Source organism: Paenibacillus sp. FSL H7-0350, from assembly GCF_038593195.1.
GTDB lineage: Bacteria > Bacillota > Bacilli > Paenibacillales > Paenibacillaceae > Paenibacillus_AQ.
The window spans coordinates 2249189-2364531 of sequence record NZ_CP151972.1 but is presented as its reverse complement, the minus strand read 5'-3'; the positions used below and the strand labels follow the sequence as shown (position 1 = coordinate 2364531).

Annotated in this window: 96 protein-coding genes (1 of these 96 cut by a window edge); 78 read left to right on the top strand and 18 right to left on the bottom strand. The window is 51.8% G+C overall.

The annotated features are described in order from the left end of the window. The first annotated feature begins 37 nt into the window (after positions 1–37). The 33 genes from NYE24_RS10840 to NYE24_RS10680 all read left to right on the top strand — a co-directional run bounded on the left by NYE24_RS10840 (position 38) and on the right by NYE24_RS10680 (position 46043). The gene (locus NYE24_RS10840; protein WP_342478655.1) at positions 38–649 is read left to right on the top strand and encodes a GNAT family N-acetyltransferase; all 612 of its coding nucleotides are present in this window, start codon (positions 38–40) and stop codon (positions 647–649) included. Positions 650–831: 182 nt separating this feature from the next. Continuing rightward, positions 832–2010, top strand: coding sequence for an ROK family transcriptional regulator (locus NYE24_RS10835; RefSeq protein ID WP_342478654.1), 1179 nt, complete (start codon positions 832–834; stop codon positions 2008–2010). 43 nt (positions 2011–2053) lie between these two features. Then, positions 2054–3037 (top strand): ROK family protein, encoded by a 984-nt coding sequence (locus NYE24_RS10830; RefSeq protein WP_051493943.1) that lies wholly within the window; start codon positions 2054–2056, stop codon positions 3035–3037. A gap of 4 nt (positions 3038–3041) precedes the next feature. Continuing rightward, positions 3042–4250, top strand: a complete 1209-nt coding sequence (locus tag NYE24_RS10825; RefSeq protein WP_342478653.1) for an MFS transporter — start codon at positions 3042–3044, stop codon at positions 4248–4250. A gap of 18 nt (positions 4251–4268) precedes the next feature. Further along, entirely contained in the window at positions 4269–6518 is a 2250-nt protein-coding gene (locus NYE24_RS10820) for a helix-turn-helix domain-containing protein (RefSeq protein ID WP_342478652.1), read from the top strand. Positions 6519–6866: 348 nt separating this feature from the next. Then, positions 6867–8459, top strand: coding sequence for an extracellular solute-binding protein (locus NYE24_RS10815; RefSeq protein WP_036699389.1), 1593 nt, complete (start codon positions 6867–6869; stop codon positions 8457–8459). A gap of 133 nt (positions 8460–8592) precedes the next feature. Beyond that, complete coding sequence (locus tag NYE24_RS10810) at positions 8593–9459, top strand: ABC transporter permease subunit (RefSeq protein WP_051493947.1); 867 nt, start codon at positions 8593–8595, stop codon at positions 9457–9459. A 27-nt stretch (positions 9460–9486) separates the two neighbouring features. Next, the gene (locus tag NYE24_RS10805) at positions 9487–10359 is read left to right on the top strand and encodes a carbohydrate ABC transporter permease (RefSeq protein ID WP_036699393.1); all 873 of its coding nucleotides are present in this window, start codon (positions 9487–9489) and stop codon (positions 10357–10359) included. Positions 10360–10444: 85 nt separating this feature from the next. Beyond that, positions 10445–12178: a hypothetical protein gene (locus NYE24_RS10800; protein WP_342478651.1), complete on the top strand. Its 1734-nt coding sequence runs from the start codon at positions 10445–10447 to the stop codon at positions 12176–12178. Positions 12179–12272: 94 nt separating this feature from the next. Beyond that, positions 12273–14645 (top strand): glycoside hydrolase family 95 protein, encoded by a 2373-nt coding sequence (locus NYE24_RS10795; protein ID WP_076154297.1) that lies wholly within the window; start codon positions 12273–12275, stop codon positions 14643–14645. A gap of 384 nt (positions 14646–15029) precedes the next feature. Then, positions 15030–19361, top strand: coding sequence for an endo-1,4-beta-xylanase (locus NYE24_RS10790; RefSeq protein WP_342478650.1), 4332 nt, complete (start codon positions 15030–15032; stop codon positions 19359–19361). A 258-nt stretch (positions 19362–19619) separates the two neighbouring features. Then, positions 19620–19802: a hypothetical protein gene (locus NYE24_RS10785; RefSeq protein WP_342478649.1), complete on the top strand. Its 183-nt coding sequence runs from the start codon at positions 19620–19622 to the stop codon at positions 19800–19802. Positions 19803–20409: 607 nt separating this feature from the next. Continuing rightward, positions 20410–21270 (top strand): ABC transporter permease subunit, encoded by an 861-nt coding sequence (locus NYE24_RS10780; RefSeq protein ID WP_256705920.1) that lies wholly within the window; start codon positions 20410–20412, stop codon positions 21268–21270. Positions 21271–21288: 18 nt separating this feature from the next. Beyond that, the gene (locus NYE24_RS10775; RefSeq protein WP_036699399.1) at positions 21289–22167 is read left to right on the top strand and encodes a carbohydrate ABC transporter permease; all 879 of its coding nucleotides are present in this window, start codon (positions 21289–21291) and stop codon (positions 22165–22167) included. A 103-nt stretch (positions 22168–22270) separates the two neighbouring features. Continuing rightward, positions 22271–23977 (top strand): extracellular solute-binding protein, encoded by a 1707-nt coding sequence (locus tag NYE24_RS10770; RefSeq protein ID WP_036699400.1) that lies wholly within the window; start codon positions 22271–22273, stop codon positions 23975–23977. A gap of 56 nt (positions 23978–24033) precedes the next feature. Next, positions 24034–25746: a histidine kinase gene (locus NYE24_RS10765; protein ID WP_342478648.1), complete on the top strand. Its 1713-nt coding sequence runs from the start codon at positions 24034–24036 to the stop codon at positions 25744–25746. Beyond that, positions 25700–27328, top strand: coding sequence for a response regulator (locus tag NYE24_RS10760; protein WP_051493945.1), 1629 nt, complete (start codon positions 25700–25702; stop codon positions 27326–27328). The genes NYE24_RS10765 and NYE24_RS10760 overlap by 47 nt, the downstream gene beginning before the upstream one ends. A gap of 292 nt (positions 27329–27620) precedes the next feature. Beyond that, positions 27621–28982 carry an ABC transporter substrate-binding protein gene (locus NYE24_RS10755; protein WP_235218531.1) on the top strand — a complete coding sequence of 454 codons (1362 nt, stop codon included), beginning with the start codon at positions 27621–27623 and terminating at the stop codon, positions 28980–28982. An 84-nt stretch (positions 28983–29066) separates the two neighbouring features. Continuing rightward, positions 29067–29948, top strand: a complete 882-nt coding sequence (locus tag NYE24_RS10750; RefSeq protein WP_036699404.1) for a sugar ABC transporter permease — start codon at positions 29067–29069, stop codon at positions 29946–29948. Beyond that, entirely contained in the window at positions 29948–30775 is an 828-nt protein-coding gene (locus NYE24_RS10745) for a carbohydrate ABC transporter permease (RefSeq protein ID WP_036699406.1), read from the top strand. Before NYE24_RS10750 ends, NYE24_RS10745 begins: the two co-directional genes overlap by 1 nt. Positions 30776–30849: 74 nt before the next feature. Further along, positions 30850–31839: a LacI family DNA-binding transcriptional regulator gene (locus tag NYE24_RS10740; RefSeq protein ID WP_036699409.1), complete on the top strand. Its 990-nt coding sequence runs from the start codon at positions 30850–30852 to the stop codon at positions 31837–31839. Positions 31840–32265: 426 nt separating this feature from the next. Next, complete coding sequence (locus NYE24_RS10735; protein WP_076154301.1) at positions 32266–33240, top strand: LacI family DNA-binding transcriptional regulator; 975 nt, start codon at positions 32266–32268, stop codon at positions 33238–33240. Positions 33241–33286: 46 nt separating this feature from the next. Continuing rightward, a complete protein-coding gene (locus NYE24_RS10730) occupies positions 33287–34219 on the top strand; it encodes an alpha/beta hydrolase (RefSeq protein ID WP_342478647.1) in 933 nt (310 codons plus the stop codon). A gap of 97 nt (positions 34220–34316) precedes the next feature. Further along, on the top strand, positions 34317–35273 hold the full coding sequence (locus NYE24_RS10725; protein ID WP_342478646.1) for a sugar kinase: 957 nt from the start codon (positions 34317–34319) through the stop codon (positions 35271–35273). A gap of 11 nt (positions 35274–35284) precedes the next feature. Continuing rightward, positions 35285–36751: a sucrose phosphorylase gene (gene gtfA / locus NYE24_RS10720; RefSeq protein ID WP_342478645.1), complete on the top strand. Its 1467-nt coding sequence runs from the start codon at positions 35285–35287 to the stop codon at positions 36749–36751. 26 nt (positions 36752–36777) lie between these two features. Next, positions 36778–37569 (top strand): alpha/beta hydrolase-fold protein, encoded by a 792-nt coding sequence (locus tag NYE24_RS10715; protein WP_036699435.1) that lies wholly within the window; start codon positions 36778–36780, stop codon positions 37567–37569. Positions 37570–37912: 343 nt separating this feature from the next. After that, complete coding sequence (locus tag NYE24_RS10710; protein WP_342478644.1) at positions 37913–39631, top strand: histidine kinase; 1719 nt, start codon at positions 37913–37915, stop codon at positions 39629–39631. A 1-nt stretch (position 39632) separates the two neighbouring features. Next, positions 39633–41228: a helix-turn-helix domain-containing protein gene (locus NYE24_RS10705; protein WP_342478643.1), complete on the top strand. Its 1596-nt coding sequence runs from the start codon at positions 39633–39635 to the stop codon at positions 41226–41228. A gap of 224 nt (positions 41229–41452) precedes the next feature. Further along, entirely contained in the window at positions 41453–41743 is a 291-nt protein-coding gene (locus NYE24_RS10700) for a hypothetical protein (RefSeq protein WP_143804197.1), read from the top strand. Positions 41744–41768: 25 nt separating this feature from the next. Then, positions 41769–43310, top strand: coding sequence for an ABC transporter substrate-binding protein (locus NYE24_RS10695; RefSeq protein WP_342478642.1), 1542 nt, complete (start codon positions 41769–41771; stop codon positions 43308–43310). Between the two features lie 70 nt (positions 43311–43380). Further along, positions 43381–44310: an ABC transporter permease subunit gene (locus tag NYE24_RS10690; protein WP_036699440.1), complete on the top strand. Its 930-nt coding sequence runs from the start codon at positions 43381–43383 to the stop codon at positions 44308–44310. Positions 44311–44322: 12 nt separating this feature from the next. Continuing rightward, entirely contained in the window at positions 44323–45216 is an 894-nt protein-coding gene (locus tag NYE24_RS10685) for a carbohydrate ABC transporter permease (RefSeq protein WP_036699441.1), read from the top strand. 20 nt (positions 45217–45236) lie between these two features. Further along, on the top strand, positions 45237–46043 hold the full coding sequence (locus NYE24_RS10680) for a Nif3-like dinuclear metal center hexameric protein (protein WP_036699442.1): 807 nt from the start codon (positions 45237–45239) through the stop codon (positions 46041–46043). A 42-nt stretch (positions 46044–46085) separates the two neighbouring features. On the opposite strand, the gene NYE24_RS10675 is transcribed toward NYE24_RS10680, so the two are convergent. Beyond that, complete coding sequence (locus NYE24_RS10675) at positions 46086–46655, bottom strand: hypothetical protein (protein ID WP_076154308.1); 570 nt, start codon at positions 46653–46655, stop codon at positions 46086–46088. After that, positions 46652–48280 carry an FGGY-family carbohydrate kinase gene (locus NYE24_RS10670; protein WP_342478641.1) on the bottom strand — a complete coding sequence of 543 codons (1629 nt, stop codon included), beginning with the start codon at positions 48278–48280 and terminating at the stop codon, positions 46652–46654. The genes NYE24_RS10675 and NYE24_RS10670 overlap by 4 nt, the downstream gene beginning before the upstream one ends. 946 nt (positions 48281–49226) lie before the next feature. Here NYE24_RS10670 and NYE24_RS10665 point away from each other — a divergent pair. The 5 genes from NYE24_RS10665 (at position 49227) to NYE24_RS10645 (ending at position 56793) form a co-directional block, all read left to right on the top strand. Further along, positions 49227–50810: an acyl CoA:acetate/3-ketoacid CoA transferase gene (locus NYE24_RS10665; RefSeq protein ID WP_342478640.1), complete on the top strand. Its 1584-nt coding sequence runs from the start codon at positions 49227–49229 to the stop codon at positions 50808–50810. Between the two features lie 55 nt (positions 50811–50865). Then, positions 50866–52101: an OFA family MFS transporter gene (locus NYE24_RS10660; RefSeq protein WP_342478639.1), complete on the top strand. Its 1236-nt coding sequence runs from the start codon at positions 50866–50868 to the stop codon at positions 52099–52101. 56 nt (positions 52102–52157) lie between these two features. Further along, the gene (locus NYE24_RS10655) at positions 52158–53111 is read left to right on the top strand and encodes a DUF561 domain-containing protein (protein ID WP_036724044.1); all 954 of its coding nucleotides are present in this window, start codon (positions 52158–52160) and stop codon (positions 53109–53111) included. Between the two features lie 104 nt (positions 53112–53215). Beyond that, the gene (locus NYE24_RS10650) at positions 53216–54604 is read left to right on the top strand and encodes a sigma 54-interacting transcriptional regulator (RefSeq protein ID WP_342478638.1); all 1389 of its coding nucleotides are present in this window, start codon (positions 53216–53218) and stop codon (positions 54602–54604) included. Between the two features lie 68 nt (positions 54605–54672). Then, on the top strand, positions 54673–56793 hold the full coding sequence (locus NYE24_RS10645) for a serine hydrolase (RefSeq protein WP_342478637.1): 2121 nt from the start codon (positions 54673–54675) through the stop codon (positions 56791–56793). A 793-nt stretch (positions 56794–57586) separates the two neighbouring features. Here NYE24_RS10645 and NYE24_RS10640 read toward each other — a convergent pair. Then, entirely contained in the window at positions 57587–58546 is a 960-nt protein-coding gene (locus NYE24_RS10640; RefSeq protein ID WP_342478636.1) for an ankyrin repeat domain-containing protein, read from the bottom strand. A gap of 184 nt (positions 58547–58730) precedes the next feature. On the opposite strand from NYE24_RS10640, the gene NYE24_RS10635 reads away from it, so the two are divergent. Then, positions 58731–59771: a leucine-rich repeat domain-containing protein gene (locus NYE24_RS10635; protein WP_342478635.1), complete on the top strand. Its 1041-nt coding sequence runs from the start codon at positions 58731–58733 to the stop codon at positions 59769–59771. A 72-nt stretch (positions 59772–59843) separates the two neighbouring features. On the opposite strand, the gene NYE24_RS10630 is transcribed toward NYE24_RS10635, so the two are convergent. Next, positions 59844–60695, bottom strand: a complete 852-nt coding sequence (locus tag NYE24_RS10630) for an aldo/keto reductase (RefSeq protein ID WP_076154313.1) — start codon at positions 60693–60695, stop codon at positions 59844–59846. 185 nt (positions 60696–60880) lie between these two features. Between NYE24_RS10630 and NYE24_RS10625 the strand changes: the two genes are divergently transcribed. The 7 genes from NYE24_RS10625 to NYE24_RS10595 all read left to right on the top strand — a co-directional run bounded on the left by NYE24_RS10625 (position 60881) and on the right by NYE24_RS10595 (position 66816). Beyond that, positions 60881–61336, top strand: coding sequence for a MerR family transcriptional regulator (locus tag NYE24_RS10625; RefSeq protein ID WP_342478634.1), 456 nt, complete (start codon positions 60881–60883; stop codon positions 61334–61336). Positions 61337–61437: 101 nt separating this feature from the next. Then, entirely contained in the window at positions 61438–61854 is a 417-nt protein-coding gene (locus tag NYE24_RS10620) for an HIT family protein (RefSeq protein WP_051493969.1), read from the top strand. Between the two features lie 181 nt (positions 61855–62035). After that, positions 62036–62884, top strand: a complete 849-nt coding sequence (locus NYE24_RS10615; protein ID WP_341026150.1) for a transporter substrate-binding domain-containing protein — start codon at positions 62036–62038, stop codon at positions 62882–62884. Between the two features lie 18 nt (positions 62885–62902). Then, on the top strand, positions 62903–64234 hold the full coding sequence (locus tag NYE24_RS10610; protein ID WP_342478633.1) for a CapA family protein: 1332 nt from the start codon (positions 62903–62905) through the stop codon (positions 64232–64234). Positions 64235–64276: 42 nt separating this feature from the next. Further along, on the top strand, positions 64277–65032 hold the full coding sequence (locus tag NYE24_RS10605; protein WP_036699639.1) for an amino acid ABC transporter permease: 756 nt from the start codon (positions 64277–64279) through the stop codon (positions 65030–65032). Further along, positions 65032–65781: an amino acid ABC transporter ATP-binding protein gene (locus tag NYE24_RS10600; protein ID WP_036699637.1), complete on the top strand. Its 750-nt coding sequence runs from the start codon at positions 65032–65034 to the stop codon at positions 65779–65781. The genes NYE24_RS10605 and NYE24_RS10600 overlap by 1 nt, the downstream gene beginning before the upstream one ends. A 186-nt stretch (positions 65782–65967) precedes the next feature. Then, positions 65968–66816, top strand: coding sequence for a hypothetical protein (locus NYE24_RS10595; protein ID WP_342478632.1), 849 nt, complete (start codon positions 65968–65970; stop codon positions 66814–66816). A 194-nt stretch (positions 66817–67010) separates the two neighbouring features. Here NYE24_RS10595 and NYE24_RS10590 read toward each other — a convergent pair whose 3' ends face one another. Both NYE24_RS10590 and NYE24_RS10585 read right to left on the bottom strand, forming a co-directional pair. Next, positions 67011–68045: a transcriptional regulator gene (locus NYE24_RS10590; RefSeq protein ID WP_342478631.1), complete on the bottom strand. Its 1035-nt coding sequence runs from the start codon at positions 68043–68045 to the stop codon at positions 67011–67013. A gap of 65 nt (positions 68046–68110) precedes the next feature. Then, the gene (locus NYE24_RS10585) at positions 68111–68365 is read right to left on the bottom strand and encodes a helix-turn-helix transcriptional regulator (RefSeq protein WP_342478630.1); all 255 of its coding nucleotides are present in this window, start codon (positions 68363–68365) and stop codon (positions 68111–68113) included. A gap of 245 nt (positions 68366–68610) precedes the next feature. On the opposite strand from NYE24_RS10585, the gene hflK reads away from it, so the two are divergent. Together hflK and NYE24_RS10575 are read left to right on the top strand one after the other, a co-directional pair. Continuing rightward, entirely contained in the window at positions 68611–69654 is a 1044-nt protein-coding gene (gene hflK, locus NYE24_RS10580) for an FtsH protease activity modulator HflK (RefSeq protein WP_342479227.1), read from the top strand. Beyond that, positions 69651–70520 (top strand): protease modulator HflC, encoded by an 870-nt coding sequence (locus NYE24_RS10575; RefSeq protein ID WP_342478629.1) that lies wholly within the window; start codon positions 69651–69653, stop codon positions 70518–70520. The genes hflK and NYE24_RS10575 overlap by 4 nt, the downstream gene beginning before the upstream one ends. Before the next feature lie 72 nt (positions 70521–70592). Here the strand turns inward: NYE24_RS10575 and NYE24_RS10570 are convergent, their stop codons facing one another. The 6 genes from NYE24_RS10570 to NYE24_RS10545 all read right to left on the bottom strand — a co-directional run bounded on the left by NYE24_RS10570 (position 70593) and on the right by NYE24_RS10545 (position 77470). Further along, positions 70593–71405: an undecaprenyl-diphosphate phosphatase gene (locus NYE24_RS10570; protein ID WP_036699629.1), complete on the bottom strand. Its 813-nt coding sequence runs from the start codon at positions 71403–71405 to the stop codon at positions 70593–70595. 36 nt (positions 71406–71441) lie between these two features. Then, a complete protein-coding gene (locus NYE24_RS10565) occupies positions 71442–72035 on the bottom strand; it encodes a DedA family protein (protein WP_342478628.1) in 594 nt (197 codons plus the stop codon). 275 nt (positions 72036–72310) lie between these two features. Continuing rightward, entirely contained in the window at positions 72311–74350 is a 2040-nt protein-coding gene (locus tag NYE24_RS10560; RefSeq protein WP_342479226.1) for a serine hydrolase domain-containing protein, read from the bottom strand. 321 nt (positions 74351–74671) lie between these two features. Then, positions 74672–75973 (bottom strand): ATP-binding protein, encoded by a 1302-nt coding sequence (locus tag NYE24_RS10555; protein WP_036699621.1) that lies wholly within the window; start codon positions 75971–75973, stop codon positions 74672–74674. Continuing rightward, positions 75960–76715, bottom strand: coding sequence for a LytTR family DNA-binding domain-containing protein (locus NYE24_RS10550; RefSeq protein WP_342478627.1), 756 nt, complete (start codon positions 76713–76715; stop codon positions 75960–75962). Before NYE24_RS10550 ends, NYE24_RS10555 begins: the two co-directional genes overlap by 14 nt. A gap of 227 nt (positions 76716–76942) precedes the next feature. Continuing rightward, positions 76943–77470: a cupin domain-containing protein gene (locus NYE24_RS10545; RefSeq protein WP_342478626.1), complete on the bottom strand. Its 528-nt coding sequence runs from the start codon at positions 77468–77470 to the stop codon at positions 76943–76945. A 471-nt stretch (positions 77471–77941) separates the two neighbouring features. Here NYE24_RS10545 and NYE24_RS10540 point away from each other — a divergent pair, with 471 nt between their 5' ends. Beyond that, positions 77942–79123, top strand: coding sequence for a hypothetical protein (locus NYE24_RS10540; RefSeq protein WP_342478625.1), 1182 nt, complete (start codon positions 77942–77944; stop codon positions 79121–79123). Positions 79124–79409: 286 nt separating this feature from the next. On the opposite strand, the gene NYE24_RS10535 is transcribed toward NYE24_RS10540, so the two are convergent. Continuing rightward, the gene (locus NYE24_RS10535) at positions 79410–79631 is read right to left on the bottom strand and encodes a BTAD domain-containing putative transcriptional regulator (RefSeq protein ID WP_342479225.1); all 222 of its coding nucleotides are present in this window, start codon (positions 79629–79631) and stop codon (positions 79410–79412) included. Between the two features lie 75 nt (positions 79632–79706). On the opposite strand from NYE24_RS10535, the gene NYE24_RS10530 reads away from it, so the two are divergent. Then, entirely contained in the window at positions 79707–79862 is a 156-nt protein-coding gene (locus NYE24_RS10530) for a hypothetical protein (RefSeq protein ID WP_342478624.1), read from the top strand. A gap of 277 nt (positions 79863–80139) precedes the next feature. Continuing rightward, positions 80140–80538, top strand: coding sequence for a MerR family transcriptional regulator (locus tag NYE24_RS10525; RefSeq protein WP_342478623.1), 399 nt, complete (start codon positions 80140–80142; stop codon positions 80536–80538). 296 nt (positions 80539–80834) lie between these two features. On the opposite strand, the gene NYE24_RS10520 is transcribed toward NYE24_RS10525, so the two are convergent. Both NYE24_RS10520 and NYE24_RS10515 read right to left on the bottom strand, forming a co-directional pair. Next, positions 80835–81044, bottom strand: a complete 210-nt coding sequence (locus tag NYE24_RS10520) for a hypothetical protein (RefSeq protein WP_342478622.1) — start codon at positions 81042–81044, stop codon at positions 80835–80837. A gap of 148 nt (positions 81045–81192) precedes the next feature. Further along, positions 81193–81489 (bottom strand): hypothetical protein, encoded by a 297-nt coding sequence (locus tag NYE24_RS10515; RefSeq protein WP_143804200.1) that lies wholly within the window; start codon positions 81487–81489, stop codon positions 81193–81195. Between the two features lie 90 nt (positions 81490–81579). Here NYE24_RS10515 and NYE24_RS10510 point away from each other — a divergent pair, with 90 nt between their 5' ends. The 3 genes from NYE24_RS10510 (at position 81580) to NYE24_RS10500 (ending at position 83771) form a co-directional block, all read left to right on the top strand. Then, entirely contained in the window at positions 81580–81993 is a 414-nt protein-coding gene (locus tag NYE24_RS10510; protein WP_342478621.1) for a hypothetical protein, read from the top strand. Positions 81994–82101: 108 nt separating this feature from the next. Continuing rightward, entirely contained in the window at positions 82102–82251 is a 150-nt protein-coding gene (locus NYE24_RS10505) for a hypothetical protein (RefSeq protein ID WP_342478620.1), read from the top strand. Positions 82252–82328: 77 nt separating this feature from the next. Then, positions 82329–83771, top strand: a complete 1443-nt coding sequence (locus tag NYE24_RS10500; protein WP_076154330.1) for an amino acid permease — start codon at positions 82329–82331, stop codon at positions 83769–83771. Here the strand turns inward: NYE24_RS10500 and NYE24_RS10495 are convergent. Together NYE24_RS10495 and NYE24_RS10490 are read right to left on the bottom strand one after the other, a co-directional pair. Further along, the gene (locus NYE24_RS10495) at positions 83768–84379 is read right to left on the bottom strand and encodes a LysE family transporter (protein WP_179090382.1); all 612 of its coding nucleotides are present in this window, start codon (positions 84377–84379) and stop codon (positions 83768–83770) included. The two genes, NYE24_RS10500 and NYE24_RS10495, sit on opposite strands and share 4 nt — an antisense overlap. 150 nt (positions 84380–84529) lie before the next feature. Continuing rightward, positions 84530–85051 (bottom strand): DUF3231 family protein, encoded by a 522-nt coding sequence (locus NYE24_RS10490; RefSeq protein WP_342478619.1) that lies wholly within the window; start codon positions 85049–85051, stop codon positions 84530–84532. 235 nt (positions 85052–85286) lie between these two features. On the opposite strand from NYE24_RS10490, the gene NYE24_RS10485 reads away from it, so the two are divergent. From NYE24_RS10485 to NYE24_RS10450, 8 genes are all read left to right on the top strand, one after another. Continuing rightward, entirely contained in the window at positions 85287–86588 is a 1302-nt protein-coding gene (locus NYE24_RS10485) for an MFS transporter (protein WP_342478618.1), read from the top strand. A gap of 435 nt (positions 86589–87023) precedes the next feature. After that, positions 87024–88172, top strand: a complete 1149-nt coding sequence (locus tag NYE24_RS10480) for a GntR family transcriptional regulator (RefSeq protein WP_342478617.1) — start codon at positions 87024–87026, stop codon at positions 88170–88172. Positions 88173–88412: 240 nt separating this feature from the next. Further along, positions 88413–89705: a glycoside hydrolase family 125 protein gene (locus NYE24_RS10475; protein WP_342478616.1), complete on the top strand. Its 1293-nt coding sequence runs from the start codon at positions 88413–88415 to the stop codon at positions 89703–89705. A gap of 192 nt (positions 89706–89897) precedes the next feature. After that, positions 89898–91280: an extracellular solute-binding protein gene (locus NYE24_RS10470; RefSeq protein WP_036699602.1), complete on the top strand. Its 1383-nt coding sequence runs from the start codon at positions 89898–89900 to the stop codon at positions 91278–91280. Between the two features lie 68 nt (positions 91281–91348). Then, complete coding sequence (locus tag NYE24_RS10465; RefSeq protein ID WP_036699600.1) at positions 91349–92215, top strand: sugar ABC transporter permease; 867 nt, start codon at positions 91349–91351, stop codon at positions 92213–92215. A gap of 21 nt (positions 92216–92236) precedes the next feature. Continuing rightward, positions 92237–93058 (top strand): carbohydrate ABC transporter permease, encoded by an 822-nt coding sequence (locus NYE24_RS10460; RefSeq protein WP_036699598.1) that lies wholly within the window; start codon positions 92237–92239, stop codon positions 93056–93058. A 15-nt stretch (positions 93059–93073) separates the two neighbouring features. Then, a complete protein-coding gene (locus NYE24_RS10455) occupies positions 93074–95857 on the top strand; it encodes an alpha-mannosidase (RefSeq protein WP_076154335.1) in 2784 nt (927 codons plus the stop codon). Between the two features lie 274 nt (positions 95858–96131). Then, positions 96132–96341, top strand: a complete 210-nt coding sequence (locus NYE24_RS10450; RefSeq protein WP_342479224.1) for a class I SAM-dependent methyltransferase — start codon at positions 96132–96134, stop codon at positions 96339–96341. 144 nt (positions 96342–96485) lie between these two features. Here the strand turns inward: NYE24_RS10450 and NYE24_RS10445 are convergent, their stop codons facing one another. Next, a complete protein-coding gene (locus NYE24_RS10445) occupies positions 96486–97508 on the bottom strand; it encodes an alpha/beta hydrolase (RefSeq protein WP_143804201.1) in 1023 nt (340 codons plus the stop codon). A gap of 201 nt (positions 97509–97709) precedes the next feature. Here NYE24_RS10445 and NYE24_RS10440 point away from each other — a divergent pair, with 201 nt between their 5' ends. The 16 genes from NYE24_RS10440 to NYE24_RS10365 all read left to right on the top strand — a co-directional run. After that, positions 97710–97856, top strand: coding sequence for a lmo0937 family membrane protein (locus NYE24_RS10440; protein ID WP_143804202.1), 147 nt, complete (start codon positions 97710–97712; stop codon positions 97854–97856). Between the two features lie 155 nt (positions 97857–98011). After that, positions 98012–98569, top strand: coding sequence for a 5'-nucleotidase (locus tag NYE24_RS10435; protein ID WP_036699594.1), 558 nt, complete (start codon positions 98012–98014; stop codon positions 98567–98569). Between the two features lie 178 nt (positions 98570–98747). After that, positions 98748–100340, top strand: a complete 1593-nt coding sequence (locus NYE24_RS10430; protein WP_235218544.1) for a diguanylate cyclase — start codon at positions 98748–98750, stop codon at positions 100338–100340. Between the two features lie 82 nt (positions 100341–100422). Then, entirely contained in the window at positions 100423–102033 is a 1611-nt protein-coding gene (gene dcuS / locus NYE24_RS10425; protein WP_342478615.1) for a DcuS/MalK family sensor histidine kinase, read from the top strand. A gap of 77 nt (positions 102034–102110) precedes the next feature. Further along, positions 102111–102821 (top strand): response regulator, encoded by a 711-nt coding sequence (locus tag NYE24_RS10420; protein ID WP_342478614.1) that lies wholly within the window; start codon positions 102111–102113, stop codon positions 102819–102821. Positions 102822–103021: 200 nt separating this feature from the next. Beyond that, positions 103022–103156: a subtilosin A family bacteriocin gene (locus tag NYE24_RS10415; protein WP_342478613.1), complete on the top strand. Its 135-nt coding sequence runs from the start codon at positions 103022–103024 to the stop codon at positions 103154–103156. A gap of 88 nt (positions 103157–103244) precedes the next feature. After that, positions 103245–104624 (top strand): radical SAM protein, encoded by a 1380-nt coding sequence (locus NYE24_RS10410; protein WP_342478612.1) that lies wholly within the window; start codon positions 103245–103247, stop codon positions 104622–104624. Positions 104625–104669: 45 nt separating this feature from the next. Next, entirely contained in the window at positions 104670–106418 is a 1749-nt protein-coding gene (locus tag NYE24_RS10405; protein WP_342478611.1) for an ABC transporter ATP-binding protein, read from the top strand. A gap of 9 nt (positions 106419–106427) precedes the next feature. Next, a complete protein-coding gene (locus tag NYE24_RS10400; protein WP_342478610.1) occupies positions 106428–106595 on the top strand; it encodes a hypothetical protein in 168 nt (55 codons plus the stop codon). After that, complete coding sequence (locus NYE24_RS10395) at positions 106588–107316, top strand: ABC transporter ATP-binding protein (RefSeq protein ID WP_342478609.1); 729 nt, start codon at positions 106588–106590, stop codon at positions 107314–107316. The genes NYE24_RS10400 and NYE24_RS10395 overlap by 8 nt, the downstream gene beginning before the upstream one ends. Beyond that, positions 107313–108794 (top strand): hypothetical protein, encoded by a 1482-nt coding sequence (locus NYE24_RS10390; protein ID WP_342478608.1) that lies wholly within the window; start codon positions 107313–107315, stop codon positions 108792–108794. The genes NYE24_RS10395 and NYE24_RS10390 overlap by 4 nt, the downstream gene beginning before the upstream one ends. 224 nt (positions 108795–109018) lie before the next feature. Beyond that, positions 109019–110377: a 2-hydroxycarboxylate transporter family protein gene (locus NYE24_RS10385; RefSeq protein ID WP_083677710.1), complete on the top strand. Its 1359-nt coding sequence runs from the start codon at positions 109019–109021 to the stop codon at positions 110375–110377. Positions 110378–110647: 270 nt separating this feature from the next. Beyond that, a complete protein-coding gene (locus NYE24_RS10380; RefSeq protein WP_342478607.1) occupies positions 110648–111832 on the top strand; it encodes a malic enzyme-like NAD(P)-binding protein in 1185 nt (394 codons plus the stop codon). Positions 111833–112118: 286 nt separating this feature from the next. After that, the gene (locus NYE24_RS10375) at positions 112119–113183 is read left to right on the top strand and encodes a suppressor of fused domain protein (protein WP_342478606.1); all 1065 of its coding nucleotides are present in this window, start codon (positions 112119–112121) and stop codon (positions 113181–113183) included. A 204-nt stretch (positions 113184–113387) separates the two neighbouring features. Beyond that, positions 113388–114536 carry an AI-2E family transporter gene (locus NYE24_RS10370; RefSeq protein WP_084649060.1) on the top strand — a complete coding sequence of 383 codons (1149 nt, stop codon included), beginning with the start codon at positions 113388–113390 and terminating at the stop codon, positions 114534–114536. A gap of 307 nt (positions 114537–114843) precedes the next feature. Continuing rightward, positions 114844–115343, top strand: partial view of a class I SAM-dependent methyltransferase gene (locus NYE24_RS10365; protein WP_076154339.1) — the 5' portion only. Its footprint extends 307 nt past the window's final position; only the first 500 of its 807 coding nucleotides appear in the window; the start codon lies at positions 114844–114846; its stop codon lies off the right edge, out of view.

The window sequence follows — 115343 nt, the reverse complement described above, 5'->3', positions numbered from 1 at the left end:
AATAGAATCTGTAGTGGAACAATAAGGAGGGATCTGTATGACAACACTGCAAGTAGAGATCGTAGACCGCTTGGATGAAGAACAGAAACGCGAGGTCGCCAGGCTATTCTATCAGGCTTTTACCTTGAAATTCAGCGGAATATGGATCTTCTCCCGTAAAGAGCAGGATATTGTGGACGTGCTGAGCCGCTGCCTGCATTATGACAAAGCCTTGTATGCGGTGTATGAGGGAAGGGTTGTAGGCTTTGCCGGTCTGGAGACAGGAGATGGCTTCTTCATGACGCTGAGTTACCGTTCGCTCAGACAGACCTTCGGGCAGCTCGGCGGCGCTTGGCGCTATGCAGCCTATGGCATCTTCCGCCTGCTCCATGGCAATACCCCCTCTAATGCAGTACATATCGATCCGCTTGTAGTGTCTGAGCAGGCCAGAGGACTGGGCGTCGGAACCCGGCTGCTGGAGGCTGTCTTCGCGTGGTCCCGGGAGGCAGACCGCAGTAAGGTGCTGCTGGAGGTTGTCGATACCAATCCGCTGGCGAAGAAGCTGTATGAGCGGGTGGGCTTCCGGATCTTCAAGGTGCAGAATACCCGGTTGTTCTCCTCGCAGGCCGGCTTCCACAAAGTGCTGCATATGGAGAAAATGCTGAATTAGCCTGGCACTCATTCCCGGTCCGCAGGAGGATCGGGGATTTTTGTGTTTTGGGAGATGGGAAGATGATGACAAGAACAAGTTATTCAAATCCAGGTCTGGATAAATCGCCCGAAAGACTGTATATTAGACTTTATATTAAGTTAGTAAACTTAATTAACTATGTATAGAACGGAGTATGAATCTTGAAAATTCAAACGGCCGGGACCCCCAAGGTCATGCGCAATCTGAATGAATTTCTGATTCTGGACCGGATCATCAGCGGCGGACCGCAATCCAGAGCGGATCTTAGCCGGTATACGGGCTTAAGCAAGCCTACCGTATCCTCGGCCATTGCTCATCTTATAGAACGCGGACTGGTCAGAGAGACCGGCAGAGCGGAGAACACCCAGGGCCGCAAAGCGACTCTAGTGGAATTCAACCCGAAATGCTTCTTTACCTTAGGGGCAGAGGTGGGGGGAAGCAGCCTGCGGATAGCACTTGCGGATATGAGCGGAGAGATCTGCTATTACAAGCAGCTGTCTATGCCGGAGAGCGGACTGACAGAGGCGGTGTGCCAAGACTTTCTGGTGCAGAGCATAGAGGGAATGCTTGCGGATTCCGGGATTTCCCGGGAGAAGCTGCGGGCCGCGGCCTTCGGGATTCCAGGCGTAGTGGACCCGGCAGATGGCAGCGTATCTGACCTGGTTGCCCCGCTGCGCGGGTGTGAAGGGGTGCTCGCAAGGACTAATCTGGCCCAGCTGTTCCCCGTGCCTGTCGTGACGGAGAATGATGTCAACCTCGCGGCTCTGGCGGAGTATACCTCTTCGGGGATGGAGGTAAGCGGCTCTCTGCTGTACTTCTCCATCGGCGAAGGAACCGGGGGCGGTCTCATTATCCACGGGGAGATCTACCGGGGGCTTGGCGGCGGTGCAGGCGAACTTGCCAATCTGATGCTGAGCGCAGGCAGGCTGGAGGATGTACTGTCTACAGACGGATTAAGGCAACTGGCTAACCGGATGGCAAAAGAACACACAGGTGCAAGTGATACGGCGTATCTGCTGTCCATACCTGGAGAATTAGCGGAGCAGATATGGGATGATGTGCGCAGAGGTGAGCCTCTTGCACTGGCTATTATCGAAACTTACTGCAATCTGCTTGCAGAGGCAGTGGGCAGTATTTGTACAGTGATGGCTCCAACGACTGTGGTCCTTGGAGGCGAACTGGGCAGCCATGGTGAGATCCTGCTGGAGAGGCTGGAATCCCGGCTGGGCGGACTTCACCGGAAGCCCCGGCTGGCTGCTTCCAGCCACGGGGACAAGGATGTAGTTCATGGAGCGGTCCAGACCGCGGTCCAATTGGCTTTTCGTGAGATGCGGGCATAAGGAGCATAAGCTTATATTAAATAGAATGACGGGGGAATCCTAGATGAATATGTTAACTGCAGGAATTGATGTGGGCGGAACCAAAACACTGCTATGCCTCACAGATGAAGAAGGAACGGTGCTTGAACAGTACAAAGTAGAGACGCAGCTGAGCCGGGAGCCGGAGGTGTTCTTCCGCTGGTTATTCGCCGAACTGGAGCAGCTCTGCAAGCGTAACGGCACTACGCTCACTTCTCTGAAGGGAGTAGGCATCGGGTTCCCGGGAGTCATGAATGAGCGCACCGGCACACTGACCAGCGCACCGGCGCTCAATTGGCCTGGAGCCCTGGATATCCGTCAGGTAATTGCCGCTTATTATCCCGGACTGGTGGTGCTGGACAATGATGTGAATATGGCAGCTATGGGCGAGTATGCAGCGGGATCTGCTGCGGGGTCTGAGCATTTCATTATGATCACGGTCGGCACGGGGGTGGGCAGCGCCTTGTTCCTGAACGGGCAGCTCTACCGGGGAGCCAGCTTCGCTGCGGGTGAGATTGGCTATCTCATCGTTGAGCCGGGGGCGGTTCATGCTGCTGCTGATCCGGAGTACAGTGAGTTCGGTCCTTTTGAGATGGAGGTATCCGGCACGGGAATCGGGGCGAAGGCGGCTGCTAGGCTGCACGGGAATAACAGCAGTTCATTGATCCGGGAGCTGGCACAGGGCGATACAGTCCGGGCGGAGCATGTATTTGCAGCGGCGCAGCAGCAGGATGAGACAGCGCTGGCGCTGCTGGATCATGCGTATGAACAGATGGCGGCGGCGGTCAAGAATATTGCGATTACGCTGGATCTGGAGCTGGTGATTCTGGGCGGCGGTGTCGTGGAGAAGAACCCGGGCTATGTGCAGGAGGTTGCAGCACGGGTCAGCCGGTATACACCTGAGCAATCTTTATTGATCCGGCAGGCGGTGCTTGGTAATCAGGCGGGAGCGATAGGTGCTGCGGCCGCGGCCCGAAGCAGGCTGAACGCAGGAACCGGGCAGAATTGAGGGTATGAAAATGAGACGCGGAACAAGTATAATGAGATTCTCTGTAGGCAGCAAGGAGAGCGAGGTCCTGCTGAAGATGCGCGGGCTGTATCTGTTCACAGGTCTGGCCGGGGGCAGCTTCAACCCGTATGTCACCTCCCTTCTGGTTCATCAGGGCATGACGAGCCAGAGAATTGGAGTGATGATGGCCTTCGGCACCTTGCTGGCGATTCTGTTTCAGCCGTTATGGGGAATTTTGGTGGACCGCTATCAACGAACAAGACTGGTACTGATGCTTACCCTGATTGTTCCCGGCACCATAGTCTATCTCTACAATGTAAAATGGCTTGTCGTTATTGTGCTTGTATACAGCTTGTATACGATTTTTCAGAGCACCCAGACGCCGATTGCCGACTCTTATGCAGTGAATGCAGCTTCAGCCGCAGGTACCTCGTTCGGCACCATCCGGCTGTTCGGCAGTATCGGAACGGCGCTGGGAGGGTACTTCGGCGGACTGTATCTGAACTGGATGGGAGTTACAGAGCTGTGGATTCCCTTCCTGATCTTCAACCTGCTTGCCCTTCTGCTCGTGATTACCATCCCGGTGAATGTGGAGCGGCGGACGCAGCATGTAACCTTCACCAGCGGAATCAGGCAGCTGCTGGGCAACCGGGTCTTTCTGCTGTTTCTCGCCGGCTGTTTTCTGGTGAACCAGACGCTTACGGCCTTCAACTCCTTCTTTGTCCTGACCTTCCAGATGGCGGGCGGGAGCTTCGCATGGTCAGGCATCGCCCTGATGATTGCTTCCATTACCAGCGTTCCGGCAATGCTCGTGGCCGCAAGAGTCCTGAAGAAGTACGGTTATGAGAAAACATTGATGCTGGCATCCGTTGTCTACATGCTCCGCTGGGCGATCCAATGGCTCATTCCTGTTCCCGGTGTTATGATAGGTGTCCAGACGCTGCACGGCATGTCGTTTGGTTTCTTTTACATTGCAGCTGTGGAATATGTGGCCTCTATTACGGGCAAAGAGCTGCAAGCCACAGGGCAAAGCCTGTTCAATATGGTGTTTGTCGGTCTTGGCGGCATTGCCGGTAACCTGCTGAACGGGTATCTGCTGGAGACCGGCGGCCCGGGGCTGATGTATTTCTCCTGTACGGTCAGCGCCGCGTTAGGTGCATTGCTGCTGTACAAGGTAAGCTCTATTTCACGTAAGAAGCAGCAGTCTGAATAAGAAGAAGGGGGAAGCTCTATGAAGCGCAGTTGGTATAGTCGGATGCTATTCTCATACTTCCCTGTCTTCCTGCTTGTAGTCACTGTTCTAATCTTCCTGGCCTTCATGGTCATTACGGAGCTGTCCCGCAGCGAGACGGAGAAGGCCAACTACATATCCACCAGCTATGTGGCGGATACGGTGGAGCGGACCTTGAATGATATAGAGCTGGGGGTGCTGCAGGAGATCGGAAACAACTATTCCTATAATGACTTTCTGGATGCGCCCTCCGGCACGGATTCGCCCGCTGGCAGCTCGTATGAAATTGTGCAGAGTATGAACCGTCTATCTGAACGCTTCAGCCTGATTGATTCGATCTATGTCTACCGTAACAAGGACAAGCTGATGCTGGGCCAGAGCGGATACGTGAATCCTGGGCAGGGCCAGGGGCTGGAGGCGGAATATTTGCAGCAGCTCTCCGTGAATAAGGAGCAGCAGGGGTGGAGCGCTGTACGGATGGTTCAGCCCAGGAACTCTAAGGACTTGCGGCCGGTAATCAGCCTGGCCAGCAGGCTGCCGATTCCATGGGGCTCCGACGGCTATATTGTTATTAATGTCAGTGTGTATCGCTTACAGCGTCTGGTGGACAGCTTGACGAGTGGAGAACTGTCCTTCCTGCGGATCAAGGATGTCTCGGGGACGCCAATCTATGATTCTGCTCCCGCCGCAGACGGCGAGAATAACAGAACGCTCTCGAAGGTCGAGGCGAAGGATCTGGGCTGGACCTTCGAGAGCGGGCTCCGGGCCGGGCGCTTATTCGACTGGATCTCGGTGATCTCCTACGTCTGGTTCATTCTCGGGCTGCTGACGATTGCGCTGGGCGTAGTGTATATCATCTACATCACCCGGCGGAATTACCGGCCCATCCATCAGCTGATGGTGCGGATTCAAGGACTTCAGCCTGCGGCCAAGGATGCCGCTCCTGACGTAGCTTCCGATGAAATGGCCCTGATGCATAATGCGCTGGACCGGCTGGTGCAGATCACCACCGACTATGAGCGGGAACGCTATGAGAATCTGGTCATTCAGCGCCGGGAGCTGTTCCAGGATTTCCTTAGCGGGCAGCGGCTGGAGGATGCGGCAGAACGGCTGGAGTCGCTGGACCCTTTTGAGGGCACCAGGGAGTTCGCAGCCTTCGTTGTATTCGCAGCCGAGCTGAACCGGGAGAGGGACTGGCATGCGCTGCCTGCACAGGATCAGAACCTGCTGAAATTTGCCTTAACCAATGTACTGGGGGACCTGATAGCAGATAAGCCGCTTCAGGCCTGGGCCGAATGGATCAGCGGGGAGCGGCTGGGGATTATTATTGGCCTCCGGTTCCAGCCGGTGAAGGATGACAGCGATACGATGCTGGAGCTGGCAAGAGACTGCCACCGCTGGATTATGGATAATCTGCGGGTATCCCTGACCTTCGGATTGGGTACGGTCGTCCAGGACTGGCGGGAGATCCGGAATTCTTACGCGGCAGCGGCTGAGGTGCTGAGTCACCGGTTGGCACTGGGAACAGATATTGCAGCAGTCCAAATGAATCAGCAGGACGATTCCGGACTCCAGAGCTATAAATACTTCGGGAGCTTCACCCAGCTTGTCCGTGAATTCCGCCTGTCGGGCGAGAACTGGCGTATCCGGCTGGACGAAATCTTCGATTCCTTCCGCAAGGACCGTCTGAAGGACGAAGAGATCTATATGCTGCTGGAAGTGCTGCTCCAGGCACTGGAGCAGGAGCTTAAGGGCATAGCGGGGACGCTGGACCGTCAGCTTGCGGCAGCATGGAGCGGCGGTCTGCGGGAACGCATCCGGGGAAGCACCGATCTTGAAGAGATCCGGGAGCTGCTGACCGGCTGGCTGAATGAAACCTACCATGTCTATGTGTCGGTCAATGAGCTGAAGAGCCACCGGGTGATGATTACCGAGGTTAAGCATTATATTGAAGAGCATTATGCCAATCCGGATCTCTCCTTGAATCATCTGAGCGAACGGTTCCAGATCTCTGCGAAATACGCCAGCTACCTGTTCAAGGAAGAATTCAATATGAAGTTCGTGGACTTTCTCGCAGAGCTGCGGCTGATGAAGGCCAAGGAACTGCTGGATACGACTTCAGAGAGCATACAGGATATAGCACTGCAGATTGGATATGCTAATTCCATTACCTTCGGACGGGTCTTCAAACGTATTACGGGCATGACCCCGGGGGATTACCGCAAATTGAAGCTCCATAAAGATGAATAAGCACTGCGTAAATCCGGCTTCAGCTGATTCCGGGTTTGCGCTTTTTTTGATTAATGGGTGAGATATGGGGCAATGGGTGATATGTACATGACGTATTATGTTATATATAAGTTAGGTATTTAAGTTTAAAAATACAATTTTCGTGAAGGATTTCTACGATAATTGTATATTCGAAATGAAAAATGCTGCAATTTCATTGGGTTTTTCATGAAAATACAATAAGAAACATGTATATTGTCGAATTACGCAAACGATGTAATAATTCATCACATGGTCAAGCCGTAAGCATCATACAGAGACAACAGGCTGATTGAAATCAGAAATCGAAAGGGATAGGTGGTAGGAAATATGACAAATGTTAACGGTAAAAGAAAGTTGGCTCTCGGTCTCTCGGCGGTTCTTATGTCATCTATGGTATTGTCTGCATGCTCGTCTAAAGATTCCAGTGAAGCAAGCGGCAACGGTGCAGCAGCAGCCGGCAGCTTGAAGATCGAAATTTTTGACCGTGGCAATGCGCCCGCCGGTGTTACGGCATCCGATAACTTCCTCACTAATTATGTTAAAGAGAATTTCGGTAAGGCTAACAATATCGATGTGGAATTTGTCCCTATCCCCCGCTCAGAGGAAGTGACCAAGCTTAATGTCCTGATGGCCAGCGGAACCGATGTCCCTGATATCGTCTTCACCTATGACTCCGGGACCTTCAACAAATATGCCGAGCAAGGCGGGCTGACGGATCTGACTCCGCTGCTGAAGGAACACGGACAGAATCTGACCAAGTTCCTTGGCGAGGATACTCTGCGCTACGGTCAATACGATGGCGTCCAGTATAGCATTCCCGCCAAACGTTCAACGGTAGGTAAATATGCTTCCTTCATTCGTCAGGACTGGCTGGATAAGCTGGGGCTTCCCGTTCCGGCTACCTCAGAGGAGCTGTACAATACACTAACTGCCTTCAAGACCAAAGATCCGGGTGAAACCGGCGGCAAGGTGATTCCGCTGGGCATGACGATTGCTGCGGCGCAGTATGATTCGCTGGTCTGGTCCTTCATCAAGCCGGTCACTGAGCAGGAGCGCTACGAGCTTACACAGAACCTGAGCTCCCGGGACTACCCGATTCTGCTGCCTGGATTCAAGGATGCCATTCAATATATGAACAAGCTGTATAACGAAGGGCTGATCAGCAAGGATTTCGCCCTGGACGAGAATAAAGAAACCCTTACACAGAATATCGGGAACGGGCTTGTGGGCGCATTCAGCGATGATAACGATGCGATCTTCTACCCTGACGGTGCTTATGATGTGATGACGAAGAATAACCCGAAGGCTGTACTGAGCGCCATTGATCCGTTCACGAACAGCGAGGGGAAGACAGCCAAGCCGGTATCTGCTCCGAACGGGATGTATATTATGATTCCGAAGTCCAGCAAGCATGCGGTGGAAGCTATTAAGTATCTGGACTGGATGTCTGCAGATGGTCATCTGCAATATATCCAGAACGGGATTGAAGGCGAGCATTACACGCTGGAAGGCGGTGTGCCGGTCTCCATTCCGGATATGTCTGTCGAATCCTCCAACAAGCTGTCAGGCGGCGGGGATATCGGGATTATCGCGAACGGACGGATTTTTGAGAGCCAGGACAAGAATAATGAAGCCTTCGTGAAGAGCTTCCGCACCAAGTATCAGGACATCATCGCAAAATCACTCACAATTTCTACCACTAATCCGATTGAGCCGGTGTTCACCAGCCGTCCAATTGAGGCAGAGAGCAAATACGGCACGACACTTAGCGATAAAATCAAGCAGTTGATGGTGAAATCTACAATGGTCTCCCCTGGCGAATTCGAAGTCACCTATGAGAGTATGCTGAAGGACTACATGTCAAGCGGCGGACAGGCCATTCTGGATGAACGCAAGGCTGCCTACAGCGAGCAGAAATAATTGAATTAGCGGTCCGTGAGGGAGGGGGAGCGGCAGGGCTGCCGGTCTTGGCTGCTTCCCCTTACAGCTTCAGGGACACAGTGGAGGAGGAATCGTTGTGGGATACACCCGTTATTTCCGCAGAAATTGGCAGATGTACGCATTGCTGGTCTTACCTATCCTGTTCTTTATTATTTTCAAGTACGGTCCAATGTATGGTGTGCAGATTGCGTTCAAGGACTTCAACTTTTTCAAAGGCATCGGTGGCAGTGAATGGATTGGTCTTGACGGATTCCGCGAGGTATTTGCGAATCAGGACTTTTATATAACCTTACGCAACACGTTGATGCTGAACTTTCTGGATTTGATCGTTTCTTTTCCCGCCCCCCTAATTATTGCGATCATGCTGTTTGAGCTGAAGGTGGTCTGGTTCAAGAAGCTGTCTCAGACGATTCTGTATATTCCGCATTTTATTTCCTGGGTAATCATCGGCGGGATTGTATACCAGCTATTTGGCCAGCAGTCCGGGATGATTAACAACCTGTTAACAAGCCTGGGGCTGGATGCCATTCCTTTTCTCTCTGACAAAAATTATTGGCTGATCACTTACCTGCTGACCGGTGTCTGGCAGAGCGCAGGCTGGGGGACGATTCTCTATCTGGCGGCACTCGCGGGCATCAATAAAGAGCTGTTCGAAGCGGCGGAGGTCGATGGGGCCGGAAGAATCAAGCGCATTCTGCATATTACGATTCCAGGGATCAAGCCGACGATTGTTACGCTGCTGATCATTAATCTGGGCAACATGATCTCGATTGGCTTCGAGCGGCCGTTCGTAATCGGTAACCTTGCGGTTATGGAATACTCGGATGTGCTGAGTACCTTTGTCTACCGGATCGGTCTGGAATCGGGGCAGTATACGCTGGCTACGGTGGTTGGATTGTTCCAGGCGGTGGTCGGACTTCTATTCCTGCTGGTGGCGAACTATATTTCCAAGAAGCTTACAGACGAGAGCATCCTATAATCAACCTTTGGATCGGGAGTGTACATTATGAATGAAAGAGCAGCTAACAAGGCGTTTGATACATGGATTGTGATCTGCTTGACCTTATCGGTGCTGGCATGTCTGATTCCGTTCGTGCATATTCTCGCTGTATCCTTCAGCGGAACGGTCCCGATTGCTTCGGGCAAAGTTACTTTGTTCCCTATGGACTTCAATATTGAGGCGTATAAAAAAGTGTTCGGTGATGCCGCGATGATCCGCTCGCTGGCCTTCACGATATTCCTGACGGTGCTGTTCACAGCACTGTGCATGGTGATGACGGTTGCGGCGGGCTATGCCCTGTCGAAGAAGGATCTGAAGGGCCGTAAAATCTTCATGTTCATCATTGTTGTCACCATGTTCTTCAGCGGCGGTATTATTCCAGAGTATATTCTGACACGGGAGCTGCATTTGCTGAATACGATCTGGGCGCTGGTGCTGCCCGGACTTATTAGCCCCTTCTATATGATTATCCTGATTTCTTTTCTGGCCGGGATTCCGGACGCGCTCAAGGAGTCCGCTGAGATCGACGGCAGCAGCCAGTTCGGGACGCTAATCCGTATCATTCTGCCGTTATCCATGCCGGTGCTTGCTACTCTAAGCCTGTTCTATGCCGTCGGCAGATGGAACGGATTCCAGGATACGCTGATGTATATCACGAAGCCGGAGCTGTATCCGCTCCAGCTTAAGCTCTATCATATGATCCAGAACAGCCAGGTAACCGATATGATGAGAATGGAGGGGAATGCGATCAGCACGGTTGTGCCGGAGAGTCTGAAGGCGGCTACTGTAGTGTTCGCCACAGTGCCTATTCTACTCGTCTATCCATGGCTGCAAAGATACTTCGTCTCCGGTGTGATGACTGGAGCCGTGAAGGGCTGAGGCTATTGACTATTATAGTATTGTCTGTTGCAGGTTCAGTATAATTCACGCCCTAACAGGGCTGGCAGATAGGGGAGTCAATCAGATGTTCAAGAAGATAACGGACATTAATGATAAATGGACACAGGAATCCATGGAGCTGCAGATTAATGACCGGGAGAGCCGGTACTTCGGGGGTGTGCGTGATCCGCTGAGCGGCGTAGCCTGGCCGAATCACACCGGCACGGCCCAGTATCTGGCGGCATGGGCGGCTGCTCTGGTGAATGAGCAGTCCCGGTATTACCGGGATCTGGTGCTGCTGGAGCAGCTGTATGAGGGGATGGCGTTCATGCTGCGGTTCCAGCATGAGGACGGTACGATCTCGCCGGGCTGGACGAATTATCATTCACCGCCGGATACAGCGTTCGTGGTGGTCGGATTAGCCAATATCCTCACGCTGCTGGAGCGGCAGAGCTGGCCGCCGCTGAAGCCGGTAACGGATCAGATTAGAGTCTTCTTGGAGCGGACGATTCCGGCGATGCTGACCGGGGGTGTGCATACCCCGAATCACCGCTGGGTGCTGACTGCTGCGCTGGGGTCTTTGTACCGGATTTTTGCCCTGGAGGAGCTGCAGGCAAGAGCCGGAGAATGGCTGCAGGAGGGGATGGACATTACGCCGGACGGCGAGTGGACGGAGCGGAGTAACGGAATCTACAACACGGTCAGTGACATTATGCTCTATTACGCCGCGCAGGATCTGAACCGCCCAGAGCTGCTGGAGCCGGTCCGCCAGAATCTGCGGATGATGAAATATCTGGTTCACCCGGACGGTGAGGTGGTCACCGATTATTCGGGGCGGCAGGATTTCGGCAGCGTCTACTCGCTGGCTGACTATTATCTGTGCTATCAGCTGATGGCAGAGCAGGACCGCGACCCGGAGTTCGCAGCTCTTGCGGAGCTGGCAAGCCGCTCGGTGATGCATCCGGGCTCGCTGCCCAATCAGATTATGCTGGGATTCCTGCTCTATCCGCAGATGCAGGCGGCTTCAGTCGCGCCGGGAGAACTGCCGGACAGCTACCGCGAGGTAATAGATGGCGCGTTCAACCGTCAGGAGCTGATCGGACGGATCGGGCAGGACGGCTACGGCGGACCTGTCCGCCACAGCAAGCAGCATACGGAATTCGGCGCTCCGGTTGCCCGGGTGCGCAGCGGAGAGACCAGTGTAAGCGTGATGACCGAGGCTTCCTCGCTGTTCTCGCTGCGGCATGGCCGGGCAAGGCTGCTGGGGGTCCAGCTGGCTTCAAGCTTCGAGCCGGGACTGATTACGATGGATTCACTTACGGAGACAGCGGACGGATTCCAGCTGGAGTCAGCTGCCGATAAAGGCTACTATGGCACTATTCCCGCAGAAAAGCTGCCTCCGCGCACCGGCTTGCCTACCAGCCCGTGGTATCTGCTGCCGCATAGCGAGCGGCCGCTTACCCATAACCAGACCAGCAGTGTCTGCGTGAAGGTAAGCGAGTGGGAAGCAGGCTGGGATCTGCACTTCTCAGCACCGTCCCCGGCAGATGTGCTGACTCAGATTGTCCTGCTCTTCGGCAGCGAGGGCAGACTCGAAGGCTCCGCGCTGACGCCGGTACCGGGTATGAGCGAGACTTCCTTCTGGGCTGCCGGGACGCTGCGCTACAGCTCCGGGGAGGATTGGATGGAGCTTGAGCAGGGCTGTCATGAGCATCATCTGGCCGATATCCGCGGGATGAGCTATCCCGAAGGCTGCCAGAAAGTCCTCGTAACACTCATCACTCCGCTTGAGTATACTCTGCGGATTCGTCTTTCCTGACAGATGCCTATATAATGAGAGTGTTATCAGGATTTATCAGGATGGAAGGGTTCAGCCAGATTAGAAATTACGGTGTATGGAGGTAAGCTGCGCAATGAATATTTCATTTAATAGCCCTGCCACTTTTTGGGTGGAGGCGCTTCCAGTCGGGAATGGACGGCTGGGAGCCATGATTTTTGGCGGCATTGAGAAGGAGCGTCTGGCGCTGAATGAGGACACGCTGTGGTCCGGGTACAAGACAGACTGGAATAATCCGGGGGCTCTCGAGGTTCTTCCTAAGGTTAGGGCGCTGATTGCAGAAGGCAGGAATGAAGAAGCGGATGAACTATGCAAAAAAATGATGGGTCCCTACGCCCAGTCCTATCTGCCGTTCGGGGATCTGCTGCTTACGATGGAGCACGGGCAGACCACAGACGGAGAGTATAGCCGGAAGCTGGACTTGTCCACGGGTGTTGGTACCGTCTCCTATGTAATCGGCGGTGTCCGGTATACCCGGGAGGTCTTCGCTTCTCACCCGGACCAGGCGATCATTGTCCGCTTAACGGCCAGCGAGGAGCACCGGCTCAGCTTCCGGGCGAAGCTGGACAGTCCGCTCCGTCACCGTTCGGAAGCAGACGGAGAACACTACACAATTAGCGGACATGCTCCTGAATATGTGGCACCGAATTATTTCGAAGTCGATCAGCCGGTCCGTTACGGTGGAGAGTCCCCGCGGAGTCTGAAGTTCCACGGCCGTCTGGCTGCGGTCCAGACTGGAGGCCGTCTGGAAGCTAGTGCTGATGGCATCCAGGTTACCGGCGCAACGGAAGCGGTTCTATACTTCAGTGCGGCAACCTCCTTCGATGCGGAATCCGGCACAGTGAAGGCGGATTATGATGTAAGTCAGCAGACAGCTGGGGCTGTACAGCAGATCATCAATGAGCCTTATGCTGGGCTACTAAGCCGTCATGTTGACGACCACCGGGAGCTGTTTGACCGGGTAGAGCTGCATCTGGGAGAGAGCCTGGCTCCAGAGGGCATGCCAACGGATCAGAGAATTGCGGCCTACGGCAGCAATGATCCGGGGCTGGTAGAGCTTCTGTTCCATTACGGCCGTTATCTGCTGATTGCCAGCTCCCGCCCCGGCACTCAGCCGGCGAATCTCCAGGGCATCTGGAATCAGGATACCCGGGCACCTTGGAGCAGCAATTACACGCTGAATATCAATGCGGAGATGAATTACTGGCCGGCAGAGATCTGTAATCTGTCCGAGCTGCATCAGCCGCTGATTGACTATACCCGGAGGCTGGCGGTCAACGGCAGCGAGACGGCCCGGATTAACTATGGCGCACGCGGCTGGGTAGCCCATCATAACGCCGATCTCTGGGCGCAGTCGGCTCCCGTTGGCGGCTACGGCGACGGAGATCCGGTCTGGGCATCCTGGGCGATGGGCGGGGTATGGCTTACCCAGCATCTGTGGGAGCATTATGCCTTCAGCGGCGATCTGTCCTATCTGCGGGAGACCGCATATCCGGTAATGAAGGAAGCGGCCTTGTTCTGCCTGGATTGGCTGATCGAGAACCCGGACGGGTACCTGATTACCTCACCATCCACTTCTCCTGAGCATAAAATCGTAGACGGCGACAAGAAGTATGCCGTCAGCGAAGCGGCAACCATGGATCTGTCGCTGATCGCGGAGCTGTTCACGAACTGCAGCCTTGCTGCCGGATTGCTTGGGCTGGACGGCGAATTCGCGGCTGAGCTGGAAGCGGCACGCGCACGGCTGCTGCCACTCAAGATTGGTGCCGGAGGGCGGCTTCAGGAGTGGTCGGCGGATATGGAGGACGAGGATGTACATCATCGCCATGTCTCCCATCTGGTCGGGGTCTACCCCGGCAGATCGGTAACGGAGAAGTTAGCTCCCGAGCTGTATGAAGCTGCCAGAACCTCGCTTGAGATTCGCGGAGACGGCGGAACCGGCTGGAGCCTGGGCTGGAAAATCGGACTATGGGCCAGATTCAGACAGGGCGACCGCGCCAAGCAGCTGATCACTAACCTGCTGACGCTGGTTCAGCCGGAGGCCGTTAACAATGAACGCGGCGGCGTCTATCCGAACCTGTTCGACGCTCATCCGCCGTTCCAGATTGACGGGAACTTCGCGGCTACAGCCGGAATTGCCGAGATGCTGCTGCAATCCCACCAGGGAGTTCTGGAGCTTCTGCCCGCCCTGCCTTCAAGCTGGAGCGAAGGACGGGTGAAGGGACTGCGCGCCCGCGGCGGCTATGAAGTGAACCTGACCTGGAGTGCTGGCATTCTCGGGCAAGCGGAGGTTACCGCTCATCTTGGGGGAGAGTGCCGGGTTCTGGCAGAACGGCCTCTAGAGATTACGCGCGGAGAAGACCGGCTGTTGGTGGAGCCGGATTCGGACGGCCTGGTGAGTATTGAGATGCAGGCAGGGGAACGTATCATGGTGAGGTATGCGGAGTGAAGTGGGTAGAGTAAATAAAGAAGAGTAGATCAGAGACTGTATAGTTTGCAGCGCACTCGGAGGGATGGAGTGTGCTGCTTTTTTGCGTAGAAATAGGAAATCGGCCGGGTTCCGCCGGGGCACAGGCCAGGCGAGGTCGCATGTAACCGAAAAACCGAACCATTGGGCGTGGCGGCGTGCGGACCGAATGTAATCGAAAAACCTACTACAGCACAACATGTGCTGCGCAAGGGGGGGGCGGGAGCCGGGTGTAGCGGCTAATTTTTCCCGCTCCGCTTATCATTTTGTTATCAATACTATCAAATTGTTATTTGTAAACGATTTCCATAGAGCTATAATTCAATCTGTAAGCGCTTTATAAAGAAGATTCTTAGGAGGGTACAGATGCTCAATCGTAAACGAATGATGAGCTTAGGGCTGGCGCTGGCCGTCTTGGCAGCCTCGGTGCTGCCGATGCGGACACCGGTCTATGCTGCGGCTGAGGGAGATCCGGCAGTTGTTCTTGCTTCGGACTTTGAGGACGGCACCGCACAGGGCTGGACCAAGAAGGGAGACGAACAGCTTACAGTAACGAAGGAGGTCTATCATGGAGGCACATACAGTCTGTACGTGGATGGGCGCACCAAGGATTGGGAAGGGCCCAATCAGGTTCTGACGGATCATATGACTCCGAACACAGCCTACACTGTGGGAGCATGGGTGAAATCTCCGGCGCCGGTCAAATTCACAGTACATACCCAAATCGGCGAAAAAGAGGACTGGACGCTTGTAGCGGAACTTAGCGGAGCGAAGGGGCCGGGGGAATGGACGTATCTGGAAGGTACTTTTATTACAGGCGATAAGGTAGGCTTCACGGAGATTTATGCAGAAGCCGCAGCAGGAACATCCTTCTACGTGGATGATATCAAGATTACCACCGCAGCTGCTGAAGTCCCGGAAGGGGAGGAAGGGCTGCGCACGGATTTTGAAGACGGAACGCTTCAGGGCTGGAAGAACCGGATTGGACCGGAGTCGCTGTCCGTGAGCCAGGATACTGCCAATACCGGGACCAACAGTATGCTGGTCGAAGGAAGAGAGCGCAGCTTCCATGGGCCAAGCCTGAGTGTGAAGGAGCATCTGCGGCCGGGCAAGAGCTACCAGTTCTCGCTGTATGTCCGTCTGAAGGAGAAGCCGGAGGCCGACAAAAGCCTGCAGATGACGGTGTATAAGAAGGCCGGCTCCGAGAGCTGGAATGCAATTGATAAGGTTGACATTAAGGCTGATCAGTGGGATCAATGGCATCTGCTGAAGGGGACTTTCCAGTACAGCGACCAGCCGTCAGAGGTGAACCTGTTCGTGGAGACTCCTTATGTTACAGAGGAGACTGTGGATACGTTATCTTTTTATGTAGATGATGTGGTTGTTGAACCCGCACCTGAGATGAGCATTGAACAGGATATCCCTGCGCTAAAAGACATCTATGCGAACGACTTCGCCATTGGTGCCGCTGCGTACTCCTGGCAGATGGAAGGGGTCTATGGGGAACTGCTGAAGAAGCATTTCAACAGCATCACAGCCACCTATGAAATGAAGCCCAAATTCCTTGCTCCTTCCGAGGGCACTTATGTGTTCGACGGGGCGGATAAATATGTGAATTTCGCCCAGGCGAACGGAATGGGACTTCGCGGACACGCGCTGTTGTGGCATGTGGATGCTGCCGAGTGGATGTTCACGGGTCCTGACGGCCAGCCGGCAAGCAGAGAGCTGCTGCTTACGCGTCTACAGAGTTATATTGAGACCGTTATGCACCGCTATAAGGGAAAAATCTATGCCTGGGATGTAGTGAACGAAGCAATTGCCGACAATGGCGGCGGCCCGGACGGGATGAGACTGTCCCCTTGGTATAAGCTGATTGGTCCGGACTATATCGAGAAGGCTTTTGAATTCGCCCGTGCGGCGGACCCGGAAGCGAAGCTCTATTACAATGATTATTACACAGAGGTACCGGAAAAGCGTGAGCATATCTACAAGCTGCTGAAGACGCTCAAGGCGAAGAATCTGATTGACGGCGTGGGCCTCCAGTCTCATCACGGACTATTCTCCCCATCCATTTCGGAGATTGAAAAGACGATTCAGCAATTCTCGCAGCTTGGGTTGGACATTCAAATCACTGAGCTGGACGTAGATTCGGGCATCAGCCCTTCTGCTCCGCTGCCTGCGGATATTGCTGCGCAGCAGGGCAAACGCTATAATGATCTGTTCGAGCTCTACAAGAAGTACAAGGACACGATCTCCTCAGTCTCCATTTGGGGCGTGCAGGATGAGAAAAGCTACAACAACCATGCTATGTTGTTCGATGAGCAGCTGAAGGCGAAGCCTGCTTTCTGGGGGGCGGTGGACCCGTCCAAGCTGCCGGCCATTCACAATGTAGCCGTGGCGCTTGAGGGTACGCCTCAGGCAGGCGCAGCCGGGAAAGCCCTATGGAGCAAAACAGCAGGGATTCCACTTGAACAGGGCAGCACAGTATCTGCCAAGGTTCATACGCTGTGGGATACCGATAACCTGTATGTGAAGGTAGACGTAACCGATGCAAGTCAGAACGGGGAAGACAAGGTTGAGCTTTTCCTGGATGAGAACAATGGGAAGACTACGGCGTATCAGCCGGATGACCGCAAGATCAGCTTGCCGCGTTCGGGCTCCGGGACCGAAGGAGTCAGCTTCACCAGCACAGAACGCGAGGGCGGTTATATCATTGAAGCAAGAATTCCGCTCGTAACCGTCAAGGGTGCCGCAGGCGCGGAGCTGGGTCTTGATATCCGTGTCAGTGACGCCGGTGTTCCGGCTTCTGTTCCTGCCTACTGGAATGACAGAAGCCGGTCCCAGGACACAGATACCAGTCATTACGGTGTTCTCCGGCTCTCTGCCATGCCTAATTCGGCGGAATCGCTGATGGGTCAGGTGAAGATCGACGGACAGATGGATACGCAGTGGGAGAAGGCAAAGCCTTTTCAGGTGAAAATGACTGCCGCGCCTTACAGTACCACCGCAGAAGCCAGATCGATGTGGATGGAGGACAGCCTCTATCTGATCATTGATGTGAAGGACGCCTTGCTGAAGGCGGATGCTGCGAATCCATGGGACCAGGACTCCGTGGAGATCTTCATCGATGAGAATTTCAGCAGAACCCCGTATTATGAGGGGGATGACGGCCAATACCGGATTAACATTAATAATGTGGCATCCTTTGGCGGAGGAGCCTCGGATAGCAGATTGACCAGCGCGGTAGTCCATACGGACACCGGGTACCGCGTGGAAGCCAAGATACATTTCGGCACGATCAAGGGGGCGGCGGGAAGCTCCATCGGGCTTGATCTCCAGATCAATGATGACCGGGGCGACGGCACCCGCAGTACGAGTAAATGGAATGACAGGGGAGAGGATACGTGGCGGGATACCTCAAACTTCGGGATTTTGACCTTTGTGGCACCTGAGGCGGCACCGCCAACCCCTACAGATGGGACTTCTTCGTATCCATCGCCAGGCTCGTCACCACCTGTGAAATCACCGGCTCCGGCAGCGGTCTTCGCAGATGGCAAGCTGACCGTTCAGACTTCCCCGGATAAGGCTGGAGTGCTGAATGTTGATCTCACGCCGGATGTAGTAAGTCAGGCCGTGCTTCAGTCGCTGGACAGCGGCATTCTGAAGATTGCTGTCAAGCCTGCCTCCGGGACCGAAGTGCTGCAGCTGGGGCTTCCGCTTCAGGGTCTGGCCGCACAGCCGAAAATTAAGGAGATTCGTATTGAGAGCGGCTTCGGGGCAGTGCTGAGCCTGAACACACAGCTGCTGAAATTGCAGGATACGCAGGCTGGGGATGTTCTTCAGCTTCAAGTTAAGCGTGTGGGCCAGGACGGATGGCCGGCAGCAGTGAAGACCCGCTTGGATGGAGCGGCTGTACTGGACTTCTCGCTTGCGATCCGTGGAGCCAAGAACACAGCAGTGGACGCTGCTGCGCTTACCCTGCTGCTGCCTTATGAACTTAAGTCAGGCGAGCGGGCGCACCAGCTTGCAGTCTATCAAGTGCTGGAGAATGGTAAGCTTGCAGTTGTGAAGGATCGTCAATATGATCCGGCTACAGGCTATGTCTCCTTCCAGACCAAGGAGCTTGGACAGTATGCGGTTGCCACAGTGAAGCTGCCGGATCATAAGAGCAGCAAATGGGCTGCCGAGAGCGTTGAGGCTCTGGCTGCAAGCGGAATACTTCCTCTGGGAGCAGAGGCTTCCTATGAGACAGGGGTATTGATGAACCGGGCGGAATTTGCCCAGCTGCTGGTCGATGCTTTTGACCTTCAAGCTGGAGCAGCCGCTCCAGGCTTCAAGGATGTCAGTAAGGATTCCCCGTATGCCGAGGCTATCAACATTGCTGGAGCCTTAGGTATTGTAAAAGGTAGAGCAGACGGGCTCTACAGTCCGAGCGATACACTCAGCCGTCAGGAAATGGCGGTAATGCTGTATAGACTTGCCCAGCTAGAGCAGATCAAGTTGAAGGCCGATCCAGCAGCGGTTCCAGAATTCAAAGATCTGAACCTGTTGACACAGGAGGCAACCATCGCTATTGAGAAGCTACAGGCTGACGGAGTCATCCAAGGCGCACAAAACGGCTACTTCATGCCTAAGGCCCAGATGACCAAGGAGCAGGCTGCGGTGGTAGTGTACCGGATAATCAGTCTCAATCAGTAGATTAGCGAATTAGTAGATTAGTCTCAGCAAGTCTATAGCATTCATTCGAGCAGCGGTTCTCCCGATAAGGGGGCCGCTGCTTTTTGTGGTGGGATGGAGGGAGCGTATCATGCGGGAGGCCAATCGATGGATATAGAGTGTCGCTAGGGGCGAGTGGATGTCAATAGCGAGAGTGAGCCGCTTGGTGCGGTTGGACATTGATGAGTGGAGAGTAGTTTGGAGCGGGTGGATATTAGTGATGGGAGTAATAGGGCTGCGATGCTCATGTTGGACGACTGTTTTGTCTACCTTGCCTGCGTTGCTCCGATACTGCGTCAGGAAATAGTTGGATTTTGGGCACTTGTTCGCGCTTGGAATGCCCCTCGCCAGACAGTAGTTGGAAAAAAGGCACTTGTTACGCCGAGATTAGAACAAAAAGAAGATTTCCTCGAAAATAAATAGCATAAATCCACCTAATTTCCTCAAAAGCTCCAAACCGGCTAAATTAAGGTATGTTTATCCAATTAATTCTCTAGTAGGTTGTGCAACCATCGCTGGGGCGGCGGCTTAACTGGAAGTTACTCGATGGTGCCGGGCCATGTCATGACTAGGGGATAGTTTCTGTAATGGTTTGTCCTTTTTCAATGACCTTGCCCCCCGCTTAAACAGCGGAGAGAACGGAACGACCCGCGGAAAAGCGGCAGCGGTCGCCTTTGTGTCCGGATTTTCACCGCTAAGGTAAAAATACAATAAAATCTGGACACAACAGCGATTGTAACAACGGTCCGTTCGCGGAGCGTCCACCCAAGCGCCACCGTAATGCTATCTCCAAAACTGTTGTGGTTATCATTTTGTTATCAATGCTTTGTATTTATCATGTAACTGTCATGTCCGGCTAGGTATTATTAATTTATAAACAAAGTAAACGGATACACGTTGACCAGCAAAGGGGAGCAGGAGCATGAAAAACTTGGTTACGCCAGCCAGCGTAAAAGGCGAGAAACTGGATGTAAATGCGGGGAGTCCCCGGAAAAAATCGAAATGGAAATCGACGATTAGTCTCGATCTGATGGTTCTGCCGGCTTTGATCCTTACCTTGATCTTCGCCTATATTCCGATGACAGGACTTGCGATTGCCTTCAAGAATTACAAGCCGGGCTTAGGCTTTAGCGCCTCCAAATGGGTGGGGCTGGAGCATTTTGAATATCTGTTCAGTATTCCCGAGAACGTTCAGATCATCTGGAACACACTGATTATTGCCGGTCTGAAAATGATCGCCAACCTGATCGTTCCCTTCTTATTCGCACTGCTGCTGAATGAGATCCGCAAGATGGCATTCAAAAAAATGGTACAAACCATTGTCTATATGCCCCACTTCCTGTCATGGGTTATCCTGGGCGGTATCCTCTCCGACCTGCTGGCCAGAGATGGAGGCCTGATCAACCAGGTACTGGTCAGTGTATTCGGCATCCAGCCGATTTTCTTCCTGGGTGACGGGAACTGGTTCCGGTTTGTCGTAGTAGTGAGTGATGTCTGGAAAGAGTTCGGCTTCAACACCATCGTCTTCCTGGCCTCCCTGGCGGGAATTAACCCGGCACTCTATGAAGCTGCTGAGGTTGACGGAGCTGGACGCTGGCAGCAGACATGGTCTATTACAATGCCGGCCATGCTGCCGATTACCATCGTGGTAGGAACACTGGCGCTGGGTAACGTGCTTAACGGCGGCTTCGACCAGATCTTCAACCTGTATAACGCGCTTGTCTTCGATAAAGGGGACATCATCGATACATTTGTCTACAGACTAGGAATTGTTGACGGTAAGTTCAGCTTCTCCACAGCGGTCGGATTGTTCAAATCCGTTGTCAGCTTTGTCTTGATCGTAACAGCTTACCGCCTTTCGTATAAATTTGCTAACTACCGTATTTTCTAGAATGGAGGCCAATGTGGCATGTATCATAAAACAAAACCTTACCGCATCTTCACCGTGTTCAACTATATCCTGATGATCGCAGTCTCAGTCATGTGTGTTGTCCCACTGATTCACGTCCTTGCTGTATCGTTCAGCGGGAAATCGGCAGCCAATGCCAATCTGGTGGGTCTGTGGCCGGTAGATTTCACAGTGGACGCCTATACCAAGACCGTAGCCAATGAGAATTTCATCCGGTCCATCTGGGTGACCCTGCAGCGCACGGTGCTGGGAACGCTGTTCAGCATGGGGATAGTCATTCTGGCCGCCTATGCGCTGTCCAAAGAGAACGCCCGGTTCAGACGCCGGAACATGTATATCTGGCTGCTGGTCTTCACCATGCTGTTCAGCGGCGGTCTGGTGCCGATGTACATTCTGATTCAGAAGCTGCACCTCATGAACTCCATATGGGTACTGATTCTGCCGGGGGCCGTCTCGGTATGGAATGTCATTCTGCTGCTTAACTTCTTCCGGGCCGTGCCCAAAGAAATGGAAGAAGCCGCCTTCATCGACGGCGCAGGTCATTTCAGAACACTGTTCAGCGTGTATCTCCCGGTATCCATGCCGGCCATTGCTACGCTGTCGCTGTTCACGATTGTCGGTCACTGGAACTCCTGGTTCGACGGCCTGCTGTATATGACGGATCACCGCAACTATCCGCTGGCGACCTTCCTGCAGTCGGTCATTGTCCAGCAGGACTTCAGTAAGGTGACCGTACGGCCGGAGGATCTGGAGAATATCTCGCAAAGAACGGTCAAAGCCGCTCAAATCTTCATCGGAATGGCACCGATCCTCATCGTGTATCCATTCCTGCAGCGTTTCTTCGTGAAGGGAATTGTCCTCGGGGCGGTTAAGGAATAGCCGTCCTTCCTATTAAAGGGGGTGATGCACGCGCTGGAAGTGAAAAAAGATTGACTCATATAATTAATATGATTAAATTTTAATTAAAGGGGTGCAAGATTAAATGATAAAGAAAATGAAATTCTCTGCTGCGGCAGTGTTATCCACGGTCATGCTGGGCAGCTTGCTGGCTGGATGCGGCGGCAATGCTGACAACAAGAAGGCAGAAGGGGACAACAAGCCGGCGGCAAGCGAAGATGCTATGTATTCGGCTCCCTTTGAGAATGGTAAATATACAGAGCCGGTAACCATCTCAACCGTATTTCCCATCGCCAGCAGCCTGAAATTCAAGAACGGCGAGAACATCGAGAATAACGTGCACACCAAATGGGCCAAGGATACACTGGGCATTGACATCAAGTATCTCTGGACCGTAAGTGACCAGAACAACGCCTATGAAACCAAGCTGCGCCTGATGCTTACTTCTGGTGAGAAAATGCCGGATATCATCTCTTTCCGCGGCAGCCCTTCCCTGATCTCCGATCTGATTGACAGCGGCCAGTTCACCGATGCGGGCGAATTGTTCGACAAATATGCTTCCGATATCTACAAAAAAGCGATGGCCGAAGAGCCAACCGTATGGAATCCCTACATGAGAGACGGCAAACGTATGGGTATCCCGATTCTGGAAAACGCTTATAATAATGATCCGGTCATGTATATTCGTGAGGATTGGCTGAAGAAGCTGAACCTTAAGGCTCCGACGAATCTGGCTGAGCTGGAAACCGTGCTGGATGCGTTCACGAATCAGGACCCTGACGGCAACGGCAAGAAGGATACAACGGGACTGGCTGTAGGCTTCAAAAACAACCTGAACACATGGATGTCGGAAGCCGGATGGGTCTTCGGAATGTTCGGCGCTATGCCGAACCAGTGGAACAAGACAGCGGACAACCAGCTCGCTTACGGTTCTGTTCAGCCGGAGATGAAGGAAGGCCTGGCAACGATGCAGAAATGGATGAAGGCAGGCTACATCTCCTCCGAATCCGGTCTGTATGATGAGAACAAAGCAACAGAAGCTTTTACAGCAGGCAAATCCGGTATCATTGTCGGCCCTTACTGGATGACAGGCTGGCCGCTGCCGGATCTGCAGAAGAACGTTCCAGGTGCAGTGCATAAGGCTTATCCGCTTCCGGCAGGCCCGGACGGCAAGGTAGGCAGACACGGCACGAAGATCGCCTCCGGTGCTGTATTGATCAACAAGGATATGGAGCATAAAGACGCATTCTTCGTCTACCAGAACTATCTGTTTGATAACTGGGCCAACCCGGACAGCACAACCTTCGTGAACGGCTTCGCCAAAGGCTATGACTATGATATCGCTGAAGACGGAACCGTCCTGAAAGAGCAGGATACGGATAAGATTCCAGGCGGCTGGGTGGATGCGATCCGCTATACCCTAACTTACGATGGCGCTATTATTCCTAACCTGATGATGAACACGCTTGCTAAGCTCGCTGGCGGCGCAGAGCCTGCTAACCAGTATGAGAAGAATCTGTCCGAGCGTATTCCTGAGCAGATCTTAGCAGCCAAGATCATCATCGACCAGAAGGACAGTGTAATGCCTGAGATGTTCACAGGTACACCTACTGAAACTCAGCTCGCCCGCGGAGATATGCTGGAGAAGCTGGAGAAGGAAATTCTGAACAAAATTATTTATGACAAAGCATCGGTAGACGAATTCGATACCTTTGTAGAGAAATGGAAAACTACAGGCGGCGACAAAGTGACCACAGAGGTCAATGAATGGTATCAATCTCTGCAGAAATAAAGATATAAAGAATAAGGGCGGCCCCTAGGCCGTCCTTTCATTTGGAGGAGGGCAATGTGAAATATCGTCTGTCGATCTTTCAGTGGCTGTCGTTTGTCCTGATGCTGATGCTGCTGATCATTGTAGGTGCGTTTTGGCTCATCTACCGGCTGAACGTGAAGGACATTCAGAATGAGCTGAGAAAAAATAAAATGTACGAGGTTGAATTCATGACCTCCCAGCTATCCACGCAATTTGAACAGGTGCTGACAAATACCATTACTTTGTCACAGGACCAGTCTGTGCGTGGATATCCTTATATTCTGAAGTTCGGGGATCAATATTCCAAATATGAGATGAAGCTGACCATCATCGATAAGCTGGCTCTGAACACGGCCTCTACCTCCTGGAAGAATACAGTTATTCTGTACTATGAGGATGAGAAAGAGACGGTATCCTCGGATTCCTCCTTCTCCTTTAGCACTTTCAGTCCCCCGGAGCAGGTGCGGAACCGCTGGGTGCTGCACATGGATAAGGAAGGCAAGGGATATTACTCCAACATCATGCGCAGTCATATTAGCTCGCTGTTAATTGAGGTCAGGATTTCTCTGGATAATCTGGTGAAAATGATGGATCAGTATGTCTCCGGTATGCCGCTGCTGTACGATGCCTCTGAGCGGGCCTTTATTCAGCCGCGGGCAGCATTTCCGCAGGAGCTGTTACAGTCGATCAGTCCTGGGATTAACGGGGACAGGGGAACCATCTCCGCTACAGAGAACCGTACAGAATACCAGATTAACTATAAGAAGTCGGACATGCTGGATTTGTATTTCATAGACGCCTATCCCAAGCGACAGTATATCGAACCGATTAACCGCAATAACCGGCTGTTCCTCTATGCGGTACTGGTGGTGCTGGTTGGTATTATGTTCTACACACTGCTGCTCCGCAAGCAGGTCCAGAAACCTGTGATCATGCTGCGCAAGGCGATTGACCGGTTTGACCGGGGCGACTTTTCCAGCCGTGCCGTTGATCTGCAGGTCAATGAGTTCAAGGTGCTCGGCAATTCCTTTAACCGGATGGCGGAGAATACACAGACGTTGATTGAGCAAGTCCTGCTGGGCGAGATTGAAGTCAAGGAAGCGAAGCTGAAGCAGTATCAGGCGCAGATTAATCCGCATTTTCTCTATAACTGCCTGAATTTCATTCAGAGCAAAGCAAGCATCGAGGATTATCATGCGGTCACCGCGATGACGCTGCATCTGGCCTCCTACTGCCGGTACATTCACAAGATTGAACAGCTGGATTCGACGCTTCAGGATGAATTGGATTTCGTCGAGCATTATTTGCATATGATCCATTTGCGCAAAAAAGAAATCACTTTCGAGTTCGGTGTCACGGCAGAGGCGGGCAGATACCGGTTGCCAAGGATGATTCTGCAGCCGCTCGTGGAGAACTGCATTAAGCATGGCATTGAACCGAGCCTGAGGCCCGGCATCATCTCGGTTGCCGCCGAAGAAGATGCTTCGTATCTGCTGATTACCGTGAAGGATAACGGAATCGGCATGACGGAGGAACGGCTCGGCGCGGTCTGCCGCCATATCGAGGACAATATCATCAGTAATGAACAGCTCGGAACCGGACTAAGGAATGTGAATCAGCGGCTGCGCTTGTATTTTGGCAAGGACTCGGGGTTATCCGTAGACTCCGTGCTGTCCGAAGGCACCTGTTACCGGATTCGTATTGAAAAGGAGGGAGAAGCTCATTCTGCAAATTCTGCTGGTAGATGATGAACAATATGTCGTAGATGATCTGGAGCTTGCTTTTCCATGGCAGGACTTCGGGATTGAAAAAGTATACAAAGCCTACTCCGGCGCCCAGGCCATGCAGATGATCGGACAATACCCGGTGGATATAGTCATTACGGATATTGCCATGCCCGGGATGAGCGGGCTGGAGCTGGTGAAGCAGGTGCGGAAGACCCACCGGAGAATCAAGTGTATTCTGCTAACCGGCTATGCTGAGTTCGAATATGCCCGGGAAGCCCTTCAGTATGGGGTGGTAGAGTATCTTGTTAAGCCGCTGGATCACCAGAAGCTGCGTGCTGCTCTGGAGGGCACGATTAAGACCATCAAGAAGGAGCTCGACCGGACGGCATCCTATGAGCAGGCGATGCTGGCCTTCCGGGAGCATCTTCCGGCGCTGAAGGATAAGCTGCTGGCCGAGCTGGTTCAGGGCAAATCCTATCCGCAGGAACGGCTGAAGGACAAGCTTCGCGGATATCAGATTGATTTTCAGCTAAATGACCGGGTCTTCCTGATTCTGATCCGCCTGGAGGAGCATTTCACGAACTTCGGGCTGGATAGCCAATTGCTCTTTGAATACGCGGTGACGAACATTGCCTGCGAGCTGCTGGGCTCCGGCTTCGAGATGTGGCATGGCCGGGATGCGCATGAGAACCTGGTGTTTATTGTGAAGAGCAATGAAGCGGGGGCGGTTGACCCGGGCAAGATTCTGAAGCAGCTAACCCATAATACCCATCAGCTGCACAGCAGTGTGAATGAATATCTGAATGGCGGAATCTCGGTCATTCTGTCCTACCCGGGCGAATTCCCGCTGGATATCCGCGCCATGTATGAGGATTCCCAGTCGGCGTTAAGACAGCAAGTAGGCAATGACAAGGGCTATTTCATCTCCTTGACGGACAAGCAGAAGAGCTCACCGGTCCAGCCGCTCAAGGACTTATATGCTTCCCCGACACTGATGCATCTGCTGGAGACCGGCCAGTGGCAGGGGTATAAGGAACGGCTGCAGCAGATGAAGGAGTTCAGCAACAGCCTCCCGGCCTATAACGAAGAATATATTGAGGAGATCCGCACCATGATTCTCGGCTCCTTTCACTATATTGCCCATAAGAATCATAGTCTGCTGTCCGATCTGGTCGGGCGGGAGTTGCTGGATAAGACTCTATTCCGTTCCTTGTCCCAGCTGATCAGCTGGGGAGAAGCGCTGGTGGATACCTTGCACGGCAAGCTCGAACGGGATACACAGAATAACCGGATGGGCATCGTCAATGAGATGCAGAGCTGTATCGCGGCTAATCTGGCAGAGGCCAGCCAGCAATTCGTTGCGGATGCAGTCTCGCTTCATCCGGCATATGTCTCCAGACTGTTCAAGCAAGTCAGCGGGATCAGCATCAGCGAGTACATCCTGAATCTGAAAATGGAGCAGGCCGTAGCAAGCCTCCGTAACTCCGATCTGAAGATCTATGAGATCTCCGAGCAGCTCGGCTACGCCAACAGCCAATATTTTATCAAAGTGTTCAAGGAGCAATTCGGCATGACGCCCCAGGATTACCGGGGGAAATTGTAGGGGGATGCGTGGTCTCGTCCCGTAATATCAGAGGTCTCGGCTCATTTGGGCTGAGCCCTTTTTTTGTCGGATGTATGCGGAAAACCGAATACATTCAGCGGCAGCGGCGCGTGAGCCGAATGTAATCGAAAAACCGATTACAATTGGACTGGACGTGGCGCGTGTGGCGGATTTTATTAGCTAAAATTTAAATATGATAACCGATTGACATAAATATGTTAACCGGTTATCATAAAGTTGCATCCGAAATGTATGCGCATTCAAAACAATCATAAGTACGGGGGGAATTCATTTGAAATTGAGAAAAGCTGCAAGCTTCGCTATCGCTCTGACGGTGGTCACCGGATTACTCGCAGGCTGCTCCAAGGGGAATTCGGCAAACGGTGCTGTTAAGGAAGAAAAGGGAGAGACGCCAGCAGCAGAGCAAGCCGCCAAGGATGTTAAGCTCACCTTCTTCAATACCTCTGCAGAAGTCAATACCGTATTCGAGGAGCTGTTCAAGAAGTACCATGAGCAGAATCCGCAGGTGACGATTGAACTGATTCCTACACCGATCGGCGGCGCGCAGCTTGAGAAGTTCCAATCCCTGCTGGCCTCCGGCAATCCGGCGACAATCGTGAATCTGGATGCAGGCACCATACTTCAATATAAGGATGATTTTCTGGATTTAGAGCCGGAGAAGGCGAAGTATGAAGCCCTCACTAATCCGGGAGCCATCGATGGCGCATTGCTGGACGGACAATTCCTGGGTATTCCCTGGACTGCCCAAGGCTATGGCCTGCTGTACAACAAGCGTGCGGTAGAAGAGGGTATCGGCGGTGCCTTTGATCCCGCATCGGTGAAGACCCGTGATGATCTGGAAGCGGTCTTCAAGAAGATTGAAGCCTCCGGCAAAGCACCGGTCATGCTTCACGGGGCAGACTGGTCGCTTGGCGCCCACTATCTGGGATTGACCTATTCCCTGCAGTCGCAGAAGGTGGAGGACAACCGGAAGTTCGTGGAGGAGCTGAAGAACGGGCAGGTTAAGCTGACGGAGAATCCGGAGTTCACCGGACTGATGGATACCTTCGATCTGCTGAAAAAATACAACGCACGTAAGAGCGACCCGCTCGTTGCCGATTATAACCGCGACAGCGCAGATTTCGCCAAGGGAGCTGCCGCCTTCTACTTCATGGGGGACTGGAGCTGGGCGGTCATCGGAACGCTGGAAGGCCGCGATGCCGACTTCGGTATCCTGCCGCTGCCGGTGAGCAATAATCCGGAGGATTTCGGTAACACGCAAGTCGCTTACAGCGAGCCTAAGCTGTTCGCCATCGATGATTCGAAGTCTACGCCGGAGCAGCAGGAAGCCGCCAAAGCGTTCATCGAATGGATGGTCAGCAGCGAGGACGGGCAGAAGGCCATTATTACCGACATGGGGCTGTCCATGCCATACAAGGATCTTAAGGCGAAGAGCACGAACGTCATGTCCAACGCCGTTAGCGAATACGTGAAGCAAGGGAAGATTATCAACATCGGGGTCATCAATTACCTGCCGCAGGATTACTGGGCCAAGACCGGAGCTGCGATGCAGAAGTATCTGGTAGGCAATATCGACCGCCAGGGGCTTGCGCAGGAGGTTCAGGATTACTGGAAATCGTACGCAGGGAAATAGAGAATTTCTTCGTTTGTGCTAAAAGAACAGGCTGAACTGGGATATTCTCCAGTTCAGCCTGTTAAGAGGAAAGGGGGCAGCACTATGAACAAAAAGCTATCACTGAAGAATGCGGGGACGTTTCTGGTCTTCGGAGGTCCCTCAATCTTCGCTTTTGCCGCCGTAGTGATCATACCGTTCATCGTCGGCTTATATTTGACCTTCACGAATTGGGATGTCCGTACAGGCGACAGCAGCCTGATCGGCTTCACGAATTATCTGGAGGTGTTCAGGGATAAGGTGTTCCTTCAGCAGCTGTGGTTCACCCTGAAGTATGTCTTCTTCACCGTGGTGATTGCCAATGTCTTCGCTTTCTTCATCGCACTCGCCCTGACGAGAGGCGGGAGAGGCGAGCAATGGCTGCGCACAGGTTTCTTCACACCCAATCTGGTCGGCGGGATCGTACTCGGCTACCTGTGGCAGACGCTTTTCTCACAAGTGCTGCCTTACCTTGGCGCTAAATACGGCTGGGAGCTGTTTCAGACCTCATGGCTGACGAATACGGGGACGGCATTCTGGGCGCTGATCATTGCAACCGCCTGGCAGCTGGTCGGGTATCTGATGATCATCTATATCGCGGGCTTCACTGGCGTTCCGAATGATGTGCTGGAGGCAGCAAGCATCGACGGGGCAGGGCGGACTTCGGTGATCCGCAGAATTATTCTGCCGCTGACGGTTCCTGCAATCGTCATCTGTATTTTCATCTCCCTGTCCCGGTCCTTCTTAACGTATGACATTAACCTGGCCTTAACCAAGGGAGGACCGTTCAATTCAACGGAGCTGGCCACCTACCATATCGTGCAAAAAGCCTTCCTCTCCAATCAATACGGTGTCGGCCAGGCAGAGGCAGTTGTTCTGTTCGCTGTCGTAGCGATTATCGCGTTGACGCAATCCTATCTGCTGAAGAAGCTGGAGGTGGAATCTTAATGAATGCTAACCGGCGTATCCTCTCGGGCGTGCGGACAGGATTCCTGTACCTGCTGCTGTTTGCCTTTTTAACACCGTTCCTGCTGATTATTATGAACTCCTTCAAGACCACCCAGCAATTCTTCGAGAGCCCGCTGTCCCTGCCGGCAACGATTAATTTCAAGAACTACGCCAGCGCTTTTGACAATATGGACTTCATGCAGGGGTTCATGAACTCGCTGATCATTACGGGGATTTCCGTCACAATCATTATTATTTTCTCGGCGATGACCGGGTACTTGTTCGTCCGCTACAAATGGAAGGTGAATTCCATCTTCTTTTTCCTCATGCTGGCCTCCATGGCTCTGCCCTTCCAGGTGCTGATGATTCCAATGGTGATGCTGTACGGGAATATGGGCCTGCTGAATACCAAGCTGACGCTGCTGTTCATGTATCTCGGCTTCGGGGTGCCGTTTGGCGTCTTCACGTTCCACGGCTTTATCAAAGGGATTCCATACGAGCTGGAAGAATCGGCGTTTATCGAAGGGAGCACCACGCTGCGGACGTTTTTCAGTATAGTGCTGCCCTTGCTGAAGCCGGTGTTCGTCACCCTGCTGGTGCTCGATGTGCTCTGGATTTGGAATGACTATCTTCTGCCCAGTCTGGTGCTGCTGTCGCCGGATCAGAAGACACTGCCGCTGTCCACGTATACCTTCTTCTCCTCCTATTCTGTGGACTATGCGCCGCTGATGGCCGGGCTGATTATGACGATTATTCCCGTGCTGATCATCTACCTGTTCCTGCAAAAACAGATCATCAAGGGGATCACGGAAGGGGCGCTGAAATAAGGGGGAGTTGACGATATAGCTGAAATCTAACCCGAATTCCTCTATAATTGGAACTAAAAAGCAAGGTGGTTCCTATGGCGAATCTGAAGGATGTTGCGAAGCAGGCAGGACTTTCTGTGAATACAGTGTCCAGAGTCCTTAACAATAGAGGGTATATCAGTGACAAGACGAAGGAGAAGGTCTACCGGGTGATGAAGGAAATGAATTATCAGCCGAATGAAATGGCCAGGGCCTTGTTCCGCAAAAAATCCAATATGATCGGGCTGATCATCCCGGCGATTTCCCATCCTTTTTTTGCCGAGCTGACTGCCTATCTCGAATATTATGCAGACCTTAAGGGCTACAAGCTGCTGCTCTGCAATTCCAACCGCAACGTCTCCAAGGAAGTAGATTATATCGAGATGCTCAAAAAAAACCAGGTCGATGCCATCATCATGGGCAGTGCCGTGCTGGATGTGCAGCATTACCTTCACCTGGGCCTGCCGATCGTCTCCTTCGACCGTGTAATCTCTGAGGACATCCCCGTGGTCACCTCGGATAATCTGGAGGGCGGCCGGCTGGCTGCCCGGTTATTAACCGGCAAGGGTTGCCGGCACACGGTCTATATCCAGCGGGGCATCGACGGTCCCCAGCATCACTTCATGCTGGCCGGTCTGAGAAGGCAGGGGTACGAAGAGGAGATGAAGCTCGCCGGGCTTACGCCGCTGTATTTGCAGCTGGAGGTTGAGGAGGGGAGCTATACTGGAGGGGACACCGCCATTGCCGCCTTCCTTCAGGAGCATCCTGAGATTGACGGCGTATTTGCCAGCAGTGATGTGATTGCCGCCGAGGTGATTCATGCCTGTAACCTGCTGGACAAGGAGATTCCTTCAGCGATGCGCATTGTGGGCTATGATGATGTGCAGCTCGCCTCCATGATCTCACCGCGTCTAAGCACGGTCGGGCAGCCGATTCAGGAGATGAGCGAAGCTATTATGGAGCTGGCCGTCCAGCAGATCGAGGGACAGGCGGTGACGATGGTGAATACATTCCCGGTAACGGCTGTGGAGCGCGGCACGACCTGATACCCCGGGCGGGCAGCTTCCCTGCCAGCGTCTGCCCTATTAGAGCGTCAGATTTAAATTTATGGATTGGACCAGTAAGAGGAAACCACCTGAACTATTGGGTTCGGTTTTTCGCATAATCAGAGATAAGTGTATTCGGTGCAACTAAAACAGTGAAAAGGAAGGCATTCCTCCACTAACTGTATTCCATACAACTAAATTTGCTGGAATGGGTGAAAATCCAGGTATAGAGGTATTTTAATTGCACGAAATACAGCTAAATGGAGATATGGCAGCACACCAGACGATTTAGTTGTACGGATTGCAATTAAGCCATTCTTACAGTTTTAAAGCTGCTGCTGTCCTATTATATTAACCGGTTAACACAGAGCCATGCCCTGTTCCGCTGAACAGAGGAAGGTGGCTGACCCGGGTCAGGAGGTACGGATGGCTGTAACCATCAAAGATGTTGCCGAGAAGGTCGGCGTCTCCGTCACTACCGTCTCCCGTGTGCTTAATAACCGGGGATACCTCAGTGAGAGTCTGAAGCAAAAGGTGAACGATGCCATGGAGGAGCTGAATTACCATCCGAGTGAGGTGGCACGCTCCTTGCTGCGCAAGAAATCCAATATTATCGGCCTGATTCTGCCGGATATCTCCCATCCGTTCTTCGGAGAGGTAACCAAGCATATTGAGGCCTATGCCTATGAACAAGGCTATAAGCTTATGCTGTGCAATTCCCTGCATCACAAGAAAAAAGAGAAAGAGTACATCGATCTGCTGCGGGCCAGCCGGGTTGACGGCATTATCATGGGCAGCCATACGATGAGCGTGAACGATTACAAGTCGATCAACCTGCCGCTGGTGTCGCTGGACCGGCAGATCTCTAAGTCGATCCCGTTCATTGCCTCGGATAACTATCAGGGGGGAGTGCTGGCCACCCGGCTGCTGCTGCGCAAAAAATGCCGCAGCATCGCCTATCTTAGCGGGAATCTGCGCCTTAATCTGCTGGCCAAGCAAAGGCATGACGCCTTCCTGGAGCAGGTCAAAGGGCAAGATGTTGCGTACACTGTAAGGCAAACCGATCTGAACGGATTCAAGTATAAAGATTACGAGAAGCTGGTCAGCAGTCTTTTTGAGGAGCGTCCTGAGCTGGACGGCGTATTCGCGAGCAGTGATATGCTGGCATTGCAGGTGCTGAAGCAATGCAGAAGACTGGGCAGAGCTGTGCCGGGTCAAGTCAAGGTCGTAGGCTATGACGGAATTGCCGCCCTGGATGCGGAGGATCTGACTACCATCGTACAGCCGATTAAGAAAATGGGCGAGCTGGCCGTTCAATATCTGCTTCAGCAGATTGCCGGCGAGCCGGTCCCGCTGGAGACCATTCTTCCCGTCCGGTTATCGGAGAAGGGGACCACTTGAAGCACACAGGATTTATTCACATTCGAACGATATGGAGGGAAAATAGATGAATTTCATTCACCGCGTGGCTCCGGAATTAAGAGAGGGGATGGCCGGATTGCCGCCGCTGCATCTGCCGGGGGATCTTGCCGCAGCCCGGAATATGGTCCCGTTGCCTATTGAACCGTCGGGCCGCGTCCGCATTACGGAGCGGGTCCTGATTGCCGGTTCCGGGCCAGTGCGGATCAGAATCTATGAACCGGCGAAGCGGAGTAAGCATAAGCTGCCTGCCCTGCTCTGGACCCATGGGGGCGGCTATATTCTGGGCCAGCCGAGCGGCGATGATGCGTTATGTGAGAGCTTCGTCCTCGCGGCTAACTGTGTTGTCGTGTCGCCCGATTACCGCCTTGCCCCGGAGCATCCGTACCCGGCAGCGGTGGAAGACAGCTTCGCGGCATTGGTGTGGCTTGCAGATCCGGGGAATGATCTCCAGATTGACGGGGCCCGGATTGCTGTAGGCGGCGCGAGTGCGGGCGGCGGTCTGGCGGCTGCCTTGGCCCTGATGGCTAGAGATAAGGGAGGTCCTGCCCTCTGTTTCCAGCTTCCGCTGTATCCGATGCTGGACGACCGCAACATTACACCTTCCAGTTATGAGGTAACTCACCCTGCGGTGTGGAACCGGGCCAACAATCTGGTGGCATGGGAGATGTACCTGGGCGGTCCTGCCGGGGGCGCAGACACCTCCCCGTATGCGGCACCCGGCCGTGCGGATCAACTGGCGGGGCTTCCGCCCGCCTATACCTGCGTCGGACAGCTTGACCCGTTCCGGGATGAGACAATTGACTATGTGGCGCGGCTGGCACAAGCCGGTGTAGAAGTGGAATTTCATCTCTACCCGGGTGGCTATCATGGCTTCGAGCATGTCGTTCCTGCAGCCGAAGTCGCCCGCAGAGCCAGAGAAGGCTATATCCATGCGTTAGCAAGAGCCTTGAACTCTTAAATTGTAAAAAGAGGACGGGTTTTTGAAAGTATTGCGTACACAGAAACCATAGAATGAATAGGACGCAAGGATATTGGAGTGCCAAGGGGGAGTGCGGGTGTTTAGACTCGGAGAGACAATACGGTTTGAAAATAAGACGAACGATGTGCTAACAGTGGGCGAGCTGCTCGTGGATATGATCTCCAATGAGTATGGCGAGGACACGGTATGTGATGGATATACGCGGTATTTTGGCGGATCGCCTTCGAATATTGCCATTAATGCAGGGAAGCTGGGCATCCGGTCGCATGTGGCTTCGGCGGTGGGCAGGGATAGCCTCGGCAACTACTTGATGAACCGGCTGCAGAGCGCCGGAATGGCGACAAGCGGCATCCAGCAAGTCGATGATTCTACCAGTATGGTGGTGATTACGAAGAGTCAGGCTACGCCGGTTCCGATCTTTTACCGTGCGGCAGATTACCAGCTGGAATACAATGAGGCGCTGAAGCAAGCCTTGATTCATTCCAGCATTGTCCACTTCTCGTGCTGGCCGATCTCCAGGAACCCATCCCGTAGGGCGGTAGAGCGGGTGATCGAGACAGCAAGGAAGCATAAGGTGCTGATCGGCTTCGACCCCAACTATCATCCCTCGATTTGGCAGAAGGGGGAGGACGGGGTAGCCTATGTCAAAAGCATCATCCCGAAGGTCGATATCATCAAGCCTTCCGAGGATGACGCGGAGCGTCTGTTCGGACCCGGCACGCCGGAGGAGCAGATTGCCAGATTCCTTGCGCTTGGCGCGAAGCTGGTCATTCTGACGCTGGGCAAGGACGGGGCACTCGTCTCCACCGGCAGCGAAACGGTGTCGTTTGCCACCAAGGCTACGCAGATTGAAGATACGACGGGAGCAGGCGACGCCTTCTGGTCCGGATTCTATACAGCTATTATCAAAGGGTATACGCTCACAGAGGCGCTGGAGCTTGGATTTGCCGTCAGCGCGTACAAACTGAAATTCACCGGTGCGGTAGTCGATCTGCCTGCGCTTGAGGTCATTAAGCAACAATTCAATCTGTAGGAGGCTCTGAGATGACACTGAAGAATCAAGTACAGTTAATTACCTATCCCGATTCACTGGGCGGAGACCTGAAGCAGCTGCATCAGGTGCTGCGCGGTCCCTTCGCCGGGCTGTTTGCCGGGGGGATTCACATCCTTCCGCCCTTCCCCTCTTCAGGGGACCGCGGCTTTGCGCCGCTGACTTATCTGGAGATCGAGCCGGAATTCGGCACTTGGGAGGACATCCGCAGCCTCGGGAAAGAATTCGATGTGCTGGTGGATCTGATGGTCAATCATATCTCCAGGCAATCGCCGTATTTCCAGGACTTCCTGGAGCATGGCCGGGCTTCTGAATATGCGGATCTGTTCATTACCCTGGACAAAATCTGGGAGAATGGCGAGCCTGTGCGTGCGGATATCGGGAAGATGTTTCTGCGGCGGCCGCTGCCGTATTCTACCTTCAGAACCTCTGGAGGGGAGGAAGAGAAGGTATGGACCACTTTTGGCAAAACTGATCCTTCCGAGCAGATTGATCTGGATATCCATTCTCCGCTCACCCGCGACCTGCTGCGGCAGTTCTTCCTGAACTTCAAAGAGCAGAATGTCAAGATCGTCAGGCTGGATGCGGTCGGGTACGTGATCAAGAAGCTGGGCACCAGTTGTTTCTATGTGGAGCCGGAGATTTATGAATTCCTGGATTGGATCAAGGAGATGGCCGATTCGCTGGACATAGAGCTGCTGCCGGAGGTGCATGCACATCACAGTATCCAGACTAAGCTATCAGAATACGGCTGCTGGATATATGATTTCATTCTGCCTTACCGCGTGCTTGAGGCGCTTACCGGCAGATCCAATACGGCGCTGTACGACTATCTGCGGACCCGCCCGCATCAGCAGTTCACGATGCTGGACTGTCATGACGGTGTTCCGGTGAAGCCGGATCTGGATGATCTGATCGATACGAAGGAAGCGCGGGAGCTGGTGGATCTCTGCGTGGAGCGCGGGGCGAATCTGAGTCTGATTCTGTCCGAGGAGCATAAAGCGCCGGATGGCTTCGATGTCCATCAGATCCGCTGCACCTATTACAGTGCACTGAATGAAGATGACGATGCGTACCTGGCAGCCAGAGCGATTCAATTCTTCGCACCGGGTATTCCGCAGGTCTATTATGTAGGCTTGCTGGCTGGACGCAATGATCTGGAGCAGGTCGCCCTGACGGGGGAAGGCCGGGAGATTAACCGCCATAACTACACGCTGGAGGAGATTGAAGCGGAGAGTGAGCGGGAGGTCGTGCAGCGGCTGATGAAGCTGATCCGTTTCCGCAATGAATATAGCGCCTTCAATGGAACCTTCCGGGTACTTGAGGCAGAGGCGGATGAAATCAGGCTGATGTGGGAACATGGAACAGCATATTGCCGGCTGCATATTAACCTGCAGAATTATAAGTCTGTTATCGAATATATAGATCAGCAGGGACAAGAAGCGGTATACTGGGTCTGATTCTAATTCGTTAAGGGGGAATGATGATGGCTACAATGCAAATCAGCCTGTTCTCGGCAAGTCTGAAGCGGGAGGTCACGATCCAGGCCATATTGCCGGTGGATCTGCCGGAGGGCTGGGGACTGCCGGCCTGGTCCGGTCAGCCCTTGAGATCGCTCTATCTGCTGCACGGCTTCTCCGGCAGCCAGAACGACTGGCTGAACTTCTCCAGGATCAGGGAGCTGGCAGACAGGCATCAGGTGGCAGTATTCATGCCGGCCGGGGAGAACCGCTTCTATGTCAATGATGAGCTTAGGGAAGAATATTACGGTGAGTATATCGGCAGGGAGCTGGTAGACTTCACCCGCAAGCTGTTCCCGCTATCAGCAGCCAGAGAGGATACCTGGATCGGCGGCTTGTCGATGGGCGGGTACGGTGCGATCCGCAACGGCCTGAAATACGCGGAGCGCTTCGGCCGGATCATCGCCTTATCCTCGGCCTTAATTCCGTATAGAGTAGCCAATATTGCCCCAGACTATAAAGACGGAATCGCCAGTTATTCCTACTATGCCAGCGTCTTCGGCGATCTGAGTAAGCTGCTCGGCAGCGACAAGGACCCCGAGCAGCTGGTGCGTGATGTGAAGGCGCAGGGACTTGCCCTGCCGGAGCTGTACATGGCTTGCGGAACCGAGGATATGCTGCTGGATGTGAACCGCCGGTTCCATCAGTTCCTGGACAGCGAGCAGGCTGCCCATTACTATGAAGAGGGCCCGGGCGACCATAACTGGGTGTACTGGGATAAGCATATCGAAGCTGCGCTGGACTGGGCGGTTAATTGATTTTCTAAGAAGCGCTTAAGAAAATAACGAAAAGCAAAAAGAAGCGGAGGGGAATTTTGGAACTGTAGGAGCGTTAGCGTCCGCCTGAAAGCTTTCCGTAGGAAAGCTCGCTTCGGAAGCATCAGCTGTCACCGGATTTCTACCGCGATTAGCGGTTAAAATCAAGAAATCTGGGGACAACAGCGGCCGGAAGTCCAAATATTCACCGTAGTGACGACAGAGCTTTAAGTTCATTTTTTCAGCTTATATAACCGCAAATTGCATACTTATACGCCCCTGGGTCTGGCCTAAGAAGGTAACGGCTCAGGGGCGTGCTGAATTCCGGGGAAAGGAAGAGGCGGGGATGATCCGAACCAACAGTATCGTGTTCAAATTTTCGTTGCAGATGACAGTGATTCTTGCGATCCTGCTGTCCATCCTTGTTCTGAGTAATATCTACTCCCTGGAGGTTGTGCGGAGCAATGCTCTGACTAGCTCGCGTAATACACTGGCCCTCTATCAGGCCAATATTCATAATAATTTCAACAATTTCTCCAAGGACCTCATAGAGGTATTCGACCATAACGTGGATGCCGCCGTGAATTCGGCGGGGATGGATGAGAACAGCCGGTATTTCAGGGTCCAGCAGCTCAAGAATAGCCTGCAAGCAAAAATAGCAGGCGATAATTCGAGCGACGGCATGTTCATCAGGCTCTCGGATGAGCTGGTGCTGGAGCAGTTCAACCGCCGGATTCAATCGGAGGATAAGCTGGCTCTGGTGGATTTTATTAATATGCATACATTCAGTACGGCTCCGGCAGAACATAGCGGGGAATGGAAGGTCTTCCAGATCCGCGGCGAGTCGTACTTGTTCAAATATATTACTTATTCAGAGGTCAGCTTCGGAACGCTGGTGAAAGCGGACACGCTGCTGGCCATGGTCGACAGGGGAGGCAATGATCAGAACCGGTATGTGCTCAGTGATTCGAAGGGAACTATACTGGCAGCGAGTAATATCTCTCTGCAGGAGGGAGAGACGACGCTTGAGAGCTTAAGCAGGCAATATAAGCGGGATTACCTGATTGTATCTGAACCGATCGGCGAGTTCGGGCAGATGACCCAAATGGTTGCCAAGGGCAGTCTGTTCTCGGGTCTGAAGCTGATTCAGTGGGGGATCGCCCTGCTGGCAGTTCTCTCGGTCATTGTGGTACCGCTGGTGCTGAGATTCCTGACGAGGGATGTACTGAGGCCGATTCTGGAGCTGGTGAAGGCGGCGAAGGCGGTTGAACAGGGGCAGCTGGAATACCAGATTCCGCAGAATACCCCCTACTCTCTGGAATTCCTGAAGCTGTTCCATGCGCTGGAGTCCATGGTCAGTGAGATCAAGGATCTGAAGATTCAGTCCTATGAAGAACAGATCGAGATCAGCCGCGCCGAGATCAAGTATCTGCAGATGCAGATCCGGCCCCATTTTTTCCTGAATGCGATCTCAACGATCACCAGCTTAACCTATCAGAATAAAAACGAGGAGATTCGCCGGCTGATCCACTGCCTCTCCGAGCATCTCCGGTATATGTTCAGAGGGGGGCTGATGGAAGTGACGATGGAGGAGGAGATCCGGCATACTGAGAATTATATCCGGATGCAGGAGATCCGTTATCCTGAACAGATTTTTTTCATGATCGAGATCCAGGAGGAAGCGCGGCAGGTGCCGGTTCCGCAGTTCATGATTCAGACCTTTGTGGAGAATACGTTCAAGCATGCTATGTTCGTTCAGGAGCTGCTGTCTATTTTCATCAGGGTGCGGATGGAGCAGCGGGACGATAGTTCATTTGTCAGCATTGTAATAGAAGATAACGGGGCAGGCTTCGCTTCTGAATGGCTGGATCAGCCGGAGCGCGAAGAGGCAGGGGAGGATGGAGGCAGAGTGGGCATTGCCAATATCCGCAAGACCCTCAGACTGCTCTACAAACGGGAGGATCTGCTTAAGCTGTCCAACAACCAGTCTACAGGTGCCAGGGTTGAGCTGTGGATTCCAGTGAAGCCAACGGAATGGAGCCAGCCCGGCTTAGAGGGAGGATAATATGCGTTGTATGCTGATTGACGATGATATTCCTACAGTTGAAGCGCTGCGCAGCATCGTGAATTGGGAGGAATTCGGAATTACGGAAGTGCTCACCGCCCATAATATACAGGATGCGAAGCAACTATTCGAGAACGGTGAGCCGGATCTGATTATTTGCGATATTGAAATGCCGCGCGGGTCGGGCATTGATATGATCAAGTGGGCCAGAGACCGTCATTATGAAGGCGGATTCATCTTCCTGACCTGTCATGAGAGCTTCACCTTCGCCTCCAAGGCGATCTCGTATGACGCCGACTCGTATCTGGTCAAGCCGCTGGACAAGCAGGAGCTGGAGGCAGCGCTGCGTAAGTCTATGGATACGTTGAAGAACAAAATCATGCTAGGCGAATACAGCAAGCTGGGCCATGCGTGGCTGAAGAACCAGGATCTGATAGAACGCAGCTTCTGGAGTGATGTGCTGACGGCGACGATCTCTCCCCGGCCCCAGCTGATCCAGAGTGAGGTGCAGAAGCGGGAGCTGGCAGTTCAGGTGCATGCGGAGTATAAGCTTCTGCTGGTAAGCGTTCCCCGCTCCCAGATTGAACGGGAATGGGATGAGAGCATCTTTCATTACGCCCTCTCGAATCTGGTCTCTGAAATTCTTAGCAGCCGGGTGGGCAGCGGACGTATAATTGCTTATCAGGTCGATAAAGTATTCTACAATACGATCATTGCCGAGAGTCCGGCAGATATGAAGGAGCTGGAGGCGGGTGCCGGAGAGATCATCCGGCTGTCCAGGCTGTATCTGAAATGTACGGCTACCTGTTACTTCAGTGAGCCTGCGGCGATCTCCCGCCTGGCGCAGCTGAAGACGGAGCTGGAGCAGGCGGACGAGTCGAATATTATTTTCCGGGGCAAGCTGCATTTGCCGAATAAGCCCTTCCATGTGGATCTGACCGAGCGGTTCTCCCTGGATACGGAGCTGTTCACCTTGCTGTTCGTCCAGAAGGAGAAGGCGCAGATTGTGAACCGGCTCAAGAAAGAACTGGAGCTGCTGACGAGTCTGAACAAGCTGGATGCGGCCACGCTCCATTCGATCCGCGAGGACCTGCTTCAGGTGGTCTATTCGCTGCTTGCGCGGCACCACATTCAGGCGCACCGGCTCTTCGAGGGCGAGCTCAGCCAGCAATTGACACAGGATGCAGAGAGCAGTGTGTTCGACTTCATGAAATGGGCGCAAGCGCTGACGGACAAGACGGTGGATTCCATCAAGGAGGTGCTGCAGTCTGAAGGAGTGGTCGAGCGGGCCAAAAGGTTCATTCAAGAGCACTACACCCAGGATCTGAGCCGGGAGGATGTTGCAGCCAGCGTATATCTGACCGCGGATTATTTGGCCAAGGTGTTCAAGAACGGGACCGGCCAGACTGTGAAGGAGTACCTGAACGACTGCCGGATCAGAGCGGCGAAGCAGAGGCTGGTGGAGAGCACAGCGAGCATCGGAGAGATTGCGATGGATACCGGCTTCGATACCCTCTCTTATTTCTCCACGGTATTCAAAAAATGGACAGGCGAAACCCCGGCAGCCTATCGCTCCAAGCATAAATCCGCCCTATAGTTATGACAATGATACCATTAGGAAGCTCCGTATCTCCTACCGGAGGCGGGGCTTCTTGCTGAGCAGGCAGGTATCGTGCCTAAGGTGCGCAGCATCCTGCTGGTTGACTGACTGGAGGTGCTGGAAACTATGTTAAGGGAACTAGGAGAAGGTTGCTCCTGCGCAGAATTTAGTTGGATTTTATACACCTGTTGCCGAACGTATGAACGCTGACGGAGGATTAGTTGGATAAACAACACTTAATTAGACATAATTCCGGCAAAGCAGAGAAAATGCTAATATTAGATGCTATTTTTCCACTTGTTGAGGTAACTTTAGAAGAAATGGAGAAATTAGAATACGTTTTTCCACTTGTTTGTTTGCCAAGGCCGGGCGTTCTGCCGCCGTCCCCCAGAGAACTAATTAGCAATACAGAGCCGAGAATCCTCACCACCCGCCCAGTGCGGTTTTTTATAAAAACAGCCCGTATTATTGAAAGCCCGCCCCCCTCCAGGGCCGGTACAATGAGAGTGTAAATACAGAACAGGAGGCATGATGATAATGAAGAAAAAGGGGTTAGGTTCACTGCTGCTGTCCATGGTAATCTGCGGTTCGCTGCTCTCCGCCTGCGGCGGAAATTCCAATACATCGTCCAAGAATTCCGGGGATACGGAAGCTAAGGCCAAGGTGGCTGAGATTGTATTCGCACTGCCTTCCTTTAACCGGATTCCCGATGATCTCAGCAAGGTAACGAATGCGATCAACGCCATCACAACGGAGAAGATCGGGGTGAAGGTGGACTTCCGTCTCTTCGGCCCGGCAGATTACGCCCAGAAGGTCAATCTTGCGCTCCAGAGCGGGGAGAAGATGGATGTCTTCACCACCCTCGGACAATTCTCCAACTATGTATCCAAGAGCCAGGTGGCTCCGCTCGAAGAGCTGCTTCCTGAACACGGCAAAGAGCTGACAGCCATTCTGGATAAGGATTTCGGCCCGGATATTCTCAAAACCACCACGATGGACGGCCATATCTACGGCATTCCTGTGAATAAAGGGATGGCGCTGCCGACCAATATTATCTACAACGCGGATATGCTCGCAGAGGCGGGCGTAGCAGCAGACTCCATCCAATCGGCAGAGGATCTGCCAGCCGTGTTCGGTGCGGTGAAGCAGAAGCTGCCGGATGTGGTTCCCTTTGGCCCGATCAACGTGAATCCGACAGATACGGGACTTGTGAACTGGATGAAGGGCGCGAGCAAGGTGGATTATCTGACCGATACGACCGGAGTCGGTGTCGTGATCGGTGACAACGGCAAGGTCGTTAACTTCTACGAATCGGATGTCTTCAAGAACGGAATCCAGATGATGAGAGACTGGTTCGAGGCCGGGTATTTGCAGAAGGATACCGCAACCACAACCATTACAGCCATGGAGATGGTGTCCTCCGGGCGCGGCTTCTCTTTCCTGGGCGGCTACAGCGGCATGGAGGTTGGCAAGCAGCTGAGTGCGCAGGTCGGCAAAAATATTGAGACGAAGCGCATCGCCCCGTTCTATTTCGATACCAGTGCGGTGAACTCGGTAACCTGGATGGTCTCCAGCACCTCGAAGGAGACGGAGGCCGCGGTGAAGTTCCTGAACCTGCTCTACACCGACAAAGAGCTGATTAACACTATTCTCTTCGGAATCGAAGGGGAGGATTACCTCAAGGTAGATGAGCATCATGTGAAATTCCCGGAAGGCATGGACGCCAATACGGTGCCTTATACAGCCATGCTCAGCTCAGGGATCGTAGGCTCCGAATCGCTCCAGTATCAGCTGGAGGGAATTGACTGGTCGGATGTCGAGCTGAAGCTGAAGGAGAATAAGGATACCGCAAGATCGCCGTATTTCGGCTTCATTTTCGATCAGGGTCAAGTGAAGACGCAGATTAGCGCTGTGAATAACGTGGTCAGCCAGTTCCTGCCGGCACTCGTCAGCGGATCGGTGGACCCGGAGACCATCATCCCGAAATTCATCAGTGCGCTGAAGGATGCCGGTGCAGAGGCTATTATTGACAGCAAGCAGCAGCAACTGGATGCGTGGCTTGCCGCGCAAAAGCAATAATTATTATATGAATATGCTGTGGGCGGAGCGGTAACTGAGGCTCTGCCCCCGGCCATGGAGGTGAACCGGCATGACTGCCAGACGCAAGTCCCCATCCAAGCCGCTCAAAAAAACATTGCCGCTCCTCATACTCGCGGGTCCAGGCCTGCTGTATTTTCTCATTAACAGCTATTTCCCTATGTTCGGGGTGTTCATCGCCTTCAAGGATGTCAATTATGCCAAAGGCATCTTCGGCAGCGACTGGATCGGCTTCAAGAACTTCACCTTTCTCTTCCAGACCAGTGACGCCTGGATTATGACCCGCAATACGCTGCTGTACAACCTGGCGTTCATCGCGCTTGGAACCGTAGTCTCCATTATCATTGCCATTCTGATGTCGGAGCTGCTGAATAAGCTGTATTCGAAGCTGTTCATGACCGGGCTGATTCTGCCGAATCTGATCTCGATGATCGTGCTTTCGCTGCTCGTCTTCGCTTTTCTGAATGCCGACAGCGGGTTCGTGAACCATTCGATTCTGCGGCCGCTCGGCCTACCGGAGATCAACTGGTATTCGGAGGCGAAGTACTGGCCGTACCTGCTGGTCCTGATTCAGATCTGGAAGACGGCAGGCTACGGATCGATTGTTTATTTTGCCTCGATTGCCGGAATTGACAAGAGCATCTATGAGTCGGCCAAAATCGACGGTGCCGGGAAGCTGAAGCAGATCCGCATGATTACCCTGCCGCTGCTGAAGCCGACTATTATTGTGCTGGTGCTGATGTCGATGGGCCGGATTTTCAACTCCGACTTCGGCTTGTTCTATCAGGTGCCCATGAACTCCGGTGCGCTGTACAGCACTACCCAGACGATTGATACGTATGTCTACCGCGCCTTGATGCAGCTCAATGATATCGGAATGTCGGCCGCCGCCGGTCTGTATCAGTCACTGGTCGGCTTTGCGCTTGTGCTTACGGTCAATGCCATCGTCAAGAAGGTCAATCCAGAAAACGCATTGTTCTAGGAGGAAATTCAGATGATCCAAACAAGAGGAGAACGGGCGTTTACGGTATTTTCTGCGGTCGTGATGATCCTGCTGACGGTTTTTGCTTTTTTGCCCTTCCTGCTGATTGTAATTGCTTCGTTCACTGAGGAGACGGCCCTGATCCGCAACGGTTATAGCTTCTTCCCGGAGCATACCAGCCTGGAGGCGTACCGGTATATTAAGTCCTCGGCGTATATTTTCATCAGAGCATACGGGGTTTCCTTTCTGGTGACGATCCTTGGAACCGCGATTGGACTGCTTATAACAAGCATGCTGGCTTATCCGATGTCTCGGTCTGATTTCAAATATCATAATACGCTGGCCTTTGTCGTGTTTTTCACCATGCTGTTCAGCGGGGGGATTGTGCCTTCGTACATCATGTGGACCCAGTATTTCCATATCAAAAACACACTGTGGGCGCTGATCCTGCCCAATCTGCTGGCGAACGGGTTCAACGTCCTGCTGGTCCGTAACTACTTCAAGAATAATGTGCCGCTGGAGATTATCGAAGCCGCCCAGATCGACGGTGCTTCGGAGCTGCGGACCTTCTTCCGCATCATGCTTCCGCTGTCCATGCCGGTCATGGCAACGGTCGGGATGTTCATGGGCCTGGCCTATTGGAATGACTGGATCAATGCGTTATATTTTGTATCTAAGCCGCAATTGTACGGTATTCAGAATCTGCTGATGCAGCTTATGAGCAACATCCAGTTCCTCAATTCCGGCCAGGCCGGGAGTGTGCTCGGAGCCGACACAGTATCGCTGCCAAGTACAGCGGTGCGGATGGCGATGGCGGTGCTGGGTATTGTGCCGGTGCTGTTCGTCCTGCCGTTCATGCAGAAGTACCTGACCCGCGGCGTGGTTATCGGAGCTGTCAAAGGCTAAATATGAAAGGAGATGAGCGTATGAAAGTGCAAGAGGTGATTGACCGGATTCTGCTCGATTGCTGCGGGGGACGGAGGCTGGAGCAGACCTGCGATGTGCTGGCGAGCGGCAGTGAAGAGATGGAGGTCACGGGGATTGTCACAACGTTCATGGCGACGGTGGAGGTCATCAAGGAAGCTATTGCTGCTCGCGCCAACCTGATTATCACTCATGAGCCGACCTACTATACCGGCAACGATACGCTGGACTGGCTGCAGATGGACCCGGTATATCTGGCGAAAAAAAAGCTGATCGAGGAGCACGGCATTACGATCTGGCGCTTCCATGACCATATGCATCTGGCGGATACGGACCGGATCTATGACGGACTGCTGAAGGAGCTGGATTGGGCGGATAAGAAGCTGGACGACAAGGACGCCTGGGGATATCTGATCGAGGAGACTACCGTGGGCGAGCTGGCCGGCTTCCTGAAGCAGCGGCTGGGTATGAAGGTGATTCAGATTGTCGGCAACCCGGAAGCGCCCTGCTCCCGTATCGGCATTCTTGTCGGCGGCGGCAGCCTGGGACTGGGCCGGGAGCAGATGCCGATGGAGCTGATGCAGGAGAAGAACCTGGATGTGATGGTCTGCGGCGACATTACGGAGTGGACCTTATGTGCTTACATCAATGATGCTGCGATGCTGGGTATGAACAAGGCGATGATCGTGATCGGTCACGAGCGCTCCGAGGAATGGGGCATGAAGTATATGGCCGAGTGGCTGAGGCCTCTGGTCGACGGGCTTCCGGTTACATTCGTGGATGCGAGGGAGCCGTTTGTGTATTTGTGAGACAAAAGCAGCCATCCACCGGGAGGATGGCTGCTTTTTATACTACTGCAAGACGTAATTGCCAGTAGCTCTGTACTTACCTGCCTTGGCATCCCAGGTGAAGATCCCCTCTGCCAGATCCCAGCCGCCGCCCTCGTCCTTGAAGTCCTTCCAGTATTGGTGCAGGCGCCCCTTCTTATCGATCTCGGCTCCCTGATCCCCCATGAACTGAAGCTTCTTGGTCAGAGTACCATAGTTCAGGCGGTAGACCGAGACTTGGGTATTCGAGGGCAGATAATCCACGGTAACCGCCAGTTGCTTCTCCGTTGGAGAGACAGCGAAGATTTGCATATCCGCTTCATCCTCTTCGAACTCCATAATCTGCTTATCAATTAATACAACTACACCCTTGGAGTTCACCAGATACAGATTGCCCGACTCTGTGAGCAGGAAGCTCTCCTTCTTCTGATCGTTATTCAGGTCTGCGGTCTTCAGCAACCGTACCGTTTCCCCCGGGAACTTTTGCTTCAGCAGTGTCTTGGCATCCAGCGCTTCAGCATAGGCCGAAGGGGCGGAGGCTACCAGTAACAGGGAGGCTAGCGCTCCTATGAGCTTGTTCTTTTTTATTTTCATATGAAGAAGTCTCCTTTCTTCCGGTTCTCCAGTAAATGATCTACCGCCGCCTGTTCGATGGGCAGACCCCCGGTGTAACGCTCCATATAAAGGGCAAAGCCCTCCACATCAGTAGGGTTAGGCGCTACCTCCTGTCCTTCCATGTTACAGAACACCTTAGAGGTCAAGTAATCCGCCAGGCTCTCGTTCGGCTCCTTACGCATCATATAAGAGGCCAGAATAGCTATTCCCCATGCGCCGCCTTCACCAGCCGTAGACAGTACAGAGATCGGAACATTGAGTGCAGCAGCGCAGATCCGCTGGCCAACCTGCGGGGTGCGGAACAATCCGCCATGCGCTGAAATACGGTCAATAGTTACCCGTTCCTGCCCGGTCAGAATCTCCATTCCGAGTCTTAACGCAGCGAAGGCGCTATACAGATGCACTCTCATGAAGTTAGCCAGAGTGAAGCGGCTCTGCGGCGAACGGACGAATAGCGGACGTCCCTCAGCAAGTCCGGTGATGTTCTCGCCTGAATAGTAACCGTAGCTCAGCAAGCCGCCGCCATCCGCATCTGCTTCCAGTGCCTGGTTCAGCAGGACGCTGAATAACTGGTCCATGTCTGGCGTAAGGCCCATGGCCTCATAGAATTCACGGAACAAGCCGACCCAGGCATTCAGGTCGCTGGAGCAGTTATTGGCAAGTACCATAGCAACCGGGCTGCCTTCCGGTGTATTCACGATATCAATCTCAGGGTGGACCGCACTTAGATTCTGCTCCAGCACAAACATAGCAAAGACCGACGTCCCTACAGAAATATTGCCAGTTCGTTTCCTGACACTGCCTGTAGCCACCATACCTGTTCCGGCATCGCCCTCCGGCGGGCATAGCGGGATACCGGCCTGCAAACGGCCTGACGGGTCGATCAGGCGGGCACCTGCTTCACTGAGATTTCCTGCATTCATACCGGCTGTATACACTGTAGGCAGGATATCTTGCAGCTTCCAAGGATAGCCTCTCCCGGCAATTAGAGTCGTGAACTGCTTCACCATAACTTCATTGTACTGCTTCGTTGCTTCATCGATGGGGAACATCCCGGAGGCATCCCCGATCCCTAGAGCCCTGCAGCCGGTTAGCAGCAAGTGAACGTAACCCGATAGCGTCGTAAGATAATCTATTCTGGCCACATGCTCTTCACCGTTCAAAATAGCCTGATACAAGTGGGCGATACTCCAGCGCTCTGGAATTTTGAACTGGAATGTCCCGCTTAGCTCCGCAGCAGCAGTGCTTGTTGTAGCATTGCGCCAGGTACGGAATGGAACGAGCAGCTCTCCCGCTTGGTCCAGCGCAATATACCCCTGCATCATGGCCGAGCAGCCTATGGAGCCGACGGTTTGCAGAGTGACGCCATAGGTCTGCTGAACCGCTTGCTGTAATTGCTCGTAGGCTGCTTGCAGACCTTGAACTACTTCCCTGAGATCGTAAGTCCAGTAACCCTTAGTGAATTGATTCTCCCATTCATAGGTGCCGGAGGCGATCGTTTCAAAATGGTGATCGATCAGCACAGCCTTGATTCGCGTGGACCCGAACTCAATCCCAAGCGACGTTTCTCCCTGAACAATCGCCTGTTTGACGGAATGCGTCATGACAGCGTTCCCCCTCTAGCTAAAATTGTCCAGAATATAACATATACAAGGGATAGTGTCCAACCCTTCCGCTCATTTTTGAAAATATAAGAACTTATATGTTTCAGACGATAACTTATCCTTATATTTCTCGCTGAAACGGTACCGTCCTTTAAAAGGACAGCGAAGCCGTTTCTACTTGACCGGTTTTGCCCTGATCGGCTGTTGCAAATCTGCAATGCACCCCCCGTAAGAAAAATAATTTATTTTTTTTGGCCGCGCTAAAATGTCTTGAAGTCTTATCTCTGACCCTTTGACTGATCCGCCGGACAGGATATGCCTTGGACCGCTGGATTTAATATCCATCCAACCTGGCTGGAGAAAACAGTGTGGTCATTTTGCGACTGGCGGGTCCTGCCGGAATGCAGAAAATATAACCCAGATTGGGAGCAGTATTCCGGTATGTAAAAGAAGCACTAAAGATATTAACGAAAAGCAAAAAGAAGCGGAGGGGAAATTTGGAACTGTAGGAGCGGAAGCGACCGCCTGAAAGCTTTCCGTAGGAAAGCTAGCTATCTACAGCATCAGCTGTCACCGGATTTCAACCGCTATTAGCGGTACAAATCAAGAAATCTGGTGGCGGGCAGCGGCCGGAAGTCCAAATGTTCACCGCAGCGACGACGAAGCTTTGAGTTCGACCCTTAATAGGCTTGAATTTTAAGAGAACAGCTGCCCAACAATCTGCCCAATCCGCCAAGCCAGTCGCAAAAAAACAACAGAAAAATGCCTTGAATTCAAGGCATTTTGGAGCTATTGACCGGTCATATATTCTGTATTACGATGGCCTTGAGAAAACTTTCACAAATAAATTCAGTCTCGCAAATCAGCAAGAATGAGACACACAGAAGGGCCATCATTTTTTTTGACAAGTGTAGTGAAATAATTCACATAAAGAGGAGCAGATGAAATGACAAAAGTAATTTCAGCCGCCAAAGCAGCGGAACTCATCAAGGACGGGGACACAGTAGCAGCGAGCGGATTCGGATTATCCTGCTGGGCAGAAGAGATGGGGATCGCCATTGAAGAGCGCTTCGTGCAGACCGGACAACCGAAGAATCTGACCGTGATGCATGCCAGCGCCGTCGGCAACCGCCGCGATAAGGGCATGAGCCACCTGGGGCATGAAGGCCTCATCAAACGCTGGATTGGCGGTATCGCCATCGCTTCCCCGGGATTGGCCAAGCTGATTGAAGAGGATAAATGCGAAGCCTACAACCTGCCGCAAGGGGTCATTACCCAGCTCTACCGCGAGATTGCTGCCAAGCGTCCAGGTGTGATTACCAAGGTAGGCATGGAGACCTTTGTCGATCCTCGCGTTGAGGGCGGCAAGATGTCACCTTCTACGAAGGAAGACATTGTGAAGGTGATTGAACTAGAAGGCGAAGAGTGGCTGTTCTACAAGACCTTCCCGATTCAGATCGCCCTGATCCGTGGAACCGTAGCTGACGAGAATGGTAACCTCACCCTTGAAAAAGAAGGCCTGCACATGGAGGTTCTGCCGATCGCCCAGGCCGTCCGCAACTCTGGCGGTATCGTGATCGCTCAGGTAGAGACCGTGGCCAAGAATGGAACCTTGAATCCCAAGGATGTGAAGGTTCCGGGCATTCTGGTAGATTACCTCGTCGTGTCCACCCCGGAGAATCATTACCAGACCGAGAATACGCAGTATAATCCGGCGTTCTCGGGCCATGTCAAAGTACCGGTAGATTCGATTGAAATCCTGCCGCTGGATGAACGCAAAATCATCTCCCGCCGCACAGCCGTAGAGCTTCAGCCGAATACCATTCTGAATCTCGGTGTCGGCATCCCGGTGAATGTAGCGAACATCGCTGCTGAAGAGGGCGTGGACGACCAGCTGATTCTGACGACAGAGGCAGGCTCAATCGGCGGAGTTCCCGCAGGGCTGAAGGATTTCGGCCATGCGTACAACTCCGAGGCGATTGTAGATCATGATTCACAGTTTGACTTCTATGACGGCGGCGGCATTGACCTGTCGGTCCTTGGCCTGGCCCAGACGGATGAATCAGGGAACGTGAATGTCAGCAAATTCGGCACACGGGTTGCGGGCTGCGGCGGATTCATCAATATCTCTCAAGCGGCGAAAAAGCTGGTGTTCGCGGGTACTTTTACAGCGGGCGGGCTGCAGATTAAGGTAGAGAATGGCAAGCTGCACATCATTCAAGAGGGCAAAGCCAAGAAATTCATCTCAAAGGTACAGCAGATCACCTTCAGCGGATCTTATGCCGCTAAGGTCCAGCAGCCGGTTGTGTATGTTACGGAACGCGCCGTCTTTGAACTGCTGAACGGTAAAATGACCTTAACCGAAATCGCACCAGGCATCGACCTGCAGACAGAGATTCTGGATCAGATGGACTTCAAGCCGGTCATTTCACCGGACCTGAAGGAGATGGACGCGGCTATGTTCCAAGAGAACTGGGGCATGCTGAAGTCGATTATCGCCGATAAGAACCGGGTTTTGCAAGAAGTGTAGTCAATGTAAGTACCTTAAGCTGAACTTATAAACTAACTAAAAAAGGGATGATACCATGAACGTAGAGTTGAACCGCTGGAGGATCTTGATTGCCTCAACGATCATTAATATCTGTGTAGGCGCCATTTATGCTTTTAGTATTTTCGCACTTCCATTAACGAAGGTTTTCAGCGTGAGCATGCCGGATATTATGATTGCTTTTACCATTAATGCAGCGATTTCCCCGATTCCAATGATCCTAGGCGGTAAGCTGGTGGATAAAGGAGGAGCCAAGAAGGCGGTCTTCATCGGCGGTGCGATGTTCGGGATTGGTTTCATTCTCTCGGGCCTGGCTACTGCACCTTGGATGCTGTATATCACTTATGGTGTTATTACCGGGATTGGCCAGGGAATCGTGTATTCCTCGACCATCGGGAACAGCGTGAAGCTCTTTCCGGATAAAAGAGGTCTGGCAGCGGGGATCGTTACCGCCGGATATGGCGGCGGCACCATCGCTATCGCTCCTATCGCTAATGCGCTGATCACCAGCAATGGCGTACAGTCTGCCTTAATTACACTGGGTGTGGTTTTCCTGGTGATTATTCTAGGGCTTGGGTTGCTCGTCAAACCCGCCCCGGCCGGCTATGCTCCTGAAGGCTGGACCCCTCCGGTAACCGGAGCAGCCAAGGCTTCTGTGAATGTACCATGGAATGAGATGATCAAGAAGCCGTTATTCTATGTGATTGCCTGCCTGTTCCTGATCGGTGCCCTGTCTGGTATGATGGTAACCGCGAATGCTTCTGTAATCGGTCAAAAAATGTTTGGCTTAACCGCAGCCGCCGCAGCGCTCTACGTAAGCTTGTACTCGCTGAGCAACTGCCTGGGCCGTGTGTTCTGGGGCGCAGTGTCCGATAGAATCGGCCGCGTGAAATGCCTGCTCATGATCTATCTGGTCATTGCAGCTATGATGCTCACAATTGCTTTATCGTCTTCTGTCGCCGGATTTGCTGTCGCCATTGCCGGAATCGGCTTATGCTTCGGCGGAACAATGGGCATCTTCCCGTCCATTGTCGGTGAGAAGTTCGGGATGAAATATTACGGCGTGAACTACGGTGTCACCTTCATCGGCTACTCGGGAGCCGCATTCTTCGGACCGAGAATTGCCGGTAGTGTAGCGGCAGCCAATGACGGCAACTTCACGAATGCTTTTTACATCGCGCTGGTCATCTCCCTGGTCGGTTTCGCCTTAACCTTCGTCTACAAAGCGATGGAGAAGCAGAAGGCTGAGCCAGAAGTGGCTAAGGCGGCTTAAGAAACGGCCGGAAGTTCGTATAAACAACATTAATTAATATATGGAGGTCTTTTATAATGTCGATTACACAACTGTTAGGAATTAAATATCCAATTTTCCAGGGCGGTATGGCTCAGATTGCCGTGTCTCCGCTGGTAGGCGCTGTGTCCAATGCAGGCGGGCTGGGAATTATCGGCTCCGGCGGCTTCACCGCCGACCGTCTCCGTGACGAGATCCGCAAGGCCAAAGCAAGCACCGATAAGCCGTTTGCTGTCAACCTGATGCTGATGATGAACAATATCCCTGAGCTGATCCAGGTTATTATTGAAGAAGGCGTGAAGATCGTAACCACAGGCGCAGGCACCCCCGCTCCTTATATGCCGATTCTGAAGGAACATGGCATTATCGTGATTCCGGTAGTGCCTTCCGTCAAAATTGCCAAGAAAATGGAAGCGCTCGGTGTTGATGCGATTGTAGCTGAAGGAACGGAAGCTGGCGGACATGTAGGTGAAACTACGACGATGGCCTTGCTGCCGCAAGTTGCCAGCGCGGTATCGATTCCGGTAATCGGGGCCGGCGGGATTGCCGATGGACGCGGAATTGCCGCTGCTTTTGCACTCGGAGCTCAAGGTGTTCAGGTTGGAACCCGGTTCCTCGCGACTGTGGAATGCCCGACACATGAGAACTTCAAGCTGGCAGTCATCAACGCCGATGATACCAGCACAACTGTAACTGGCCGCAGCTTGGGCGGTCCGGTAAGAAGCATTAAGAACAGCATGATTGCCGAATTCCTCAGAATGGAGAATGAGAAGGCATCGCGTGAAGAGCTGGAGAGCTTAAGCCTGGGCTCGCTGCGCAGAGCTGTATTTGAAGGGGATACCGATACCGGCTCCGTGATGGCTGGACAGATCTGCGGGATGGTGAACAAGATTACTACCGTGGAAGAGATGATCACCACTATGTTCGCTGAAGCGCAGGAAGTCATGGACAAGATGGGCAAAGTAACCTTCGAAGCTGTAGCACATGCCTGATTAAAGTTTGCTCCGCACCAGCCAAATGGTATCATTGATCTAATGATGCTGTTTGGCTTTTTGTCTAGCCGGAATGTAAGCGTTCATATCAAGGGTTAGGACTGATGAATGTGACCAAAAAAAACAAAAACACCAATAAACCCTCAATCGACGAGTTCGTGGAAGAATATCCGTCTACGTTATTTGTTACCGATCAGAACGGAAATATCCTAATCTCCAATGAATTCACCGCACTAACCATCGGCATCCATCTGGAGGAGCTGCTTAAGGCGAACGTTCAGGATCTGGTCAAGGCGGGTTATTACACTCATTCCATTACTATGGAGGCTATTGCGACCAAGCAGAAGGTATCCCGGACCGTCAATACCTCCAGAGGCTTCCATGTCTTCTCGTCGGCGATTCCCATTCTGGACAAGGACGGGGAGGTTCAGCTGGTCGTTACCACCTCCAACGAATTCAGCCAGGAGCAGAACTATTATGAAGCCAATGTGCCTGTCGCCCAGCAGATCCATAAGCAGTTAGGCGGTATGGCAGCGGAGAAGAAGAAGGGCATCGTGGCCGAGAGTCTGGCGATGAAGCAGATTATTAAGGTCTGCAACCAGATTGCGTCTTATGACAGTAAGGTGCTGATCTACGGCGAATCCGGGACGGGCAAGGAAGTCATCGCCAAGTACATCCATCTGAAGAGCGAGAAGTGGAAGGGGCCGTTCATTCCGATTAACTGCGCTGCGATTGCTCCGGCTCTTTTTGAATACGAATTGTTCGGGTACGAGAAGGGCGTGCTTGAGGGCCAGACGGAGGTCAAGGCCGGTATGATTGAAATTGCGAGCGGCGGCGTACTGTTCCTTGATGAGATTGCCGATCTGCCGATGGAGATGCAGGCCAAGTTATTGCGTGTGCTTGAAAATAATGAAGTGAGACGCGTAGGCGGAATTACGAATATTCCGGTCCATTGCCGTGTGATCGCAGCCACCAACCGGGATCTGTGGAGTCTGGTCAAGAAGGGGCTATTCCGCGAAGATCTGTATTACCGGATCAATGTGATTCCGATTTATATTCCGCCGCTGCGCAACCGCAAGCTGGACCTGGTAGGGTTAATCTCCAGCTTCATCGCCAGCTTCAATAAGATGTACGGCAAGAAATATGTGCTCAGTGCCGAAGAGTTCGACAAGATGCTGAACGAGCCCTGGCATGGGAACGTGAGAGAATTAAGGAATTACATCGAGAGACTGGTCGTAACCGAGCATGTGGCCCTGAGTCCGCAGGAAGAGGAGCCGGCCTACGACTGGTTCTCCCTGGACCATTTTATCGAGAAGAATAAGCAGCAGCTCTCTACCCTGAAGGATTTCACTGCCATAGCGGAGGGCCATTATATCAAAAAAGTGCTTAAAGACTGCTCCGGAAATGGTACAGAAGCGGCCAAGCGGTTGAGTGTGGACCGGTCGGTGATTTACAGAAAGCTGAAGAAGATGGAAGAGGTATTGCGGAATTAGTTGAACCAATTCCCAGGATAAGGCGTATTACTTCTATGCCTATATTCTATGGAAATGGAGTGAATTGAATGAATTTGTCATTATTGCGCCGCCGCTCTGCCTTTTGGACAAGAACCGTACTTGCGGCTACCCTGGTGCTGACACTGACGGCTCCGGCTGTCCATGCCGCCGCTGTTCCCCCTGCTTCTTCGGCCGCTCCGGCTGCAGCGGCTGTAACGGGCAAGCCGCTGACTACTGAGAATGTGGATGCCTTCCTTAAGCCGTTCTTCAGCTCGAAGGAGGTGCAGGCACAGCTTGCCGGTGCTGTTGTGGTAGTTGTTAAGGACGGCAAGACCGTAGTGAAGGAAGGCTTCGGATATGCAGACAAGGCTGCCGCAAGCAAGGTAGACCCAGACAAGACCGTCTTTCGCCTGGCCTCCGTCTCCAAAACCTTCACCGCCACTGCTGCCATGCAGCTCGTGGAGCAGGGGAAGCTCGATTTGAAGGCGGATTTTCAAACCTATACCGGCAAGCTGGCCTTCGACAATCCCTTCGGCGTTCCGGTAACGGTTGCGGATCTGTTGACTCACACAACCGGCTTCCGTATCCAGGACCCGATGCCGGAGGATTTCAATCAGGATTTCACCACCAAGGTGTCGATTGAGGAATATGTGGTGAAGCATATGCCGCCGGTGGTGCGCAAGCCGGGCACCTCTTACATGTATGACAACTTCGCTTCGATGCTGCTCGGTCTGGTGGTAGAGAAGGCCAGCGGCATGCCGTATGAGGATTATATGCAGCAGCATGTATTCGCCCCGCTGAAGATGGATTCAAGCGGCTTCCTGCTGGAAGGTAAGCTGAAGGACAATCTTGCTACTGCTTATGATGCTACTGGCAAAGAGGTCGATCTGTACAATGTGACGCCAACCGTGATGCCTCAAGGCGGCATGCTGTCTACTGGCGATGATGTTGGGAGGTTCATGACGGCTTTTCTGAACGGGGGTGCGGTTGACAATACCCGTATTCTTAAGGAAGACACAGTACAATCTATGGAGGAATACCGCTCCGAGATTCATCCTTTGCTGCCGAATACCACCTACGGCTTTGAAGCGCCTATTCAGCTTCCGGGAGCCGGCAGCAGCTCCAAGATCATTACCAAGGCTGGTGATTTAGTCGGGTTCAGCACGTATATGGTTCTAATCCCCGAGCAGAACACCGGGGTGTTCATTGCCTATAATCAGCAGAGTGCACTGCGGGAGCAGTTCTATCCGGCCTTTATCCAGACATTCTTCCCGCAATATGCCTCTCCGGTGAAGCTGGATGCCTACAAGCCGAAGAGTGCTGAAGCGCTGAAGGCATTCACTGGCTACTATGCGGATCTTCGTATGAAGAGTCTGGTGTCTACAGTCTCTGTGCAGAATGGTGCGCTAATGATTAACGATACTTTTCTGGGTTCCCGCAAGCTGATCCAGGTAGATGATAATCTGTTCACGGATGAGCTGACCGGTAAGTTAACGGGCTTTGCTCTGGAGGCAGACGGACAAAGCGCTTATATGAAGGAGCCTTACCTCAATCCGTTCAGCTACGGGCAAAAGGGGCCGGATGGCGTCGGTTATGCCGATGTTCCCGCAAGCCATCCTTATGCAGCTCCGGTTCAGATGCTCCAATCGCTGGGGTATCTGACGAATGATGCCACGCTGAGCTTCCAGCCTGAGGCGGGCATTACGCGCGCCCAGTATGTGCGGCTGATGATGGAGAGCAGCGGACTCAAGGGAAGTTCGACTGAGAAGCTGGCCTTCCCGGATCTGCAGGGCCATCCCGATGCCGCTTTCATTCAGCAGGCAGTTGAGCTGGGAATGATTGAAGGAACAGCATGCGGAGAATTCCAGCCGGACCGGGTGATCTCCCGCCAGGAGGCTGCGGTCATGATATGGAGAGTATACAATAAGCAATACCCGGATAAAGTGTTCCAGAACGTGAAGCTATCCGGTACTACAGATAAATGGGCCGTTCCGGCCGTGAAGATGGCCGTTGCCCTGGGCCTGTACGGACCAGACTTCAAGCCGGATGCCAAGGGCGCCGTGGACTACAAGTCCACAGCCGCACTGAGCAAAAAGGAGAACGCCGCCATTCTGTACGCGCTGTTCACAAATCCGCTCAACCAGATCGTAACCCAGCTATCGCAGCAGGCGGCGGATGGCGGGAAGTAAGAACCTGCGGTTCGCAGCAGGTATGAATAAGTGCCGGAGCTTTGGGATGATGCTATTTATGAAGCTGTCTAGTCGAAGCTTCCGGCGACAATGAACACAGGACCGGCCTTGGGCTGGTCCTGTTTCGTTGTGGAACCGCCGTGCTGTATAAGGGCGGGTATGGGGGCGAGAGGAGTAAATGAGTAAATGAGTAAATGAGAGGGATAAATCCCTTTGGTGAGGGTGAAAGTGGGCAGGATGAGTAAATGAGAGGGAAAAATCCCTTTGGTGAGGGTGAAAGTGGGCAGAATGAGGGAATGAGAAGGATAAATCCCTTTGGTGAAGGTGAAAGTGGGCAGAATGAGGAACCGAAGAGCACTAGTGCACCTGATTCCGCCGAAAGCGGGTGATATGCTGAAATGAGGAGCACTAGTGCACCTGATTCCGCCGAAAGCGGGTGATATGCTGAAATGAGGAGCACTAGTGCACCTGATTCCGCAGAAAGCGGGTGATATGCTGAAATGAGGAGCACTAGTGCACCTGATTCCGCAGAAAGCGGGTGATATGAGGAAATGAAGAGCACTAGTGCACCTGATTCCGCAGAAAGCGGGCGATATGCTGAAATGAGGAGCACTAGTGCACCTGATTTTGCTGAAAGCGGGCGATATGAGGAAATGAAGAGCATTAGTGCACCTGATTCCGCCGAAAGCGGGTGATATGCTGAAATGAGGAGCACTAGTGCACCTGATTTTGCTGAAAGCGGGCGATATGAGGAAATGAAGAGCATTAGTGTACTCAGTCCGCCCAGCGCTACTTACTGATGTGCGGACTGAGCGCCCAGCCCCTCTAGCCATGCTGCTAGTTCAGTGGCATTGCTGCGCAGAGCTGCGTCCAGGGGAGAGAGGCAATCCCATGGGGAGGGCCAGCTTAGCTCGGCTCCCTGGCCGAGCAGGTATTCGGCGGCGGCGCGTTGTCCGCCGTGGCAGGCGCACCAGAACGCAACATTTACCTCGTCCGGTGCTGCTGAACCGGAGCTTGCGCCCCAAGGGAAGCGGCGGGAGAGCAAGTCTCCGGCGAAGTGGGCTTCCATCCTATCAAGCAGCCCGAGCGCCGCCGCATGCCAGAGCGCTGGACTGGCCCCGCGCTCCACCAGCCGCTGCGCTGCCCGCCACTGTGCGAATGCCACGGCATCGTCCAACGGGGTCCCGCCAGCGATGACGGCGCCCGAGGCCTCAATGTCAGCGCCGGCGTCAAGTAGAAGGTCCAGCACCTCGATGTCATCGCAGCTTGCTGCCCAGTGCAGCGGCGTCTCGCTGTGCGGTCCGCCGAACTGGGCATTCGCGTCTGCCCCAGCTTCTATCAGCGCCGTTACAACCGCTGCATTATTGGGATAATGCCCCGGCCAGTCGGTAGCAATATGCAGCAGTGTACGTGACATCCCTCGATCAGTGCCGCCGCCTGTGTTCTCGCTGTTTGCTCTTGTCCCAACGTCGCCACTATTAGCATTACCATTGCCTTCGTTACTAGCCCCAGTGTTACTAATGTCCTCGCCGACAGTCTCTGTAATCCCGGCATCGCCAGTCTCCCCGCTCCCGGTCCCTTCGTTACTTGCACGCCCCTCTTCAGCCCCAACAATCCGGGCTTTAGCGAGCCCCGGGTTTCCAGCCAGTAATTGTGTCAATCCCGGCACATTGCCGGTACGAATCGCCTGCACCGCCAATACTGCCAGTGGATCATCATATGCCAGCCAAGTCTGAGGATGCTCATTGTTCATCCGTTAACCCCTCCGTTTTCGGTTCGGCAGTGTCCCATAGTCATCACTGCATCTTCCAGCATCTATAGATTTCCTTCATTATAACAGAATAACAGATGCCTAATGATGGAGGCGACTTCATCCGAAGTGATCCATTCTCCAGGGTATGGTAGAATAATTCCAACGATCCGGGAGGGGGAGAACCATGCAATTTGAGATTAGCCTTGATTTCGCAGATGAACGTTTCCGGGAGTTTGTAAAGGAGAACTTCTGCGGTGAACGTGAATCGATACGTAAGAGTGACATAGACTCAGTGACCACATTAAACCTGGGAGGCCGGGGAATCTCAAGCCTTCAAGGGATTGAACATTTTACAGCCCTTCAGGAGCTGGATTGCAGCAGGAACAGCCTCCGTACCCTGGACCTCAGCCGGAACACCCTGCTGAAGAAGCTGGAGTGTCAGGAGAATATGATATCCACATTGGACTTAAGCAGTAATCCCGGACTCACGTTACTCCAATGTTGCTATAACTCGCTGCATGAACTTAACCTTGAGCACAATACAGCATTGGAGCAGCTCGATTGCAGCAGCAATTATATCATTACTCTGAATATCGCAGAGTGTAAGGAACTTGTGGAAATCCGCTGCAATCATAATCATCTGACCCGCCTGGAGACTAGCAATCATCCCAGACTTACGAGTCTGCGCTGCTTCAATAATCATGTTACGGGTCTGGACCTCAGCCATAATGTTAAGTTGACCAAGCTCTATTGTTCTGAGAACAAACTGACGGTACTGGATACGAGCCATAATCCGCAGCTTGTGGAGCTGGATTATGCCAATAATCTCATCACCCAGCCTGATCATGAGGTGGAGGGGGTAGGAACCTTGCTATATGACACTACCTTCACTTGCTATAGCGCAATTCTTTCCTATTTGGGCCATGAGCTTCCTGTGACAGCGGAGGTAAAGACCAAGACTGAAGCGGAGCATTTAACCTCTTGGATTCAAAAGGTATGGGGTGAATTGGACAAGCTGCTTGACCTTGTATTGCAACAGATTGCCGAGGCCCATCCGGATGAAGATGTGAATGAGCTAGAGCTGGCCGAGTTAATATTCACTGAAGATTATTCCTTCCGCATCGGCTATGATGCCGGGGATACACCTGCTGGCAGGCTCTGCATCTATGCAGCATTTGACCCTGAGGGAGAGCTTGATCCTGAGCTTATCTATGAAATGTATTAGGCAGGTATGCCATAGACAAGAGGCCCATGCGACTATGCATGGGCCTTGTGCTGCTGAGATATGACGGAGCTTTTACAGCTCAACCCTCCAGTTGCCCAGCCGCTTGGCGATTTCCGGGTCCTGGTGGGAGAAGAACAGGCTCTCGCCTGTGTCGAGCGTAGCAATCTGAGCCATATCCTCTGCACTTAGCGCAAAATCAAAAATATCAAAGTTCTCGGCAATCCGCTCTGTACGCACAGACTTCGGAATCGCCACGATATCACGCTGGATAAGCCAGCGCAGAACAACCTGCGCGACGGATTTATTGTGCGCAGCGGCTATCCCGGTCAGCATTTCGTTGCTGAACAGGTTGTTACGCCCTTCAGCGAACGGTCCCCAGGACTGAATCTGCACACCCTGTTCCTTCATAAAAGGAGCGTTATTCGTCTGCTGAAGGAACGGATGTGTCTCCACCTGATTGACGGCAGGCACAATCTCGTTGTGGACGATGAGGTCCATCAGGCGGTCTGGCATGAAGTTGCTGACCCCGATTGCCCGGATTTTGCCTTCACGGTACAGTTCTTCCATCGCACGCCATGCTCCGTAATAATCGCCGAACGGCTGGTGAATGAGGTACAGATCCAAGTAATCCAGCTGCAGCTTCTTCAGGGACTTGGCGAACGCGAGCTTGGCACTCTCATATCCGGCATCTTGAATCCATAGCTTAGTGGTGATGAACAGCTCTTCACGAGGTACACCGCTGCGCTTGATGGCGCGGCCGACCGCCTCTTCATTCAGGTAACCGGCAGCAGTATCGATCAGGCGATAGCCTGCCTTAAGTGCCTCATACACTGCATTCTCACATTCTTCAGCATCTGGAATCTGATAGACACCGAAGCCGAGGATCGGCATAGTCACTCCATTATTTAAGGTTACAGTCTGCATGGTCTTGTCCTCCTAAGGTATATTTAGTGTAATGGCAACCGGCCAGATTTCCCGGATAACAGGTCCGGACAGCAGGCACCTCTGCGGGGATTCCGCTGGCTGCCGATTTGCTATACAATAAGCCTATCGCCTTCGTGTAACACGAAGTCAAGCAGGGCTTATTATTATTTTCAGGGAGGCATATTATGTATACTGTCAAAGAAGCTGCCGCTATGACTGGACTTACTGAGCATGCTGTACGCTTTTATACGGATAAAGGTCTGGTACCAAGCATTCAGCGTGATAAGAATAACATCCGGCTGTTCGATGACGAATCGATCAACTGGTTGTACGGGATTAGGTGCCTCAAGCAGACCGGCCTCCCCATTGAAAGCATCAAAACCTATGTCGATCTCTGCCTCAAAGGGGATTCGACGATTGCACAGCGTTTTGCCATGATGATGGAATACAGGGAAGCGGCACTCCTTCAGCTGGAAGAGGCCAAGCAGCGCGTTGCCCATCTGGAAGAGAAGGCCCTTCAATATCAGGCCATTCTGGAGCAGCGCATTCCCGACCTGACCAATCCCGGCAACTGGGGAAAGCTGCTGGACCAGGACGTTAAGGTTCCGGCGCGCCGGAAGAGAATGGTGCGGTCTTCTTAGGAGCCAGAGAGTTAGGAGTAAATGGGGTAAGCGCATTAGTGCACCGCATTTAATGAACGTGAGCAGTTAACTAGCTATCCTAGCAGAAAGAGGCGATCTGCATGACTATTTGTTTCATTTGTGAGAAGCAGCTGGGGAATACTCCCCAGCCGCCTGGGGGATATATATATGAAGATGAGCACTGGAAGGTATGTCATTTTCCTGCGGAGCAGTCCGTGCCAGGGCAACTGGTGCTGGAGTCGAAACGGCATCTGCTCGATTTCGCTGAGATGACTGAGGATGAAGCGGGTTCTTACGGGATTGTGGTGAAAAAATTAATATCGGCGCTTAAGCAGGTGGCGGGGGCTGAACGAGTCTATACCGTCATCATGGTGGATGGGGTTCCCCATTTCCATGCCCACTTCATTCCGCGATTGAGCCACAGCGCCAAAGGGGTTGCACTGATTTCCCAGCAGAACTCGTGTACCGAGGCAGAGGCGGAGGAGTTGGCCGGAAGAGTACGGCTTTTAATGAATTAGATCCATGCCCACCCCAGCCTCCCAATCGACTTCGTTCGTCAGGATTCGCCAAATCCTTTGCCCGTTCACCTTGACACCGTGTATACCCCATGACATAATAATTCCAGACTAAATGACTATGATAAGTTGGACATCATAGGACAACAAGAGAGAGCTTTTACTAGACGAGGGGGAAGTTATAATGAAGAAGAAATTTGTGCCAGGCGTTCTGATTGTACTACTCGGATTGGTTATTGCAGGCTGCGGTAATGCAACAAAGAATAACGCAGGCTCCGCTGAGACAAACGGCGCGGGAACAGGTACGAAGACTATCGTTGCTGCAACGAGTGGGGTAAGCAACCCTTTTAGCTACGAGAAGGACGGGCAGTTGACAGGTTACGATGTGGAAGTAATGAAGGCGATTTTCAAAGACCTTCCGGAATATAAGCTAGAGGTGCAGGCTATTGAATTCGAAGGGATTCTGACCGGCCTGGATAATGGACGCTTCCAGCTGGGGGCGAACAATTTCAGCTCCAACCCCGAGAGACGCGGCAAGTACAATTTCTCTCTCCCGATTATTGAGAATGCGAATGTATTCGTAGTCCGCAAGGACGATAATACCCTTAAGGCGGTAGAAGACCTGAAGGACTATAAAGCCGTAACAGAAGTAGGCAACTCCGGTGCCACCCTGCTGGAGAATTATAATGAAGCGAACCCGGATGCCAAAGCAGAGATTATCTATACCGACGAGAATTTCGTGAAGCAGTTCGAAGGTATTGAAGCCGGCAAGTACGATGTGCGCATCATTTCCCGTGTCTCTGCCGAGAAGGCTATTAAGGAACATGGTTTCACCAACCTGAAGGTGGTTGCGTTCTCTACAGAGAATAGTGATCCAGGATCTTATATTCTGCTCTCCAAGTCTGCGGACAGCACCCTGCTGGATACCGTGAACAAGAGAATCAAGGAAATGTATGCAGACGGCACCCTGCTGAAGATTAGCCAAGAGCAGCTTGGCGGCGACTATTTGCCTAAAAAAGAGCTAATGGAGTAACCGGAGGAAGGTGATCGCATGAAATTTCTAGTCTCGGGAGATGCATTATTCTCCAGCAGTAATTTATATAAGACGATGGACCCGGAGCTGCTGGCTCTTTTGCAAGGGGCCGATGAAGCTTTTACCAATGCAGAGTTCGTGACTCCGCGTCTGAATACCGCTCCGGCGGCAGGGCGCGGCTACCAGACCAGTGTGCGCCCCAAGGCGCTGGACGAATTCGGGAAGCTTAATATCCGTTATGTGAGCTTTGCGAATAATCATACGGGGGACTACGGGACCCAAGGTCTTGTGGACACGATCGAAGAGGCGGAAGCCCGTGGTCTGACCCCGCTTGGCGTGGGCATGAGCCTGCATGAAGCGCGCAAGCCGGTGTTCGTGGATACGCCAGACGGGCGAATTGCGATCATCACCATCGATGTGACGAGAAGCGAAGTGTTCGCAGCCTCGAACCCGGGAAATGGCGTTCCGGCACGTCCGGGCGTCAACCCGCTCCGCTGGTCGCGCACGTATGTCGTGAATGATCAGGACTTCAGCACCTTGAAGGAGATCAGTGAACGCATCGGCATCGCCTCCAGTATGGAGGAAGGCAAGCGGATTGAGACATATAAAAGCAAGTCGGAGAACCACTATGAATTCGGCTCGCTGTTTGAAGGCTATTTAACCTTCGAGAAGGGGGAACAGTCCCGCGTCAAGACGGCAGCGCATGAGCAGGATCAGCAGGAAATCTACCGCAGCATCCAGGATGCGGCGGAGCGCAGTGATTATGTTTTTGTCAGCCTGCATACGCATGAAGGGGAGAATGAGAACTGGTACTCCGATTATCCGGCAGAGTTCATTGAGACCTTCGCGCGGGGTGCGGTGGATGCCGGGGCGAGCTGTGTCTTCGGACATGGTGCCCACTTCACCAGAGGGGTGGAGCTGTACAAGGGGCAACCCATTTTTTATAACATAGGCAGTCTGTTCATGGAGTTCGAAGCAGGAGAGTCGATTGTATCTCCGGAGATGTTTACCGCCTACGGGTATGCCGAGAATGAAGCTCCATCTACCCTGCACAAGAACAGAACCAAGGACAGCGAAGGGAACTGGCAGGGCTTCTACAGCGACCGCAAGTTCTCGGAGAACTTCCTGGTCATGTTCGATCTGAGTGTAGAGGACAAGCGGTTCAGTTATGAGCTGATTCCGATTGATCTCAGACTGACCTATGAGACAGTGACGAAGCGCGGGCTTCCGGTACTGGCTTCGGATGAAGCGGCGGCTTCCCTGGTGGAGCGGCTGAATGCGGTAAGCAACGAACGGTATCATACTGAAATTATCTATGAGGGCAGACGGTTGACCGTCAGACCGTGTTAGAGCGTCGCCCTGTAAATTGAACGTGGAAGGAAGTCAATCGGTATGGGAGAGATTTTTGATATCAACGCGGTGTTCTCAGCGATTCCTCGCCTGTTAGAGGTCCTTCCTGTGAGTCTGCAGATTACGGTCATCTCGATGATCGTCGGCCTTGTGTTTGCCCTGCTGTTCGCCATTATCCGTATGCGCCGAATTCCCGTGCTAAGCCAGCTAGTCACACTGTTCATCTCGTTCATTCGTGGAACGCCGATCATTGTGCAGCTGTATCTGACTTATAACGGAATTCCGTTGTTACTCAAATTCATTAATCAGCAGTACGGGACGGATTATAATATCAATGCCATTCCGGCGATGATCTTCGTGCTGGTCACCTTCGCGTTCAATGAAGCGGCGTACAACTCGGAGACGATCCGCGCTGCGCTGCAATCGGTGAACAAAGGCCAGATCGAGGCTGCTGAATCTCTGGGGATGACCTATCTTCAGGTGCTTAGAAGAGTCATTGTTCCGCAGGCACTGGTGGTGGCCATTCCGCCGCTGGGCAATGCACTGATCGGACTGCTGAAGGGAACCTCTCTGGCCTTCGTTGCGGGAGTGATTGAGATGACGGCCAAGGGGAAAATTATCTCCGGCAGCAACTTCCGCTTCTTCGAGGTATATCTCGCGCTGGCGATCATCTACTGGGTCATGACGATTCTGATTGAGCAGCTTCTCCGCTTCCTGGAGAAGCGGTTCTCGATTCCGGACTCCGCTGCCGGGGCGATGAACCGCGGCTGGTTCTCTTGGGGAAGGAGAGAGATCTGATGATTAAGGTAAGCCATTTATCCAAGTCTTTTCACGGTAATCTGATTCTGGACGATCTCTCCGTCGAGATTAACAAGGGAGATGTTGTGGCCATCATCGGTTCGTCCGGTGCAGGTAAGTCTACCTTCCTGCGTTCACTCAACTGCCTGGAGCAGGCGGACCGGGGGATGCTGGATCTCGAAGGCTTCAAGGTCGATTTCAGCACGATTACGAACAAGCAGCGGCTGGAGCTGCGGAAGCAGACAGCGATGGTATTCCAGCAATTCAATCTGTTCCAGCACCGGACGGCGCTGGATAATGTGAAGGAAGGCCTGAGGATTGTGAAGCGGATGAACGACCGCGAGGCCGCGCAGATTGCTCAGCAGCAGCTGGAGCAGGTAGGCCTTGCTGAGCGTGCTCATTATTATCCGAAGCATCTGTCCGGCGGCCAGCAGCAGCGGGTGGGCATTGCCCGCGCGCTCGCGATGAATCCGAAGCTGCTGCTGCTGGACGAGCCGACCTCAGCGCTTGACCCTGAGCTGGTGGGCGAGGTGCTGCAGACGATCAAGAAGACCGCCGCCACAGGTCAGACGATGATTCTCGTCTCGCATGAGATGAGCTTCGTATATGAAGTAGCCAACAAGGTGCTTTTCTTGGATAAGGGGAAAATTGTGGAGGAGGGCACGCCGGACCAGGTGTTCAATCACCCCACCTCCGAGCGGGCCAAGGAGTTCCTGCAGAACTACTTCCGCAATAAGTCGAGTATTTAAGAGCATATAGTAAAACCCCCGGAAAGGGCGCAGGTTTGCGCTTTTCCGGGGGTTTTTGGCTATGCTGTTCGATTCGATTTGAAAGAGTCAAGTTAAATACTATTTTTATATATGGTGATATTTTTCATGTGCAACAGTCTCCTTTTTTAGATATAATTTCCTTGAAACAAGGAGGGATTGTTATTTATGAGAAAAATTATCAAGATTGCAGTTGCATGTATATTTTTATTAAACCTAGCTTTTGCATCTACTATATTAGCAGCTCCAATCGAAAAAAGTAATTTGAAAGAAGTCCAAACGTTGGATGGAGGTAAGTCATGGGTAGGAGAATGGAATGGGGATGATACAATTATTGTTGACTCTCAGGGTAATGTTATGACCGTTAGAGATGTGAGAGAAACATCAAGCTCTAGACCCACTGTGAACCCGAATATTATTAGAGATAGATTGCTTGCACCAGAATCAATTCAACCCGAATTTGAAGTCCCAAACGAATCTTTTGCCGCCTTGGTATCCGCCTATGGTCATGCATGGTCATACCAAGCCGAAAATAGTAGTGGAGTGAACTGCTATGCCTATGCAACAAAATATCCGTATTGGATTAACCCTGGAGACGGTGACGGCGTATCCAATCAAGGTGATGCGCAATACTATACAAATGTCAATTATACCGCAAATCAAGTTATACAGGATGGAAATACTAATCCTCTTTATTTCAAATCAGGTTGGAGAATACTCTCAAGTAGAACTGCAGCCGTTAATAGTGATGAACATAGAATTGCTTTACGCATTGGCTGGGTTGATACAAATGGTAACGGCAAAGTTGATCTTCCTGATTACCTGGGTATGGGTGGCGACCTTGTTGACTATCATTTTATGTTACAGAATAGTAATGGTTTGTGGTCAGAAAAACATGGTGAACAACCTTCGCAAAACACTGCAATATCAGATCCAAGCAGTATAGTGTGGAATAATGGCCCTTACTATAATTTCTATACGAGTGCAACAGTTTATATTGCAGCAAAAGTTCATTGAAAAGTTTACTAATCAACTTTCGCAGCATGAAATCGGCAAGAAGAACTTGATGTAGTTGGGTAGCGGCCCCGAGAGTTCTTGCAGAATTATTTCCGTAATAAGACGAGGAATTAACCCGGATAGGTAAAACCCCCGAGAAAACGCTAAATGGCGCTTCTCCGGGGGTTTTTGGTGTGCAGAAGAAGTTAATAGCCTTACAAGTATGGTCCTATTTGAAGGTTGTATTGTACTTGTGCTTTCTCATCTGCTTGATCCCGATGTTTTCCAAACAGATCAGCGCATTTGATCGCTGTACTTTCGTTATTAATTCTAGCAGATGATTCTAGGCTTTGTATGATAAATTGGATGCCTTCTTTGCGCTTGTTGTGTAGATGATAAGCTGCTAATTCTGCAAGGAATTTGGTATGCTGATCTGACATAATCTGCTGGTTATAACCGCCAAACTCTGTAGCATATGTCTGATATGGGATAAAGTTAGCAAATCGTACCAGAATATAATCAACATTCCATCCGTAGCGGTTAGCCGATGTTAAGATATTAGATAAAGCAACGAATATCTCATCACTTTGAGGTGAGATATGATCGACATACTCTGAAAGAACTTCCTGTTGACCTGACATGACCTGATAGAGCAAAGTATTTGCTGTACCCCACTCCTGAAACTGAGCTACAGTCATTCTTGCATCTTCATCATCTTTGGATACCCAGCTTGCATCTGTGTAGAGCGTGACGAACTTTAGTGCTGATGTAAAGTCGCCATATTCCTCGCAGACACTTGCGCGCATAAGATGTGAATAGTAAATATAGAAACATAGTGGTTTTTCAGGTTTTTTCTCGTCAGTCATCCTGCGATTTGATTTACGTTGAAGATTATAACGAAGCATAGACAGATGGAGCATATCCTGAGCTAATTTATCTGCTTTTGCCCATTTATGTAGTGAATAATACACATTTACTAAGTTTTTAATCCCATCCAACTGATCCGCCTCATCCACCCTGTTCAAATAACATTCAAAGATATGCGCCGCCTGCAGATTCCGGGTCTGATCGTCGCCAAGGGCGATCCGGAAGAGGCGGTACTGGCACACCGCCAGCCGCTCAGAGTTCTGGTATTTCTCACAGTCGCTCACATTCTTGTAGAGCAGAGCCGCAGCTTGCCATTGCCCCTCCTGAAATAGCCCCTCAGCTACTTCAAACAACATGGGAGCGTAGGTCAGCTTCTCCAGCAATTGCTGAACCACCTGTTCAATGCAATCCAGACGCCCAAGCTCGGCTGAACGCAAAAGAAACGGCCTCAAACGCCGCCAGGTGGGGGGGAGTGAAGAAAACATTCGTCTACATATAAGCTGTAGAAGTGGTCCTCTGGCAGCTCCATCCCTTGGGTAATCCGTACCAGATGGTCCATAGCAATAGGCTGCTGACCCTTAAGCAACCGGCTAAGTGTTCCTGAATTAATACCCGTGTGAATGGAGAATTGATGAATGGACATCCCCTGCTGAGACAGATACATTGCCAATGCATCTCGAATTGTGGCAATCGTTGCGACCATGAATACACCACCTGACTGGATTCCAAAAAATATTTATAGTTGTAATAATATTCTATAATATTCCAATGGTCAATATTTCAAATGAGTACAAACAGTGAAATAGTGGCAATTGACAGAGAGAAACGCAGCAAAATGAAGAAAGCTTGAACAAAACTGAATTAGTTGCGACTTTTTTGTTTTATTACCGTATATATACCTTTATTACGACTAAAATACGCCAAAAGGAGCGATGCATCTTGAATTTCATGAACCAGAATGGCGATAATATCCCAGGGTTCAAGCTGCCGAAGTTGAAGCCGGGCATGTACAAAAGGATAGGGGTGGGGGTAGCGGCTGCGGCTGTACTTTTGTATATCGGCGCCACCTCATTTTATACGGTGCAGGAGCAGGAACGTGCGGCTATTCTGACCTTCGGCAAGTATACGAGTGAGAGCTCAGCCGGGCTTCATTTCAAGTGGCCCTATCCCATCCAGGATGTAATTACCGTGCCTGCGGAACTGACCCAGCGGATTCATATCGGATACCGCCAGGAGTCGGATGGAGCGGTGCCGGTGGATGATGAAGCCATGATGATTACGGGCGATGAGAATATTGTCTCTGCCGATGCGGTAGTCCAGTGGAAGATCAGCAATATCCGTGATTACCTGTATAACATTGATGACCCGGACAAATTCCTGCGTAACTCGGCCAGCTCCTCGATCCGTGCCGTGATTGGTTCTGAGAAGCTGGACTATGCGATTACCGACGGGAAGACGGTCATTCAGGATAAGGTCCGCGTGCTGCTGGTGGATCTGCAGAAGAAATACAACACCGGCATTCAGATCATCGATATCAAGTTCCAGGATATTGAGCCGCCAAGCGGCCAGGTGGAGGAAGCCTTCCGCGAGGTGACGAATGCCCGTGAAGAGAAGAATACGAAGATCAACAACGCCAAGAAGTATGAGAACGATATCATTCCGAAGGCGCGCGGTGAAGCGCAGGCCCTGCTGGAGAGGGCCGAAGGCGAGAAGAAGTCGCGTATCCTGAATGCGCAGGGGGATGTGGCGCGGTTTAATGCGATTTTTGCAGAATATGCCAATAATCAGAGTGTCACCGAGAGCCGGCTGGTCCTGGAGACACTGGAGACCATTCTGCCTAACGCCAGAATCTTCATTACGAACTCGAACAGTGACACTGTGAACTATCTGCCGCTGAATGAGCTGATGCGCAGTTCCAAGGATAGCACCTCTGCTCCTGCCGCTGTGAATCCGGCGCCTTCAGCCGCACCGCAAGGAGGAGATGCCAAGTGAAAAGAAACCCGATCATCCTATTGATATCATCTATCGTTCTAATTATTCTGCTGGCTGGCTCTATGTACATCGTGAAGGAGGGGGAATATAAGGTTGTTCTCCGTTTCGGTGAAGCGATGCGTGCGGTGGAGGAGCCTGGGCTGAAGTTCAAGCTTCCTTTTGTCGAGAATGTCTCGGAGCTTCCCAAGTATCAGATGACGTACGAGAGTTCGCCGACCAGCATTCTGACCAAGGACCAGAAGCCGATTGTGGTCGATAATTATACCGTCTGGAGAATCACCAACGCCTCGCAGTTCCTGAGAACCGTTCAATCGGTCAGCGGCGGGGTCCAGCGTATCGATGAAGCGGTCTACAACTCGGTGCGCCGTAAGCTGTCGGAGGTCAACTATGAGAATATCATCAGTGAGGATACCGGACGGGGCAATATTAACGATGAGATTACTAAGGACGTAGTAGCCGCTTTGACACGGGATAACTACGGTATAGAAGTCATTGATGTACGGATCAAGCGTACCGACCTGCCGGAAGAGAACAAGCAGAGCGTGTACAACCGGATGATCTCGGACCGTCAATCCATTGCTGCACGTTATCTGTCCGAAGGGGACGAGGAATCCCGGAAGATCACCTCCAAGGCGGACCGCGCCTCCCGGGAGCTGATGGCCCAGGCTGAAGCCGACTCGAAGAAGATTATCGCCGAAGGCGAAGGGGAAGCCGCCAAGATCTATAACCTGGCCTATGGCAAATCTCCTGAGTTCTATAGCTTCTACCGTACGTTGCAGAGTTATGTGACCACGCTGAAGAATGAGCCGGTCATCATGATCCCGATCGATTCGCCTTATGCGAAGATACTGATGGGACAACAATAGTGTAACAAATAGAAGAGCAGCACTCCTCCTATATGGAAGAAGTGCTGCTCTTTGGTTTGAGAGTATGTGCTTTTACATGAAAATCAGCAGCAACGTACCCGCTACGAAGCAGTAGTATGAAAAGTAAATCAGATTGCCCTTCGCCATAATGCCGATGAACCAGCGCATGGCATAGTAGGTGGCGACGAGGGTGGTGAGGAAGGCGATCAGGTAGGGCATCGCCAGCGCCGCACGGTTCGGATCATTCGCGATATCGGATGCGCCGAGGATCAGGCCCCCGATACTGATCGGAATGTACAGCATGAAGGAGAACTTCAGGGCGGTCTCCTGCTTCATCCCTACGGCAATCGAGGCAATCACGGTTGAACCGGAACGGCTGATCCCTGGAATCAGCGCTACGGCCTGGGCCAGCCCGACGATGATGGCATCCTTCACTTTGAGATTGCCGTCTCTTTTCTGGCCGCGCAGATTGCGGATCAGCCAGAGGGCAACCCCTGTAACAAGTAAGCTGATGGATACGGTATGTACAGAGGTGAAGACGCGTTCGATCGTATCCTTGAAGAATACGGCAGCAACCGCTGCAGGGATTGTGCCGATAACGATGTAGATACAGAACATGAATTCGGACCGGTACTTCGTATCGCGCGTCTTCAGATAACGGAAGAACCCTGTGATTAAGTCCATGATATCTTTGCGGAAAATAAAACAGATGGCGATCAATGAAGCCGTATTCGTTAAGATTTCAAAAGAGAGTCCATTCTGCTTCATCCCAAGCAGCCGCTGGGCAATGATTAAGTGCCCGCTGGAGGAGACGGGAATCGGTTCCGTCACCCCCTGTACGAGGCCTAACAGTAAGTAATTTAGCCAATTGTACCAGTTTTCCATGATTTCCTCCTGAATTTGAACTGCAAATAATGTGGATTAAGCCTGCCGTCTCCGGTACCGCTTGGAAAAGACGTACAGCCCGAAGCCGAGCAGGAACAGGGTTGCCGCCGGAAGAATGTAAGGCTTGACAATTTCGTCCACATGCTCCCACTGCGAACCGAGCTTGAAGCCCAGATAGACATAGATCGAAGTGATCGGAAGCATGGCCAGGAAGGTGTAGAGACTGAAGGCAAACACGTTCATCTTGGCAATCCCGCAAGGGATGGAGATGAGTGTTCTCACACCGGGGATGAAGCGCCCGTAAAAGGCCACACCGCTGCCGTATTTCTCAAAAAAACGGTCAGATGCTTCCAGATGATGCGGACGGATGAACAGATACTTGCCGTATTTATTCACCATAGGTCTGCCCCCGAACCGGCCAAGGGCATACAATGTCAGCGGACCGAGGGTGCCGCCGACCGTACCGGCCAGAATGGTCAGCAGAAGCTTCATATCCCCCAGATACACCCAATATCCGGCAAGCGGAAGCACGATTTCAGCAGGCACAAATTCAAAGGATAAGGCGATCATGATTCCGGCATACGACAAATCTTTGAAAAAAAGTATAAACTCCGTAATCCATTCTGTCATGCATTTCTCTCCCTTCTCAAACAAAAAGCCCCCTATTTAAAGGGGGCAGTCTCATCAACTGTCAGCACCCTCTCATCTTTGCAAGGCATCCGGGATGCCTCTAGTGCTGTGACTTATATGCTTATAGCATGCCGGTCACAGCGGTATCATCGGGCGAAGCCCTCCACCGAACTCTGGATAAGAGTATTATTCAATTTGATAACATTAAAACACAACTGTAACCCATTAAGCAAGTTTGGGAGAAGGGAGAAATTTTGGATGAAAAGTTGAAAGCGTTATCTCAGCTCGATCTTAAACACATCGCCCGCCTGCCCGCCGAAGACTGCCATTCCGCCTTGCGGCAATTGGACTGAAGGTTTTTTGCTAACTTTGGAGTGGCTTACAATCATCCCGTCCGCATCATAGACAACGTATCCGCCGCTTGGGGGAGCTGTAACGGTCATGGTTTTGCCGGCCGCCTTCTTATCGATCTTGAACCAGACGCTCTGGCCGCCCGCAGGAACGGTGCTGGTAGAGGCCGGCCCTCCGTAGATCGGCTTCACGGCATCCCCGCTGATATAAGCATTGCCGTCGATGGTTAAATATTCGGCACCGTTCTGCTTGGAAAAGGTCAGATCGAAGGCATCTCTACCGTTCATGACCGGGATTTCAGCCGCATTGACGGCGGTGTTCTCGTCCACAATCCGCGTCCCGGTGGCGTAGCCCTGTTCAATCTTCACAGTCTTCGTCAAGATGGAAGGGGAGAGGTAGAAGAAAGAATTGATTTTCTCATCCACAGCGTAGTAATGCTTCCCGTCTCTCTGTGCCCAAGCCTGCTTCGTAGAAGCTTTCAGCGGATTAGCATCCAGCTTCTGATACTCGTACGTGACCATCAGCATTTGACCGATACCGGGGATAGTTAAGTGGGTGTTCAGCTTCAGATAGGTTTTGCCGTTCTTCTGCTTATCGAAGCTCACAGCGGCACTGCCGTCCGGGCTCGTGAACTGTCCCTTGCCGGTATAGATATACTTCTGTGCAGGAATCAGACCGCCCTCCAGCTCAGGCAGGTTGAGTGCTCCATTCTTAATGGCTATGGCAGTGGTTGCGCCGACAGTACCGTATAATCCCGAATAGGCTTCCAGCTCGGCAGGCATAGCCGCTTTGACGGGAGGAGTGAAGGTGGCGTCCGGCAGAATCTGCTTAATCTTCCCGGTATCCTTCAGGTAGGCCAGCAACACATTGGTGGCGAAAATGGTGTTATAGATTGAGCTTCCTCCTGAAGAGAGCACCGCGATGGAGATATCGGATTCCGGCAGGGTAATCAGGTCAGCGTGATACATGATGGTATCTCCGCCTTTGGATAAGGCCTTGATTCCGTAATCACCGAATGGTGCCAGATCTACGGCATCCCAGCCCAGACCGTAATTGAAGCTGTTTCTCTCCTCAGGCACCCAGAGCCCGTTCTTGTATTCAGGCTGCTGCATCGCTGTAGCGGAGGCTTTTGACAGAACATCCGGGTGCTTGCCGTTCAGCATCTCGGCGAATGTAGTCAGATCCTCGGCTGTGGAATAGAGGCCGCCTGCTCCGAGGATATTGGCATTCTCGCTAGGCAATGCCTGCGTTAGACCAGGGAAGTAGGTCTTGGCGAGCTGCTGCCGGTTAAAGTTGTCCAGCGGCGTCTTGGTGGAGCTCAGCTTCAGCGGAGTGCTCATGTGCTTATCCAGGAACTCTGTATAGCTGCTGCCGGTCACCTGCTCAATCATCAGCTCCAGCAGTTGAAAGCCGTCATTGCAATATACGGAATATGCGCCGGGATCAGATTTGAGCCGCTCAGACTGAAGCCTTGTCAGCAGGTCATCATGATTCTGTGTATCGCTATCATCCATCAGAATGCTGTTCCCGTAGTGGCTGCCGTACAGGCCCGAGGAATGGTTCATTAACATGCGGGGTGTAATCTTCTTGTAGCGCTCATCGGCCATCTTGAACTGCGGCAGATACGTAGTCAGCGGCTGGTCGATGTCAATGATCTGATCTTCGGCAAGCATCATCGTGGCTGCGGAGACATGCATTTTGCTGACGGAGCCGATGCCGAACATGGTATCCTTCGTGATGGGAGTCCCGGCTGCCTTATCGGATACACCGAAGCCGCCCGATACCGCAATGGCACCTTGATCCCTAATCGCATACTGCATGCCGCTTACCCCGTAATCGGATACGATCTTCGAGCCCAGCAGACGGGCCGTTTCCTGCACCGGGCTCTCCTTCTCCTGCGCCGACACCTGGGCTGCGGGCATCACCAGCATGGCCGCCAATACGACTGAAGTTAACTTGTTCATCATGAATTCCTCCTCTTGTGTCTCTTAGGTAATCTTCCTGAAGTTATCATACAGGCAGAAGAGAGGAGCATGGCCTGAATAACCCTGAAACGCGGATTACGATCCCTTAACGTAGAAACTTACGATTAAGAAGCGCTATAAAAGGTAACAAAAAGTGAAAGAAGCGGAGGGGGAATTTGGAACTGTAGGAGCGGTAGCGACCGCCTTTGTCTTTGGATTTCTACCGCGAGGAGCGGTTACAATCAGGAAATCCAAAGACAACAGCGGCCGGAAGTCCAAATGTTCACCGCAGCGACGGCGAAACTTAAAGTTCAGCGCATTTTATATAGAAGCTTCGCGCGAGAAGGGGAGGACCACCATATTGTTGAATTCCCGATGCCCGGCCTCAATCGTCATATTGCCGCCGTACTTCTCGCAGATTCTGGATATATTGGTCAGACCGATGCCATGGTATTCCGGGTCCGGCTTCCGGCTCTGCAAAGAGGTAGTCTCCGGGGCGGTATGATTCAGGATGCGGATGAACAACGCGGATTCACTGGAGTGCATCTGGATAAGAATGTAGCGGTCCTCGGCCAGCCGTACTTTTTTGGAGGCTTCAATGGCATTATCCAGCATATTGCCCAGCACAACGCACAGGTCATAACGGTCGATGTGAAGCTCCCCAGGCAACAGCTTAAGCCGGGTATCGATGCGGATGCCGTTCGCTTGTCCGATATTCAACGTGTTCGTGACCAGCGCATCCACCGCCAGATGGCCGGTGTTGACCCGCTGGTAGGCATCCTCTACTTTATTCAGCGTAAGCTTGATATGCGCAAGAGCCGCCGCCGGATCATCCCGCCGGATACACTCTTCAATGTAGAGGAACTGCTGATGGGTATCGTGGATGATTCTTTTGATCGACTTGAAGCTGTGCACCGTCTTCTCATAGTTGGCGTCCTGATAGTTCATCTGGTGCTGGAGCTGGGCGTTCTCATGCATGAACTGGAATTTGTCCGTTATCGTATCGAAGATATAGACAATCATCACATTCAGGAACAGGAAGCCGAGAATCGCAAAGAAATAATAGAAATCCTTCGTGCTGTTAACCGTAAGAATGTTGATCTGATAGGTGCTGATGAGCGGGACGAGCAGGAACATCACATAATACCGGTAGGGCAGGGATACGCTTCGGCGCTTGGAGATCAGCCGGATGATCTGAATCACCGGGAACATAATAATGCAGCTCAGGATCAGCCCCTTGATGAAGGCCGGCCGGTCAATCCCCGTACCCCCGTCCATGCTGGTGTAGTCTACCGAATCTATCATTGAGAAAATATACAGCGAGATAAAGCTGACCACCGTCATCAGCACAGCGTACAGCATGGAGAAGATCACCTGCGTCTTCATCTCCACCTTATAGGCTTGCGCCATACTGAAGATCATCAGCAGGGCTACGCCGGAGGAGAATAGAGGGGACAGCGGGCTGACCAGGTAGAGGAAGCAGAGCACCCCGTAGATGAGGAAATAAATGATCCGGTTAGGCTTCCTGGCGGACTTATCAAATACAGAGGCAAAGAAGAATTGGGTCTGAAAGCACATCACCAGCACCACACAGACGACAAGGGTCAGATTATAGTGTGTCATAGGAGCTGCCCTTCATGATCATGAATTTGGTGTAGAAGTCCTTAACCTCTTTGATTTTGGACCGGCCGATCGGGAACTCCTGCCCGCCCGACATCAGCACGGAGCCGCCCGCGAACTTGTGGACATGCAGCAGATTGATAATAATCGAACGGTGGATATGCAGGAAATGGCTGTCCCGCAGTGCTGAAGCGTACTCTGCAATAATTCCTCTGGTCTCATAGATTCCCGTGGTGGTAATTACATTCAGCTTGCTCTTGACCGTCAGGCTCTTAGCCGCCTCAATCCCGATAATATCATCATGCCGCAAGACGACCTCCTCATACCCGGACTTAATGACCATGAACTTCTTATCCTGGGCCTGGAAGTAATCACACAGCTTAATAATTTTCTCCTCCAGGAGCTGCGGGGCGACGGGCTTGATCAGATACTGGAAGGTAATCACGTCGAAGCTCTCCACCATATATTCAGGGTAGCTGGTCAGGAAGATAATCTGTTCGTCAAAATGCTTCCGGCTTCTCAAACGGCGCGCCGCCTGAATCCCGTTCATACCTCCCATCTCCACATCCAGTATCAGGATATGGAAGGGGGCTCCGCCCCGTTCATAGTGGGAGATTAAGTCCTCTCCCGAGGGAAACAGCTCGATTTCAAATTCGGTATCCGTCTTGACGGACAAGCCGACCAGAATCTTCTTCACCAGCTCCCGCTGCTGTTCTTCATCCTCACATACCGCTACCCGATACATCCAAGAGTCCCCCTTCACTTCCGGCTCCATGCCTAAGCAGATATTTGTACACAACATTATATAGTATTGTCCAGGGGAATGAGCGGATCAGGGGCCAAACGCATAAGTTAATCCCTGGACTGCAAAAGCGGAGCGGTGAACATCCGGAGATCGAGGCGAACGCTACGCTTGGTACGCGGGTCGTTCCGCCCGCTCCGCTGTTTAAGCGTATGGCTCAGGCACTGCTGCTACTTCCACAGCCGCAGCAGCGGCCCTGCTTCGCCATAGACGGGATCACGCTCCGGCAGCGGGACTTCGCGGATCTCGAGGAGCGCCGCAGCGAAGTCGTCTGCATTGGCCTGGCGGGTGTTATAGTCCATGCCGCCGGGATATGCGCCTGCAATACGGAAGTCCGGCGTGGCCGAGAGCTTCTTGTGTGCCGTCCCGGCAGGCAGCGCCACAACATCACCGGCCTCAACTTCGGCGGTGTATCCGGCATCTCCGCCAAGCTGAAGGCTGGCGCTGCCGGAGATCACGCCCAGTACCTCATGTGCGTTGCTGTGATAGTGGTGGTAGGGGAAGACGCCATTCACCCAGCTATTCAGCCAGCCATTGTTATTGAAGATCTGTTCTGTGTCTTCCGGGTGGTCCCGGAGAACACCTTTGTACAGCACGGCGGCAAGCTGAGGATTGTTCGGGAGCAGGCCATCAGCGTGGAAGCTGAGCTTGATTATAGATTCGTTCTGCTCCCTGTTTGCAGAGTTATGTTCTGACATAACGGATCATCTCCTACGTTATTTTTGGTATATATAGAATTACCCTAAGGTTGGCAATGTATCTTCTGAAAATAAATTTCGTTAAAAGGTGAGAATCCCAGATATAGATGGCAGTTTAATTGTAACGAAATACAGCTAGCCGATTATTTGGCGGCACTAGTACAGCATCAGCTTTGAAACTGTAAGAATGAACCTCAGGGGTGTTAAAGGCTGCATGAACATCGAGCTGATATTAGGCTGATCCTGCACCCGTTACCGATTTCTGCTCTTACATTCAAGTAGGTGATTGTATTTCCTGCAATAGAAAATGCATAACTTGCGAATGAGACGCTGGCTCCTCAGCCTGTGATTGGTGAAATTATAAGTGCAATTAATATTGCGGAGCTATTTTCTACCTGCTTGTAAAAGGGTAATTGATGGCATACAGTGTAACGTAGCTGTTATAGATGGTTGCGAAAGGGAGGGAATATAGTGAGAATTATCCGAAAAATCAGTACCCTGCTGGCGGCCGCACTGCTGCTGCCTGCCATTCTGGTGCCGCCTGGGGCACTGGCTGCTCCCGCCGGGGCGAAGGCTGCGCCGTCCGGGACGGTGGCCGCTGCCGCTTCACCCGCCCAGAGTCTGGCCACGAACGGGCTGGTGCCGCTGACCGGCGCCATCAACGGTAATCTGCCGATTCACATGTCGGTTAAGGTAGAGAGCGGCGGGAAGCTGACCGGAAGTTATTATTATGATAAATACAAGAAGACGATCCGGCTCACCGGTACAGTCAGCGGCAAAACCGCAAATATGTATGAATACGATGCGAAGGGCAAGGAAACCGGCCATTTCGAGGGCTGGTGGATTCCCGGCACCGGCTTCGCGGGAGTATGGAGCAACCCGGACGGCACCCGCCAGCTTCCGGTAGAGGCATTGACGGCTACCGCCGCAGCCAGCGCCAAGGTACCGGCAGCAGCCGACTGGAGCGGAGAATGGTATATGAAGAGTGATTCGCCCTTCTTAGGATCATATGTTGAATTCAGCAACGTCAAGAGCGATAAGCTGGTCTTCTCGATGGATGCCTATGACGGCGCCCATTCCGGCCAGCTGTATGAAGAATCGGCAGTAGTCCGCAAACGGATGGCCGTCTATAAGGAAGAGGACGGTTCCGTAGTCTTTTTCTATCTGCTGAACGGCAATTTGTATGTCACCAGCCCTTCGCCGGTGTATTCTGCCGGGGCTAATGTAACCTACACCGGCCAGTACACAAGAAATTTGCAAGAGACCGTCTATACGCTGCGGGATACCGGTGTCTTCAAGACGGCAGCAGATGATAAGGCTTTCCGCAAGCTGGTAGGGGAAGATTATGATCTGTTCCTGTACAGTATGCAGCTGCTGGATGAGCCGAAGGATCTGGACGGCAAGGGGGCAAAGGTGATAGAGGGCGGCGTGAGAGGGTTGTTCACCCTTACAGAAGCTATCATCATGTATGATAAGCAGGGACATTTCTGGGCGGCTGCGCTCGATTCGGATGAAGCCTCTGATTCAGATGAGATTGCGGAGACCTTCGTGCGGTTCTATACGAATGTTCCGGGCACCAGCAAGCTGCCGAAGACTATTGTGAAATGGATGGAGGGTTTTCCCGATTACACGGTAGTCTACATGAATTTCTAAATCTTTCGCCAGAGCGTTTTAAGTTCCCCCTAACGGGTACATTGAAAGAGTGAGGGTCCGATTGGCATGGGTAGCTACTGCACAAGAATCATTGTACACCGGTTATGTCAGCGGATTCGCATGTCCTGCAGCCTTTCACCGAAAGGACGGGACAGCGCGCATGCGCAGGTCCTGCCGCTATAATGGAAGCTGCAGGTGCAACAAGAAACGGTATGCCTAACCCCTGACCGGGGGGCGGCATACCGTTTTTGTATGGACTCTGTAACGCCTGTGTTCCGGCACAGAATCAAGTATATAGACGCTTCCAGTTCGCATACCAGCGCTCGACCTTGGTGGAGGGAGTGAGCTTCAGGTCCTGCCAGAGCAGGCTGCGGAGCTTCTCATTTTGCTCCTGTACGAAGCTCAGCTCGCCCAGCCGGTTATAGAATTCCATGAGTGCCAGGTAACCCGGCTCGTGGTAGGGATGCAGCTCCACAATCCGCTGATAGGTGTTGACCGCCTTGGTGATGTTATCGTTGACGGTGCGAAATTGTCATTGTCGATACGGGCTCTACGGACCGGACCAAGGAGATTGCCGCAGAATATGGCGGAATGCCACGGGCATCTGAGCAATAAGGCCGAGAAGATGAACGCGTTGTACCGCACCCTGAATTATGATATTCCCCGTTCCGAATTCTGCTGCCGTCTGGGTAGTGAATTCGTGGAAGCTGGAGAGTTCACACCCAGGTATGCTGCATAACCGGAAATACTATAAAGAACTCCTGGGTGAATCCTTCAGCGAATTATTTAAAGTTTCTTAAGCAGGCAATCTGCCACTTCCAAGGCAGCTTAATAGACAGGCAACGTTCCCCGGAACGGGCCTGTCTATTATTTTTTCGCTATACATTTTTAAAAGGACGGTACCGTTTCCACTTGCGGGACGATAATTAGAGAAATAGGTATTTTTACACATTTATTGCGAGGCACATGAATACCATTAAAGTAAATAAGTCCACCTAAAATAGAGGAGCGATGTTATGGTACGCCATTACACTCAGCTGGAAATCATTAATTTATCGAAATTGCCTCCGACCACAGTGAAGAGATGGCTGGAGTATTTCTCTTACTTCGTACCGGTGACCCGGCAAGGAGATCAGGCGCTTTATCCCTATGAAACTCTGAAACTGTTAAAAAGAATCAGTGAGCTGCGCATGGAACGTTATCATCTAAGCACCATTGTGCGCCTGCTGATCGAGGAGAGATTCCCGATGTACAGCAAAAATGAACAAGAGCTTCCCGTACCGGAGCGAACGGACAGCCGTATGTCCGAGGCCCCGGAGATGGACAGACAACAGCAGCTTGTGGCTTCTCTCTCCTCGCTGGCCAATGAGCTGATCCGGATTGCGGATCATCTGAATCACTTGAAGGTGCAGTAGGTGGAGCTTACATGATTAGGGCTTGTCCATTTCTACGCGGAAGCGTACCGGTTGCATCTTATAGGCTAGATTGAGGGTTTCAACAAGCAGCGAACAGGACATTGCCCTGTACATAGCACCACTGTCCTTCCGGCTGTGCCGCCACCCTCACTATGTTGTTATGTCCGGTCTGGCGGCGGAACGGAAGCAGCCTAGGAGTAGGCAATCAATGAACAGCCAGCCGTCCGTTGACTATCAAGGGATCAGAACCTCGTCCAATCTGAAGTACTCTCTGTAATATACTTCTTATTCTACAATCAACAGCTACCCTCGCCGGGCAGCTGCCATACTCCCGCTTTGGGATCATAGGCATCCACCACTCTGGCGGGATTGCCTGCCGCGATACAGAAGTCCGGTAAATCCCGGGTCACCACACTGTTCGGTGTGACCCGGCAGCCCTTGCCAATTGTCACGTTGCCCACAATGACGCAGTGGGCGCCCAGCTCGCTGCCCGCACCGGTCCGCACCTGCTGGCTGGTGGAGGTGATCCACTGGTCACGGATGGGAATGCAATCTGTCGGTACTGGTGGTCTGTGTCGGCAATGTAGACAATGTAGACATCTGGCCCGGCGATGATATTCTCCTCAAGAATGACACTATCTACAGCAGTAATTATCAGATTGCGGCTGCAACTGCAGCCGTCTCCGATCGAAATGGCAGGCGGCTCCCCCTGACCGGCTGGTGCTTGGCCTGAATGGATTTGATATGTGCATAGAGATCATCAAAGTATAATTCGTTATGGTAAGCCTCCGTTAAGACCTCTTCAAAATCCCCGGGCTCCAGCTGCTTAAGATTATTCTCCAGCATATAGTTGTACCACCATAGCAGAAAGGTGTAGGCGCTATGCTTCTTCTCAGCGGCCATTACGGCTTCGCTCAATCCCTTGTCCAGGAACTCAAGCGATGTGTCCAACTATGAGCAGTAGTACTCAGACTATTACGCAGATGAAGATTATTACGAGGATGGCCTCATGAAGCTGCGGCAGATCTCGGAACGGCGGTCATGACTAACCACAAACGTAAGCCTATTGCCATACTGGGAGCCACAGGCCATATCTCCAAGAACCTGATTCTTGGTCTTGCAGCGGCGCAGGAATATGAGCTGTATTTATTCTCACGGTCCAGGGAAAGGATGACCCTTTTCCTGGAGGAGAACCAGCTTCAGGAAGGGGCCACGCTTTGTGAATACGATCAATTTGCTCATACAGCAGACTATGATGTGATTATTAACGGGGTGGGGATTGGAGATCCGCGTGATCTGATTCAGCATCCGTTCCAGGTCTTTCAGTCCCAACCATCTGTCAGCTCAGGAATTTTACGGAATTACCAAGTTGAATATGGAGGCCAAACACAGAAGTCTGGGCTCCTTCCGGATCGTGGACTTACGGATCTTCGGTTTTTTCAGCGCGTTCATTGATTTGGATTCCCGGTATTTACTGACGGATATTATTCAACACCTTAAGACGGAGCGACTCTGTACACCTCAGCGGACAACATCATCAGAGATTACGTCCACCCGGCGGACTTGGTCCGGTTGATCAAGCTGTGTATGCAGGGAGAGGTACAAAATGAAGCCTATGATGTATATTCTCTGAAGCCAGCGGCGAAATTCGAGATTCTGGATTACTTCGCAGAGTACCCTAGACCGGTTACGGGCATCTGGCCCGAAAACTAAATTCATGAATCCCCGCCCGCGGGGAATTATAAAGCCTGAGAGACCTCTCTAATTCTGACAAGACAAGGACGGAATTCATGAATCAGACTTCTGGCTCGGCAGAGAATGACAAGAAACTGAAGTGGTGGCAGCTCAGCCTGCTCGGCATTGCGGGGACGATAGGAACCGGGTATTTCCTCGGATCGGGTCTGGCGATATCCATGGGCGGGCCGGCGGTGCTGCTGGCTTATTTGCTTGCAGCGGTGGGAACGTATGTCGTCTTCGATGCGCTGGCACGGATGACGGCGGTGCAGCCGGAGCAAGGCTCCTTCCGCTCGTATGCCAAGCAGGCCTTCGGGAACTGGGCCGGCTTCGGCAGCGGCTGGCTGTACTGGTTCTCGGAGCTACTGATTATGGGCAGCCAGCTTACGGCGCTGTCGATCTTCTCTCGGTTCTGGTTCCCGGGCGTGCCGATGTGGATTTTTGCAGCGGGGTATGCGGTGGTCGCTCTGGGGATTGTATTCTTCGGCAACAAGGGCTTCGACCGGGTGGAGAATGTGCTGGCCGTCATCAAGGTGGCGGCTATTCTTATGTTCCTGGTGATTGCCGCCCTGCTTCTGGCAGGCTGGATTGGCGGCGGCAAGTTCACTCCGAAGGTGCCTATGAGCTATCAGGCGTTGTTCCCGTCAGGGGGCATCGGGTTGTGGTCAGCGTTTATTTTTGCCTTCTATGCTTATGGCGGGATCGAGGTACTGGGGATTATGTCTTACCGGCTTCAGAAGCCGGAGGAAGCGCCGAAGGCGGGGAAGGTGATGCTGCTTGGGCTGGGAACAGTGTATATTTTGTCCATTGGACTAGCGGTCATTATGGTGCCGCTTAGCGCTTTTAACCCCAAGGAGAGTCCCTTCGTTCTGGCTCTGCGCAGTGATCATCTCGCCTTCATACCGCATCTGTTCAACGGGGTGCTGATTATTGCCGGGTTCTCCACGATGACGGCGTCACTGTATGCGATTACCTCGATGATGCTTACGCTGGCCCAGGAGGGGGATGCGCCCAAGGTATTCGCTAAGAAGTGGAAGGACAAGTATCCGCTGCTGGCACTGTGCCTGATTGCGGGCGGTCTGACGGGGACTGTAATTATGGCCTTACTGCTGCCGGGAAAAGTGTACGAATACATCACCACCGCCGCCGGGCTGATGATTCTCTATAACTGGGCCTTCATCCTGCTCTCTTCCGCCAAGCTGCTGAGGCCAAGTCTGCTTAGCCGTGTGAAGCGCTGGAGCGGGCTGGTGCTGATTCTTGCTGCGGTCAGCGGGACGCTGTTCCATAAACTCAGCCGCCCGGGCTTCTATATCAGTCTCTTGATTGTAGCCCTGATAGCGCTAAGCGACTGGATACTCCAGCATTACCGCAGCAAGCACGGGCAGGAGGCAGCGGACAAGGAACAGCGTACGGAAGCGCATACAGGAAGCTTCCACTCGTTGCCGGGAGGCCCCGGATTCCGGATCAAGGGCATTCGGCTGCGGAAGAACAAAATCTAATGAAAGAACAGCAGCCGGGCCGCCTGAATCCCGAAATAGAAGCCGAAGCCGACCAGCGATAGGCCGGACAGGACGGAGATCGACTTCAGCACCCGCGAAGTCAGGAAGGAGCGGAACATGCTGGAGGCTGCCGCCATGGTCACATCCCAGAGCAGTATGCCGAGAACAATGGCGCCGCTGTAGATCAGGAGCTGCTGCATCGGGTATTCGTTAACTGCTTTGGCCAAGATGGAGCCGTAGATTCCGAGCCAGAACAGGATGGAGAGGGGATTGAACAGCGACATGAGGAAGCCCGACACGAACGATTTGGACAGGGAGACCCCACTGCCTCTCGTGTCTGCGGCTGCAATCTGCCCAGAATGCTGGATGCTCTCGATACCGGTATAGACCAGCACGAAGAAGCCGAATAGCCACAGAAAGGCCTTGACGAACGGAGCATCCAGCAGATGAATCATCCCCAGATAGACCAGTAGCATGTAGATAATATCGGCGCTGATGGCTCCGAGGCCCACTACCCAAGCCGGCATGAAGCCTCCGCGCAGCCCCTTGTCCAATTGGGCAGCATTAATAGGGCCGATAGGCGCTGACAGGGATAATCCCAGCACCATATAACCTATGAAAATGTTAATGATGTCCTCCTCCTTTATTCTATATAGATAGCTTATTCCACAGGATGGGAGAATAGGACAACCAGACCTGAAGAAGGCCCGCGAAGAATCGCGGGCCTCTTGCTGTATCAGATGCTGTAACCGGCTGCTTTACGCGTGGACCGGTTCCGGTCTCTTGACGAGCAGCGGCGGGGGAACCAGCCAGCCTTTTTTCTTCAGCAGATGCAGATTCTTCACACCGATAGCTGCCTTGGTGAGATGATATTTGGCGAACAATGCGCCGATATCCTCACGGATAGACATCCCCATCGCCTGGCTGCACGCCACCAGTCCAACCGCCAGAGTGGCTGCAACCATGGCTGCAATCTCAGGGTCCGTGAACCGTGCGCCGACCGGAATATCCTCCAGTCTCACTTCAGGCCGGTTTGGCAGTGCCGGGGCAGCAGCAATGCCCTGCTCAGCCAGCAGCGAGTCGCATTCGCTGATCTCCAGCTCCGCCTGGTCGATCATAGAGGCGATGATTTTCTTCAGGTCACTATCTCCGGCATGATACATGTAGGCTCTGTAAGACGATAAGGCGCCCTTGGCAGCCATCGAAGCCTCCCACACCGTAAAAATCTCTCCATAATGCATCGGCTCATCTTTGGGGTTGCCGCCTAGAATTCCTGTCATAAGTAATCAAGCTCCTTTGCGGTTGGTTTTGAACAAGGGGTAGCATGTCCTGGAGGAAACAGAGATATTACAGAGCAAGGTTGTAAATTTGTTGACACGGATAAAAGGCTGACTGTCATTCCATAATAAGCAGATGTGAAGTTAGGTAATCATCAGCTGGATCATTCCTGGGTATAAATACAGCCGTTAGACCGACAATAAGCAGGATGCGAAACTAAAAGAAGGTGGTTCGTCCATGAACGGGTCCGAAGAGTCCCAAGGGGGAAAAGGTACAAAAGGGGCACTAATTGCGCTCTCCTCCATCCCGCTGATTATGACACTGGGTAATTCAATGTTGTTGCCGATCCTGCCACAGATCTCGAAGGAGCTTGGGGTGAACGCTTTTGAGGTCAGTATGATCATCACTGTCTATGGCCTGATCGCCATCCTGATGATTCCCATCGCCGGCTATTTATCAGATCGCTTCGGGCGAAAAAAAGTAATTCTGCCCAGCCTGATCCTGGCCGCCCTGGGCGGAGCCGGATGTGTCGCCGCTGCCTGGTTCTTCACAGGAGTGAGCGCGTACTGGATCATTCTTGCCGGACGTTTCGTCCAGGGGATCGGTGCCGCAGGCGCTTTTCCCATCGTCATTCCCTTCGTGGGCGATCTGTTCAAGGACGAGAAGGAGGTGAGCAAGGGGCTCGGGATTATTGAAACCTCCAATACCTTCGGGAAAGTGGTCAGCCCGATCCTTGGAGCTTATCTGGGGATGCTGCTATGGTATGCGCCTTTTATCGCCATTCCTGTCCTGTGCCTGATCTCTTGCATTCTAGTGATCTTCCTGGTCAAGAAGCCTAAGGAGGAGGCGGAGAAGATCAGTCTTAAGGAATTCCTGGGCGGCATTAAGAACGTATTGCATGAGAAGGGCCGCTGGCTGTACGCCATCTTCGCCATCGGGGGCATCTGCATGTTCGCCACCTTCGGGGTGCTGTTCTACTTATCTGAGATCCTCGAATCGAGATATAACCTGCATGGGGCCTACAAAGGCTTCGTTCTGGCTATTCCGCTTGCTTTGCTATGTCTGGCCTCTTACGGAAGCGGCAAGATCATCGGCAAAAACAAGCCGCTCATGAAATGGCTCGGCTTCGGCGGCATGGCCTTACTGACTGCTGCCACGCTGATTACGGGCTTCAGCGAGAACATCTATTACATGGTCGGGTTCCTGAGTCTAAGCGGAATCGGGATCGGAGTGGTTCTGCCCTGCATGGATGCACTGATTACCGAAGGCATCGAGAAGGAGAACCGGGGCACGATAACTTCCCTCTACAGCAGCATGAGATTCATCGGGGTCGCGCTGGGCCCGCCGGTAGTGTCCCTTTTGATGAACCGGGGACATTGGACCTTGTTCTTCACCATGGCGGGCGTCGGGGCCGTAGGCGGCTTGCTGTCCTTCTTCGCGGTAACGCCCAGTAAGGACGATGCCGAAGGGGAAGGCCGGACAGAGCGGAATTCATTCAAGGCGAAGAAGGGAAGCCCGCTACGCCAGCGTGTCCGGTAGGGGTTGTATGCTTTTATGGTTGAAGGAGTGCCCCATATGAGGCGCTCCTTATTTGTATTTTATTAGAAACGTGTATTACAAGCAAAAACTGAATACAGTGGGTGCTGCCACGATGAGCGATGGGCTCTAGGCTTCACAGCCAGTAACAATTGTTGAGAAATTCTGCATGAAATGCAACAATCCTGCCCTATTGAAGCGGTCTATGCTGAAATCCTGCACAAAATGCAACAAATCCAGCGCAAACTTGCTCTAATCACAGAAATTTATGCAATTTATGCAACATTCCACTTCAGCCAGTAATAGGTATAGAGGATTCCTGCAATAATTGCAACAATTCTCAGGCGCTCCTTTTATCCGTATGCTTCACATTACTAATATAACATGGTATATTAGGTTGTGTCTTTCCAAGAGAAAGCGGTAATGGAGGTGCTTGATATGGCCAATGACTCAGGCTCGAAGCCGATGTACGAAATGATCTTTCATACGCTGCGTGAGCGAATTACGAATCATGAATATAAAGCGGGGGAGCGGGTTCCCTCAGAAAAAGAACTGTGCAGTGAATTTGGGGTGAGCCGGATTACCTCCAAGAAAGCACTGAAAATGCTGGCTGATGAACATCTAATCGTCCGTCAGCCAGGCAGAGGCTCCTTCGTAGCCGATGCGAACTCGCTGATCATGAAACCTTTTGACAGCCAGCAGACGGTCCGGACCACAGGCAAGAAACGGATCATCGGACTGGTGATTACACACTTCAGTGATATGTACGGCACAGAGCTGATATACGGGATGGAAGAGGCTTCGCGGGAGAATGACGCATTTCTGATCGTCCGGCGGTCGTTCGGGATTCCCGAGCTGGAGGAGCAAGCGATTCAACAGCTCCTGGGGCTTGGGGTGGACGGGCTGATTATCTTCCCGGCGCAAGGCGAATATTTCAGTGCCGAGATTCTGAAGCTGGTTATCCAGAAATTCCCGTTCGTCATGATTGACCGCTATCTGAAGGGGATTCCCGCCTCGTCTGTGAGTACCGATAATATCCAGGCGGCCAAGGAGGCCACGCACTATCTCTTCGGGCTGGGGCACCGGCATATCGGATTTCTCGCGCCGCCGCCTGCGAATACAACCGCAATAGAGGAACGGATCGACGGTATTCTTGAAGCTCACATGGAGCATAATCTGCTGGCGAACCGTGAATTATGGATGGAGACGATCACGTCTACCATGCCGAATGTATTTGACCCGGAGGCCCGGATCAGCGATGTGGACAAGCTGGCCGAGCATCTGCGGAAATATCCTCAGATCACAGCGCTGTTCGCAGCCGAATATAGTATCGCCTTGCTGGTCGAAGAGGCGGCGGGCAAGCTGGGACTGCGGATTCCCGAAGACTTGTCCCTGATTTGCTTCGACAGCCCGGAGTCCAATGAAGACTGTAGAGTGACGCATATGCGCCAGAATCAGTTCAGCATCGGCAAACAGGCGTATGAGAATGTGTTCACCATGCAAGGGAACGAGCAGCCCATTTCCCGGATTCTTTTACCGGCCGTATTGATTAAGGGCAAGTCAACAGCACCGGTCCGCAAGGACTGACCTGGCTGAGCAGCGTACCTGGAATTCTTGAAAGCCCAACCGTGGGAGTAAGATCAAAGCCTCCGTTGCGGGGGCTTTTTTTGTTATTCAGCTTCCGATCTGAATATACTATATATACCAATAGGTCATACAACTCTATAAATATACCATTATTATATTGACATATTAATATTATTTGTTTACTATGATGAAAGCGTTTGAAATACTGATATATACCATTTGGAGGTGCGACATACACCCGTGAAGCTACAGAATGAAATTCCGAAGTCTGTTTATGATTTGATCGGCAAGGTACAAGGGGAGTTGCCAGACTCTTCCAAGCTGGCCAAGATGTTCGAGGACTGCATTATCAATACTATTGGTACCACTATTTCGCAGAAAGCGGATGGCACCACCTTCGTTATAACAGGTGATATACCAGCTATGTGGCTGCGTGATTCCGCCGCCCAGGTTCGCCCGTATCTGCTGCTTGCCGCAGAAGATCCTAACATGGAAGCGATGATTGCGGGTCTTGTGAAGCGGCAGATGAATTATGTTCTGCTCGATCCGTATGCCAATGCCTTCAATGAAGAGGCGAACGGCCACGGGCATCAATCGGATCTTACCGACATGAGCCCATGGATCTGGGAACGCAAGTATGAGATTGATTCGCTGGCGTATCCGATCCAGCTCAGTTATCTGCTCTGGAAGAATAGCGGCTGCGTCACGCAGTTCGATGAGACCTTCCGCAAGGCAGCGCTCGAAATTATGAAGCTGTGGAGAGTGGAGCAGCATCATGAGACGGAGTCGGGCTACCGGTTCCAGCGGCTGGATGCACCGCTTACAGATACCTTGACCCGGGAGGGCAAAGGCAGCGAAACCGCTTATACCGGGATGACCTGGTCAGGCTTCCGGCCTAGTGATGATTGCTGTGAATATGGTTATCTCGTGCCGTCCAATATGTTCGCTGTGGTGGTCCTGCGCTATCTGGAAGAGATCGCTCAAGAGATCTACGGGGATCAGGAGCTTGCGACAGCGGCACAGAAGCTGGGCCAGGAGATTAATCAGGGGATTCAGGAGTATGGAATCTATAATCATCCGGTCTATGGGAGAATCTATGCTTATGAGACGGACGGGCTAGGTCATTACAATCTTATGGATGATGCCAATGTTCCAAGCCTGCTGTCCTTGCCTTACCTTGGCTACACCGACGAGAATGACGAGGTGTACCGCAATACCCGGAGATTTATCCTTAGCGAAGATAATCCTTATTACTATAAAGGACAGGTTGCGGAAGGCATCGGCAGTCCGCATACCCCGGAGGGTTACATCTGGCACATCGCCTTGTCCATGCAAGGACTTACGACACCGGAACGCAGCGAGAAAGAACGCTTACTGCAACTGATCCAGGATACGGATGGCGGCACAGGCTTGACCCATGAAGGCTTCTCGGTCAACGATGCCGCAGCATTCACCCGTCCATGGTTCTCCTGGTCGAATATGCTGTTCAGCGAACTGATTATGGATTATTGCGGATTACGGGTAGTGAAGTAGACCGGATAGTGAAGTAGAAAAGACGGCTTGTCCGTTCTTTTTGAAGCTTTAATGAAAGCGTTAAAATATAAGAATTTATATGTTGCACACGATAACTTATCCTTCTATTTCTCGCTGAAACGGGTGCCGTCCTTAAAAAGGACGGCAAAGACGTTTCCACTTGTCAAACTACAACCAAAGGGGCAAAGACAAATGAAAATGAATAAATTCAAAGTTTCGATGACTGCGGCAATGGCTTCTCTTCTTCTGTTGACTACAGCTTGTTCAAGCGGCAATTCGAACTCCGGTTCGGGAGCAGCCGAAGGGAAGAAGGAGGTCACCATTACCTTCCGTTCGTCGGGCTCCGAAGATACATTGACCAAGTATTTTGAATCGGGACTGATAAAGAAATTCGAAACGGACAACCCGGATATCAAGATCAAGATTGCTCCGGTGCTGGCCAGTGAAGGAGATTACACCTCCAAGATCGTTCTGCAGATGAAGTCGCCCGATACAGCGCCGGACATCGTAGCCGAAGATACCTCGATCATCAAGTCGGATGCCGCAGCCGGATATCTGGAGCCGCTGGATACGCAGGTTGCGGGCTGGAGTGACTGGAAGGATAAATTCATTGAGAACCTCAAAGCCGGTGTGACTGGTGAAGACGGCAAAATCTACGGCATTCCTGCCACCTCCGATACACGCGGTATCTGGTATAACAAAGAGCTGCTGGCACAAGCAGGATTACCGGTACCGTTCAAGCCTGCTACCTGGGATGAGGTGCTGGAAGCCGCACGTACCATCAAGGATAAGCTGCCGGGCGTAACTCCGCTGAATATGATCGTGGGCAAGTCGAGCGGAGAAGGCGTAACCATGCAGACGCTGGAGATGCTTCTGTACGGCACGAACGACACACTGTATAACGATGAAACCAAGAAATGGGTTGTAAGCAGCCCCGGACTATTAGACTCCTTCAAATTCATTAATCAATTGTTCAATGTAGATAAGACAGGCCCTTCGATGCAGGTAGCGCTTAACGGACAAGCCGGCAGCATTGCCTTCCAGCAGCTGTTCCCGCAAGGCAAGCTGGCGATGGCCGTGGACGGAAGCTGGGCAGGATCAACCTGGTTCGAGAACGGCGCGGCTCCGATTGAGAATGTAGCTGACAAGATGGGCTTCGCTCCATTCCCGACGCAGAAGGGTCAAGAGCCTGGAGCCATCACCATGTCCGGCGGATGGGCCTGGTCGATTCCGGCACAATCGCAGAACAAGGAAGCGGCGTGGAAGTTCCTGGAGTTCCTGATGAATCAGGAGAATGCAACAGGACGCGTAGTGGCAGAGGGCAACCTGAGCCCGCGTAATGATTCGGTGGACGTAGCAGGCTATACAGACCGTACGTATACAGCGGAGGCGCAAGCTTTACTGGAAGTGGCGAAATTCCGCCCGGCCAATGATCAGTATGCGACTGTATCTGCGCAGCTTCAGAGTATTGTAGAGAGCATTGCTTCAGGCAAGCTGTCGCCGGAAGATGCTGTGAAGCAGCTGAAGGATAATGTTACCCGCTCGCTTGGCGAAGATAAAGTAGAAGTCAAATAGAGGATTTGAGAATTCGAGCGCAGAGGAGAAGCCATTCTCCTCTTTCGGATTTGGAGGGGGAGTGACCTATGAAAAGGAAGTCGCGGGGCGCATTTTTATTTCTGACGCCTTCAGTCTTGCTGCTGCTGATATTCTTTATCGTACCGATTATATTGACCATTTGCTTTGCCTTTACCAATATGGCTCTGACGGGGAGTGCTGCCCGTAACCTGCAATTCATCGGCTTCCAGAACTTCACGAACATGTTCCAGGACCCGGATTTCCGGATCAGCGTCTGGAGAACCCTGGTGTTCCTGATTTTCTCAGCGGTCATCGGGCAGGTCGTGCTCGGCTTCATTCTGGCCCTGCTAATGAAAGAGAAGAATGTTACCTTCCGCCGGATCATCGGCATTATCGTCATTGCGGGTTGGGTTACACCGGAGATCGTTGTCGCCTTCTGTATGGTAGCGTTCTTCAGTGATAACGGGTCCCTCAATCAGATCATCGGCTGGTTTGGCATTAGCCCGGTCTCCTGGCTGTTCAGCTTCCCGATGGTGAGTGTCATCATTGCCAACATCTGGCACGGCACAGCGTTCTCGATGATGGTCTATCAATCTGCACTGGATGAGATTCCCAAGGATATTGAGGAGGCCGCCACGATTGATGGAGCGAGCAACTTCAAGATTCTTAGTTACATCACCATTCCTATGGTAAAAGGCTCGATCGTCACCAACATGATGCTTGTCACGCTCCAGACCCTGGGCGTATTCACACTGATCTATACCATGACCGGAGGGGGCCCGGGAACGGCCACTCAGACCTTGCCGGTATTTATGTACAATCAGGCCTTCGTCAATTATCAATTCGGATACGGCACCGCGATCTCACTCGTACTGCTGGTGATCGGGATTGTTGCAAGTTTGTTCTACATGAAATCTATGAAAGTCAAGGTCTAACCCTGAAGGAGGTGCATCACTGTGGTCAAGCATAGGCTTCAACGTAATATCCAATACGGGATACTGGTCGTTCTGGGACTCTGCTTCCTGCTGCCATTATTCTGGATTCTGCTCGCTTCGTTTGATACAAATGCCCAGCAGGGTATTAGATTCCCTAATTTCACGCTCGATAACTTCTCGGCAGTGCTCGGAGACAGCGGCAATCTGCGCTCATTCGGCGTAGGGATCATTCTCTCCGGAGGTCAGGCAACCCTTGTTGTGCTTGCATCCGTACTGGCTGCGTACCCGTTATCCCGTTATGAGATGCGATTCAAAAAAAGCTTCCTGCTCAGCATCCTCTTCATGACAGCTCTGCCGATTACGGCGGTGATGGTTCCGGTATTTCAAATGTTCCTGTTCTTCAAATTGCAGAACTCGATCTTCGCAACCATGCTCTTCCTCACTTCCTCCTCCCTGCCCTACGGGATCTGGATGATGAAGAGCTTCATGGACTCTGTACCGATTGACCTGGAGGAAGCGGCCTGGATTGACGGGGCTTCCGTCTGGGGCGGACTCCGGAGAATCGTTGCCCCGCTCATGCTTCCGGGTATCGCCACGATTGCGATCTTTACCTTCTCGGGCAGCTGGGGGAATTTCTTTGTACCGTATATTCTGCTCCAGACGCCGGAGAAGCTTCCGGCATCCGTTACCATCTATCAATTCTTCGGCAGCCACGGCATGGTCGAATACGGCAGACTGGCTGCTTTCTCACTGCTCTACACGATGCCTTCCGTAGTGCTGTATATGTTCTCCCAGCGGTATATGTCCAAAGGGTTCAGCATGGGCGGAGCAACCAAAGGATAATGGAGGGTTACCTACATGGCTAAGCACAAAACCGCACATATCATCTCGCACACCCACTGGGACCGTGAATGGTATATGCCTTATGAACATCATCATCTGTTATTGATTGAACTGATGGATAAGCTGCTCGACACGCTGGACCAAGATCCGGATTACCGCTATTTCCATCTGGACGGACAGACCATTATCCGCGAGGATTATCTCCAGGTCCGCCCGGAGCAGAGAGAGCGGCTGGACCGCTATATTCGTGAAGGACGTATTCATTTCGGGCCTTGGTACGTGCTCCAGGACGAGTTCCTGACCAGCGGGGAAGCGAATCTGCGCAACCTGTTGATCGGGCATATGGATGCGAGGCCGTTCGGAATCATCTCCAAAACTGGCTATTTCCCCGATTCCTTCGGCAACATGGGCCAGGCGCCGCAGATTCTTCAGCAGGCCGGAATTACGAATGCCATCTTCGGGCGCGGCGTGAAGCCGACAGGCTTCAATAATGAAGTCAGCGAGACGGATACCTATGAGTCTCCTTATTCCGAGATGGTCTGGCGTTCCCCGGACGGTTCGGAGGTGCTGGGTGTGCTGTTCGCCAACTGGTACTGCAACGGGATGGAGGTTCCGGCTGATCCGGTGGCCGCCAAAGCTTATTGGGACAAGAATCTCGCAGACGCCGAGAAGTTCGCTTCTACTCCGCATCTGCTGTTCATGAACGGCTGCGATCACCAGCCGATTCAGACCGATCTGTCAGAGGCGATCCGCACAGCTTCCAGCTTGTATCCCGATGTGGAGTTCGTACACTCCAATTTCGACGAGTACCTGAAGGCACTGGAAGCTGATCTTCCCGGCGATCTGGTGACGGTGGAAGGGGAGCTGCGCAGCCAGCATACGGATGGATGGGGCACATTGGTTAACACGGCATCTTCACGGGTGTATCTGAAGCAATTGAACCAATCCGGCCAGACTTTGCTGGAAAAGGTGGCTGAGCCATTGGCGGCGTTTGCCGCGCTGGCTGGAGTACAAGCCTATCCGCATGCTCTGCTGACCTATGCGTGGAAGACGCTCATGCAGAATCATCCGCATGACAGCATCTGCGGGTGCAGTGTGGATGAGGTGCACCGCGAGATGGTGACCCGGTTCGCCAAGAGCAGCCAGATGGCTGAGGCGATTGCCGCCCAGAGCGCGGCTGCACTAACTGAAGCCATTGATGTGGCCGGAGTAGCGGCCTGGGGACCGGATGCGGTTCCGTTCACCGTATTTAATACAAGCGGCTGGTCCAGAACTGGAACGGTTACGGTGGAGCTGATTACCGTCAAGAAATATTTCCCTGAGGGACTGAGTCCGCAGACTCTGGCCAGAGAGCTTGCGCAGGAGCCGCTCGGTGAATGGCGGGTTATGGACGAAGCGGGCAAGGTGTACCCGGCTGGCCTTGCGGATCTCGGGGTTCACTTCGGCTACGAGCTGCCCAAGGACCGCTTCCGCCAGCCTTATATGGCGCGTAAGGTCCGGGTGAGCTTCCCGGCAGCGGATGTGGCTGCGCTTGGGTACCGCACGTATGCATTGGTTCCGGCTGCTGCCGCTGCTGGAGCGGAAGCAGCGGTGCTGGATAGTGTACGTGTACAAGGCAACACGATGGAGAATGCCAAGCTGATCGTTGCGGTTGCAGACAACGGTACCGTGACTGTTACAGACAAGCAGTCAGGTGCGGTCTATGCCGGACTGAACGCATACGAGAATACCGGGGACATCGGCAATGAGTATGTGTACCGTCAGCCGGAAGGCAGCGAGGTGCTGACCACCGAAGGCTTGACGGCTGAGATCACATGCCTTGAGCAGTCCCCGACACGTGTGGTGATGCAGACGGTGCTGCGCTGGGAGGTTCCGGCCAGTGCAGACGAGACCTTCCTCACCGAGAAGCAGCAGATGGTACCGTTCACCGAGCGTACCGCGCAGCGTTCGGCCCAGATGGTGCCGCTTATGCTGACCACCCACTATACACTGGAAGCTGGAAGCGGAATGCTGCAACTAAGCACCAGCTTCAACAATCAGGCCAAGGATCAGCGGCTCAGAGCCTTGTTCCCTACAGGTCTTGAATCGGACCACCACTATGCGGACTCCGTGTTCGAGGTGGCCAGACGCAATAACCGGCCTGCGGCAGAGTGGATCAATCCGAGTAATGCCCAGCATCAGCAGGTCTTCGTTAGTGTAGCAGATGGAGTCCATGGACTTGCCGTTGCGAACAAGGGCCTGAATGAATACGAGGTGCTGCTGGACGGCAAAAACACCATTGCAGTAACTCTGCTGCGCTCGTCCTCTGAACTCGGTGACTGGGGTGTGTTCGAGACACCGGAGGCACAGTGCCTGGGCCAGCAAACCGTAGAATATGCGATCATCCCTTATACGGGTGACGGTGCGGTATCCGGTGCTTATGCACAAGCCTACCAATACCAGATTCCGTGGACGGTTCTTCAGACCCAAGGCCCGGCAACACGCGTCCCGGCCGTGAATGGACGTCCGCATTCAGGCGGAGTGACCCTGCCGGTATCCGGGCAATGGTTAAGCTGGAACTCCAGCGCTTCACCGCTGGCCTTCTCGACACTCAAGATGGCTGAGGAGACGGGTGATCTCGTGGCCCGCTGGTATAATCTGGGCGGCGAACCGGCAGCGCTCAAGGTTCAGCCTGCCTTCGGGGCAGAGGCTGTCTATGAGAGTGATGTGCTGGAGCGCCGTGTCTCGAAGCTTGCGGCAGCGGAGCAGCCTGTGGATGGCTACAAGATCGTCACGCAGGTATACCAGTTGGAGAAATAGGTTATACAATAGGCTATTCAGCATGTTCTTCAAGTAAATGGTAAGGAATTGTAAACGGTACAAACTGCAGTCTCATTGTAAGGTGAGCTGCGGTTTGTGCCGTTTTTTGGTGTACTTGCTGGCCGGAAGGTCCAGAGCATCCGGAGGATTGGATCAGGGGCTGGATACGGAATGTTATGCTGTCGATACCTAAATTGGCGATAAGCATTCCGGGTTCTACAAAGGTTCGATTTATGAATCGGTACTCACACTGGGAGAATAATTCTTTCCCGGCATCGCCAGCTTACTCCGAATGACTTTTGACGAGGCTGTAGGTACGTTTGAAGACAACAGCATTGACCTTCTGCATATTGACGGACTTCACACTTATGAAGCAATTAAGCATGATTATGAATGTTGGCTGCCCAAACTGGCCGATAATAGTGTCGTACTGTTCCATGATATTACGGTGCGAATGGATGACTTCGGCGTATACCAGCTCTAGGAGGAACTGCAGGAAATACACCCGGCGGCACAATTTGAACATTCCCATGGACTCGGCATTCTCATGCCCAAAGGCTGCACGACAATCATCTCGCACATGCTCTCGAAATGGGATGAAATCAAGCCCCTCTATGTATAAAGCCTGTTAATCTCTAAGCATACCCTGAATCGTCTGCACTACCAGCTCCGGCTGGTCATGAATAACCATATGGCCGCTCTTCCCGGCGACGATCAGTTCACTATTGGAAGAAAGCTTAAGCATACTGCGCTGGCCCTCCTGCCAAATCGCTTCCAGCTGCTGGCCTGTACCTTCGGAGACTCCGAAGGATGCATAGTCCTGAGGCAAGCCACGGGCGATCACTTTGACCGGGAGGGAGCCGAAGTTCTGTCCGCGGATCGCATCCTCGGTGGAGCTAGTTAATGTTGCTTCCTGCTCCTTGGCGGCAAAATAACTTGGCGTGGAAATAACGTTAATGAACGCCCCGCGGTCTTGTGGCGCAACGAGCCCCGCGAGTAGCTGATCCTGGAATAGCCGAAGCACACCGGAGCGCTTGAGCAGGCTCAGCAGGGAAGCGCTGGGGTTACCGGCAACATTCTCGGCGGCCAGAATCGGCTTCGTCTCGCGGTCGTCATTCTCGGGTCTGGCATCAATCAGCACCAGTCCGGTTACTTCGTCCAGGTAGGTCTGAGTGAAGAGCCGGGCGTACATGCCGCCAAGAGAGTGGCCGACCATCAAATAGGGGCCGGGAATCTCTGCATTCTTCAGTGCCGTATGCAGCTCACGCACGATATTGGCGCCTGAGCGTTCCGTATCCGCCTGTCCGCTCCAGGCATACCCGGCCCTATCATAAGTGACAACGGTAGCCTGTTCAGCTAACTGTTCAGGAATATCTCTCCACGACAGGCTGGTTTCGCCGCTGCCCGCTTCCAGAATGATAGTCGGGGCTCCCGCACCTAGCTGGCGAATGTGCAGGTTATAGCCTCCGGCATCGACCAGTTGACCCGGTGCAGGATAGCTTTTACGGGCGGAATGGGAGGCAATGGCTTCATATAAGAAACCTGATCCTATGAGAAATAGGATGGCAGATACAAGGATCAGCAGCAGCTTAAGCAGCCTGCTTCGCAGTTTCGGTGCAACAGGTTTCGGGTGACTTGAAGAGTGGGTCATGGTGGTGGGCTCGTCTCCTTTTTTACAATACAATTGTATTATTTAAAAGACAGTATAACAGCATGTCCCGCAATTAAGCAATGTCCTGAGGCCTCGAAATAGCGGTCTCCACAGCCGGATCTGACGGACCATCCGTTTGAATTCTCCTCCACAAGGGTAAAATACAAACAAATCAAACCGGAAGAGAAAGGCGGTAAGCTTATGCTGTGGGGATTAATCGGACTTGTAGTGGTGGTATGGCTGTTAGGCCTCATCTTTAATTTCATGGGCAACATGATTCATCTTCTGCTGTTTGTCGCAGCGGTCCTGTTCGTGATTAACCTGGTCAAGGGACGGTCGCGCAGATAAAGGGAAATGAGTGGATAGGATTAGGCCGATAAGCATGTGCCCCTGTGAAGGAGGCATGTGCTTTTTTATGTGGAGTCTGGCGGATGTCTGGACACTTATTCCCTCGTTGCCTATAATTAATGAAAATGAATGAAAATGTACATGGAGGAGATTCAATGCGCAAACCGATCATCGCCGTCGATATGGATGATACCATCTGCCATCTCGTGAAGCGTGCGATATACCACAATAACATTGAGTTTCCTACACATCCGCTTCGCTACGAAGATATGATGGATTGGAACACGGACCATCTGCGCCATCCGGACAGCACCATGGACCTGTTCTTCGGCCGACCCGGCCTCTACGAGGAGCTGGAGCTGTTCGACGAATATGTGGTGGAAGAGATGGAGAAGCTGCACAACGCTTATGACGTTATTATTGTGACGGCCGCTGTCCCGAAGACGGTGCTGGAGAAATGGAACTGGCTGCAAAAGCATATGCCGTACATCCCGGCCGACAATTTCTTCACCTGCAAGCGGAAGCATCTGATCGGCTACGATCTGCTGATTGATGACGGCCCGCATAACCTGCTGCCCGCCGTTCAGGCAGGGAAGAAGGTGCTCTGTATTCCGCATCCGTGGAACCTCAGGGTACGGGAGCAATACTCTTTTCCGCTGATGACCTCCTGGGAGGGTGCCAAGGAACGGGTGGATGAGATTTTGCAGGCGTAGGGTGAACGTGAACTTGAATAACGCTTGAAGATGAGCCTCGCTGCTGCGGGCTTATTCTGCTATGTCCGGGAGACTGAGCCGCCGCCTGTCCTGCCATAAATCCGCTGTCGAACATTATCAGTATTTGCGGTATGATGAATATATCATTGCGTTTTTTGCTCCAAGGAGGATTGCGGGTTTGTATATAAGGTTGAAGCGTAAGTTTCGTCAAATTCACAAGCTGAGTCTCACCACGCTGCTCACAGGTCTGGTGACATTGGTGGTTGTGCTAACCTCGAGCATTCTTCTGCTCGGTTCTTATGAGTCCAAGAAGCGGTCCTTAATGGAGACCACGCTTCATCTGAATTATCTCAATGCTGACCGGATGTCTAAGACGATGGATTCCTTATTTCAGTCTATGCACGGGACTCTGGAATACAACGCCGCCAGGCTGTCTGACATAGACGCTATGCCGCCGCAGGAAGTGAATGATTCCTTGGATCTGATGCGCAGCAGCAGCAATTTCTTCAATTCCATCACCGTGGTTGACGCCAGCGGACTCGTCCGCAATGTCTCACCTGCCAGCATAGGGACCACAGGCAAGCACGTCAGCTCAACGAGTAGCAAGGAAGCCTTAGCGCTCCGCAAGCCGTATATTTCTTCCCCTTATTTGACGGCCAATACCAAGCGGTTAATCGTATTTTTGAGCCAGCCCATTTTCGATGCTGCGGGTACCTATGCCGGAATTCTTAGCGGCACTATTTATCTTCAGGAGAATAACGTGCTGTCTGAGATTTTTGACAATGGGCAGGAGGATGATTCGGGGGCCTATTATTATATTGTGGATTCTGAAGGGCATCTGGTCTATCATCCGGATAAAGCGCGGATCGGCACGGATGTCAGCAGTAATGAGGTGGTGCAGCAGCTGATGAATAAGAAAAGCGGAGAACAGCCTGTTACGAGTACCCGGGGCATCGAGATGCTGGCGGGTTACTCCAGTGTGCCTGCCAATGGCTGGGGCATTGTGGTTGTCTCCCCGATTAGCCAGATTCATCAGGAGCTGATCGGGCATTTTCGTACCCTGATCGGGTATTCCGCCTTGCCATTCATCGTCCTGCTGCTGGGCGTAATTCTGCTGGCTCGCAAGTTTGCGCGTCCCTTCGTCTATCTGGCAGATGTCGTGAGCAGAATGGGCAAGGAACAGATAGAGTTGCAGGAAGCGAAGCGGTATTGGAGCCGGGAGGCGTATTTACTGACAGACGGCGTATCGCTTGCCCTGGCAAATATCCAGCAGCAGACCGAGCAGCTGACCCATGAAGCCGAGACGGATGTGCTGACCGGTCTGATGAACCGCAGGTCCCTGGAGCAGACGATCAGCCAGCGGATGAGTTCTGGTGTTCCCTTTTCACTGGTGCTGCTGGATATAGATAAGTTCAAGCAGGTCAATGACACGTACGGCCATAATCTGGGCGATGAAGTTCTGAAGCATGTCGTCCAGGTCATTGTAACCTCGCTTCGTCCGGATGATGTCTGTTACCGCTACGGCGGTGAGGAATTCGTTATTCTGCTGGCCCGGACTACGCCTGCGGAAGCCTTCAGCGCTGCTGAGCGAATCCGTCTTGCTGTCGAGCGAAGCCAGGCGCCGATTGCGGCGCAGCTTACGATTTCACAGGGAATTGCCCACTATCCATCGCATGCCGGCGACCTTACGGGACTGCTTGTGAAGGCGGATCAGGCCTTGTATCTGGCGAAAAGCAGAGGGCGGAACCAGTCGGTGATTACGGAGTCTTAGCCGAATTACTTTGAATTGTGATTATCGCGCTTTGAGTGCTTTTGCGTTATAATCGAGAAAAATTTCCTGAAGGTGGAGCATTGTGAGAATTGGTACCAAAAGATTACGCCTTCAGACCACCATCACTCTGATGATCTGCCTGATCGTCGTGCTGGTGCTGCTGATTGTGTATATGATGTTCGGCATGAGATTCTCCGAAGAGGCCCGGGCCTCTCTGGAGAACAAGGCCATTACCATTGCCCGTACGGTCTCCCGTACGCCGGGGGTGGTAGACGGGCTGCTTGCCAAGCCCGACTCCGGCAGTATTCAGCGGTATGCTATGGATATCAGCGCCATCAATGACGTGCAATTCGTGGTCGTGATGGATATGGGAGGCATTCGCCGCTCGCACCCAGATCCAGCCCTGATCGGCAAGCACTTCATGGGCGGGGATGAGACAGATGCGCTGCACGGCAAGGAGACCATATCCGTGGCTGAAGGCTCGCTCGGCTATTCTGTGAGAGCGTTCTCACCGGTCTTCGCCGCTGACGGCAAGCAGGTTGGAGCAGTTGCTGTAGGCATATCGCTGGGCAGCGTCCGTTCCGCCGTTCAGCAGAACCGCTGGATTATCTACTCGGGCATCCTGGTCGGCGGGCTGATGGGGATATTCGGTGCCATCCTGCTGGCCCGCAAAATCAAGCGGATGATGTTCGGCATGGAGCCGGGAGAAATCGCCAAATTGCTGGAGGAGCGCAGCGCTATGCTGCAATCGACCAAGGAGGGAATTCTGGCTGTCGATAAGGAATCGCGGATTACCCTGGTGAATGCCGAGGCCCGGAGGCTGATGGGCAGCGTTGGCTTGAACCAGGAACCGGTAGGCAGAGAGGCTGGACAGTTCTGGCCGCTGCTGCGGATGGAGAAGGTGCTGGAGACCGGGGAAGCCCTGCAGGATAAGGAAGTGGAGCAGAGCGGCATCACGCTGCTGGTGAATGTGGTTCCGGTCCGGGTGAACGGAATCATCGAAGGGGCGATTGCCACGTTCCGGGACAAGACCGAGATCAGTATTCTGATGGAGCGGCTCTCCGGTATCTCCTTGTACGCCGAGGCGCTGCGTGCCCAGACCCATGAGTTCATGAACAAGCTCCATGTCATCATGGGGCTGAATACGATGCGCAGATACGACCGGCTGGAGGAATATCTCACGGATATTGTGCAGAATATCCAGACAGAGGCGGACTCGGTGGTCCGGCAGGTCAAAGACCCGGTGATGGTCGGCTTCCTGCTCGGCAAGCTCAGCAGAATCAGGGAGGCCGATGTGCGGCTGGTGATCCGGGATGAGGGTATACTGCCTGAAGCAGCGGATCACCAGGTGGCGCGGGAGCTGGTGACGATTGCGGGCAACCTGCTGGACAATGCGCTGGAGGCGCTCCAAGGCGCGGACACTAAGCAGATCGAGATTGGATTCCGGCATAAGGACAACCAGCTTACCCTCAAGGTTAGCGATAACGGAACAGGCATATCTGCGGAGAATGGAGCCCACCTGTTTGAACAGGGCTATTCGACCAAAGGCGGCGACCGGGGCGTGGGACTGTATCTGGTGCGGCGAAGTGTAGATAAGCTGGGCGGGACGATTACGTATGGCAGCCGGAAAGGGGAAGGTACCGACTTCACGGTGCAGATTCCTTATAGCGCAAAGAATGATACCAACGCATGAAGCATATGAGAATGATGAAGAGTAAAGATATTTAATGAAAAGGGTGGAAAGCCCATGAAAAGTGGTGATAAGCCATTATGATCAAAGTACTAATCGTTGAAGATGATCCCATGGTGTCGGAGATGAACAAGTTCTATGTGCAGCAGGTGGAGGGCTTCCGAGCCGATGGCTGGGCCAGCTCGGCGGAAGAAGTGCTGGGTATGCTGGAGAAGCAGGCCTATGACCTGATCCTGCTGGATATCTACATGAAGGAGAGCAACGGGCTGGAGCTGCTGTCCGAGATCCGGCGCAGAGGTGTGAAGATCGATGTCATCGTCATCTCGGCGGCAAGCGACAAGGAGAGCATCCAGGAAGCGCTGCAGAACGGGGCGGTGGACTACTTAATCAAGCCGTTTGAGTTCTCCAGGCTCCGGGCCGCGCTGAACGGATACCGGGAGCAGAACAAGCTGTTCCGCAGCCAGGAGCGGCTGAACCAGTCGGAGCTAGACAGACTGTCCCGGTTCAAGCAGGAACGGACGACCTCGCAGGAGCTGGCGAAGGGCTTCACCCGTCAGACGCTCCAGACCATCTGGCGTGCCGTGGAGGCCTGCGGCAGCGAGCTGTTCTCCGCTGAGGATATCTCAGCGGTATCCGGCATCTCCCGCGTCTCCGCCGGCAAATACCTGATCGGGCTGACCGAGATGGGCGTGCTGGAGATGGACCTCGTCTACGGCAGCATCGGACGGCCGGTGCAGAAATACCGCATCGCGCCCAGCGGCAGAGGGCTGATTAGTAAGTATATCAACTAAGAAAGAATATTCTCAGCTTCAGAACGGAAATTGATAGCCCTGTGACTCCCACTGAGGAGCCTGAGGGCTATTTCTATATTATGTCCAATTTAATAGGTCTTGTCCATTTTTTGTGATTTTTTTTCACATTAATTCCCAAATATTAGATGTATTATTTGGGTGCAGTAATAATAAAATCCAATATTTAGGAGGGAATTCACGTGGGAAATCCAAGCTTTGAAACGCAAAAAAGTACTTGCCCTGCTTGTAGTGTTTGTGCATTGTGTCTGCTTGACGGTCCGATTCCCGATACTGAGGTCACTGCTGCTGTGAATGTATTTAATATTTGGGGTTAAGTTTTTATGGATGGGACTTAAAGAGCAGCTAATTCTTTAAGTCCTTTTCTTATTTTGTGAACAAATTCCGATGATTGGGGAGAAGTATATGTTATCTAAGTACATTGCACTGACTGAAAAAGCACACTTACATCTAAATCCGGGCAAAAATAATTTGATTTATATCCGAAATGAGACGAATGCTACCTCCTTACAAATGGATGATTCACTTCTCACCTTGAATAAGACAGCGGCGGAAATATTGACTCATTGTCACGGGATATATACAGGAAACGAAATTTTAACACTATTAGGTAATAAATATGATGTATCGGATCCTTTCATCTATAGTTCAGGTGCAGAGCATGTAATTGGTCAATTAGTAGAAGAAGGAGCTGCAGTATTACTTGACAGTCCTGAATACTACAAGATTAACATTACTGGAGATTTTGATTACGCTACACCCATTCATGCTACGGTTGAATTGCTTGCGCAATGCAATTTAAGATGTGCGCACTGTTATCGTGAAGCTAGTCCCGACATTGATGATACGATGTCTCTTGCCCATGTAAAGCATGTTTTCTCTACGTTAAGAGACCATGGAGTGATATCTGTTGAACTTACAGGCGGAGAAATTTCTATTCATCCTAATTTTTATGAGATTGTTGAACTGGCTGCAAAAATGTTTGATATTGTCGGGTTATTGACCAACGGTACCAAGATAACTCAAAAGCTTTTGTCAACGCTTGAACCTTACAAGCACAAAATTGTTTTCAGTGTATCGTTAGATGGACCTACTGCGGAAGTTCATGAAGAGTTAAGAAGAGTAGAGGGTTCCTTTCAGAAAACATGTAATGGAATCCGGATGATCAGTGAAGCAGGTTTTTTTGTCAGGGCAGCAATGTCTGTATATAACAAAAATGTATGGCATATTGAGGATACGCTTCTGCTTGCGAAAGAGCTGGGTGCTTCACTCTTCGGGTACTCCAAAGTGGATCCTTTTGGCAGGGGTGAACGATTAGAAATGGAGGTTGATGTCGGCAAACTTGAACAGATTATCAACTATGAAAAACGCATTATGGATCAATACTCAGATTTTATTGCTGTTTTAAGTGAAGAACAAATCCGGAATAATAATAAAACTCCAAATTGTGGAATGGGTTGGAAATCAGTGATTGTGGATCCATTTGGGAATGTTAGACCCTGTGTAATGTTAACTCCAGGGATGATGGATATGGGCAATTTACATCATCAAAGCTATCGGGAGGTTTTTGATTCACCACTGGCGCACCAGCTTCTTAATATGGTTTCACCTGTTAAAAGTGAGTTGTGCAGTTCTGATTGCAGTCAAAAATCGTATTGCAGAGGCTGTGCTTTACGTGCAATCGAAGCTAACTCCCATTCAGAAGAAGCCTGTCCTTGGGTTAAAGGTAATAATCTCCTGGAATATACACAAAAAAAGAAGGAGCTTCAACTGCAAACACATTAACTGCGGACTTATTCTTCGAGCGGGATTTGAAGAAAGGAATGCTATATGCGTACAAATAATACAGGGAATAAGAAGGTCTTGAAGTCCTTTGTTAAGGACTTGCGGTTTCTATACACATGGTGGGCAATATTAATTGTAATAACGCTATTTTCAAACCTGATAATAGCATTAAACCCGCTTATTGTCAGAGGAATAATAGACGTAGCCATTTCACAAAAAGATGTTGGCTTACTTTTCAAACTCATTATTCTGTTTGTCATCATTTTTCTGGTGCAGGTTGGAACTGACGGCTTTCAATCCTACATGCAAACGGTAATCGGTCAAAAGGCAACAGCCCGGTTTAGATTGAAGCTCATCCGAAAGCTTTTCCGGTTACCGCTGTCTTTTTTTCATAAGAATGATAAGGGTGATTTGTTAAATCGGATGGAGGTTGATATTAATTCAGTAGATTTATTATCGTCAAGGTTATTGCTCGTTATTATTTCACAAATCATATCGATGCTGTATTCGCTTATTATGATGGCATACTTGCATTTACCATTATTTGTTTATACAATAATTATTGTACCTGGGATTTATTTCTTTCAAAAGAGAACAGGTAAAAAATATAAAAGTAAGTCGATGGAGGGGAGAGAGAATATTTCAAAGCTTTTTCATATTGACAATGATATTCTGAATGGCATTGATTTTATTAAAAGTAACGGTAATTATCCCCGTCTTATTCATTGGTATAGTGAGGCTTTAAGAAAATGGTACCGGAATAATATCAGTTTATCGCTTATAAATCTCCAAAACACGTTTTTTTTAGGATCAGGTGCTCTAATCATAATGCTGCTGACATTTGGATTAGGAGGATATTATGTAATTGGTGGTACGATGACTGTCGGGGGGCTTGTAGCATATAAAACTTATATCGAGAGAATGTACAATTCCATGTTTACACTCTCGGCCACCTGGCTCCAATATCAGAAGTCTTTAACGGGAATGGAACGAATATACTGGGTATTGGATCAGCCATCTCCGGTTATTCATAATCCCGGCAGGACTAAACGGGAGATTAGCGGGAATTTTGTGTTTGAAAATGTCTCGTTTCATTACGATAACGGTACGCAGATTCTAAATCAGGCCAATTTCGAAATTATCCCCTATGTCCGAAATGTCATTGTAGGAGCAAACGGTGTTGGGAAAAGCACCCTTTTTCATCTAATCTCCAGACAATATCCTGTAACTGGCGGTCAGATTATAATGGATGAAGAAAGGTTAGAACACTATTCCGATTATCAGTTGCGTCAATACACGGGGGTGATTTTCCAGGAACAATTCTTTTTCTCTAATACATTGTTCGAAAATTTCAAATATGTGAAGGAGAATGTTAGTGAGGAGCAGGTATGGGGTGTTCTGGATAAGGTGGGCATGAAGGCCTGGGCCAGCGGTTTGCCGCAAGGGCTGGATTCCTTATTGGGGACGGGAGGAATTCAATTATCCGGAGGGCAGAAGCAGAAGCTATCATTGGCCCGATTAATTCTAAAAAAACCTAGCGTCTTATTACTTGATGAACCTTCTTCTTCATTCGATACATCTTCAAAAGAGATGTTGTATAAATGCCTGGAGGAAGAGTTTACAGGATGCACCATAATATTAATTTCACACGACTTAGAATCCATTAAGGAAGACGATCATGTTATCTTTGTCTATGATGCCAGTTGTGTTGAGGAGGGGACGCATTCAGAATTAATTCGCAATAGTTTTAATTATCGCAAGCTTTGGAGTATAGAAATTCAAGGTACTGTTTAGGAGGGAATAATGATGAGGAGAGTTATTATCTGTGCTGTAACCGCTTTGGTATTTGTGATAGCCGGAATTCAAAGAATAGATTCCAATAGCTCAACCAGCTCTTTATTTTTTATAGGTGCAGCACTTTGGGCAGTGGCTGCTTTCGCTAGCTACAAAAGGATGAAAAAGAATGGTTAGCTCACAAACAGCTTCACTCCATATACGTGCGCTCTCTAAGAAATATGGGAGTAATTTGGCTCTGTCTGAGCTCAATTTGTCTATCTATCCCCAACAAATTTGCGGCTTATTGGGGGAAAATGGTGCGGGTAAAACTACAACACTGAAGATTATTTCAGGCATTATCGAGAAAACATCGGGCTCAGTAGAAGTAGGCGGTATCTCTTTGGAACAACATCCTATTGAGGCCAAAAAAAATCTGTTTTTTATTCCGGACCATGCCGTCTTGTTTGAAAAAATGCGTGGGGACCGATACTTAAAATGGATGTGTCAACTTTATGATGTTGATTACAGCCTGGCTTGGCTTAAGATTAAAAGCTTTACGGAAGCCTTCGGACTTACTAAACATATAAACAAAGAAATAGGTGAAATGTCCTTAGGCAATAAACAAAAACTGCAATTAACTGCCGGACTAATGATTGATCCTGCCCTGTTAATATTAGATGAACCGATGGTCGGATTAGATCCCGGGTCCATCATTATGATGAAAGAATCTTTGCTTGAATTTACCCGCTCTGGAGGAGCCGTGTTGTTCTCTACGCATTTATTACATATCGCTCAAGAAATATGTTCTCATGTTGTAATCTTAAAGGAAGGCAAGCCTGCTTTAAATACAGCGATTGACACTCTTCCCCGGACCATTGATCTGGAACATCTATTTACGGATGTGGTATCGAAATGAGAATCACTAAACTTTGGCTGATGTTTAAATGGGTGATACAGTATGAACTAATACGTAATCATATTGTACGAAAAGCTGTTTTGGTATCATTCTTGGCGATGATTTGGGTCTATTTAAATGTAGTGTACAGCAGTGAATTAATGAATCTTTCGATTTTTTCTAATCCATTAATTGACTTACTGGTTTCGATTTTGGTAACGCAATTGTTTTTTTTGTATTTTACGATGAACTGGTTCACTGCCATTCTATATGATGGACAGAGTATAAATCAGCTTTTATCTACGCCATTATCTAAACAAGAGATCGCAGGAGCTTATTTTTGCGGATTATTGTTGCGTTTTTTACTATACAAGGCGTTCATCATATTTCCGCTGCTCTACCTGGCTTGGGTCAGCCATTCTCTTCTTTTATGGGACTATGTTGCTATTGGTGTATGCTTCGTTCTATTACCGGTTGTAACTCTTAACTTATCGCTGGCTATTTCTATTATTGGGGCCTATGTGTCACCTGGCGGAAAAAACTATCGTTGGTTGAATCTGAGTATTTTCTCAATTATTATTGTCTCTACCGGTTTTTATGTCAGATATAACATCGCGTTGAGAATGCAGATTGCCTCCTGGTTAAGCAGTCCCTTGTGCTGGTTGGGTATTTTGATTCTCGCATCTACACTTGCACTGGGAAATATGAGGCTTCTTGAACAATATTGGTTGAAGGGGAGAGAATTAAAAAGCCCCCGGAAACCTTCAAGGCATACCTGGCTGCCGGGACAATTCTATATGTTTGAGCGTGAAATAGCAAATTTTTTCAGAGTTCCGTCCTTTGCAGTCAATTACATCGTTATGATCTGTATGGGGGCATTTTTCTCTTTTGCCTTCAATCATAATATTAAGCTCGTTATGGCGAGTATTGTTCCTGAGAACATTTCTGCCATCCTTAGCGTATTTTTTATTACTCAATTGCTGAGTACTGGGATGTCCAGTTCAATAGTTGCATTCTCCCGCGAAGGGCGCGAATGGTTCGGCTTAAAAAGCTTGCCGCTAACCCTGCAATCAATCTTTAATACGAAATTATTGTTTAGCACAATATGTGATGTATTAGGTGTGCTGCCTTCCATTATCATCTTGCTTATATCCAACAAAATACAGGATTGGGTCACATTATGCTGGTTGATTCCATCAGTAGTGCTGGCCATAGGGGTTAATACACTTCTAAAGATCGGTATGGATCTTAAATTTCCTGACTTTACATGGAATAATCCGATTCAGGCGCTTCGTCATCCTAAGCGGTATGCTGCTTATGGCTGTAACCTGGCTTTTTTAGCTCTATTAATATCGAGTCTGATATTATCCGATAAAATTGCTGGTTCTGTTAGTATTTCAGGTGTGTTTGTTGTTGTAGTCTGGATTTCAATATACATCTTCATCATTCGTGAGTTAGCAAAATCTCAGGTCTATACCAGTAAGCTTATTCATTTGTAGTTGAACGAGAACACAAAACTTATTATTCATCTGGCTTCTTATATTGAGGAGCCGGATTTTTTTATATTCAGAGAGTACTTCCTTGTATGAGTACTTCCAGCGCTTTTAATTGATAGCGCTTACTTTAATAATTTACAAAACCCCTTTATTACTTTCATAAAAACAAAAGCGCTTTCAAAGCAGCTATGATGAATTTGTAAAAGAGTTAAGGAGGTAAGGTTAACATGCAAAAAGCAATTCAACCCCCACTTTCGGTACCGGAACAGCAGCCTGTTGTACTGAATCAAGGAGAACAGGGTTTTGTCCAGAAGGTTCTGCATTTAAAGGTAGGCGTTATTCCGCTCCCATTGTATGTGGTATTTGCACTCATTATTTTTGCGGCTTCTGTGCTTGGTGAACTGCCAAACGACATGATCGGCGGCTTTGCAGTAATTATTGTACTGGGGGTGCTGCTCAGTGATCTGGGCTTCAAGCTTCCGATTCTCAAGAATATCGGCGGTCCCGCGATCCTCTCGTTAATGATCCCATCGTTCCTGGTGTTCTGGAATGTGCTTGACCCTTCGGTGCTCGAATCGGTCAACACGCTGATGAAGACATCGAACTTCCTCTACCTGTACATCTCGATTCTGGTAGCCGGAAGTATTACCGGGATGAACCGGACCACGCTGATTAACGGCTTCATCCGTATTTTCATTCCGATGATGGCCGGAACGATCGCCGCAGTCGCTGCGGGGATGGGCGTAGGGATGCTGCTCGGCTATAGCGCACACCGGACGTTGTTCTACATCGTTGTGCCTATTATCGGCGGCGGCGTTGGTGAAGGGATTCTCCCGCTGTCCATCGCGTTCTCGCAGATCCTTGGCGGCGAATCCGGGTCATACGTGGCACAGATGATTCCAGCGGCGGTGATCGGCAACGTGTTTGCGATTATCGGAGCGGGACTGCTCAAGCGGATGGCTGACAAGAATCCGTCCATCACCGGGAACGGTGTACTGGTGAAATCGAAGGACGGCCAGAAGCTGGCGGGCAGCACGTATGACAGCGCGAAGCCGGACTTCCTGCTGATGGGCGCGGGCCTGCTGTTCGCCTGCGGATTGTTCATCACGGGACATCTGCTGTCGCCGTTCGTCGGTATTCCAGGTCCGATCCTGATGATCTTCGCAGCAGCACTACTGAAGATTTCCAAGCTGCTCCCGTCCAAAATCGAGCAGGGCGCTTATCAGCTCTACAAGCTGGTCTCCGGTACTTTAACCTGGCCGCTCATGGTCGGCCTGGGGATGCTGTACATTCCGCTGAAGGATGTTGCAGCCCTGATTTCGCTTCCCTATATTATTGTCTGCGCTACTGTTATCGTGGCGATGACGATCACCGGCTATTTTACCGGCAAATGGGTCAATATGTATCCGGTTGAGGCGGCTATTGTTACCGGCTGCCGCGGCGGCCTTGGCGGAACAGGCGATGTAGCCATTCTGTCTGCCTCAGGACGCATGGAGCTGATGCCGTTCGCACAGATCTCCACCCGTATCGGCGGTGCGATTACAGTAGTTGTAGCCACATTGCTCATCTCTGTGTGGGGCGGCTGATCAAGGCGCTCAATCCGCAGACGGTACGCCTGAATCACATGAGAACGTATCCAAACGTGTCTAAATCATGGACAATTCACAGATGTCAGCTTTTGTATTGCCAATCCATTCATTATCGCGGAGAATGGCTACAGGAGCCTATGAAACGCAGAGTTGACGGGCCTGCATACGGGTCTGGTAAGGTTCCCGGTGCAGGAAGATCCGCTATATATAGAAAGATCTGAGAATAGATGCAAGCAAACGGTTAACCAGTTGAATGGAGGAACTATTATGGAACTATTAGAAGAGATTATGCTGCTGCATAAAGGCGGTAAGCTTGAAACTACCCTGAAGCATCCGATTCTGTGCAAAGACGACCTGTCCAAAGTCTACACGCCGGGTGTAGCGAAGGTCTGTCAGGCGATTGCCGACGATCAGTCCCAGGCTTATGAGCTAACCACGAAGAAGAATACTGTAGCTGTCGTATCCGATGGCACGGCTGTACTGGGGCTTGGCGATATCGGGCCGAAGGCGGCCATGCCGGTTATGGAAGGTAAGGCAGCGCTGTTCAAGCAGTTCGCAGACGTAGACGCCGTGCCGATATGCCTGGACACCAAGAATACCGAAGAGATTATTGCGATTGTAAAAGCGCTTGCCCCGACGTTCGGCGGCATTAACCTGGAGGACATTTCCTCTCCGCGCTGCTTCGAGATTGAAGCCAGACTAAGAGCCGAGCTGGACATTCCGGTCTTCCATGATGATCAGCATGGTACGGCAATTGTCGTTACTGCCGGATTGCTGAATGCGCTCAAGGTATGCGGCAAGGATATTAAGGATGTCAAAATCGTAGTCAACGGAATAGGTGCGGCAGGCATCTCCGTCTCCAAAATGCTGCTGCATGCCGGAGCGGTGAACCTGATCGGCGTGGACCGGGAGGGCGCGATTAATCGGCTGGCGGATTATGAGCGCAGCCATTGGAGCGATTTTGCCCAGATTACGAACCCTTATCTTGAAATCGGCAGTCTGTCCGATGTGATCAAAGGCGCGGATGTCTTCATCGGAGTCTCTGCACCGGACGTGCTGAAGCTGGAAGATGTGCTGAACATGGCCACAGACCCGATTGTGTTCGCTATGGCGAACCCGATGCCGGAGATTGATCCCGCGATAGCTGCGCCGCATGTAAGAGTCATGGCGACCGGCCGTTCCGACTATCCGAACCAGATTAACAATGTACTATGCTTCCCTGGGATTTTCAGAGGGGCGCTTGATTGTGAAGCTACGGATATCAATGAAGACATGAAGCTGGCGGCAGCAGAGGCGATCTCTTCAGTGATTGACCCGTCTGAGCTGCATGAGAAATATATCATCCCAGACGCCTTCGATCCGCGGGTAGTAGAGAGAATCCGCATGGCTGTAGCCGAAGCGGCAGTTAAGAGCGGCGTAGCCCGCAAGAACCTGCTGGTCGGCATTAACTGATACCTATAATAATGAAGATATACCAAACGGCAAGCTCGTCAGATGAGCTTGCTGTTTTTATATGTTTTGGGGTACCTGCAAAGTATCTGAGTCATCATCGAAGCTATAGCCCCACTTGGTGGATTTTTTTGCAAGCTGGAGGTGTTATTCAGGCAGTGTACGGCTATAGGGGGAAAGAGCCGCCTGGCGCTGGTTATGATTGCGGAATTTGGGGTAATGAACGGGAGATTCTGGGCCGGATACGGGAGTTCCGGCTGTACATAAATATGATACCGGAGGGAACGAGATGAGTGAGCACGAAGTGGAAGCCATCGGCTGGGATGCCATAGAGGAACAGATGACAGGGCTATACGGACAACAGGAACCGAAGCATTATGCTGCAATGCTGCCGTATAGCCTGGGGGGCAATGACCCGCTGAACGGAATTAGCGCCTATGCAGCCGAGCAGCCATATCCGCATTGGCATTTCGTAACCTTCGGGTTCTCCGAGCTGTATGAGAAGGAGTCTGAAGACCTTGAATACAGCGGCTACGGCTTCGAGCTGACCTTCCGTCTGGCGCGTAGTAGCGGCGAGCAGGAGCCTCCAGCCTGGGCGATTAATCTGCTGCAGAACATGGCCCGATATGTATTCTCCAGCGGCAATATCTTTGCTTCGGGGCATCATCTGGATGCCAATGGCCCGATATGCCTGGGGGCTGCTACCCGGCTGACGGCGCTGGCGTTCACCGATGACCCGGAGCTTCCGGCTGTGGATACGCCGAACGGCCGTGTGGAATTCCTGCAGATGGTAGGGATCACAGCGGACGAGCTGGAAGCGATGATGTCCTGGAATACCAATGCCTTCCTGGAGGCCAGTCAGGAGGTGCTGCCTCTCTATATCACCGATCTAGCCCGGGATTCGCTGCTCCGGCTTCCGGTCATCCAGGAAGCGGTACGTCAGGGCATTGAACGTGACGGATCACAGACGGGCATTCTGTATGTAGATGAACTGAATTATGAGCCGGGCAAAAGCCGCCTGCTCGGCACTGCACCTGCTGTCCTGACCATAGGAGCAAGGCAGGCACCGACTATAGCCAAGCTGCTGCGCGGCCGTCTGCTGAAGGGGAAGCCGCTGACACTGAACAGTAAGCAGCGGCAGGTGATGCTGGAGTTGAAACCCGTTAACGGGACTGTGGTCAACGAGGATTTTGTCAGCATCGGTTTGACGGAAGAGGTGGTCCTGGAGCTGGAGGAGAAGCTCCAGCCTAAGGAAGGGGAGCTCCGGCTGTCTGCCGCCAAGGAATTGAAGGTGCAGATCCGCAAGACCTACATCAAAGACCAGGAAGGTAATGTGGTCGAAACTATTGGCTAACCGCGCGGACGGCAGCTTTTTTTCGGCAAATAGATACCCGTCTATCCCAGAGCCGTTTCATGAGGAAATTAAACATAGCTGTATTCAGCCTGAAGACCAAATCTTTAGCTTATCTTTAGACTTGGTTTAGTTTGAATTAAGAATACCCGGCTATATTTAAGTGAACAAGAAACGCTGCTCAAAATAACGGAACGGGAGTCCACTATGGCCAAATTGAATTTGTTTATCCGCGTGTGTATTGCCGTGCTGCTGGTGCTGGGAATAATCTACGTCAGCTCATTAGTAGACTTTATTTTTACCCCTATTATCTCGTTGTTCAAGGTTGTGATGGTGCCGTTAATGCTGGCAGTCTTCTTCTATTATCTGCTTCGGCCCTTGATTGACTTCCTGTCCTCCCGCAAAATGAAGCGGACGCTGGCAATCCTGCTGGTCTATCTGGTGATTGCTATTCTGCTGCTGGGCTTCATCGTGGGGGTCTGGCCTTCGCTGCAAAATCAGCTGCTGAACCTGGTCAACAATATGCCGGGTGTGCTGAGAGCCGTGGGAGAGCAGCTTAGCAAGCTGGAGAACACGGAGTTGCTATCGAATCTGATTCCCGAGAATATGAACCTGTCCAGCCAATTGATAGGTTATTTGAATACAGGCTTCTCACTGGCAACGGGCTATGTGACCGGGCTGTTCTCATTTGTCTCTAATTTTGCGATTGTGCTGTTCACCTTTCCGATCCTGCTGTTCTACATGCTGAAGGAGGGCGGGAAGTTCGGCGATAAGGTTGTAAGCTTCTTCCCCAAACGGTATCACGAGGAAGGCGCGGGGGTGGTTGCCGAGATTGATAACGTGATGGGGAGCTTCATCGTCGGCAGAGTGCTGGTCAATCTGGCGCTCGGCGTGCTCATGTACATAGGGTTCCTGATCATCGGGCTGCCGTATGCGCTGCTGCTGACACTGGTGGCGGTGCTGATGAACTTTATCCCGTTTATCGGAGCGATTCTGTCTACTGTGCCGATCTTCATCATCGGTCTGATCGAGTCTCCGTCTACGGCGGTCTGGTCGATTGTGGTCGTGCTCGTTGCGCAGCAGATTCAGGATAACCTGGTTGCCCCTTATATCTTTGGTAAAAGCATGGATATCCACCCGCTGACTACCATCATTCTCGTCCTGGCCGGCGGCGATTTCGGCGGCATCATCGGCATCCTGGTCATTATTCCGGTCTACATGATGCTCAAAATCATCATCGTCAAGCTCTATCAGCTCTTCCTCAGCAAGCGCTGGGATGAGGAGCCGGCAGCGCCAATGGGACCCGTGGAGCCGGTGCCCGGGGGCACGGTGTCTTCTGCGGCTACGGGGGAGTAAGTGGAAAAAGTACATCTAATCTGCCCAATTCTAAGGATTCGCCTAAAGTCGGCCCCAGTAAGTGTTGTTTATCCAACTAATGTGGAGAAGAGTATCTATAGCGCTAAATTAGATGGACTAAATCCATTTGCTTCTGTCAAAAGAAACTGACAATGTTTCTTTGAGCTAACGGGCAGGTTAGTTATAAAAGAACTATACATTGATAATACAATTTGTTCCAGCTACAATCATAGAGAATATAGCTCGCATAATCTCTTGGAGGGCGGCTATACTTTAACCCTCCCAAAAAATGGAGGATTAGTTTACTATGTCATTTAACTGGATAAACGCAGAAGAGTTTTCTTTTAACAGCTTCTTGTTAATGGACAGATGGATGGTTCGCATGATATGTAACAATTATGCCGGATGGGGCGAGTATTGTGATAACTTGAGCATAGCTTTAGCATATAACCCATCAGTAGCATGGTATTTTGCACATAAAAGCCCTGAAAGCAAGCCTTCGATTGAAAAAATGATCGCAGTGGCGCCCCAAAATCTTGCACCTCATGATATTCGAAAAGCAGAGGTATTTGTAATTCATGCAATGGAAACTTCGGTCGTTTATGTTTATCCCGATATTATGAACCAAAACTGTGATTATATTTACGACTGGGATAAACAGTTACTATTTGAACTTGCAGATTTTACGGATAAGGTAGTTCTCGACGTAGGAAGCGGTACAGGAAGGCTTGCATTTACCGCAGCAGAAAAGGCGAAAAGTGTGTATGCAAGCGAACCTACCGATATGCTAAGGGAGTACATGCGCGA

Coding starts and splice junctions, on each gene's coding strand:
- NYE24_RS10395 (WP_342478609.1), top strand. CDS start 106,588: ATGGTTAGCTCACAAACAGCTTCACTCCATATACGTGCGCTCTCTAAG.
- NYE24_RS10550 (WP_342478627.1), bottom strand. CDS start 76,715: ATGTATCGGGTAGCGGTATGTGAGGATGAAGAACAGCAGCGGGAGCTG.
- NYE24_RS10585 (WP_342478630.1), bottom strand. CDS start 68,365: ATGGTCGCAACGATTGCCACAATTCGAGATGCATTGGCAATGTATCTG.
- NYE24_RS10440 (WP_143804202.1), top strand. CDS start 97,710: ATGCTGTGGGGATTAATCGGACTTGTAGTGGTGGTATGGCTGTTAGGC.
- NYE24_RS10800 (WP_342478651.1), top strand. CDS start 10,445: ATGTTCAAGAAGATAACGGACATTAATGATAAATGGACACAGGAATCC.
- NYE24_RS10750 (WP_036699404.1), top strand. CDS start 29,067: ATGAACAAAAAGCTATCACTGAAGAATGCGGGGACGTTTCTGGTCTTC.
- NYE24_RS10410 (WP_342478612.1), top strand. CDS start 103,245: ATGTTATCTAAGTACATTGCACTGACTGAAAAAGCACACTTACATCTA.
- NYE24_RS10660 (WP_342478639.1), top strand. CDS start 50,866: ATGAACGTAGAGTTGAACCGCTGGAGGATCTTGATTGCCTCAACGATC.
- NYE24_RS10670 (WP_342478641.1), bottom strand. CDS start 48,280: ATGACGCATTCCGTCAAACAGGCGATTGTTCAGGGAGAAACGTCGCTT.
- NYE24_RS10710 (WP_342478644.1), top strand. CDS start 37,913: ATGATCCGAACCAACAGTATCGTGTTCAAATTTTCGTTGCAGATGACA.
- NYE24_RS10495 (WP_179090382.1), bottom strand. CDS start 84,379: ATGGTGCTGGGATTATCCCTGTCAGCGCCTATCGGCCCTATTAATGCT.
- NYE24_RS10795 (WP_076154297.1), top strand. CDS start 12,273: ATGAATATTTCATTTAATAGCCCTGCCACTTTTTGGGTGGAGGCGCTT.
- NYE24_RS10775 (WP_036699399.1), top strand. CDS start 21,289: ATGTATCATAAAACAAAACCTTACCGCATCTTCACCGTGTTCAACTAT.
- NYE24_RS10570 (WP_036699629.1), bottom strand. CDS start 71,405: ATGGAAAACTGGTACAATTGGCTAAATTACTTACTGTTAGGCCTCGTA.
- NYE24_RS10810 (WP_051493947.1), top strand. CDS start 8,593: ATGTACGCATTGCTGGTCTTACCTATCCTGTTCTTTATTATTTTCAAG.
- NYE24_RS10485 (WP_342478618.1), top strand. CDS start 85,287: ATGAACGGGTCCGAAGAGTCCCAAGGGGGAAAAGGTACAAAAGGGGCA.
- NYE24_RS10680 (WP_036699442.1), top strand. CDS start 45,237: ATGAAAGTGCAAGAGGTGATTGACCGGATTCTGCTCGATTGCTGCGGG.
- NYE24_RS10530 (WP_342478624.1), top strand. CDS start 79,707: ATGGCGGAATGCCACGGGCATCTGAGCAATAAGGCCGAGAAGATGAAC.
- NYE24_RS10655 (WP_036724044.1), top strand. CDS start 52,158: ATGTCGATTACACAACTGTTAGGAATTAAATATCCAATTTTCCAGGGC.
- NYE24_RS10790 (WP_342478650.1), top strand. CDS start 15,030: ATGCTCAATCGTAAACGAATGATGAGCTTAGGGCTGGCGCTGGCCGTC.
- NYE24_RS10685 (WP_036699441.1), top strand. CDS start 44,323: ATGATCCAAACAAGAGGAGAACGGGCGTTTACGGTATTTTCTGCGGTC.
- gtfA (WP_342478645.1), top strand. CDS start 35,285: ATGACACTGAAGAATCAAGTACAGTTAATTACCTATCCCGATTCACTG.
- NYE24_RS10510 (WP_342478621.1), top strand. CDS start 81,580: ATGACTAACCACAAACGTAAGCCTATTGCCATACTGGGAGCCACAGGC.
- NYE24_RS10740 (WP_036699409.1), top strand. CDS start 30,850: ATGGCGAATCTGAAGGATGTTGCGAAGCAGGCAGGACTTTCTGTGAAT.
- NYE24_RS10780 (WP_256705920.1), top strand. CDS start 20,410: ATGGTTCTGCCGGCTTTGATCCTTACCTTGATCTTCGCCTATATTCCG.
- NYE24_RS10595 (WP_342478632.1), top strand. CDS start 65,968: ATGAGAAAAATTATCAAGATTGCAGTTGCATGTATATTTTTATTAAAC.
- NYE24_RS10455 (WP_076154335.1), top strand. CDS start 93,074: ATGGCTAAGCACAAAACCGCACATATCATCTCGCACACCCACTGGGAC.
- NYE24_RS10385 (WP_083677710.1), top strand. CDS start 109,019: ATGCAAAAAGCAATTCAACCCCCACTTTCGGTACCGGAACAGCAGCCT.
- NYE24_RS10785 (WP_342478649.1), top strand. CDS start 19,620: ATGCTCATGTTGGACGACTGTTTTGTCTACCTTGCCTGCGTTGCTCCG.
- NYE24_RS10640 (WP_342478636.1), bottom strand. CDS start 58,546: ATGAACAATGAGCATCCTCAGACTTGGCTGGCATATGATGATCCACTG.
- NYE24_RS10825 (WP_342478653.1), top strand. CDS start 3,042: ATGAAAATGAGACGCGGAACAAGTATAATGAGATTCTCTGTAGGCAGC.
- NYE24_RS10695 (WP_342478642.1), top strand. CDS start 41,769: ATGAAGAAAAAGGGGTTAGGTTCACTGCTGCTGTCCATGGTAATCTGC.
- NYE24_RS10445 (WP_143804201.1), bottom strand. CDS start 97,508: ATGACCCACTCTTCAAGTCACCCGAAACCTGTTGCACCGAAACTGCGA.
- hflK (WP_342479227.1), top strand. CDS start 68,611: ATGAACCAGAATGGCGATAATATCCCAGGGTTCAAGCTGCCGAAGTTG.
- NYE24_RS10490 (WP_342478619.1), bottom strand. CDS start 85,051: ATGACAGGAATTCTAGGCGGCAACCCCAAAGATGAGCCGATGCATTAT.
- NYE24_RS10405 (WP_342478611.1), top strand. CDS start 104,670: ATGCGTACAAATAATACAGGGAATAAGAAGGTCTTGAAGTCCTTTGTT.
- NYE24_RS10400 (WP_342478610.1), top strand. CDS start 106,428: ATGATGAGGAGAGTTATTATCTGTGCTGTAACCGCTTTGGTATTTGTG.
- NYE24_RS10815 (WP_036699389.1), top strand. CDS start 6,867: ATGACAAATGTTAACGGTAAAAGAAAGTTGGCTCTCGGTCTCTCGGCG.
- NYE24_RS10645 (WP_342478637.1), top strand. CDS start 54,673: ATGAATTTGTCATTATTGCGCCGCCGCTCTGCCTTTTGGACAAGAACC.
- NYE24_RS10470 (WP_036699602.1), top strand. CDS start 89,898: ATGAAAATGAATAAATTCAAAGTTTCGATGACTGCGGCAATGGCTTCT.
- NYE24_RS10730 (WP_342478647.1), top strand. CDS start 33,287: ATGAATTTCATTCACCGCGTGGCTCCGGAATTAAGAGAGGGGATGGCC.
- NYE24_RS10380 (WP_342478607.1), top strand. CDS start 110,648: ATGGAACTATTAGAAGAGATTATGCTGCTGCATAAAGGCGGTAAGCTT.
- NYE24_RS10610 (WP_342478633.1), top strand. CDS start 62,903: ATGAAATTTCTAGTCTCGGGAGATGCATTATTCTCCAGCAGTAATTTA.
- NYE24_RS10615 (WP_341026150.1), top strand. CDS start 62,036: ATGAAGAAGAAATTTGTGCCAGGCGTTCTGATTGTACTACTCGGATTG.
- NYE24_RS10620 (WP_051493969.1), top strand. CDS start 61,438: ATGACTATTTGTTTCATTTGTGAGAAGCAGCTGGGGAATACTCCCCAG.
- NYE24_RS10435 (WP_036699594.1), top strand. CDS start 98,012: ATGCGCAAACCGATCATCGCCGTCGATATGGATGATACCATCTGCCAT.
- NYE24_RS10465 (WP_036699600.1), top strand. CDS start 91,349: ATGAAAAGGAAGTCGCGGGGCGCATTTTTATTTCTGACGCCTTCAGTC.
- NYE24_RS10420 (WP_342478614.1), top strand. CDS start 102,111: ATGATCAAAGTACTAATCGTTGAAGATGATCCCATGGTGTCGGAGATG.
- NYE24_RS10735 (WP_076154301.1), top strand. CDS start 32,266: ATGGCTGTAACCATCAAAGATGTTGCCGAGAAGGTCGGCGTCTCCGTC.
- NYE24_RS10625 (WP_342478634.1), top strand. CDS start 60,881: ATGTATACTGTCAAAGAAGCTGCCGCTATGACTGGACTTACTGAGCAT.
- NYE24_RS10705 (WP_342478643.1), top strand. CDS start 39,633: ATGCGTTGTATGCTGATTGACGATGATATTCCTACAGTTGAAGCGCTG.
- NYE24_RS10480 (WP_342478617.1), top strand. CDS start 87,024: ATGGCCAATGACTCAGGCTCGAAGCCGATGTACGAAATGATCTTTCAT.
- NYE24_RS10500 (WP_076154330.1), top strand. CDS start 82,329: ATGAATCAGACTTCTGGCTCGGCAGAGAATGACAAGAAACTGAAGTGG.
- NYE24_RS10830 (WP_051493943.1), top strand. CDS start 2,054: ATGAATATGTTAACTGCAGGAATTGATGTGGGCGGAACCAAAACACTG.
- NYE24_RS10370 (WP_084649060.1), top strand. CDS start 113,388: ATGGCCAAATTGAATTTGTTTATCCGCGTGTGTATTGCCGTGCTGCTG.
- NYE24_RS10560 (WP_342479226.1), bottom strand. CDS start 74,350: ATGAACAAGTTAACTTCAGTCGTATTGGCGGCCATGCTGGTGATGCCC.
- NYE24_RS10650 (WP_342478638.1), top strand. CDS start 53,216: ATGAATGTGACCAAAAAAAACAAAAACACCAATAAACCCTCAATCGAC.
- NYE24_RS10600 (WP_036699637.1), top strand. CDS start 65,032: ATGATTAAGGTAAGCCATTTATCCAAGTCTTTTCACGGTAATCTGATT.
- NYE24_RS10805 (WP_036699393.1), top strand. CDS start 9,487: ATGAATGAAAGAGCAGCTAACAAGGCGTTTGATACATGGATTGTGATC.
- NYE24_RS10375 (WP_342478606.1), top strand. CDS start 112,119: ATGAGTGAGCACGAAGTGGAAGCCATCGGCTGGGATGCCATAGAGGAA.
- NYE24_RS10665 (WP_342478640.1), top strand. CDS start 49,227: ATGACAAAAGTAATTTCAGCCGCCAAAGCAGCGGAACTCATCAAGGAC.
- NYE24_RS10555 (WP_036699621.1), bottom strand. CDS start 75,973: ATGACACACTATAATCTGACCCTTGTCGTCTGTGTGGTGCTGGTGATG.
- NYE24_RS10840 (WP_342478655.1), top strand. CDS start 38: ATGACAACACTGCAAGTAGAGATCGTAGACCGCTTGGATGAAGAACAG.
- NYE24_RS10605 (WP_036699639.1), top strand. CDS start 64,277: ATGGGAGAGATTTTTGATATCAACGCGGTGTTCTCAGCGATTCCTCGC.
- NYE24_RS10715 (WP_036699435.1), top strand. CDS start 36,778: ATGGCTACAATGCAAATCAGCCTGTTCTCGGCAAGTCTGAAGCGGGAG.
- NYE24_RS10820 (WP_342478652.1), top strand. CDS start 4,269: ATGAAGCGCAGTTGGTATAGTCGGATGCTATTCTCATACTTCCCTGTC.
- NYE24_RS10635 (WP_342478635.1), top strand. CDS start 58,731: ATGCAATTTGAGATTAGCCTTGATTTCGCAGATGAACGTTTCCGGGAG.
- NYE24_RS10565 (WP_342478628.1), bottom strand. CDS start 72,035: ATGACAGAATGGATTACGGAGTTTATACTTTTTTTCAAAGATTTGTCG.
- NYE24_RS10675 (WP_076154308.1), bottom strand. CDS start 46,655: ATGAAAATAAAAAAGAACAAGCTCATAGGAGCGCTAGCCTCCCTGTTA.
- NYE24_RS10525 (WP_342478623.1), top strand. CDS start 80,140: ATGGTACGCCATTACACTCAGCTGGAAATCATTAATTTATCGAAATTG.
- NYE24_RS10545 (WP_342478626.1), bottom strand. CDS start 77,470: ATGTCAGAACATAACTCTGCAAACAGGGAGCAGAACGAATCTATAATC.
- NYE24_RS10630 (WP_076154313.1), bottom strand. CDS start 60,695: ATGCAGACTGTAACCTTAAATAATGGAGTGACTATGCCGATCCTCGGC.
- NYE24_RS10770 (WP_036699400.1), top strand. CDS start 22,271: ATGATAAAGAAAATGAAATTCTCTGCTGCGGCAGTGTTATCCACGGTC.
- NYE24_RS10390 (WP_342478608.1), top strand. CDS start 107,313: ATGAGAATCACTAAACTTTGGCTGATGTTTAAATGGGTGATACAGTAT.
- NYE24_RS10690 (WP_036699440.1), top strand. CDS start 43,381: ATGACTGCCAGACGCAAGTCCCCATCCAAGCCGCTCAAAAAAACATTG.
- NYE24_RS10745 (WP_036699406.1), top strand. CDS start 29,948: ATGAATGCTAACCGGCGTATCCTCTCGGGCGTGCGGACAGGATTCCTG.